Origin of the sequence: Kitasatospora sp. NPDC085895, assembly GCF_040702125.1 — a bacterium.
GTDB classification, from domain to species: Bacteria; Actinomycetota; Actinomycetes; order Streptomycetales; family Streptomycetaceae; genus Kitasatospora; species Kitasatospora arboriphila.
In genome coordinates this window covers 1-113920 of sequence record NZ_JBFBJY010000014.1, presented here as the reverse complement: position 1 = coordinate 113920, position 113920 = coordinate 1, and the positions used below count along the sequence as shown (strand labels likewise).

Sequence of the window (113920 nt, the reverse complement as noted above, 5' to 3'; positions counted from 1 at the left end):
GAGCGCGGCCCGCAGGGCGGCGGCTGCGGCGGCACCGGGGGCGGTGGCGGTGGGTGCGGTCACGGGATTCGGGCTCCTCGGTTCGGGCGGGCAGGCGTGCCGTACCCGGCGGTTCACCGGGCGCGGGTGCCGTCGGCGGTACGGCGCAGGGTGCGGCCGGGCAGCGCTCCGGTGGGACGGCCGTCGTCGAGGACGGCGGTGCCGTTGACCCGGACGTGGGCGATGCCCGCGGCCGCTCGGCGCGGATGGTCGAAGGTGGCGGTGTCGCGGACGGTCGCGGGGTCGAGCAGCACCAGGTCGGCGTGGTGGCCGGGGCGGACGAGGCCGCGGCGGTGGAGCCGGAGGCGGCGGGCCGGGCGGCCGGTCATCCGGGCGATCGCCTCCTCCAGGGTGAGCACGCCCTCGTCCCGGCCGTAGTGGCCGAGGTAGCGGGCGAAGGTGCCCCAGGCCCGGGGGTGCGGCCGGTCGCCGACGAGCAGGCCGTCGCTGCCGACGGTGTGCGCGGGGTGCCGCATCACGGCGCGGACGTTCGCCTCGTCGCCGACGTGCTGGAGGATCGTGGTGGCGAGGCGGTCGCGGCGCAGCAGGTCGAGGAAGGCCTCGGTGCCGGTGGTGCCGTCCGCGGCGGCGACCTCGGCGACGGTGCGGCCGACCAGGGCGGCGAGGGCCGGGTCGCCGACGCCGGAGATCTGCACGGTGTGCCAGTCGGCGGTGACGCCGTGGCAGCCGTCGCTGCCGGACTCCTCCAGGGCGGTGCGGATGCGCTCGCGGGCGGCCGGGTCGCCGAGCCGGGCGAGGGTCGCGTCCGGTCCGCCGGCGGCGGCCCAGCCGGGCAGCAGCGCGGCGAGGGTGGTGGAGCCGGGGAGGTAGGGGTAACTGTCGAGGGTGATGTCGAGGCCCTCGGCGAGGGCCGCGTCGACCAGGGCGAGGAGTTCGCCGGCCCGGCCGCGGTTGACCTCGAAGTTCATGGTCGCGTGGGTGAGGTGCAGCGGGCAGCCGGAAGCGCGGGCGATCGCGATCATCTCGGCGTAGCCCTCCAGCGCGCCGGCGCCGTAGGAGCGCTGGTGCGGGGCGTGGAATCCGCCGGCGGCGGCCACCACCTCGCAGAGCGCGGTGAGTTCGGCCGTTCCGGCGTACATGCCGGGCGGGTAGCTGAGCCCGCTGGACAGGCCGACCGCGCCCTCGGCGAGGCCGTCGGCCAGCAGGGCGCGCATCCGGTCGAGTTCGGCCCCGGTCGGCGGGCGGTCGTCCCAGCCCATGGCGAGCATCCGGACGGTGCCGTGCGGCACCAGGTAGCAGGTGTTGACGGCGGTGCCGGTGTCGAGCCGGTCGAGGTACTCGCCGACGGTGCGCCAGTTCCAGTCGAAGCCGTCGGGGTCGCCGTTCCAGCCGGCGAGTTGGCGGCGCAGGGCGGGCAGGGTGGTGTCGTCGACGGGTGCGTAGGAGAGGCCGTCCTGGCCGAGGACCTCGCAGGTGACGCCCTGGGTGATCCGGGAGGGGTGGCCGGGTTCGACGAGCAGGCGCAGGTCGGAGTGGGTGTGCATGTCGACGAAGCCGGGGGCGAGGACGAGGCCGTCCGCGTCGAGCGCGCGGCGGGCGGTGAGGTGCTCGCCGGGGGCGCCGACGGTGTCGATCAGGCCGTCGGTGACGGTGACGTCCGCGCGGCGGCGCGGGGCGCCGGTGCCGTCCACGACGGTGGCGCCACGGATCACCAGATCGGCCACCAAACCACTCCTCACCTGCAAAGTTGCGTTATTTGCAACATGCGTTGCGGATAGTGCCACGACGGTTCTAACATTCACGGCGAAGCGCGGTCAACGAGACGGGCGCGTCCGAGGGCGCGCGGGCAAAGGGAGTGCGGCGGATGGCGGAGCGGTCGCCCGGCCCGTGGGCCGTGTGCCTGGGCGAGTCGATGGCGGTGCTGCTGGCGGACGCCGCGGGCCCGCTGGAGGCCGCGGGCGGCTTCCGGCCGGCGGTGGGCGGCGCGGAGTCCAACACGGCGTGCGCGCTGGCCGCGCTGGGTGTGCCGGCGGCCTGGATCGGCCGGGTCGGCGACGACGGGTTCGGGCGCATGGTCACCGCCGATCTGGCCGCCTGCGGGGTGGACGTCTCGGCCGTCGCGGTGGACCCGCAGCGCCGCACCGGCCTCTACGTCAAGGAGACCGGCGGTTCGGCGCTGCCGCACGACCTCGGCCCGGGCCGCAGCCGGCTGCACTACTACCGGACGGGCTCCGCCGCCTCGGCGCTCTCCCCCGCGCTGCTGGTCGACCCGGCCGCCGCCCGGCTGCTGGCCGGCGCCCGGCTGCTGCACCTGACCGGCATCACCGCGGCGCTCTCCGACGACTGCCTGGCACTCGTCCGTACGCTGCTCGCCGACCGGCGGCCCGGCCGCCTGGTCTCCCTCGACCTGAACTGGCGCCCCGCGCTCTGGCACGGCCGCGACCCGGCGGTGCTGCCCGAACTGCTGGACGCCGCCGACGTCCTGCTGCTGGGCGCGGACGAGGCCGCCGAAGCCCTCGGCACCGGGGACCCGGCCGCGCTGCGGTCCGCCTTCCCCACCCCCGCGACCGTCGTCGTCAAGGACGCCGGCCACCGGGTCACCGCCCTGGACCGCTCGGGCGCCGCCGTCACCGAGCCGGCGCTCGCCGTCGAGGTGGTCGAGCCGACCGGCGCCGGCGACGCCTTCGCCGCCGGCTACCTGGCCGGCCTGCACCGCGGCCTGGACGGCCGCCGCCGGCTGCGGCTCGGCCACCTCGCCGCGGCCTGCGCCCTGACCGCCCGCGGCGACCGCGGCCGGCTGCCCGCGCCCGGCGTGGTCGCGGCGCTGCTCGACGCCCCGGCCGGGGACTGGGCGGCGACCCGGGTGACCGCGGATGGCATCGTGTCCCCGGTACTCACCCGGCCGGCCGCGCACCTCGGAGCACCCACCCCATGAGCCAGACCGTCACCCGCGCCCTGCGCCTGCTCGCCGAACTCGGCGAGGGCGAACGCTCCCTCGACCAGCTGGCGCAGGCGCTCGGGGTGCACAAGACCACCGTGCTGCGGCTGCTGCAGAGCCTGGAGGAGGGCCGGTTCGTCCACCGCGACGCCAACCACCGCTACCACCTCGGGGCCGGCCTGTTCGCGCTGTCGAGCCTGGCCCTGGAGCAGCGCGGCATCCGCCGCACCGCCGCGCCGCACCTCGCCGAGCTGAACGCGGCGACCGGCCAGACGGTGCACCTGGCCGCGTACGAGGGCGGCGAGGTGGTCTACATCGACAAGTACGACTCCCGGCAGCCGGTGCGGATGTACTCCCGGATCGGGCTGCGGGCCTCGCTGCACTGCACCGCCGTGGCGAAGGTGCTGCTGGCCGACCTGCCGCCGGCCGAGCGCCGCAGGGTGGCCGCCTCGATCGAGTACACCCCGCACACGGCGAACACGATCGCCGGGCCGAAGCAGCTGCTCGCCGAACTGGAGCAGGTCGCCGCCCAGGGCTGGGCTCAGGACCACGCCGAGCACGAGCCGTTCATCAACTGCGTGGCCGCGCCCGTCCGGGACGTCTCCGGGCGGGTCGTCGCCGCCGCGTCGGTCTCGGTACCGGACGTGGTGCTGCCGTACGAGCAGGTGCTGGAGCTGCTGCCGCAGCTGCTGGCCACGGCCCGGGCGATCTCCGCCGACGCGGGCGCCCCCGTCCGATCCCTTCCGATCCCCTCTGATCCCCTCTGATCCTCGATGAGTCCGACCCCGCGAGAGGAAGCACACCGCATGCCCGAGAAGACCGAGGTCCGCACGGACGGTGCCCCCGCGCCCGCCTGGATGTTCTCCCAGGGGGTGCGCAAGGGCCCGATCCTGCAGGTCTCCGGCCAGGGCCCGCAGGACCCGGCGACCGGGGAGTACCTGTACCCCGGGGACGTGCGGGCGCAGACCCGGCGGACGCTGGAGAACGTCAAGGCGATCGTCGAGGCGGGCGGCGGCACCGTCGAGGACGTGGTGATGTTCCGCGTCTACCTGACGAAGCGTTCGGACTTCGCGGAGATGAACGCGGCCTACGCCGCCTTCATCGAGGAGAACATCGCCCCGGGCGGGGTGAAGCCCTGCCGGACGACCGTGATGGTCGAACTGCCGCAGGAGCCGATGCTGGTGGAGATCGACGCGCAGGCCGTCATCGGCTGAGCGGCGCCCGTCACCGGTGGACGGCCGGGCCCAGCGGCTCGGCCCGGCCGACGATCGTGCCGGCCCGGTCGATGCAGATCACGTCCACCGCCACCGGGGCCGGGGCGAGCACGCCGAGCGCGGTCGCCCGGGCCGCCTCGGCCACCAGGTCGCCCAGCGGCACCCCGGCCGCCGCGCACGACTGCACCGCCTCCAGGCCGGTGTTGGCGGCGGCGACCGCCGCGGCCAGCTCCGGCGAGGCGCCGCCGCGGCGGGCCAGCTCCGCCAGGTAGCCCTTGTCGACCTGCGAGCGGGCCGAGTGCAGGTCGAGGTGGCCGGCCGCCAGCTTGGACAGCTTGGCGAAGCCGCCGGCCACGGTCAGCCGGGGCACCGGGTGGCGCTTGAGGTACTTGAGCACCGCACCCGCGAAGTCGCCCATGTCCAGCAGCGCGTCCTCCGGCAGGTCGTGCACCGCGACGGCGACCTTCTCCGAGGTCGAGCCGGTGCACCCGGCGACGTGGGTGCGGCCGGCCGCCCGGGCGACGTCCACCCCGCGGCGGATCGAGTCGATCCACGCCGAGCAGGAGTAGGGCACCACGATGCCGGTGGTGCCGAGGATCGACAGGCCCCCGAGGATGCCGAGCCGCGGGTTCCAGGTGGAGCGGGCGATCTCCTCGCCGTGGTCGACGGAGATCTCCACCACCACGTCCCCGCTGCCGCCGTGCCGGGCGGCGACCTCGGCGACGGTGTCCCGGATCATCTGCCGCGGCACCGGGTTGATCGCCGGCTCGCCGACCGGCAGCGGCAGACCGGCCTTGGTGACGGTGCCGACGCCGGGGCCGGCCCGGAAGACCACGCCGCTGCCCGGGGCGCCCGCGGTGACGGTGGAGCGGATCAGCGCGCCGTGGGTGACGTCCGGGTCGTCACCGGCGTCCTTCACCACCCCCGCCATCGCCCGTCCGGCCGTCAGTTCCTCCGCCGCCAGGGCGAACGCGGGCCGCTGGCCCTTCGGCAGGACGATCTCCACCGGGTCGGGGAACTCCCCGGTGAGCAGGGCGGTGTACGCGGCGGCGGTGGCCGCCGTGGCACACGCGCCCGTCGTCCAGCCGTGCCGCAGCCCGCTACTCTTCAGCTGCGCCGCCCGGCCGCCCGCCTCAGCCACGTCCGCCTCCTGGAGTTCCGATGCACGTCCTGATCCTCGGCGGCACCACCGAGGCCCGTCGTCTCGCCGCCGTCCTCGCCGAGGATCCCGCGCTGCGGGTGACCAGCTCGCTGGCCGGCCGGGTCGCGGAGCCGCGGCTGCCGGCGGGCGAGGTGCGGATCGGCGGTTTCGGCGGCTCGGTCGGGCTGGCCGACTGGCTGCGGGCCGAGCAGGCGGACGCGGTCATCGACGCCACCCATCCCTTCGCCGAGAAGATCAGCCGGAGCGCGGCCACCGCGGCCGCCGAGGTCCATGTTCCCCTGCTCGTCCTGCGGCGTCCCGGCTGGGTCCCGGTCGACGGCGACGACTGGCACCGGGTGGACTCGCTGGCCGAGGCGGCGGACGCCCTGCCGGGGCTCGGCCGCCGGGTGTTCCTCACCACCGGGCGGCAGGGCATGGCCGCCTTCGCGCACCTGAAGGACACCTTCTTCCTGGCCCGGTCGGTGGACCCGCCGGACCGGCCGCTGCCGCCCCGGCTGGAGGTGCTGCTCGACCGCGGCCCGTTCACCCTGGACGGGGAGCGCCGGGTGCTGCGCGAGTACGACATCGACGTGCTGGTCACCAAGGACAGCGGCGGCGCGGCCACCGCGCCCAAGCTCACCGCGGCCCGCGAGCTCGGCCTGCCCGTGGTGGTCGTCCGCCGGCCCGAGACGCCCTCCGGCGTCCCGGTCACCGACGGGGTGCAGGGCGCCGTGGACTGGCTGACCGCCCTGGCGGCGGGTCGGTCCTCCTGAGCCGCCGTCTCAACCCGAGGCCCGCTTCAAGCCGGCCTTCAGGAACCGGCGGAGCTTCTGCGGCGGCCAGGTGTTGACGACCTCCTCGGCGGTGAGCCGGCCCCGCCGGGCGGTGGCGACGCCGAAGCGGAGGTCGTCGAGGTGGACGGTGGCGTGCGCGTCGGTGTTCACGGCGAAGCGGACGCCGTGGCGGCGGCCGGCGATGATCGGTTCGTCGCCGAGGTCGAGCCGCTCGGGTGAGGCGTTGACCTCCAGGACGGTGCCGGTGCGGGCCGCGGCGGCGATCTCCTCGGCGAGGGCGAGGGCGGTGGAGATCAGCACCCGGCCGGCTGCCTGCCGGAGCACCTCGATGCCGTGGACGATGTTCTCCGCAGTGCGGGGCGCCGGGGCCGGGGAGGTCGTCGAGGCGTCCGGCGCGGGCGGCGTCGAGGAGTTCGTCGACGGTGGAGACGCCGAGTTCGTGGTGGACGAGGGCGGCCTTCTTGGGACCGACGGTCGGGATCGCCATGATCTCGCGGACGCCCGGCGGCACCTCGGCGCGCAGCGCGTCGACGGCGGCGACCCGGCCGGCGCCCAGGTACTCGGTGATCTTCTCAGCGGTGGACCTCCCGACGCCGGGGATGGCCCGGAGGACCTCGGCGTCGAGCCGGGCGAGGTCCTCCGGGTGGCGCCGACGGACCGGGTGGCCTTCTCGTAGGACCGTGCCCGGCAGGCGTCGCCGCCGGTGAGCAGCAGCAGGTCGGAGTACTGCTGGAGCAGTGCGCCGGCCTCGTCGTTGAGCCGCGCCGTGCCCCCGGTCCAGGGCGGCCTTGACAGCGGCACACCTGCGGAATGAATATTCATTCCGTGACCCCGCGCAAGCCCGACCTCGCCGAGCGGCTCATCGACGCCGCTGTCGCCCTCTTCGCCGAGCGCACCTACGAGGGCACCCAGATGCCCGCCGTGGCCCAACGCGCCGGAGTGGGCGTGGGCAGCATCTACCGGTACTTCCCCAGCAAGGAGGCGCTCGGCAACGCGGCCTTCCAGCACGCCAAGCGGGCCCTGCTCGACGAGCTGGCCGCGGCGATGGCCGAGGGCGGCCCGGCCGGCACCGTCCGCGAGGAGTTCGGCCGCTTCTGGCGGGGCTTCACCCGGTACGCCGGGGCCCGCCCGGAGGCGTTCGTCTTCCTGGAGCACCAGCAGCACGACACCTTCCTGGCGCCGGACAGCCTGGCGCTGGCCGCCGAGATCGACCGGATCGCCGCCGACTTCATCGAGCGCGGCCAGCGGGCCGGCGAGATCCGCGACGGGGACGCCGCCCAGCTGGTGGCGCTCGCCGTCGGCGCCTTCACCGGCCTGGTCAAGCTGCACCGCACGGACGGCCTCGGCGCGATGGCCCCCGCGGACCTCGCCGCCGCCGAGGAGTGCGTCTGGGCCCTGCTGCACCGCCCCGCCCCCTGACCGCCCCCGTCCCTCTCCCCCGCACGCCACTCCCCCTCCCGGAAAGGCAGGTCCCCCGATGACCGCCCCGCAGACCGTCCTGATCACCGGGTGCTCCACCGGCATGGGCCGCGAGGCCGCCCTCGCCCTGCACCGGCTCGGCCACCGCGTGGTCGCCACCGCCCGCCGTCCCGAGGCCCTCGCCGACCTGGCCGGCCTCGGCATCACCACGCTCGCCCTGGACGTCACCGACGAACGGTCGATGACGGCCGCGGTGGCCCGCGTCGAGGAGCTGCACGGCCGCGTCGACGTCCTGATCAACAACGCCGCGTACGGGCTGCACCAGCCGGTCGAACTGGCCTCCCCGGAGGAGGTCCGCACCCAGTTCGACACCAACGTCTTCGGCCTCGTCCGGATGGCCCAGCTGGTGCTGCCCGGCATGCGGCGGGCCGGCCGCGGACGGATCGTCAACATCTCCTCGATGGGCGGCCGGTTCTCGCCGCCCGGCGGCGCCTTCTACCACGCCACCAAGCACGCGGTGGAGGCGATCAGCGACTCGCTGCGGCTGGAGGTCGCACCCTTCGGCGTCGACGTGGTCGTCGTCCAGCCGGGCCCGACCATCACCGGCTTCGGCGGCACCGCGGTCGCCACCATGCCGGACGGCTCCGGCCCGTACGGCTCGTTCACCACGGCGCTCGCCGACATGTACGCCAACAAGGCGTTCACCCGGCGCAGCGGCGCCGTGACGGCCGAGGCCGCCACCAAGGTGATCGTCCGGGCGGCGACGGTGCGCCGGCCGCGGGCCCGGTACGCGATCGGGGCGATGGCCCGCGGCACGATGATCGCCAAGCGGCTGCTGCCGGACGCCGCCTTCGACGCCGTCATGCGGGCCTCCTTCCCGCTGCCGAAGGCGGGCTGACGGCCCGACGGCCGCCTGCGCGGAAAACCGGGTGCCCCTCGCCCGTCCGCCGCGCTAGCCTCGGCGGCATGAAGCACCAGCGCGCTGCCGCGACCACGACGCCGGAGAGGGTCCCGGCGCGCTGACACCTGCTGTCCGAAGCCCCGGGGCGAGTGCCCCGGGGCTTCGTGCTGTGCCCGGTCACCCGTCCCGGCATCACCGAGGGAGACCGTCGTGCACGAGAGCACCGACCACAAGGACCACCGCCGGCTCGGCCGCGAGCTGGACCTCTTCGACACCGACCGGCTGATCGGGGCCGGTCTGCCCTACTGGCTGCCGGACGGCGCCGCGGTGCGGCACGCACTGGAGGAGTACGTCCGCGAGGTGGAACGGCTGGCCGGCTACCGGCACGTCCACTCGCCCGTCCTCGGCAAACGCGAGCTGTACGAGATCTCCGGCCACTGGGCGCACTACAGCGAGGACATGTTCCCGCCCATGCGGCTCGGCGGCGAGGAGGTGGTGCTGCGGCCCAGCCTCTGCCCGCACCACGCGGTGATCTTCCGCGCCCGGCCGCGCAGCCACCGCGACCTGCCGCTGCGGCTGGCCGAACTCGGCGGCATGTTCCGCTCCGAGATGTCGGGGGTGCTCGGCGGGCTGACCCGGGTCAGGTCGATCCAGCTGAACGACGCCCACATCTTCTGCCGGCCCGACCAGGTCGCCGAGGAGGTTCGGTCGGCGCTGGCGCTGATCCACGGCGCGTACCGGGCGCTCGGCATCGAACCGGCCCGGCACCGGCTCTCGCTGCCCGCCGAGGGCGGCAAGTACGTCGCCGACCCCGGGATGTGGCAGCGCGCCGGCCGGCTGCTCGCCGAGGCCCTGGACGAGGCCGGGGTGCCGTACGAGGAGGAGGTGGGCGAGGCCGCGTTCTACGGGCCCAAGATCGATGTCCAGGTGGTCGACCGGGCCGGACGCGAGTCCACCCTCTCCACCGTGCAGGTCGACTTCCACCAGCCCGCCCGGTTCGACCTCGGCTACACCGGACCGGACGGCGCCCGGCACCGGCCGGTGATGGTGCACCGGGCGGTGATCGGCAGTGTGGAACGGGCGGTGGCCCACCTGATCGAGGTGCACCAGGGCGCCTTCCCCGCCTGGCTGGCGCCCGTCCAGCTGCTGGTGCAGCCGGTCGCCGAGGAGCAGCGGCCGCAGGCGGAGGCGCTCGTGCACCTGGCCCTCCGGCAGGGCCTGCGCGCCGAACTCGCCGACCCGCAGGCGGGCACCCTCGCGGCCCGGGTACGGGCCGGGCGGCTGGTGCCGTACCAGGCCGTCATCGGCGCGGCCGAGGCCGCCGACGGGCTGGTGTCGCTCCGCCTGCGGGACGGACGGCGGATGGGACCGCTACCGGAGGCCCGGGCGCTGCAGCTGATCGGGGCCGAGGCCCGGCCCTCCGAGGCGCACGTGGATCACCGATAGGGGCGCGCGGGGGGGCACCTCCCGGCCGAAGGCCACTAGGGCTTGTCTGACGATTCCCGCCGCGCGCCCCTGGGTTCGCTCTTCGTCAGTCCTCCGGGTAGCGGCGGGGGGTCCAGACGACCTCGGTGTCGTTGCCGCGGCGGACCAGGCGGGTCTGGGAGGACCCGATGAGCAGCAGGGTGCGCATGTCGACCTCGGCCGGGTCGAGGTCGGCCAGCCGGACGGTGCGGACGCGTTCGGTGGGGCCGCCCACGTCACGGGCCATCACCACCGGGGTGTCGGCGCCGCGGTACTCCAGCATCAGGTCGCGGGCCAGCCCGACCTGGGTGGTGCGGGACTTCGAACCGGGGTTGTAGAGCGCCAGCACCAGGTCGGCCTCGGCGGCCGCGCGCAGCCGGCGGGCGATGACCTCCCACGGCTTGAGGCGGTCGGAGAGCGAGACCACCGCGTAGTCGTGGCCGAGCGGGGCGCCGGCGCGGGAGGCGGCGGCGTGGGCGGCCGTCATGCCGGGCAGCACCCGGACGGGCACCTCGCGGTACGGGTCCTCGCCGGCCGCCTCCAGGACGGCGGTGGCCATCGCGAAGACGCCCGGGTCGCCGGAGGAGACGACCGCGACGCGGCGGCCGCGGCGGGCCAGGTCGAGGGCGAACTCGGCGCGGACGGACTCGACCTTGTTGTCGGAGCCGTGCCGGACCTGGCCGGGGCGGACGGGCACCCGGTCCAGGTAGGTGGTGTAGCCGACCAGGTCGGTGGCGGCGGCGAGGGCGCCGCGGGCCTCCGGGGTGAGCCAGAGCGGGCCGGCCGGGCCGGTGCCGACGACCACGACCTCGCCGGGGCCGTCCGGCTCGGGGAGGTCGAGCGGGGCGACCTTGCTGGGCAGCACGGCGACCGAGAAGTAGGGCACGGTGTCGGCCTCGACCTCGGCGAGCGGCAGGGTGCGCTCGCCGTCCATGAACGCCCGCTCGACGTACTGTGCGTCGTCGAGCCGGCCGGCCCGCTCCAGGGCGCGGCGGACGGCCGGGAAGGTCCGGCCGAGCTTCATGATCACCGCGGAGTCGGCGGAGGCGATCCGGGCGGCGAGCTCCTCCTCCGGCAGGGTGCCGGGGATGATCGTCAGGGTCTCCTCGGCCTCCACCAGGGCGCTGCCGAGCCGGGCCGCGGCGGCGCTGACCGAGGTCACGCCGGGCACCACCTCGGTCGGGTAGCGGTGGGCGAGGCGCTTGTGCATGTGCTGGTACGAGCCGTAGAAGAGCGGGTCGCCCTCGGCGAGGACGACGACGTTCCGGCCGGCGTCCAGGTGGGCGGCGAGCCGGGCGGACGCCTCCTCGTAGAAGTCGTCCAGGGCGCCGCGGTAGCCGCCGGGGTGGTCGGTGGTCTCCACGGTGATCGGGTAGACCAGCTTCTCCTCGATCTGGCCGCCGGTCAGGTAGCGGTCGGCGATCGAGCGGGCGATGGAGCGGCCGTGCCGGGCGCTGTGGTAGGCCACCACGTCGGCCTTGCCGATGAGTTCGGCGGCGCGGACGGTGACCAGCGAGGGGTCGCCGGGGCCGAGGCCGACGCCGTACAGCCGGCCGGTCCGCCGGTCGGTCTGCTGCCCGGTCTGCTGCTCGGTCACTCTTCTTCACTCGCAATCGCGTTGATCGCGGCGGCGGCGATCGCACTGCCGCCGCGCCGGCCGCGGACCACCAGGTGCTCCAGGCCGGACGGGTGCTCGGCCAGGGCCTGCTTGGACTCGGCGGCGCCGATGAAGCCGACGGGCACGCCGATCACCGCGGCCGGGCGGGGCGCGCCGGCCTCGATCATCTCCAGCAGCCGGAAGAGCGAGGTCGGCGCGTTGCCGACGGCCACCACGGCACCCTCCAGCCTGGGCAGCCACAGCTCCATGGCGGCGGCGCTGCGGGTGTTGCCGGTCTTCCGCGCGAGCTCGGGCACCGACGGGTCGGTGAGGGTGCAGATCACCTCGTTGTCGGCGGGCAGCCGCTTGCGGGTGACACCGCTGGCGACCATGTTGACGTCGCAGAGGATCGGCGCACCGGCGTGCAGCGCCTTGCGGGCCGAGGCGACCACACCGGGCGAGTAGACCAGGTCCTCGACCAGGTCGGTCATGCCGCAGGCGTGGATCATCCGCACCGCGACCTGCGAGACGTCGGCGGGCAGGGCGGCCAGGTCGGCCTCGGCCCGGATGGTGGCAAAGGACTGCCGGTAGATGGCGGCGCCGTCCTTCTCGTACTCGATCACGTGGTCCTCCGGGCCTCGGCGACCGCCTCGGCCATCTCTTCCGTCGTCACATCCACTGGCGTCACATCCATGGGCCGGTCCGGTGTCCCGACCGGTGCCACCCGGTAGCCCTGCCCGGTGGCGAGCACGTCCACCCATCGCCCGGAGGGGTGGCCGCAGCGCCGTTCGCAGCCCGACCAGTGCACCGGCAGGCCACCGCCGTCCGCACGTTCCAGGGCGCGGGCCGCGTCGCCGCGCACGTCGGCGAGCGACTTGCCGCAGCCGGGCAGGCCGGTGCAGGCGGTGGCGCGGTCCCAGGCGGTGCCGGGCCCGGTCAGGAAGCCGGCCGCGGCGAGCTCGGCGAGGGCGGCGGGGCCGACGCCGGGCAGGACGGCGCCGCGCCAGGGCGTCAGCCGGACCTCGCCGGCGGACAGCCCGGCGAGCAGCCGCCACTGTGCGGCGGTGGCCCGCCCGAAGCGCGTCCCGACCGAGAGGCCTCCGGGCAGCACCCCGAGCGGCGGGTGTCCGCCGGACAGCGGGGGCAGCGGCAGGTCGCCGGGCGGGAGGAGTTCGGGGACCTCGCGCAGGTGCCAGGCCCTGGTGCCGGTGGTGCGCAGCGCGTCGAGGAAGTCCCGGGCGGCGTCCAGGGCGGCGTCCACGGCCTGTGCGGCCGGCACCGCGCGGACGGTCGTCTCGCGGCCGAGCCGCAGCAGGGCGGTGCCGCCAGGCGCTGCGATCAATGTCACATCGGCGTTCAGGGCGGCGACATCGCCGCGGCCGTCGTCCAGGGCGAAGAGGAACTTGCCGGAGAGCGCGGCCGCCCAGGGCGCCGCGCAGAGCTTCGCGTCCAGCTCGCGCACCCGGGCCGCGGTGTCGGCGTGCCCCTCGGCGTCGAGGCCGGCGGTCGGCGAGGCGACGATGTTGCGCACCCGCTCGTGGGTGTCGGAGGGCAGCAGGCCGACGGCCCGCAGCCGGTCGGCGAGTTCCGCGCCGCAGGCCGAAGCCAGGCCGCGCAGTTGGACGTTGCCGCGCGAGGTGGTCTCCAGTGCGCCGTCGCCGAGCGCCTCTGCCGCATCGGCCAGCGCCGCCGCCTGACGGCTCGTCAGCAGTCCGCCGGGGACGCGGATGCGGGCGAGGGCGCCGTCGTCGGCCGTGTGCAGACGAAGGGCCCCCGGACAGGCGTCCGACCGGCCCCGGTCGGGCACGGCGGAGCCCGCCCCGGCGGGGTCGGGAGTCGGTGGCATGGCGGCGAGCATACAGATTGTCCGACGGGGCGCCCCGTCGTCTGGATCACAGTCCGCGCGCAGTCCCGCGGCCGTCCGCCACCCCGTACGATGCTGCCGGACGGTCCGTGCGGGCCGTCCGACGCCAGCGACGGCAAGCGGAGGAAACCGGTGCAAATCCGGTGCGGTCCCGCCACTGTAACCACGGCTCAGCCGCCGTGGAGCCAGGAACTCCCGCCGTCCTCCACCAGCCCGGGGCGCGGACCCCGAGGAAGGCCCGACCTGTGCGCTGCCGCATGCCCGGCTCCGCCGTCCCGCCCGGACGCGCCGAGCCGTCGCCCGCCGTCCCGGGGACCCCGGCGGCGGTCCGCCGCACCCCCGGGGCGCGTCTTCAACGGTCACGGGTGCACCACAAGGGGCGCGGGGAACTGCGCGATCCGGGGCGGGTGTCACGACGGCACGGGCCGAGCCGTGGTCTGCACGGTGGGCCGCATCCGGATTGCGCAGTTCTCCCCCGGCCTTCGGCCGGGAGGTGCCCCCACACGCCCCCTGGAACGACGGCCCGAGCGCCCTTGAAGACAGGCCCTCGCACCGCACCCCGCTCCGCCCCGCGCACCCGGCTGCCGCACCCGGCCCCGGTGCGCCGCCGCACGCCGTGGAACACCGACCAGGCCGGGAGGCCCTCCGCATGATCCTGCTGCTGTCGACCTCCGACACCGACCTGCTGAGCGCCCGCGCCTCGCAGGGCCCCGTCCGCTACCGGCTCGGCAACCCGGCCCGGCTGTCCGCCGAGGAGCTGCCCGCCCTGGTCGAGGGCACCGACCTGGTCGTCGTCCGCCTGCTCGGCGGCCGCCGCGCCTGGGAGGACGGCCTGGACGCGCTGCTCGCCGGGCCCCGCCCGGTCGTCGTGCTGACGGGCGAGCAGGCCCCGGACGCCCAGCTGATGGAGCTCTCCACCGTCCCGGCCGGCATCGCCGCCGAGGCGCACGCCTACCTCGCGCACGGCGGCCCGACCAACCTCGCCGAGCTCGGCGCCTTCCTCTCCGACACCGTGCTGCTCACCGGCCACGGCTTCGCCCCGCCCGCCTCCGCCCCGGCCTGGGGCCCGCTGGAGCGTCAGGCCCGCACCTCGGACGGCCCGCTGGTCGCCGTGCTCTACTACCGCGCCCACCACATGAGCGGGAACACCGCCTTCGTCGAGACGCTGTGCAGCGCGATCGAGGACGAGGGCGCCCGCGCGCTGCCGCTGTACTGCTCCTCGCTGCGCGGCGCCGAGCCGGAGCTGCTCGCCGAACTCGGCCGGGCCGACGCCATCGTCACCACCGTGCTCGCCGCGGGCGGCACCCGGCCCGCCGACGCGCAGGCCGGCGGCGACGAGGAGGCCTGGGACGCGGGCGCGCTCGCCGCCCTCGACCGGCCGATCCTGCAGGCCCTGTGCCTGACCTGGTCGCGCTCGCAGTGGGAGGAGAGCGACGACGGCCTCTCCCCGCTGGACACCGCCACCCAGGTCGCCGTCCCGGAGTTCGACGGCCGTCTGATCACCGTGCCGTTCTCCTTCAAGGAGCTGGACGAGGACGGCCTCACCGTCTACCGCGCCGACGCCGAGCGCTCCGCCCGGGTCGCCGGCATCGCCGTCCGGCACGCCCGGCTGCGCCACACCCCGGCGGCCGAGCGCCGTCTCGCCCTGGTGCTCTCCGCGTACCCGACCAAGCACGCCCGGGTCGGCAACGCGGTCGGCCTGGACACCCCGGCCAGCGCGGTGCGCCTGCTGCACCGCCTCCGCGAGGAGGGCATGGACCTGGGCACCGACCTGCCGGGCCTGGACACGACCTCCACCTCGCACGAGGGCGACGAGCTGATCCACGCGCTGATCGCGGCCGGCGGCTACGACCAGGACTGGCTGACCGAGGACCAGCTCGCCCGCAACCCCGTCCGCATCCCCGCCGCCGACTACCGCCGCTGGTACGCCGCCCTGCCGCAGGGTCTGCGCGAGCAGGTCGAGGAGCACTGGGGCCCGGCCCCCGGCGAGCTGTACGTGGACCGCTCGCAGAACCCGGACGGCGACATCGTGCTCGCCGCGATCCGCTCCGGGAACCTGCTCGTCCTCATCCAGCCGCCGCGCGGCTTCGGCGAGAACCCGGTCGCGATCTACCACGACCCGGACCTGCCGCCCAGCCACCACTACCTGGCCGCGTACCGCTGGATCGCCGCCGCCCAGGAGGACGGCGGCTTCGGCGCGCACGCCGTGATCCACCTCGGCAAGCACGGCAACCTGGAGTGGCTGCCCGGCAAGACGGCCGCGCTGTCCGCCGAGTGCGGCCCGGACGCCGTCCTCGGCGACCTGCCGCTGATCTACCCCTTCCTGGTCAACGATCCGGGCGAGGGCACCCAGGCCAAGCGCCGCGCCCACGCCACCCTGGTCGACCACCTCGTCCCGCCGATGGCCCGCGCCGACTCGTACGGCGACATCGCGCGCCTGGAGCAGCTGCTCGACGAGTACTCGACGATCGCCGCGATGGACCCGGCGAAGCTGCCGGCGATCCGCGCCCAGATCTGGACGCTGATCCAGGCCGCCCGGCTCGACCACGACCTCGGCCTGGACGAGCGGCCCGAGGACGACGGCTTCGACGACTTCCTGCTGCACGTCGACGGCTGGCTGTGCGAGGTCAAGGACGCCCAGATCCGCGACGGCCTGCACGTCCTCGGCCAGGCCCCGGCCGGCACCGACCGGGTCAACATCGTGCTCGCCATCCTGCGCGCCCGGCAGATCTGGGGCGGCGTCAGCGCGCTGCCCGGTCTGCGCGAGGCGCTCGGCCTGGACGAGGCCGCGCTCACCCTCGGCGCCACCGACGCCGCCGAGGCGCAGGCCCGCGCCCTGGTCGAGGCGATGGAGGCCGGGGACTGGGCCCCGGAGGCGGTCGAGAAGGTCACCGCCGGGCACCCGGACGCCGTCCGCGAGGTGCTCGACTTCGCCGCCACCCAGGTGGTGCCGCGGCTGACCGCGACCACCGACGAGCTGGACGCCGTGCTGCACGCGCTGAACGGCGGCTTCGTCCCGGCCGGCCCGTCCGGCTCGCCGCTGCGCGGTCTGGTCAACGTGCTGCCGACCGGCCGCAACTTCTACTCCGTCGACCCCAAGGCGATCCCGAGCCGGCTCGCCTGGGAGACCGGCCAGGCGCTCGCCGCCTCGCTGGTCGAGCGGTACCGCGCCGACAACGACGGCGCCTGCCCGCCCTCGGTCGGCCTCTCGCTGTGGGGCACCAGCGCGATGCGCACCGCCGGCGACGACATCGCCGAGGCGTTCGCGCTGCTCGGCGTCCGCCCGGTCTGGGACGACGCCTCGCGCCGCGTCACCGGCCTGGAGGCGATCGGGCTGGAGGAGCTCGGCCGCCCCCGGATCGACGTCACGCTGCGGATCTCCGGCTTCTTCCGGGACGCCTTCCCGCACGTGGTCGCCCTGCTCGACGACGCGGTGCGGCTCGCGGCCCGGCAGGAGGAGGCGGACGCCGACAACTTCGTCCGCGCCCACGTGCAGGCCGACCTCGCCGAGCACGGCGACGAACGGCGGGCCACCGTCCGGGTGTTCGGCTCCCGCCCGGGCACCTACGGCGCCGGTCTGCTGCAGCTGATCGACAGCCGGGACTGGCGCACCGACGCCGACCTCGCCGAGGTGTACACGGTGTGGGGCGGCTACGCCTACGGCCGCGACCTCGACGGCCGCCCGGCGCGGGAGGAGATGGAGAGCGCCTACCGGCGGATCACCGTCGCCGCCAAGAACACCGACACCCGCGAGCACGACATCGCCGACTCGGACGACTACTTCCAGTACCACGGCGGCATGGTCGCCACCGTCCGGGCGCTGACCGGCAAGAACCCCGCGGCGTACATCGGCGACTCGACCCGGCCGGAGACCGTCCGCACCCGGACGCTCACCGAGGAGGCGGCCCGGGTCTTCCGCGCCCGGGTGGTCAACCCGCGGTGGATGGAGGCGATGCGACGGCACGGCTACAAGGGCGCCTTCGAGATGGCCGCCACCGTCGACTACCTGTTCGGCTACGACGCCACCACCGGGGTGGTCGCCGACTGGATGTACGAGAAGCTGACCGAGGAGTACGTCCTCGACCCGGTCAACCGGGAGTTCCTCTCCGAGGCCAACCCGTGGGCGCTGCACGGCATCAGCGAGAGGCTGCTGGAGGCCGCCGACCGCGGCCTGTGGGCGGAGCCCGACGAGCGCCTGCTCGACGAACTCCGCGCGGCCTACCTGGAGACCGAGGGCGACCTGGAGGCCGAGAGCTGAGCCGGCCGCACCGCGGCGCGCGGGGGCACCTCCCCGTGCGCCGCCATTCGGGTGGCGCCGGTTGCGTTCGATCCGCGCCTCGGGTGCATACGATCTCCGCATGACGTTGCGCACGGCGTTGTCGCAGCCCGCCCGGTGGTACTCCCTCGCGGCCGGCGGGCTGCCGGTGCTGGCGTTCCCCGGCGCCGGCCAGGCCTGGCTGGCGTGGGTGGCGCTGGTGCCCGGGATGCTGCTGATGCGGGCGGCCCCGGGCGGACGCGAGGCCGCGGTGCGGGGCTGGTGGTTCGGGGCCGGGTTCATCCTGGTCGCGATGTACTGGCTGGTGCCGTCGATCGGGCCGGCGCTGCTGCCGCTGGCGGTGGTGTTCGGGGCGCTGCAGGCGGCGTTCGGCTTCGCGGTGCACCGGCTGCTGCACGGCCGGGTCGGGCCGCGGCGGGCGGCGGCCGCGCTGGTGGTGGTGCCGTCGGTCTGGGTGGCCTGCGAGTTCGCCCGGTCGTGGCACGCGCTGGGCGGTCCGTGGGCGCTGCTCGGGGCGAGCCAGTGGGAGCATCCAGCGGTGCTGGCGCTGGCGTCGGTGGGCGGGGTGTGGCTGGTCAGTGCCGTGGTGGTGGCCTGCAACACCGCGGTGGTGGTGCTGGTGGCGGGTCCGCTGCGGGTGCTGCCGGCGGCCGTGGTCGCGGGGTGCCTGGCGGCCGGGCCGGTGCTGTTCGCGCTGCTGCCGCCGCTCCCGCAGGGCGGCAGCGCGACGGTGGCGCTGGTGCAGCCCGGGCAGACGCCCGACGACGCCTCGCGGCTGGCGGCGAGCACCCGGATCACCCGCGGTCTGGCGGGCCGGCCGGTGGACCTGGTGGTGTGGGGCGAGTCCAGCACCACGGCCGACCTGGACCGGGAGGCCGCCGTGCTGGCCGGTCTGCGGTCACTGTCGGCGGCGACCGGTGCACAGCTGCTGGTCGGCGAGGACGCGCGCAAGGCGGACGGGCGGATCTCCAAGGACGCCGTGCTGGTGACCCCGGACGGCGTGGCGGCCCGCTACCGCAAGATCCGGCTGGTGCCGTTCGGCGAGTACATCCCGTTCCGCTCGGCGCTGGGCTGGATCGCGGGGGTGAGCAGGGCCGCGGGCGAGAACCGGGCGCCGGGTGCGGCGTTCCGGCTGCTGCCGGCGACCGACCGGGCCGGCTCCCCGATGCCGGTCGGTGCGCTGATCTGCTTCGAGTCGGCCTTCCCGGACATGTCGCGATCGGCGGCCCGGGACGGCGCGCCGCTGATCGTCTACCAGTCGGCCACCTCGACCTTCCAGCGGACGTGGGCGCCGGAGCAGCACGCCTCGCTGGGCGCGATCCGGGCGGCGGAGACCGGCCGGCCGGTGGTGCAGGCCGCGCTGACGGGCGAGTCGGTGGCGTACGACCGGCAGGGCCGGCGGCTGGCCCGGCTCGGCACGGACGGGTCGGGGGCGCTGGTGGTGCGGGTGCCGCTGGCGGAGCCGTCCGCGCTGACCTGGTACGACCGGCTGGGTGACTGGGTGCCGCTGGGGGCGGTGGCGGTGACCGCGGTGTCCGGTGCCGTGGTGGCGGTGCGCCGCGGCCGCCGGTCGGCGGGCGCCCCGGCCGCGGGCCCGGCGGACGGGGCGCAGCAGGAGGCCGGCCGGCCGGCGGCCCGCGGCCGGGCCTGAGCCGGCGGGCTCTCCCCGCCGCCGTCACTGCCCGGAGCCGCCGCCCGCGACGTGGATGCCGAAGATCGCACCCTGCGGGTCGTGCAGGACGGCGAGCCGCGGCCCGTCCGGCACGTCGGTGGGCGGCAGCGCGACGGTGGCGCCGAGGACGGCGGCGCGTTCGGTGGTGGTGTCCACGTCGGCGACCGCGAAGTACGGCATCCAGTACGGGCCGACGTCGGCGGGGAACTGGTCGGCCATGTCGGCCATGCCGCCGAACTCCCGGCCGGGCAGGCCCCACTGGGTGTACATCTCGCCGACGGTGACGCTCCAGCCGAAGACCCTCGGGTAGAACTCCTTGGCGCCGGCGGTGTCCCGGGTGGCGAGTTCGACCCAGCCGAGCGCGCCGGGCTCGTCGATCAGCGGGGTGCCGGTGAAGCCGCGGGCCTGCCAGAGCGCGAACACCGCGCCGGACGGGTCGGCGGCGACGGAGAAGCGGCCGAGGTCGAGGACGTCGGCGGGTTCCGTCACCAGCCGGCCGCCGGCGCCCCGGACGGCGGTGGCGGCGGCGTCGGCGTCGTCGACGGCGAAGGAGATCGTCCAGCTGGTGGGCTGCCCGGAGCGCTGGACGGGGCCGAGGCCGGCGACCGGGTCGGTGCCGAGCATCATCAGCGTGTAGCCGCCGGCCTCCGGGTTCGGGTCGACCTCGGTGCGCCAGCCGAACGTCTCGCGGTAGAAGGCCTTGGAGCCCTCCGGGTCGGTGGTGGAGATCTCCACCCAGCAGGGGGCTCCGAGCGCGGGTCTGTCGATTCTCATGTCACTCCACCACCAGGACGAGTTTGCCGCGGGCGTGTCCGGACTCGACCTCGGCGAGTGCCTCGGGAGCCCGGTCGAGGGGGTAGGTCGCGGTGATCCGCGGGTCGAGGCCGCCGGCCGCGACGAGTGCGGCCAGTGCGGCGAGCGCCTCCCGGCCGGGGTTGCGGCAGACGGCGCTGCCGCCGAGCGCGGCGGCGGTGTCGGGGTCGGCGGTGGACACCAGCCGGGTGCGGTCGGCGAGCACGGCGGCGGCCTCCCGCAGGTCCTCGCCGCCGATCAGGTCGAGGAGTCCGTCGACCCCGTCCGGGGCTGCGGCCCTGATCCGGTCGGCCACCCCTTCGCCGTACCGGACCTGGGTGGCGCCGAAGGAGGCGACCCAGTCGCGGTTGCGGTCGGCGGCGGTGCCGACCACCTTGACGCCGCGGGCGCGGGCGATCTGGGCGGCGGCGCTGCCGACGCCGCCGGCGACGCCGAGGACGAGCAGGGTGCGCCCCGGCTCCAGGGCGAGCTGCTCGACGGCGTCCCAGGCGGCGGCGCCCGCGACGGGAAGCGCGGCCGCCGTGGCGAAGGGGACCCCGGCGGGCTTGCGGGCGCTGACGGCGGCGTCCAGCAGGGCGTGTTCGGCGTAGCCGCCGGCCACCGTGACGCCGAAGACCTCGTCGCCGACGGCGAAGCCCTCGACGCCCGGCCCGACGGCCTCGACCACACCGGCGGCCTCGACGCCGAGGACGGCGGGCAGCGGGCGGTCGGTGCCGAGCCAGCCGTTGCGGATCTTCCAGTCGATCGGGTTGACCCCGGCCGCGCGGACGGCGATCTGCAGCCGGTCCGGCCCGGGGACGGGCACGGGGCGGTCCAGGAACTCCTGGTGCTCCGGGCCTCCGAACGCCCGGTATCCGAACGCCTTGGACATGCTGCTCCCTCGGGGTCGGCGACTTCCTTCCGCCCAGCTTGCTGGGCACGAGGCCGGGACGGCCGGGAATGGTGGGCCGAACGGGAGGTGTTGTGCGTGACGCAACGACAGTTGTTCAAATTGGAACCACAAGGTACGGTCTGACCCTGACCGACCGGTTCGAATGTGAACCACATCTGAACCACACCACCTCGGAGGCCCGGCCATGCCGCAGACCGACACCGCCCGGACGCCGCTGCCCGGCCCCGCCACCGTGCGTTCCCGGGTGCGCATCCCGCTGGCCTTCCCGGACGGCTTCCGGGTCGAGGCCGAGGTCTTCACCTTCCACGGCCTGGCGGACGGCGCCGAGCACCTCGCGCTCGCCCTCGGCGAGGTCGGCGGGACCCCGCTGGTGCGGCTGCACTCCGAGTGCCTCACCGGCGACGTCTTCGGCTCCGCCCGCTGCGACTGCGGCCCGCAGCTGCGCGAGTCCGCGGAGCGGATCGCCGAGGCCGGTGGCTACCTGCTGTACCTCCGCCAGGAGGGCCGCGGCATCGGCCTCTACAACAAGCTCGACGCCTACGCGCTGCAGGACGCCGGGCTGGACACCTACGAGGCGAACACCGCGCTCGGGCTGCCCGAGGACGGCCGCGACTACACCGCCGCCGCCCAGATGCTCACCACGCTCGGCGCGAGCGGCATCCGGCTGCTGAGCAACAACCCCGACAAGGCCGGCCAGCTGTCCCGGCTCGGCATCACGGTGGCCGAGCGGGTGCCGACCGGCGTCCACCTGTCCGAGAGCAACGTCCGCTACCTGCGCACCAAGGCGGACGGCACCGCGCGCACCCTCGGCCACGGCATCGAGTTCCTGTCGCTGGGCGCCTGACCGGGGTTCACCCGATCGGCGCAGGGCGCGCGCGGCGCCGGGGAGCGCGTGGAAGCGTCGGTCGGTGGGCCGCGCCATCCGTCGCTCCACCCCGCCCCGCGGCCCCGCCGGGCCCGCCCGGCGCGGACCGACCCCGGGAGAGCGCCCGTGGAAACCGACTCCCTCACCTCCGACACCCTGCGCGAACTGCGCAGCCCCCGGCCCTACCCGGCCGTCTCGCTGACCATGCCGACGCACCGCCGCGAGCCGGACAACGCGCAGGACGCGGTGCGGCTGAGGAACCTCCTCGCCGAGGCCGAGCGGCGGATCGACGCCGATCCGGAGGCCTCCCGGCAGGACCGCATCGACCTGCACAAGCAGCTCGAACAGGCGGTCGCCGAAGTGGACCTGCGGCACTCGCTGGACGGGCTGGTGGTGTACGCGACCACCGACGAGCACCAGGTGTGGAGCCTGCCGCGCGAGGTGCCCGAGCGGGTCGTGCTCAGCGACACCTTCCTGACCCGCAACCTGGTCGCCGCGAAGGCCCAGGAGCGCCCGTACTGGGTCATGGCGGTCGCCGCCGACCGGGCCACCCTGTGGGGCGGCGCGGGCCTCGTGCTGCACGAGCACGAGGCGGACGGCTTCCCGATGGAGGCGGAGGGCGTGGACTGGGACGTCCAGCGCGAGGAGCGCACCGGCGGCCAGCCCAGCACCTTCAGCGACGAGGAGACCCGGCGGTTCCTGCGCTCGGTGGACACCGCGCTCGGCGCCGTCCTCGCCGCGGACCGCCGGCCGCTGTTCCTGATCGGCCTGCCACAGGCGGTGTCCGCCCTGCAGGAGGTCGGCACCGCCGCGGGCGCGGCCGTCGCGACCGTGCTCAAGGGCGGCCTCACGGACGGCCCCGACCGCGTCCTGCTGCAGGAACTCGCCCCGGCGATGGCCCAGTTCGCCTCGCACGAGTCGGACCGGGTGAGCACCGCGCTGGACTCCGCACGCAGCCGCAAGGCCTTCGCCGCCGGCCTGGACGAGGTCTGGGAGGCCGTCTGCGAGGGACGCGTCGAGATGGTCGCCGTCGAGGAGCACTTCCAGCGGACGATGCGGCTCGCCGACGGCCACCTCGCCCCGGCCGACGACGACCGGCCCGGCGGCTGGGAGGAGGGCGTCCGCGAGGACATCGTCGACGAGCTCGTGGAGGCCGCGCTGGACAAGGGCGCCGAGGTGGTCTTCGTCCCCGACGACGACCTCACCGCGCACGACCGGATCGCCGCGGTGCTGCGCTACTAGCGCCTGCCTCGGGCAATCGGGTGGTTGATTCAGGTGCGCGGGGAACCGCGCAGTCCGGGGGCGGGCACCGTAGCGACATGGGCCGAGCCCGGATCCGCACGGCGATCCGCATCCGGGTCGCGCAGTTCCCCGCGCCCCTCACGGATACCCGTGCGCCGTTGAAGACGACCCGGGCGGCGCAGCCCTGCGCGCGGCGGGCCGCGGCGCGGCGGAGGCTGAAGGAGTTGTGCACCCCCGGCCGAGCGATCCAGGAGCCGCCATGTCCCCGCACTCCCGCCTGCGCCCCCTCACCGGGCCGACCGCCCGGGCCGGCGCGATCCTCGCCGCGGCGGCCGCGCTGACGGCCCTGGCCGCCGCGTGCAGCAGCTCGGAGAAGACGGTGGGCGGGATCAGCCCGGCGGTCGTGTCGGCCGCCGCGGAGGCCTCCCGGCACGCCGCCTCGGCCGCCGCCGAGGCCTCGGAGCTGACCGGCGAGGACGCCTCGGCGGCCGCGTCGAGCGCGGCGGCGCTGATCTCCGAGGCGGCCCTCGCCCGGGCCGCTTCCGCCTCGGCCGCGGCGGCCTCGGTGGAGTCCCGGGCGGCCGCCTTCGAGTCCTCGGTCTCCGCACAGATCTCGCAGGCCCGGCAGAGCGCCAGCGCCGCCCTGAGCGGGGTCGCCGGCACCGGCAACGCGATCGGCGACGTGGTGCTGACCGGGGTGCCCACCACCGCCACGGACGGCTTCCCCGCGGCCACCGTCACGATCACCAACTCGACCTCCCAGCCGGCGAGCTACGCCGTCCAGGTGGACTTCCTGGACTCCTCGGGCGCCACCGTGGAGACGGTCGTGGTCGGCACCTCGAACGTCGCACCGGGCGAGCGCCGCACGGTGCTGGCGCACGGTGACCAGAAGGTCGCGGCGGCCAGCGCCAAGGTCGCGCGGGCACAGCGGTTCTGACCCGGCCGGGGTGCCGACCGGGTGACACGGTCGCATCCTGGGACGGGGGTTGTTCGACGCCGGAGGTGGCCACTCATGCAGGGACGGGGAACGGTCGAGCCCGAGGCCGTCGTGATCGGAGCAGGCCCGTACGGGCTGGCGGCAGCGGCGCACCTGCGGGGCGCCGGTGTGGCCTTCCGGGCGTTCGGGGAGCCGATGGCGGGCTGGCGCGAGGGCATGCCCGCGGGGATGTTCCTGAAGTCGACACCACGGGCGTCCTGCATCTCCGACCCCTCGGGCCGTTACGGCTTCAACGACTACCGCCACCGCGCCGGCCGCGGCACGGTCGGCGACACCTACCCGATCCCGCTGGACGAGTTCGTCGAGTACGGCGAGTGGTTCCAGCGCGAGCGGGTGCCCGAGCTGGAACGGACGCAGGTCGCGCGGGTCGAGGGCGCACCGGGCGGGTTCCGGGTGACCCTGGAGGGCGGCGAGTCGGTGACGGCCCGCTCGGTGGTGGTGTCCACCGGTCTGCGGCCCTTCGCGTACCTGCCGCCCGAACTCGCCGCGCTCGCCGGGACGGACCTGTGCTCGCACACCAGCGAGCACGCCGACCTGGGGAAGTTCGCCGGGCAGCGGGTGGCCGTGGTGGGCGCCGGACAGTCGGCGCTGGAGAGCGCCGCCCTGCTGCACGAGGCCGGGGCCTTCCCCACCGTGGTGGTCCGCGGCCCGCGGGTGATCTACGGCGATCCGCCGGACGCCGACCTGCCGGCCAGCCGCCCGCTCACCGCGCGGATGACCCGCCCGTCGAGCGGTCTCGGCCCGGGGTGGGGCATGCGCGCCTACGCCGACATCCCCTGGCTGTTCCGGTTCCTGCCGGACGAGGCGCGGGCCGTCCGGGTGCGCAAGGTGCTCGGCCCGGCCGGCGCGTGGTGGCTGGAGGAGCGGGTGGACGGCCTCTTCCCGGTGCTCACGGGCCATCCGCTGGCGGCGGCGGAGGCGGTGGACGGCACCGTCCGGCTGAGCCTCGAAGGGCCGACGGAACTGCTGGAGGCCGACCACGTGCTGGCCGCCACGGGCTACCGGGCCGACGTGGCACGGCTCGCCGTCCTCGACGAGGGGCTGCGCCGGGCGATCCGCCGCACGGACGCGGGCGCGCCGCGGCTGGACCCGGGCCTCGAATCCTCCGTACCGGGCCTGTACTTCACCGGGCTGGCGGCGGCGGACACCTTCGGGCCGGTGATGCGGTTCGTCTTCGGGACGCGCTTCGCCGCCCGGCGGATCGCTCGCCGCATCACCACCCGCAGCACGGCTGCGTAGATTCGACGCAGCGGCCGACTGCGGTGGGCTGTGGCTCAACCGCGGTGCAGCCGGCGGGCGAACGCCCGGGGGGCGGTCCTCGCGGTCCTGGCGAGTTCGACGACGACGGGCAGGACGTCGTCACGGCAGATCCAGGCCCGTTCGGTCGCCCGGCGCGGCAGGAGGTCGCGCGGCGGCCGGCGTTCGGACCGGGCGGCGGCGAGCGCGGACAGCAGGTCCGTCCGGCCCGCCCGGAAGTTCCGGGGCAGTTGCGGACCCTGCGGGACGGGGCGCCCGGTGAGCGAGAGGTGCAGGGCGCGCACCACGTCCACGCCGTCCGCCGTCTCGAAGAGGCGGAACTGGGCCCCCTGCCGGGGGTTGAAGTCCACCAGCTTGTACCTGCCGTCGCGCAGGTCGAGCCGCCAGTCCAGGTCGGCGATGCCGCTGAAGCCCACCTTCTTGCACAGCCCGGCCGCGAGGTCGGCGAGTTCCGGGTTGTCGACCGAACGCGCCAGGGTGGTGAAGCCGCCGCCGGGCGGCCAGCCGCGTTCCTTCAGACCGGTGAAGACGGCCAGCGGCTCGCCGCCGGGTCCGCAGCAGAGATGGGTGAACCAGTCCTCCGCGCACGCCGACGGCAGGTACTCCTGGGCGAGCACCGAGAGCGGCCCGTCCGACGGGACGAGGGCCAGCAGTTCCGCCTCGTCCCGCACCACCGTGCTGTTGCCGACCACGGGCTCGGCCAGCCGGGAGAACGGCGCGAGGTTCTTCAGGACCAGCGGGTATCCCAGGTCCCGCCCGACCGCCACGAGTTCCCCGCGGTCCGCGGGCGTGGTGGTGCGCGGCGCGGGGACGTCGTGCTCCTGGCAGATGCGGTACAACGCGCCCTTGTCGGCGAGCCGCCGGGGCAGGTCCGCGGGGACCGGGGGGAGCAGGAAGTACGGGGAGAGTTCCTCGGCGTGCTCGGCGAGCAGCACCGCCGACTCGTCGTCGGTGGCCACCGCGACGCTTCGGCGGCCCACCTGCCGGCCGACCGAGCGGACCATGTCGACCAGGTGCTCGACCGGTTCGCCGCCGGTGGTCGACCGGACGTACACGCCCCGGAGGTAGCGCGACACGGCGGTCGGAGTGTGCCGGCCCTCGACCACGGCGTACACCGGAACGCCGAGCCGTCCGAAGGAGCGGACGGCCGCGATCGGGCTGTGGGAGAACGGGTAACGGCCGATCCGGACCATCACCACCGGCACCCGGCGGTCGAGATCGGGCAGGATCTCGCGTGAGGCACTCATGCCGGACTCCCTTGTGTTCGTGGCGCGGGCAGCCATCGCGGCAGCCCCACCAGCAGTGGCACGGCCAGTGCGCAGGCGGAGATCAGCCAGGCCAGGCCGACCCCGGTCAGACCGAGCGGGGGCAGCAGCCCGACGACGAGCGCGATGACCAGGACGGAGAAGGTGACCTGGAGGACGACCAGCCGTCTCAGGTCGCGACGGACCCGGGCCACCTCGATGGCGATGCCGAGCAGCACATTGGGCAGGGCGGACAGGGCCATCAGGCGGAGCACGGTGGTGCCCTGCGCCGAGTAGGCCGCGCCGAACGGGAGGAGCAGCCACGGTGCCGCTGCCACCACCACCGCGGTCGCGGCGGCCACCAGCAGGCCGGCGTGGCGCAGCATCCGGCGTCCGTGCTCGGCGAGCCGCTCGGGGTGGCGCGCGCCCTCCACGACCAGCGAGCCGCCCATGCTCGCCACCGCCACGTAGAAGGTGCTGGCGATGATGTACGCCAGCGAGTAGTAGGCGTTCTGCTCGGCCCCCAGCCGGTCGAGCACGATCAGCGGGACGACGGTGCCGGTGGTCACGCCCGCGACCTTGCCCACGTAGTCGGCGGTGGCGTAGCGCAGCACCCGCTGCGGTCGGGGGGCGCCGGCGGTGTCGGCCCGCTGGTGGGCCGGGATGGCCCGGCGGAACAGCACGACGTTGGTCACGGCGATCGAGACGATCAGGGCGATCGACCAGGACAGCAGGATGCCGGTGCCGATCGCCAGCACGGCGCAGCCCGCCAGGAGGCCGGCCTTGACCACGTTGAACAGCGCGTTCTCGCCCATGACCCAGCCGGGCCGGCGCAGGCCGGTGAGCGCGCCGTCCTGGAGCACGAAGATCGAGTAACCGGCCGTGGCCACGACGAAGGAGCCGATCAGCACCGGGCTGCGCAGGAAGCCGAGTTCGGGCGAGATCCACGGGATCAGCACCAGGAAGCCGACCGCCGCCAGGCCCGAGACCCCCGCGCTGACGCCGTAGCAGCGCAGCACCAGCCAGCGGGTGTGGCGCCCGGCCACCGGGACGAACCGGACGAGGACGTCGCCGAGGTTGAGCCGGCCGAGCCCGGACAGCAGCCCGGCCACCGAGAGCACGGCCGAGCTGCGGCCGACGGTGCCGACGCTGTACCACCGGGTGGCGAGGACCCAGAAGACCGCGCCGAGCACCGCCGCGAGCACCGCGCTGCCGGCCAGCAGATGGCCGTTGCGGATCAGCGGTTCGGCGGTGCCTGAGCCCCGGGCGCCCCCGATCCTGGCCCTCAGACGGGCGAGGCGCGAACACCGGCAGGGCAGCGTCGGCGGGCAGGAGCACCGCCGTGCGGGCGCGGTCGAGCGGAAGGCGGACACCGGCATCACGCCCGCCGTCCTCCGCCTGCGGACGCCCCGGTCGGGACCCGGGCGCGATCGGCGGCGGTCAGGAGGTCCTTCATGATTTCCACCCATCGTCCGGGTCTGACGGGACGGCACTCCCAGGGGCCGGTGAGCCGGCTCCTCCGGCCGGCCCGTATCCGCGTCATGAGCGGAGTGCGGAGCGCAGGAGGCGGTACGGGGCGGGGAGGCCGAAGCGCAGGACGGCCATCGCCGCGGGTGCCGGGTCGTCGGCGGCGAACCAGGCGTGCTCGGTGTTGGGTTCGGGCCACAGGCCCCACGGGCGGCGGCGGTCCGTCCAGGCACTGGCGGCGGCCGACAGGGTGTCGAGGCGGCCCATCCTGAAGCGGCGCGGGAGTTGCGGCCCGGCGGGGACGGTCCGGCCGGTCAGCGACAGGTGCAGGGCCCGGACGACGTCCACCCCGTCCACGGTCTCGAAGAGGCGGAACTGGGCGCCGTTGCGGGGGTTGAAGTCCACCAGGTTGTAGCGGCCGGTGCGGCGGTCGTAGCGCCAGTCCAGGTCGGCCGTGCCGCAGTATCCGATGGCTCGGCAGAAGTCGCCTGCGATGGCGGCGAGTTCGGGGTTTCGGCGGGTGTGGCCGCGGGTCGTCACGCCGGTCTCGGGCGGCCAGGAGCGGTCCTTGACGCCGGTGAAGACCACCAGCGGCTTGCCGCCCGGGCCGCAGCACAGGTGGGTGATCCAGTCCTCGGCGGCGGTCTGCGGGACGTATTCCTGGAGCAGGACCGACAGCGGGCCGTCCGGCGGGCAGGCGGCCGTCAGCGCCGCCTCGTCGGGGACGACCGTGGTGTGGCTGACCGCCGGACTGGCGAGCCGGGTGAACGGGGCGAGGTTCTTCAGCACGACCGGGTACCCCCACCTGCGGGCCGTCGCGAGCAGTTCGGCGCGGTCGGCGGGGGTGCAGGCGCGGGGTGTGGCCACGCCGTACCGGCGGCAGAGCTCACCCAGGGCCCCCTTGTCCGCGAGGCGGCGCGGCAGCCCGGCCGGGACGGGCGGCAGCAGGAAGTGCGGCGCCAGTTCCTCCTGGTGCTCGGCGAGCAGCACGGCCGCCTCGTCGTCGGTGGGCACCGGGATCGTCGGCCGGCCGATCGCCCGGCCGGCCGTCAGCAGGGCGGCGACCAGCACCTCGGCGGGCTCGCGGCCGGTGCTCGGTCGGACGAAGGCCCGGCGCACGTAGCGCGAGACGGCCGTCGGGGTGAGCCGGTCCTCGACCAGGGCGTACACCGGGACGCCGGCCCGGCCGAGCGAGCGGGCGGCGCCGGTGGCGCCGTAGGCGTCGGGGTACCGCCCGACCTTGACCAGCAACACGGGGACCTCGCGGTCCAGTTCGGGTCCGTGGGCCTGCATCGGTGTCCACCTCCTCGGACGGTTCAGCGCTGCCAGACGGCGACCCAGCCGACCTTGAGTGCGGCCGAGTCGGTACCGGGCGGCGGTGCGGTCTGGAAGCCGACCGCCAGGTTGAGCACGAGTTCCATCGGCACGTGCGGGATCGCCGCGGGTTCGGTGACCTGGAAGCGCTGGACGCCGTCGACGTACCAGGTGACCGAGTCGGGCTGCCAGTCGACGGCGAAGACGTGGTACCCCCCGGCGAAGTCGGCCGGGCCGTAGCGGTTGCCGATGTGGGTGTCGCTGCCGTCGGCGGCCCGCCAGTGCAGGTTGGAGTCCACGCGCGCGGAGGTGTTGATGAACTCCGCGATGTCGATCTCGGGCGGGGTGCCGCGGGTGTCGGCCGGGATCAGCCAGAACGCCGGGAACATGCCCTCGGCCGCTGCGGGTACCTTGAGGGCGGCCGCGAACCAGCCGTAGGTGAAGGTGTGCCGCGGCGCGCCGTCCCAGTGGTCGCGGCCGGTGCTGACCATGCCGGAGGTCCACGGGTAGGTCTTCCCGTCGGTGCCCTTGGTCGTCCGGCGGTCGGCGGTGAGGGTGAGGTCCCCGTCGGCGACGGAGACCTGGCCGGGCAGGTACCACTGCAGTTCGTGGTTGCCGGCGTTGGTGCACCCGTGGTCGTTCCAGTCGTAGCAGGTGGCCCAGTCCGCGGTGTTCAGGCGGGAGCCGGTGAAGTCGTCGTGGAAGACCGGACGCCAGGGCCCGGGCGGTGTCGGCGGGGCGGTCGCCTCCTGGGTGCTCGGCCCGGCCGCCTGCGCCTGCGACGCCGGGGAGGTGAGCGCGATCGGGTCGCTGCAGGCGGTGGCGCCGGCCAGCACGCAGGCCGCGGCCAGGGCGCCGGCCCGCAGTGCCGAGCGGTCGAGCCGACCGGGTGACGGCGGCCCCTCCCGGGTCGAGCGGGTCGCCGGGTCGGGCGGCGGCCGGCGGCTCGGATACGGCAGCACCAGCAGGGTGGTGAGCACCGCCAGCACCAGCAGGGCCCGGCGAGCGGTGAACGTGTGGGTGAGCAGCAGGGGGGCGGCGGTCACCGCCGCGAGGGAGGCGCTGCACGCGATCGCGGGGACGACGGCCGCCGCCGGCGTGTGCCGGCTGCGGGCGGGCCAGCGGCAGCGCAGGACCAGCGCCGTGCCCGGGACCACCAGCAGGGCGACCGCCGTGGTGCCGACCCGCACTGGGCCGGCGGGCAACGCGGTGGCGGCGACGGCGGCCCAGGCGAGCAGGGCGGGCGCGATCCGCAGGGACCGGTCGGCAGTCACGGTTGCCTCCCGTTCTGCTGGGGCTGGTCCACCGGTCCCCCGGCCGGGGCGACCTCCTTGGGTCCGTCGGCGGAGGGCGCGACGTACTGGTAGACCACGGCGTCGGGGCCCGTGTAGACGGCGCGGAACTCCGGGGAGCCGGCCGCGAGGTCGGCCAGTCTCCGGACGGTGTCCTCGGGCAGCACGCCCGTCAGGCGGAGGGCCGCGGCCTGGGCACGGGTGAGCACCAGATAGGACGGGCCGGCTACCACAGGGGTGGTCAGCTGCTGCCGCAGCACCGGCAGCGGGTCGGCCAGCATGCTGCGCAGGTAGGCCTCCGGGAACTGGCTGAGCGCCGTGCGGGTGCGGTCCTCGTAGTTCATCTCGCCGCCGGGGAGGTCACCGGTGACGGAGACGATGCGGGTGCCGGCCGGGGCGTCCACGGTGACCCGTTGGAGTGCCGCGACCTCCCCCGGGCTGAAGTAGTTCATCGCCTCCTTGCTGTAGTAGTTGCCGAACATGCCGATGGCGAGCGCGGCCGCCGCGACGGCGGCGAGGGCGCGGTGCAGGACGGGCCTGCGTCCGCTGCGCAGGACGACCGTGCCGGCCAGGAAGGCCGTCGCCGGGAGGACGAAGAGGTACGCGCGCAGGATCATCTCGCCGCCGTAGCTGTTGCCGAGCAGGAGCGGCAGCGGGCCGAACAGCACGGCGATCAGGCCGGTGCGGCGGATCCAGCGCTGTGAGACCAGCGCGACGACGGCGAGCAGCCCGAGCACCGCGCACATGCCGAGGGAGAGCCGGGAGACCATCGCCTGGTCGGACGCGATGGTGCCGAGTCTCAGTTGCCCCGGCGGGCGGACGTTGTTGTTGGTGGCGCTGAGGCCGGCGATCAGCTGGTTGGCGTTCTGCGCGAGGTACGTGTGGGCGACCGTGTAGTCCCAGGCGAAGGTCATCGCGACGGCTGCGCCCAGCACCGGCATGACGGTCCGCCGGTTGCGGCGGGGCAGGCTCAGCAGGGCGAGGACGCTGATCGTCATGACCGGGGTCAGCGGGTGCGAGACGACGATGCCGGCGAGGACCACCACGACCACGGCGAACCAGCCCAGCCAGGGGGTCCGGGCGGAGAGCGCGGTGGCTGCGGGCGGCCCTTCGGCCGCGGCCTCGGCGGCGCGGCGGGCGGCCGCCAGCCGGCCGAGCACCAGCGCGAGCAGCAGCACGTACAGCAGGAAGGCGAACGCCTGCGGCGAGAAGTAGTCCTGGCCGACCCAGGAGACGGAGTAGAAGAGCCAGACCCCGCCCCAGACCAGCCGGCGGCTGTCCGTGAGCGCGCGGTAGAGCAGCAGCAGCGGGCCGAGCAGCATCAGGTTGGCGAGCACCGGGTACCAGGAGGCGTAGCCGAGTGCGGAGTGCAGACCGGTGGCCCGCAGGAAGAGCACGTTGAGCTGGAAGAAGCCCGGCCACTCGTTGTAGATCTCCAGCCCGCCGGCGTTCGGCACGGTGCCGTTGTGCCGGAGCATGGCGTCGACCACCGCGATGTGCTTCCACGCCCACGCGTAGCGCAGCGTCGGGTAGAGCACGCTCGGGGTGGCGTGGATCATCATGATCAGTGCGACGACGTAGGCGGCGCACCAGCCCTGCGGGATGCGTGGCCGGTAGAGCACCGCGAGGAAGCCGGCGAGCAGGACGACGAACCCGGCCCAGTAGGTCGGGGGCAGGACCTGGAGCAGGCCGAGGTCGCCCATCCGGTCGAGGCGGGCGCCGCGCAGGGCGAGCACCCAGAGCGCCAGGGCGGTGGGCAGGGCGCCGACGGCGAGCCAGGCGGCCGGGCCGCGTCCGCCGAGCGCGCGGGCCAGCAGCACTGCGGGCGGGCGGCGCTGCACCGGCGGACCGGTCACGTCTGCGATCTGTTGGTCGACCATCGGTGGGCCCTCTCGGGGCAGTGGCGTGTCGCGGGATGGGGCGGGCACGGCGGGCGGTCAGTCCTTGGGGGGGCCGCCGACCGGTGCGCCGATGAAGCGGGTGAACCGGCGGTAGGTCCGCCAGCCGCGGGTGTAGAGGCTCTCCCGGACGGGGCCGATGCGGCTGCCCCGGCCGGCCGTCCAGTCGTCGAAGACGTTCTGCGGGGTGTCGCTGCGGACCATCAGTCGGCAGATCCGCATCGGGTCGTCGGTCGCGGAGCTGAACTTGTTCTCCACGGCCGTGGCGGACGTCCAGCCGGCGGCGCGGACCTGGCGGCGGACGGCGGGGCTGGAGTAGCCGTGCGGGTAGGCGAAGGCGGTGACCGGATGTCCCACCGCGTCCTCCAGCCGCTTCTTGCTGCCGACGATCTCGTCGGTGCGGCGCTGTCCGTAGACGGTGTCGAGCTGGGCATGGGTCTGGGAGTGGCCGCCGATCTCCACGCCGACCGCGTCCAGGGTGCCCACCTGGCGCCAGTTGAGCACCCGCCAGTCGGGCAGCAGGCTGCCGGTGGGCCGTCCGCCGGGCGGGTGGATCGCGCCGACCGTCACATAGAGGGTGGCGGGGAGGCCGCGCTCGGTGAGGATCGGGGCGACCGTCCAGTAGAAGTCGGCGAAGCCGTCGTCGAAGGTGAGCACGGCGGCGTTCGGAGGCGGCGGCGGGCCGCCGTGCAGAGCGCTGACCAGCCGGCGCAGCGGGACGACGGTCAGGCCGGCGTCCGCGATCCGGTCGAGCTGCTCCCGGAACGTCTTCGGGGAGACCGTGTAGGGCGCCAGCCAGTCCGGCGGGTCGTCCGACACGGAGTGGTAGAGGAAGACGGGGACGGCTCTCATCGCGGACTCCTTGCCGGCCGGAGGGCGGGCACGGACGACCGGGACAGCAGCGCGGCGGCGCGGCCCACGGTGTAGCCCAGCAGGGTGATTCCCGCGCCGGCGCAGAGTGCGCCCGCGGAGCGGAGGTCGGCCCGGCGCAGGCTGCGCAGCACGGCCGCGGGCAGGGTGTGCCGCAGGTAGCGACGCTCGGAGGCGAGCGCGGGGCGCGGTCCGGTGTGCCGGGCGACGACGGCCTTGGAGCGGCCCTCGGCGTAGCAGCGGGCCCGGAAGTACGCCCAGGTGGCGCGGGCCGGCGGCACGTGGTGGTGGACGACGGCCGCCGGGTCGTAGCGCAGCTGCGCCTGCGGGTGGCGGGCGGCCAGCCGCAGGCAGAACTCGGTCTCCTCGCAGCCGACCGGCCGGGTGCCGATCCGTCCGAGGTCGAGCCGGAAGCCGCCGGCGGCGACCGCCTCGACCCGCCGGAAGGACATGTTGGCGCCGGTGAAGTTCCGGATCATCGCGGGCCGCTCGGGCAGGCCGCGGTAGGAGCAGCCGACCACCCAGTCGAACTCGCCGGGGAACCATCCGGGCCGGCCGGTCTCCCAGCGGGGGCGGACGAGGCCGCCGACGCCGAGCACCGCGGGGTCGCGGTAGCCGGCGAGCAGCCGGTCGGCCCAGTCGGGTGCGGCGACCGCGTCGTCGTCGAGGAAGGCGACCACGTCGCCCCGGACCGCCCGGACGCCGGTGTTCCGTGCCCCGGACAGGCCGCGTCGCTGCTCGTTGCGGACGACCCGGACGCCGGGCCAGTGCTGCTCGGCACGGCGGGCGAGTTCGGGGCAGTGGTCGACGACCAGGACGAGTTCCTCCGGTGGCCGGTGCTGCCCGCGGACGGAGTCCACGGCGGCGCACAGGTCGTCCCAGCGGTCCAGGGTGTAGGCGCAGATGACGACCGACAGACTGGTGTGCGTGTCCGGCACAGTGTTCATGCCCGACTCCCTTCGGGGCTCCTCATCCAGCGTGGCAGAGTCAGCAGCAACGGCACTGCGACGGCGCAGCAGGCGATCAGCCAGGCCAGGCCGACGCCGGTCAGTCCGTGCCGCGGCAGCAGGAGGGCGGTCAGGCCGACCACCAGAACGCAGTGGGCGAACTGGATGACGATCAGCCGGCGCAGGCGGCGGCGCACCCGGGCGACGTCGATCGCGACGGTGATCAGCACGGTGGGCAGCGAGGCGAGCGCCATCAGCCGCAGGGCGGGGGTGCCGTAGTGGGCGTACTCGGGTCCGAACAGGCCCAGGATCCACGGTGCGGCGGCGACCACGACGGCGGTGGCGGCGAGCACCAGCAGGCCCGCGTGGCGGAGCATCCGCCCGGCGAGCTCGGGGAGCCGCTCGGGCGCGTGGGCCCCCTCGACGACGAGGGAGGCGCCCATGCTGAAGACCGCGATGTCGAAGGTGTCGGCGATGATCCAGGCCAGCGAGTAGTAGGCGTTCTGGGCGGCACCGAGCTGGGCGAGCACCATCAGCGGCAGGACGGTGTAGGTGGCGATGCTGGCGAGTTTGCCCACGTAGTCGGCGCCGGTGTAGCGCATCACCCGGCGGGGCATCGGGACGCCCTCGCGGTCGGCCCGCTGATGGGCCGGGATCGCGTGGCGGAAGAGCACGAAATTGGCGGTGGCGACGGCGAGCAGCAGGGCGACGGCCCAGGAGGTGAGGATGCCCGTACCGATCGCGAGGGCGGAGCAGACGGCGAGGGCGCCGACCTTCGCGGCGGCGAAGATCGTGTTCTCGCCGAGCACCCAGCCGGTGCGGCGCAGGCCGGTGAGCGCGCCGTCCTGCAGGTCGAAGATGGAGTAGCCGGCGGCTGCGACGACGAAGGCGGCGGCGAGCAGCGGCGAGCGCAGGAAGTCCAGGCTGGGGGCGACGATCGGGATCAGCAGCAGGAAGGTGCCGGCCGCCAGTGCGCTGAACACGCCCGCGACGGCGTAGCAGCGCAGCACGAACCGTCCGGTGTGGCGGCCGGCCCGGGGAACGAACCTGACGAGGACCTCGCCGAGGTTGAAACGGCCGATCCCGGACATCAGGGCTGCGACGGAGAGCGCCGCGTAGCTGGTGCCGACGGTCTCGGCGCTGTACCAGCGGGTCGCGAAGATCCAGAACAGCGAGCCCAGCCCGGCCGAGAGCACGGCGCTGGCGGCCAGGATGTGCCCGTTGCGCAGCAGCGGTTCACCGGCCGTCCGGCGGGCCACCGCACGGATGCGGGCGCGCAGCAGAGCGGTGTAGGAGCACTCGCAGGGCAGCGGCAGCGGGCACGAGCACGGGCGGGCGGCTGCCGTGCGGCGGGAGGTGAGTTCGGGGATCACGGCCGGGCTCCGGTCGGCATGGTGCGCTGGCGTCCGCGGCTGACGAGGTAGACGAGCGGCCCGACGAGCAGCCCGCAGCGCTGCAGCCGGACGAGTTCGCGCGGGGAGACCGCGCCGGGGCGCCGGCCGGGGGCGCTCGGGAGCGCCTTCGGCAGGCCGCGGACGAGGTCGGCCAGCAGGGCCGGTCGCCGGAGGACGGCGGCGGCGAGGTAGGCGCCGTAGCCGACGCCGTAGCCGTACACCTGGGCGCGGAGGGCCGAGGGGGTGCGGCGGTGGCGGTGCCAGACCAGTGCGTCGGGCGCGTAGGCGACCAGCCGCCCGGCGGTGAGCACGCCGAGGAAGGCCAGCAGGTCCTCGCCGCCGCGGGTCGGGGTGCCGGCGCCGGTGGCCCGGTCGAAGCCGCCGATGGTGCGCAGGACGTCGGTGCGGAAGGCCATGTTGGCGCCGGTGCCGAAGCGGCTGACGGTGAAGGGGACGGGCGGGTCGTCGCCCTGGTCGGCGATCGACCAGGTGCGCGGGGCGAAGCCGCGGGTGAAGCCGCAGTGGCGCTCGAAGGCCACCTGGGCGGGCGTGTCCAGCTCGGCGGGCAGCACCAGGCCGGTGACGCAGCCGATCCGGGGGTCGGCACGGAAGGCCTCCAGCAGGGCGCGCAGCCATCCGGCGTCGGGCAGGGCGTCGTCGTCGGTGAAGGCGCACACCTCGCCGGTCGCGGCGGCGACGCCGGTGTTGCGGGCCCGCGCGAGGCCGGGCACCGGTTCGCGCAGGTAGCGGATCCGGTCGCCGTAGCGGTCGCGGACCAGGTCGTGGGTGGTGAGGTCGGTGGGGGCGTTGTCGACCAGCAGCAGCTCGGCGTCGGCGGGTGCGGCCCGCAGCAGCGCGTCCAGGCAGCGCGGCAGCAGTTCGGTGCGGTCGCGGGTGCAGACGATGACGCTGAGCGTCGGGAGCGGGGCGGCAGTGGGCGGCGCGGATACGGGGGTGGCGCCGAGTCCGGTGCCGGCGGCGAGCAGAGCGGCGCGCAGGCCGGGGGTGTCGCCGGGGGCGGCCGTCGTCGTGACGAGACCGAGGGGGTGGCCGTGCCGCCGGACAAGGGCGAGCACCGGGCCGCCCGCGGGCGGCGGGGCCGCCGCGCCGCCGGGGACCCTCAGCTCGGAGGGGTGGGCCAGGTCGAGGTCGACGACCGCGGCCGGCGGGTCGGGCAGGACGGGGGCGGTGGGCACGTCGATCACCCTCCGACCCGGGCGCCGCGCTGGTGCCAGACACTGCGCAGGTAGCCGAAGGGTCCGTACACCAGGCCCTGCAGCTCGCGCCGCCCGAGGCCGGGCACCGGCTCGGGGCCGCGGTTCTCGGTCGTCCGCCGGCGGTGGACGGCCTGCCACTGCCACAGGCCCCGGGGGAGCCGGCGGAGCAGGTCGCCGAGCACCTCGGGCCGGTGCGCGACCGCGGCGGCCAGGTAGGCGCCGAAGCCCACCCCGAAGTTGAAGATCTGCCGGGCCAGCGCCTCGTCGGTGCGCGGGTGGCTGTGCCAGACGATCGCCTCCGGCTGGTAGGCGATGTCGTGGCCGCCGTTGTAGACGGAGAAGAAGGCGTAGAGCTCTTCGCCGCCGCGGGCCGGCGTGCCCGCGCCGGTGGCCGGGTCGAAGCCGCCCACGGCACGGAGCACCTCCGTCCGGAAGGCCATGTTGGCGCCGGAACCGAAGCGGCCGACGGAGAAGCGCTGCAGGGGGTCGGCGGTCGCGTCGCGCAGCGACCAGCTGCGGGCCGCGAAGCCGCGGGAGTAGCCGCCGTAGCTCTCCAGCGCGGCTTGGGCGGCGGTGTCGAGCTCGGCGGGCAGCACCAGGCCGGTGACGCAGCCGATCCGCTCGTCGTCCTGGAACGTCTCGGCGAGGGCGGTGACCCAGCGGCGGTCCACGACGAGGTCGTCGTCGGCGAAGGCGCAGACCTCGCCGCGGGCCGCCGCGAGACCGGTGTTCCGTGCACGGGCCGAGCCCTGGACCGGTTCGCTCAGGTAGCGGACCCGGTCGCTGTAGTGCTCCAGCACCATGTCCCGGGTGTCGGTGCCGTCGGGGGCGTTGTCCACCACGACGACGTCGGTGTACGGGTAGTCGGTGCGCAGCAGCGAGTCGAGGCAGCGGCGCAGCAGGTGCGGGCGGTTGCGGGTGCAGACCACCACGGTGACGGTCGGCGGGTCCGCGGGCACCCGCGGCGGCCCGGTCCGGCGGGGACGCGCCGCGGGTGTCGCGGTGGACAGGGAGGGAACGCGCAGTTCCCGGTGAGCGGCTTCGACCAGCGCCCGGCGCAGCGTGGCGGGATCGCCTGCCATGCCGGTGGCCTGGACCAACCCGAGCGGGTGTCCGTGCAGCCGCACCAACGCCAACACGCGGCCTTCCGGGTCGACGGGGCCGAGACCGCCGGGCGAATGCAGCCGCCCGGGCTCGTCCAGGTCCAGCTCGACCACCCGGACGGGGGTGTAGAGCGATTCTCGTGCGGCTGGGCGCGGGCAGGCTGCCGGGGTGCGCCGGTCGTAGCCATTCATCACCGCTCCCCCACGGCAACGGGCGCCGCGGACCTGGCTCCGGGACGCTCGGCGATCAGCGTCCGCAGCACCCGGCGGCCGTCGGAGACGGCGTGGAGGTGCGAGCGACCGCTGCGGCGGGGAAGTTCGAGGCTCGGGACCTCGGCGATGCGGAGACCCGAGCGGAGGGCGTGCGCGATCATCTCGGCCTCGATCTCGAAGCCGGACGAGCGCAGCCGGAGTTCGTCGAGGAAGTTGCGGTTGAACGCGCAGTAGCCGTAGCAGAGGTCGGTCAGCACCGTGTGGTACAGCCGGTTGACCACGGCGATCAGGGCGCGGTTCCCGAGGGCGCGGATGCGGGTGAGGTCGAGCGATCCGCCGCCGGCGATGCAGCGCGAGCCCTTGACGAAGTCGTACCCGTTGTCGAGGAAGTGCAGGTAGTGCGGGATCTCGCCGGGCCACATCGAGCCGTCGGCGTCCATCATGACGATGTACTCGCCGGTGGCGGCGGCGAATCCGGTGCGCAGGGCGTTCCCCTTGCCCGGGCCGGTCTGCTGGACGTTGCGCACGGTCGGCAGGCAGTGCCGCGCCATGGCGAGGGTGGCGTCGCTGGAGGAGCCGTCGACCAGGATGACCTCGTCCACGCAACGGGGGATCTGCTCGAACACCCAGGGGATGTTGCGGGCCTCGTTGTGGGCCGGCACGACCAGGCTGACGGTGTGCCGGGGGGCGAGGTCCCCGGCCCGGCGCATGGGCTGCGGTGCACCCTCCGGCCTGTCGGTGGCTCGGCGCATGGGCCGGCCGTTGGTCATCGGGTACGGCTGGTGCGGGTCGGAAGACGCAGTGGTGCTCATCGCGAGCGGCCTCTCCGGAGGCGGCAGGGCACAGGGGTGCCCGCGGAAACGGGATGGAGACGGATCAACGACGCTCGGGCTGCGTCCCCCGCGGCCTCGGTGAGCCCCCCGGGCCCTGCCCTCGGAATGCGTCGGTCGTCTCGGGCGCACGCGGCGCCGACGGTGACGGCCGGTACCTGGCGTCCCGCCGTAGCGGTACCGGTTGCAGCCATCATCCTCACGGCGGTCACGCCGAGTCAAGGACTTTGGGAGGGTTTATCTGAATTGCCCGATTTTTCGACGGGCAGTCGACGGTCCCTCACTCGGCGAGGTCGACCGTCTCCGACAGGTTGGCCTCGGCGATCCGGCGGGCGATCTCGCCGGGGCGGACGGGGCGGCCGAAGTGCCACCCCTGCGCCCAGTCGCAGCCCATCAGCCGCAGCCGCTCGGCGTCGGCGCGGTTCTCCACGCCCTCGGCGGTGACGGTCAGCCCGAGGGTGTGCGCGAGCGAGACGAGTCCGCTGACGATCCGCCAGCCGAGGTGGGTGTCCTTGGCCGGGTCGTGCAGGTCGCCGACGAAGGAGCCGGCGATCTTCAGCCCGGAGACCGGAAGGTCGCGCAGGTAGGCGAGGTTCGACCAGCCGGTGCCGAAGTCGTCCACGGCCAGCGAGACGCCGAGGTCGACCAGGCCGTGCAGCGACTTGAGCGCCTCGTCCTCGGGGCCGACCACGGTGGACTCGGTGATCTCCAGCTGCAGCTTGCCGGGCTGCAGACCGCTCGCCCGCAGGATGCGGTCGAGGTCGGCGACCAGCCCGGCGTTGCGGGCCTGACGGACCGCCAGGTTGACGTTCAGCTGCGGCGCCCGGTCGCCGAACCGGCGCACCCAGTCGGCCGCCTGACCGCAGGCCTGCTCCAGCACCCACCGCCCGAGCGGCATGATCAGACCGGTCTCCTCGGCGGTGCCGACGAACTCCTCGGGCCCGAGCACGCCGAGCTGCGGGTGACGCCACCGCACCAGCGCCTCGACCGCGGCGAGCGATCCGTCGGCGAGGTTGACCAGCGGCTGGTAGTCGATGAAGAACTCCCCGCGGTCCAGCGCGGAGGGCATCCGCACGGACACCGCGTACCGGCTGACCGCGCGGGCGTTCTCCTTGGGGTCGAAGAGCGTCCAGCGGCCGCGGCCGGCCTCCTTGGCCCGATAGAGCGTCAGGTCCGCGGCCCGTACCGCGGCACCCGGGGTGGTGGTGGCGACCCGGCGTTCGAGGACGCCGACGCTGGCGCCGACGGCGAGCTTGTGGTCGCCGACGATCACCGGCTTGGCCAGCGCGGCGAGCACCGTCTTGGCCGCGGCCACCGCCTCCTGCTCGCCCCGGCAGTTCTCCAGCAGCACCACGAACTCGTCGCCGCCGAGCCGGGCCACCATGTGCCCGAGCGGGGTGAGCGCGGCGTCCAGCCGGCTGGCGACCGCCGTCAGCAGCTGGTCGCCCATGTCGTGGCCGAGGCTGTCGTTGACCACCTTGAAGCCGTCGAGGTCGACGTAGCACAGACCGAACCGGGCACCCGGCTCCGGCTCCTCGAAGAGCCGCTCCAGCCGCTCGAAGAAGGCGGCCCGGTTGGGCAGGCCGGTGAGCGGGTCGTGGGTGGCCTGGTGGCGCAGCCGCTCCTGCAGGCGGTAACGGTCGGTGATGTCCTCCAGCATGGCGACCTGGTACTTGGGCACGCCGTCCGCGTCGCGGATCAGCGAGACGGTCAGGTGCGTCCAGACCACCTCGCCGTCGCGCCGGTAGTACGGCTTGTCGACCTGGAAGTACTCGCGCTTGCCGCTGATGAGGTCGCCGTAGGCCTCCCACACGCCCGGGGTGTCCTCGGGGTGGACGAGGTCGCCGACCCGGCGGCCCGCCATGTCCTCCGTGCCGACCCCGAAGATCTCCCCGATGGCCTTGTTCACGGCCAGGATGTTGCCCTCGACGTCCCCGATGCCGATGCCGATCGCCGCGCTCTCGAACAGCGCACGGAAGCGGGCCTCGGACTCGCGCAGGGCGCGCTCCACGCCGTGCCGGGCGGTGTCCGCGGCCAGCCGGATCGCCTCCTGCTCGCGCAGCGTCCGCTCGCGCAGGGCCGCGGCCCAGCCGGCCGCGAAGGCGCCGGAGAGCATCGGGCCGACGCCGTCGGCGGCGGGCTGCCGGTGCAGGATCTCGACCGCCCGGGCCAGCACCTCCGGGTCGGTGAAGTGCGCGTCGACCAGCAGCGCGCCGGCCTGCCGGGCGGGCACGGGGTCGAAGGGCCGGGCACGGCGGGCCCGGTCGAGCAGCTCGGCGGTGCGGTCGACCAGGCTGTCGACGACCCGCGGGTGCACCGCACCGCCGTGGTTGCCGCCGAGCAGCCGGGCCCACTCCGCGCGCAGGCCCTCCGTGCTGCCGGCCCCCACCGGCAGCCCGCCGCTCACGGGAGTCGTCCGACGCCGGCCACGCCCGTCATCCGCTCCGGATGCGGGCCGACCTCCTGCGGATCGTCCGGACGCCATTCGGGGAGGTAGACCACCCCGGGCTCGACCAGCTCGAAGCCGTCGAAGAAGGCCTCGATGGCCTCCCGGCCGCGCATGGTGAGCGGGGTCGGGGTCTTCCGGTAGAGGTCCTGGTGGGAGCCGGCCTGGTCGGGACGGCCCTCCAGCGAGGCGTGCGAGAGCACCAGGGCGCTGCCGGGCGGCAGCGCGTCGCGCAGCGCGGCGACCAGCTTGTGCGGGTCGTCGGACTCCGGCACGAAGTGCAGCACCGCGACGAGCAGCACCGCGACCGGCTCGCCCGCCGCGAGCAGGCCGCTCACCTCGGGACGGGCGAGGAGGTCGTCGACGTGGCGCAGGTCGGCCTGGACGACGCTGCTGAGCGGGTCGTCCTCCAGCAGCAGGCGGCTGTGCGCCACGGCGACCGGGTCGTTGTCGACGTACACCACGCGGGCGTCGGGGGCCGTCCGGCGGGCGGCCTCGTGGACCGGGCCGAAGGTGGGGATCCCGGAGCCGATGTCCAGGAACCGGGTGATGCCGGACTCGGCGAGGTACTGGACGGCCCGCCGAAGGAACGCCCGGTTGGCCCGCATGATCCGCGGGAGCTCCGGCCAGAGCTCCACCGCCTTGCGGGCCATCTGCCGGTCTGCCTCGAAGTTGTGCGAGCCGCCGAGGTAGTAGTCGTACATGCGGGCCGCGTTGGGCTTCTCGAGGTCTGTTCCGGCGGGCACCCAGTTCGGTTGCCGCATGACGGCACCCCCTCCGGTTCAGGAAAAAGCCAACAACTCGACACGATTTTCCTATGATCTGATCTTCCTTGCAAGCGGAACGGGAGTTCCCGGCTCCACCCCTCCCGGCTCCGGATTCCTTACGCCGTGCGGTTCCTGACGCCTTCGGCGGAGAATGGTCACGATGGCCGGACGCATCGAGGACTACGCCCTCATCGGTGACCTCCAGACCGCCGCCCTGGTGGGCAAGGACGGTTCGGTCGACTGGCTCTGCCTGCCTCGCTTCGACTCCCCCAGCTGCTTCGCCGGACTGCTCGGCGACCGCCGGCACGGCGCGTGGCGGATCGCACCCGCCACCGGCGGCGAGTGCACCCGGCGGCGCTACCTCGGTGACAGCCTCGTCCTGGAGTCCCTCTGGGCCACCCCCGACGGCACCGTCCGGATCATCGACTTCATGCCGCAGCGCGACCGCGTCCCCCAACTGGTGCGGATCGTCGAGGGCGTCTCCGGCACCGTCCCGATGCGCGGCGAGCTGCGGCTGCGGTTCAACTACGGCCGGGTCCACCCCTGGGTCCGCCGCACCGAGCACCACCGGGTCGCCGTCGCCGGCCCGGACTCCGCCTGGCTGCGGGTGCCGACCGGGGTGCACACCTACGGCGAGGACGGCACGACCGCCTCCGACTTCATCGTCTCCGCGGGCGACCAGGTGCCCTTCGTGCTCACCTGGCAGCCCTCCCACCTGCACGCTCCGCCCCGGGCCGACTCCGCGCAGGCCCTGGCCGGCACCCTCGACGGCTGGGAGCGCTGGGCGTCCGACTGCCACTACGACGGCGAGTGGCACCGCGCCGTGCTGCGCTCGCTGATCACCCTCAAGGCGCTCGCCTACGAGCCCACCGGCGGGATCGTCGCCGCCCCCACCGCCTCACTGCCCGAGGTGCTCGGCGGCGAACGCAACTGGGACTACCGCTTCTGCTGGCTGCGCGACTCCAGCCTCACCCTCTCCGCGCTGCTGCGCGGCGGCTTCCGCGAGGAGGCGGCCGCCTGGCGCAAGTGGCTGCTGCGGGCGATCGCCGGCGACCCCGGCGACCTGCAGGCCGTCTACGGCGTCGCGGGCGAACGCGGGCTGCCCGAGATCGAGGCCGACTGGCTGCCCGGCTACGACGGCTCGACGCCGGTGCGGTTCGGCAACGTCGCCGTCCGCCAGCTCCAACTCGACGTCTACGGCGAGGTGGTGGACACCATGCACCTCGCCCTGCAGGCCGGGATCCCGATGGAACGCCAGGTCTGGAGCCTGTTGCGGACGCTCATGGCCTACCTGGAGAAGCACTGGACGGAACCCGACGAGGGTCTGTGGGAGGTGCGCGGCGCCCGGCGGCACTTCGTGCACTCCAAGGTGATGGCCTGGGTCGCCGCCGACCGCGCCCTCAAGATGGCCGAACTCACCGGCCTGCCCGCCCCGGTGGACCGCTGGCGGGAGATGCGGGACGCGGTGCACGCGGACGTCTGCGAGAACGGCGTGGACCGCCGCCGCGGCCTGTTCGTCCAGGACTACGGCGCACGGGACCTGGACGCCGCCACGCTCTTCGTCGTGAAGAGCGGCTTCCTGCCGCCGGACGACCCGCGGGTGGTGCGCACGGTGGACGCCGTCCGCACCGGGCTGGACCACGGCGGGCTGATCCGGCGCTACTCGGCGGGCTCCCCCGCGGACGGCCTGCCCGGCAACGAAGGCGCCTTCCTGGCCTGCTCGTTCTGGCTCGCGGACGCCCTCGGCGCGATCGGGCGGACCGGCGAGGCCCGCGACCTGTTCGTCCGGCTGGTCTCGCTCGGCAACGACGTCGGACTGCTGGCCGAGGAGTGGGACCCGCACTCCGGGCGCCAACTCGGCAACATGCCCCAGGCGTTCAGCCACGTGGCCCTGGTCAACTCCGCCTTCGAACTCGCTGCCGGGCGTTCCGAGCAGGGGTGACCCCCAGGGGGTTTCCGCCGCCCTGGGGGGTTGCCCCCGCATGCGGGAGGGCGGCCGATCCCACCGCCGTGGGATCGGCCGCCCGGCTCCGCGATCAGGTCGCGGTGCGGGTCACAGCGCCGTGCAGGTCAGCGTCGGGACGGCGTTGCTGCCGCCCGAGTTGGTGGCCCCGAAGCCGAAGCCCGCCGAGCCGCCTGCCCCGATCGCGCCGTTGTACGCCGCGTTGGTGACGGTCACCGCCTGGCCGGTCTGGGTGTAGCTGCCGTTCCAGAGGTTGGAGATCTTCTGCTGGCCGCCGTAGGTCCAGGTGACCTTCCAGCCGTTGATCGCCGTGGTGCCGTTGTTGGTGACGGTGACGTCGGCGTTGAAGCCGGCACCCCAGTCGCTGCTCACCTTGTAGGTGGCGGTGCAGCCGGAACCGTTGCCGGTGCCGGAGGTGGTGACGGAGAGCGCCGTGGAGGCCGCCGAGACGTTGCCGGCCGCGTCCTTCGCCTTGACCGTGTAGCTGTACGCCGTGGAGGCGGTCAGACCGGTGTCGGTGAACGAGGTGGTCACGGACGAGCCGACCAGCGTGCCGCCCCGGTACACGTCGTAGCCGGTGACACCGACGTTGTCGGTGGAGGCCGTCCAGGACAGCGAGACGCTGCCGGAGGTCTTCGCCGGCGAGGTCAGACCGGTCGGGGCGCTCGGGGCCTGGGTGTCGGTGGTGCCACCGGCCGAGGTGGTGACGGAGAGCGCCGTGGAGGCCGCCGAGACGTTGCCGGCCGCGTCCTTCGCCTTGACCGTGTAGCTGTACGCCGTGGAGGCGGTCAGACCGGTGTCGGTGAACGAGGTGGTCACGGACGAGCCGACCAGCGTGCCGCCCCGGTACACGTCGTAGCCGGTGACGCCCACGTTGTCGGTGGAGGCCGTCCAGGACAGCGAGACGCTGCCGGAGGTCTTCGCCGGCGAGGTCAGACCGGTCGGGGCGCTCGGGGCCTGGGTGTCGGTGGTGGTGCCGCCGACCGGCGGGTAGGCGTTGGCCAGCAGCTGCTGGAACTGCGCGGAGAACCAGGCGCCGGCGAGCGGCGAGTTCGGCAGGGCGCCGGACATGCTGTTGCCGTTGCGACCGTTGCCCGTGTAGGTCGGGTCGCACATCCGGTCGAAGCCCTTGCCCTCGTCGTTCGCGATCGCCTGGCTCGCGCCGTCGGACTCGCCCGGGGGCTTGGCCCACACGTAGGCGTCGATGCCCGTGGCGGGCGCGGCGGTCGGGCGCTCGCCGAGGCCGGCACCGCTCTGGTTGCACCAGTTGCCGGCGTGGATGCGGCGGTCGGTCCGGCCGCCGTTGACGTAGTCGTCGACGGAGGTCAGCGGGCCGGGGCCGGCCGGACGGGCGGTGCCGCCCCAGCCGTTGCGGGAGGTGTCGATCAGCATGCCGATGCTGCTGTTGAAGCCCTCGCCGACCAGCTTGGTGCGCAGCGCCTGGGCGAAGGACAGCTCGTCGACGTAGTAGTTCCAGTCGACCCACTTGGACTGGCGCACGGTGGTGCCGTTCACCGAGTCGGTGACCTTGAAGTACGGCTCGGTCAGCGCGCTGTAGTTGGCGGTGTTGACGATGAAGCCGGCCACGTCGTTGACGGTGGCGCCGCCGGTGGTGGCGGCCTTCTTGAACTCGGTGGCGGCGGGGCCCATGTTGGAGTCCCAGCCGAGCCAGCCGTGGTGCGCGGCGTCGATGTAGTTGTAGACGTTCGGGATGGCGCCCAGGGTGTGCAGGGCGTAGCCGACGCCGGCCTCGTAGTTGCCGTTCGCCTTCATGGTGGCGCAGGCGTCGGTCGAACCGGCGGTGCCGCCGGCGTTGGTGACCAGGTTCGGCAGCGAGTCGGGCTCGATGACGTTGACGATCCGCAGGCCCGCGTACTTGGAGTCCGACATGATCGCGGCGATCGGGTCGATGTACTCGGTCTTGTAGCGGCCGATCTCGGTGGCGCCGAGCTCACCGTTGGAGGCGAGGGCGGAGCAGTCGCGGCCGGGCAGGTCGTAGATGACGATCTGCACCAGGTTGGCGCCCTGGGCGAGGGCGGTGTCCAGGTGGGCGCGCAGGCCCTTGGCGGCGGAGGAGCCGCTGATCGCGGCGATCCGGTCCATCCAGACGAAGGTCGGCTGGTTGGCGACCGCGGAACCGCCGGGCTCGGCGGCGGCCTTGGCGGACCAGTCCGGGTTCACGTAGACCTTGGCGCCGGCATACGGGTTGTCGAGCTTGGCCTCGGCCGCGGCTGCGGGCTGGACGGCCGTCGCGAGCGGCAGCACGGCTGCGACGCCTAGCGCCGCGGCCGCTGCCGACGTGCGCAGACGCCGCATGATGGGGGAAGGCACTTACGGAGTCCTTTCGGGTGGGGGAGGGACCCTGACGTGCATCGGAGGGAGTCGCGAGTGGGAGCGCTCCCATTTACTGGAGATCGACGATCCGTCGATGGAACAGTCGGAGCTTGGTCGACGAGTCGCCGGAGCAGCGGATCTTCTCAACCCGCGCTTCAGGGTCAGGCCCTGAGCTCATGGGATATCAAGCCACGAAGGCCATGCCCCGTCAAGGCATCGGACGGAGTTGACGATGCGAAACCTGAACTCCCGTGGGAGCGCTCCCCTTTTGGGCATGCTGCACGCTCGCCCGCCGCACCCGTAGCGTGGAGGCGGCGGTCGCCGTCCGGCGACCGGACGGAAGGAGCGGCGGTGACGGAGTCCTTCGACCGCAGCGGGACGGGCAGCAGCAAGTGGGCCCGGGCCGGCCGGGGCCGGATCGCCCTCGGCCTCGCCGACATGGACCTCCCCGGCCCCGCCGCGATCGGCGCCGCCCTGGCGGAGCGGGCCCGCCACCCGGCGTTCGGCTACACCGTCGCCGATCCGGACGGCCCGCGTCTGGTCGCCGACTGGTACCGCCGGCGGCACTGCGCGGCCGTCGACCCGGCGTGGGTGCTCTGCCTGCCCTGCGGTCCGCGCACCGCGATGCGGGTGCTGCTGGACGCCGCCGCACCGCTCGTCCGCGGCCGCACCGCCGTCGCGGCGGCGCCGGAGTGGGGCGGCTTCGCCGGGCTCTGCGCGGCGGCCGGCCTGCCCTTCACCGCCGTCCCGCACGGCCGCGCCGACGACCCGTCCGGGCTGCCCGTCGACCGCTTCGCCGCGCAGCGCCCCGGGGTGCTGCTGGTCAGCAGTCCGCACAACCCGACCGGGCGGCTGCGCACGGCCGCCGAGGTGGGCGCGCTGGCCGCCCTCGCCGCCGCCGAAGGCGGCCTGCTGGTCTCGGACGAGGTGCACGGCGACCTCGTCCACCCCGACCACGGCCTGCCCCACCCCGTCGCGGTGGCCGTCGCCGATCCGGCCGCGGCCCGGCACACGGTGACCGTGGGATCGGTCGGCAAGACCTTCAACACCTCGGGCATCCCCAGCTGTTGGCTGCTGGTGCCGGATCCCGGCCTGCGCGACCGGGTCCGCGACCGGGCCGCCGCCCTCGGGGTGTGGGAGGGCGGACTGCTGGAGCAGATCGTCCAGCGCGCCGCCCTGGCCGAGGGCGGCGACTGGCTGGACGGACTGCTGCGGCACCTCGTCGCCGCCCGGGACCTCGCCCTGGCGGCGCTCGGCCCGGCCGTGCTCGCCCGCCCCCAGGCCTCGTACCTGCTGTGGCTGGACGGGGCCGCCCTCGGTCTGCCACCCGAACGGGCGAGAGAGCAGGCAATGACGGAGCGTGACGTCGAACTGGCGGACGGGTCGGACTTCGGAGCGCCCCGGCCGGGGCTGCTCCGGCTCAACTACGCCCTGCCGCTGCCGGTACTGGAACGCGCGCTGCACCGGCTGGCATGCGCCTGACCTGCGTTGAGCGGCGGCGATGTTTGCCGCGTAGCAGACTGAGCAGGAAATACCGGGCCGCAACCGCGTACCGAGGGATGGTGAGTCCGGTGATACCCGTCCGTCCGCAGCGCAGCACCGAAGAAATCGATCAGACACCCAGCGTGACGCCGCTGACCGAGGCGTCCGCCGAGACCCATCTGGCCGGAATCTGCTTCAAGATCGGGCCACCCGCCCTGGTCGGGGTGGAGGCCGAGTGGTTCGTCCACGACAGCCGATGTCCCGAGCAGCCGGTCGACCCCGCCCGCACCACGGCCGCCCTGGCGGCCCTGCCCGAGGACCACGACGGCCCGCGCTTCCCGGCGGGCTCCCGCTTCACCCGCGAACCCGGCGGCCAGGTCGAGCTCAGCTCCCGGCCCGCCGACTCCCCCGCCGCCTGCGCCACCGACCTGCTGCGCGACCAGGCCGCCCTGCGCACCGCACTCGCCGGGCAGGGCCTGCGGCTCACCGGCAGCGGCACCGACCCGCTCGGCCGGACCCGCCGGATGCAGGCCGAACACCCCCGCTACCGGGCGATGCAGACCTTCTTCGACCGCGCCGGGCCCTGGGGCCGGATCATGATGACCGGCACCGCCTCGGTGCAGGTCTGCGTGGACGCCGGCACCGAGGCCGCCGTGGCCCGCCGCTGGCGGCTCGTCCACCGGCTCGGCCCGGTGCTGGTCGCCGCGTTCGCCAACTCCCCGCTGCTGGACGGCCGGCCGACCGGATTCCGGTCCAGCCGCCAGGTGGTGTGGTCCCGGATGGACCCGACCCGCACCCTCGCGCCGCCGCCCGACGGCGACCCGCGCGATGCCTGGGCCCGGTACGTGCTGGACGCCGAGGTGCTCTGCGTGCGGCGGCCCGAGGGCCGGTCCTGGACGGCGCCGCCGGGTCTCACCTTCCGGCAGTGGCTGCGCGGCGCGGGCGAGCGGCCCGCCACCCTCGCCGACCTCGAGTACCACCGCACCACGCTCTTCCCGCCCGTCCGGCCGCGCGGCCACCTGGAGCTGCGCATGATCGACGCCCAGCCCGGCGACGGCTGGCTCGTGCCGCTCGCCCTGGTCACCGCGCTGCTCGACGACCCGGAGGCGACCGACGCCGCGCTCGCCGCGCTGGAGCCGCTCGGCCACGACCGGGCGCTGCCGCCCCCGCGCTGCAGCCTCTGGCGGCGGGCCGCCGCGCTCGCCACCACCGACCCCGAGCTGCGGCAGGCCGCGCTCGCCTGCTTCGCCGCCGCCGAACGGGCGCTCGCCCGCCGGCCGGACACCGCCGGGCTGCGCCGCGCCCTGGCCGAGTACGCCGACCGCTACCCCGCCCGGGGCCGCTGCCCGGCTGACGACCAGTTGGACGCCGTGCGCGTGGGCCGCCGCCCCGCCGTCGAGGAGGACGCACCGTGCTGAACGCCGACCGCACCGACCCGGCGACGCTCCGCGAGGCGATCGCCACCGAGCTGCTGGCCGCCCGCGACCGCACCGCCGGGCTCACCGGCTGCGTGGACGACCACGACCTCACCGCCCAGCACTCCCCGCTGATGTCGCCGCTGGTCTGGGACCTCGCGCACATCGGCAACCAGGAGGAGCTGTGGCTGCTGCGCAACGTCGGCGGCCACGACCCGATGCACCCCGAGATCGACCCGCTCTACGACGCCTTCGAGCACCCGCGGGCCGAGCGGCCGAGCCTGCCGCTGCTGCCGCCCGACGAGGCCCGGCGCTACGCGCACGAGGTCCGCGGCAGGGTCCTCGACCTGCTGGAGGCCAGCCCGCTGGAGGGCGCGCCGCTGCTGGACGCCGGCTTCGCCTTCGGCATGATCGCCCAGCACGAGCAGCAGCACGACGAGACCATGCTGATCACCCATCAGCTGCGACAGGGCGCCGCCGTGCTGGCCGCCCCTCCCCCGCCGGCCGCCCCGGCCGACCGGCTGCCCGCCGAAGTCCTCGTCCCCGCGGGCCCGTTCACCATGGGCACCGACACCGAGCCGTGGGCACTGGACAACGAGCGGCCCGCGCACCGGGTGGACCTGCCCGCGTACTGGCTGGACACCGTGCCCGTCACCAACGCCGCCTACCTGGCCTTCGTCGAGGACGGCGGCTACCGGGAGCCGCGCTGGTGGACACCGGCCGGCTGGGAGCACCGGATGCAGGCCGGCCTGACCGCCCCGCTCTTCTGGAGCCGGGACGGCGGCCAGTGGCTGCGCCGCCGGTTCGGCACCGTCGAACCCGTCCCGCCGGACGAGCCGGTGCTGCACGTGAGCTGGTACGAGGCCGACGCGTACGCCCGCTGGGCCGGGCGGCGGCTGCCCACCGAGGCCGAGTGGGAGAAGGCCGCCCGCTTCGACCCGGCCTCCGGCCGCTCCCGGCGCTACCCGTGGGGGGACGGGCCGCCCGCCGCCGAGCACGCCAACCTCGGCCAGCGGCACCTGCAGCCCGCCCCGGCCGGCAGCTACCCGGAGGGCACCGCCCCCTGCGGCGCCCGGCAGCTGATCGGCGACGTCTGGGAGTGGACGGCCAGCGACTTCCTGCCCTATCCGGGCTTCGCCCCGTGGCCGTACAAGGAGTACTCCGAGGTGTTCTTCGGCCCGGAGTACAAGGTGCTGCGCGGCGGCTCCTTCGCGGTGGCGCCGGTCGCCTGCCGCGGGACCTTCCGCAACTGGGACTACCCGGTCCGGCGGCAGATCTTCGCCGGGTTCCGCACCGCCCGCTCCGCCGACGCCGCCGGCGGCACGGAGGGCGCCTGATGTGTCGCCACCTCGCCTACCTCGGCGGTGAACTGCCGCTCGGCGCGCTGCTGTTCGACCCGCCGTACGGGCTCGTCCGGCAGTCCTGGGCGCCCCGGCGGCAGCGGTACGGCACGGTGAACGCCGACGGCTTCGGGATCGGCTGGTACGCGCCGGGCGACGAGCGGCCCGCCCGCTACCGCCGGACCGGGCCGATCTGGGCGGACGAGAACCTCGCCGACCTCGCCCGGGTGGTGCGCACCCGGGCCCTGCTGGCCGCCGTCCGCTCGGCCACCGCCGGCTGCGCGCCCGGCGAGGCCGCCGCCGCGCCGTTCGCCGCCGGGCGGCTGCTGTTCAGCCACAACGGCGCCCTGCCCGGCTGGCCGGAGCGGTACGGCCCGCTCGCCGCCACCCTGCCGCCGGCCGACCTGATGGCGCTGGAGGCGCGCAGCGACTCGGCCCTGCTGTGGGCGCTGCTGCTGGCCGGACTGCGCACCGGCGCCGAGCTGGGCGAGGCGCTGGCCGACACCGTCCGGGAGGCCGCCAAGTACGGCGACGCCAGGCTCAACCTGCTCGTCACCGACGGGACCTCGATCGCCGCGACGGCCTGGGGCGACACGCTGTTCCACCGATCCGGCCCGGGCGTGGTGGTCGCCTCGGAGCCGTACGACGACGGACCCGGCTGGACCGAGGTCCCCGACCGCACGCTGCTGCTCGCCGGACCGGCGGGCGTGGCGCTGCACCCCATCGACCGCGCCGAACCGGCGCCCGCCGCACAGGAGTCCGCCCGACCGGGGCGCACCGAGGAGGAGAGCGACCGGCCCGCACCCGCGGCCGACCGCCCGATGCGAGAGGACGACTCGCCGTGAGCACCTTCGACCTGACCCGCCTGCTGCCCGCCGACCACTTCAGCCACGCGCTACGGCACGACGTGCAGCGGGGCCTGACCGCGAGTCCCAAGTGGCTGCCGCCGAAGTGGTTCTACGACGCGCGGGGCAGCGAGCTCTTCGAGGAGATCACCCGGCTGCCCGAGTACTACCCGACCCGGGCCGAGCGGGAGATCCTGACCGACCGGGCCGGCGAGATCGCCGCGCTCACCCGGGCCCGCACCCTGGTGGAGCTCGGGTCGGGCTCCTCGGAGAAGACCCGGCTGCTGCTGGACGCGCTGAACGGGATCGGCAGCCTGCGGGGGTACGTGCCGGTCGACGTCAGCGAGAGCGCGCTGGAGGCCGCGGGCAAGGCGCTGATCGCCGACTACCCGGGCACCGACGTGCACGCGGTGCTGTCCGACTTCACCCAGGGGCTCGGGCTGCCGCCCGGCGGCGGGCCGAGACTGGTGGCCTTCCTCGGCGGCACGCTCGGCAACTTCGTGCCCGCCGAGCGGGCCGGCTTCCTGCGCACCCTGCGGGCGGCCATGGAGCCGGGCGACGCGCTGCTGCTCGGCACCGACCTGGTGAAGGACCCGGCGGTGCTGGTCGCCGCGTACGACGACGCGGCCGGGGTGACGGCCGAGTTCAACAAGAACGTGCTGAACGTGCTCGACCGGGAGCTGGACGCCGACTTCGACCCGGACGCCTTCGAGCACGTGGCGTTCTGGGACGCCGAGCAGGAGTGGATCGAGATGCGGCTGCGCTCCGTCCGCGACCAGACGGTGAAGATCCCGGCGCTGGACCTGCCGGTGCACTTCGACGAGGGCGAGGAGCTGCGCACCGAGGTCTCGGCGAAGTTCCGGCGGGAGCGGGTGGCCCGGGAGCTGGCGGCGGCCGGCCTGCGGCTGACCCACTGGTGGACGGACGCCGAGGGCCGGTTCGGGCTGTCCCTCTCGGAGCCCGCCTGAGCCAGCTGAATCCTCTTACGATTCAGCTCTTGAACGCTCGTCCGGAATGTTTTGCCCCAATGACCGGATAATGCGTACATGTGATGAATAGGCCGGGGGTACGATCCTGACGCCTCTCTCAATGTCGAGTACACAGGAGTCAGTGATCGTGAGCGTCACCCAACAGCCCGTAGCGGCCCGCGCGCAGTCGCCGGACCGGCTCGGCTTCGTGGTCTTCATCACGGCGGCGGCCGCGCTCGGCGGCTTCCTGTTCGGCTACGACAGCTCGGTGATCAACGGCGCCGTCTCCGGCATCCAGGCCCGGTTCGGGATCGGGGACGGCGTCACCGGGCTGATCGTCTCCTCGGCGCTGCTCGGCTCCGCGGTGGGCGCCGCCCTGGCCGGCCGGTTCGCCGACCGCTACGGCCGGATCCGGGTGATGAAGGCCGCCGCCGTGCTGTTCGCGCTCAGCGCCGTCGGCTCGATGCTGCCCTTCTCCGCCTGGGACCTCGCCGCCTGGCGCGTCCTCGGCGGCGCCGCGATCGGCATCGCCTCGGTGATCGCCCCGACCTACATCGCCGAGGTCGCCCCGACCCGCTACCGCGGCCGGCTCGCCTCCTTCCAGCAGGCCGCCATCGTGCTCGGCATCGCCATCTCCCAGCTGGTCAACTGGCTGCTCGCCGAGGCCGCGGACGGCGACACCCGCGGCAGCCTGCTCGGCCTGGAGGCCTGGCAGTGGATGCTCGGCATCTGCGTGCTGCCGGCGGTGCTGTACTTCGTGATGTCGGCGATGATCCCGGAGTCCCCGCGCTTCCTGATCTCCGCCGGGCGGCTGGAGGAGGCCCGCTCCGTGCTCCGCGAGGTCGAGGGCGAGGGGACGGACACCGAGGCCCGGATCGCCGAGATCCGCGGCCTGATCGCCTCCGACCACCGGCCGCGCTTCCGCGACCTGCTCGGCGGCCGGGCCGGGCTGCTGCCGATCGTCTGGGTCGGCATCGGCCTCTCGGTCTTCCAGCAGCTCGTCGGCATCAACGTGATCTTCTACTACTCGTCGATCCTCTGGCAGTCCGTCGGCATCGACCAGAGCAACTCGCTGATGATCAGCTTCATCGGCTCGGTGATCAACATCGCCGGTACCGCGATCGCCGTCCTGCTCGTCGACCGGATCGGCCGCAAGCCGCTCGCGCTGATCGGCTCGGCCGGCATGGCCGTCACCCTCGGCGCCGCCGCCTGGGCGTTCTCCTCCGCCACCGGCACCGGCGACGACGTCTCCCTGCCCGACCTGCAGGGCACGGTGGCGCTGGTCTCGGCCAACCTGTTCGTGCTGTTCTTCGCGCTCTCCTGGGGCGTCGTCGTCTGGGTGATGCTCGGCGAGATGTTCCCCAACCGGATCCGTGCCGCCGCCCTGTCGGTCGCTGCCTCCGCGCAGTGGCTGGCCAACTGGGCGATCACCGTGTCGTTCCCGGCGATGTCCCGCTGGAACCTCTCGGCCACCTATGCCCTGTACGCGGCCTTCGCGCTCGGCTCGATGGTCTTCGTGGCCCGCTTCATGAAGGAGACCAAGGGGATCCGCCTGGAGGACATGGGCTGATCCTCCGGGAGTCGAGGGGCGTCCGCGGGGTGCGGGCGCCCCTCCGCCGTGTCCGGACGGAGGCGGGGCGGGGGGCGGGGCACCTTAGCGGCCGCCGCCGCGGGCCGCGGCACAATCGCGCACTCTCCGCGCCCGGCCCGGCACATCCGGTACCCATGACGCCAGGGAGGGATGTGTCCTTGATCTTCCGCCGGATTCGCGCCACCCGCAGACCCGCCGCGGCCTGCCCCTACGCCCACCAGCACGCGCCCCAGCCGCCGGCCCCGCCGGCCGCGGCCGCACCGTCGCCGACCGGGGCGCTCGCGGGCGAGGCCGTCGCCTTCGTCCGCCAGTTCCACCGGGAGCAGCCGGGCACCGGCGACCCCGCCCCGCGGGTCCGCCAGGTGCTCGCCGAGATCGAACGGACCGGCAGCTACCGGCACACCGCCGAGGAACTCGCCTTCGGCGCCCGGCTGGCCTGGCGCAACGCCGCCCGCTGCATCGGCCGCCTCTACTGGCGCAGCCTCGTCGTCCGCGACCTGCGGCACGTCGACACCCCGGACGCGATGGCCGAGGAGTGCTTCGAGCACCTGCGGACGGCCACCAACGGCGGCCGGATCCGCCCGGTGGTCTCCGTCTTCGCCCCGGACCGGCCGGAGCGGCCCGCCCCGCGCATCCTCAACCAGCAGCTCGTCCGCTACGCCGGCCACCCCGACGGGGAGGGCGGCTGGATCGGCGACCCGGCCGGCGCCGCGCTCGCCGGACTCGCCCGCGGGCTCGGCTGGAAGAGCGGCGAGGACCGGTTCGACGTGCTGCCGTTGATGATCCGGCACCGGCCCGGCGAGGAGCCGCGCTGGTACGAGCTGCCGGACGACGCGGTGCTGGAGGTGCCGCTGCGGCATCCCGACCACGCGTGGTTCGCCGGGCTCGGCCTGCGGTGGTACGCCGTGCCGGCGATCAGTGACATGACCCTGGAGATCGGCGGCGTCCGCTACCCGGCGGCCCCGTTCAACGGCTGGTACATGGGGACGGAGATCGGCGCCCGGAACCTGGCCGACGCCGACCGGTACGACATGCTCGGCGAGGTGGCCCGGCGGCTCGGCCTCGACACCGGGTCGGAGCGGAGCCTGTGGCGCGACCGGGCGCTCGTCGAACTGAACGTGGCGGTGCTGCACTCCTACGAGCGGGCCGGGGTCACCATGGCGGACCACCACACGGAGTCGGCGCGCTTCCTCGCGCACGTCGCGCGGGAACGGCGGCACGGGCGGCCCACACCGGCGGACTGGAGCTGGATCGTGCCGCCGGTCTCGGGCGGGCTGACGCCGGTGTACCACCGGTACTACGACCCGGTGGACCCGGACCTGCGGCCGGCCTTCCTGCCCGGCGACGCGGGGGCACCCTGAGCGGCGGCGGGGAAAATCGCTGGCCGGAGGGCTGACGGGTGGTCACAATGCGCGGGTGGAGCAGAGTGTGCAGCGCAGTGTGACGGCAGTGGTGACCTTCGAGGGCGAGACGCTGGGGGAGGTCGGGCCGTTCCCGGTGGACCATCCGCGGTGGCAGGAGGTCGGGCCGGTCGTGCGGGGGCTGGAACAGCGGCTCGGGGTGCCGGTGCTGGTGCTGCGCCTGGTGTCCGTGGCGGGCGGGGAGGCCGGACGCGGCGGTCACGTGGTGTACCACGCGGAGGCGCTGCGCCGGCCCGGGGCCGCGCTCCGGGAGGGGACCGTCCGGCTGGAGGAGGACCCGCTGCGGGCCGCCTGGGCCACCGCGGAGGGCCTGCGGGCCGCCCTGGACTGGGCCGAGGAGGCGCTCCGTGCGTGCGGCCGCCCGGCGACCGGCCCCGCCGAGCAGGCGAAGAGCTGGAACCTCTCCGGTCTGGTCCGCATCCCCACGACGGAGGGGCCGGTCTGGCTGAAGACCACGCCGCCGTTCGGCACCGACGAGCACCGGCCGATCGCCCTGGTCGCCTCGCTCGACCCGGCCCTGGTGCCCGGCGTGATCGCCGCGGCGCCCGGCCGGCTGCTGCTGGAGCACGTGCCGGGCGAGGACTGCTGGGGTCTGCCCGAGGACGCCATGCTGGACGCGGTCGGGCGCACCGTCGCCGTCCAGGCCGGGCTGGCCGCGGCACTGGCCGCCGACCCGGCGGCGCACGGGCTGCGCGACCGCTCGCCGCGGCGGGTGCTGGAGCAGGCCCGGGAGCTGCTGCCCCGGCTGGACGACCTGTCGGCCGAGGAGCACGGGCGGGCCGGGGCACTGTTGGACGGCCTGCCCGCGGTGATCGACGCGCTGGACGCCTGCGGGCTGCCGCTCACCCTGGTGCACGGCGACTTCCACCCGGGCAACTACCGCTCGGACGGCAGCGCCACGGTGCTGGTCGACTTCTCGGACGCCTTCTTCGGGCATCCGGCCTTCGACGGGCTGCGGCCGCAGGACTTCCTGGGCGAGCGGCGCTGGGCGGACGTCCGGTCCGTCTGGGCCGCCGCCTGGTCGGCGGCGGCCCCCGGCTCGGACCCGCTGCAGGCGCTGGAACTCGCGGCCCCGCTGGTGCACCTCGGCTACGCCGTCCGCTACCAGGAGTTCCTGGACGGGATCGAGCGCAGCGAACGGATCTACCACGAGGGCGACCCGGCCTCCGAGGTGCGGGCCGCACTGGCGGCGGCCGACGCTCTCAGTGTCCCGGGCCGTTGAGCAGCCGGCAGACGAAGTCCTCCTCGACCGCCCGCAGCTGCACGAGCAGCGCGGGCCGGGTCCGCTGGCTGATCTGCTCGGTGACGGAGACCGTCACCGAGCGGCGGCCGTCCGGGGTGGCGGCGGCGAACTGGGTGTAGCCGGCGGTGTTGCCGGTGTGGCCGTACACGCCGCCGCAGCGGGTGGTGTAACGGAGGAGCGCGAGCCCGGCCGCGTTGGTGCCGGGCCCGGCGGGCTCGGAGGCGCCGGGCACCCGGTCCGTCTGCGCCTGCCGGGTCGGGGGCTTCAGGAAGCCGTCGCCGCCGTAGGTGCGGATGAAGGCGGACGGGTCGGCCGGGGTGGAGACGATGCCGCCGGACGCCCAGGAGCCGGAGGCGCCGAACAGCGTGGAGACGTCCTCCGGCGGGTCGGGCGGGACGACGTCGTAGCCGTGCAGGTAGGGCTCGGGCAGTTCGTAGCCGCGCGGCGGGGTGGTCTCGGTCAGGCCGAGCGGGCGGGTCACCAGGCGGGCGAGGAGCCGCTCGTACGGGCGGCCGGTCGCGGCCTCGGCCATCAGGGCGGCGGCGATGTTGTCCGAGTCGGAGTACCGGTACTGCGTGCCGGGGGCGAAGCCGAGCGGTTGGTCGAAGACGTGGTCCAGCAGGTGGTGCGGGTCGAAGACGTGGTGCGGGTCGGCGGTGACGACGGCCCGGAAGGCGACCGAGTCGCTGTAGTCGGGCAGGCCGCTGGTGTGCTGGAGCAGCTGGCGCAGCGTCACCGCGTGCCAGGCGGCGGGCAGGTCGGGCAGCCGTTCGCCGATGGCGTCGTCCAGGCCGAGGGCGCCGCGGTCCACCAGCCGCAGGGTGACGGCGCCGCTGAAGGCCTTGACGGCGCTGGCGATCCGCATGTGGTCGGTGATGCGGGGCCGGCGGCCGGTGCCGACCTCGGCGGTGCCCGCGCGGTGGACCTCGGTGCGGTCGCCGTCCTGGCCGCCGCCTCGGCCGCCGGCCAGGGCGGTGCCGGGCAGCAGGCCGGTCAGGGCGAGGGCGGCGGCCGAGGCGGCGGCGGGGCGCAGGGGCCGGCGACGGGTTCGGGCCGGGTGGGGCGGTGGCTGCACGCCCGTTGGGGCTACGGCGTCCGGCCGGCCGTGGGGTGGCGCAGGGCGAGGCCGTCGAGGAGGGCGGCGAGGCCGGTTTCGAAGGCGCCCTCGTCGATCGCGCGGCGGTGTTCGGCGAGCAGGTGGGCCTCGCCGAGGTGCGGGTAGTCGGCGGCGTAGACGGCGGCGTCCTCGGGGAAGCCGCCGGCGAAGGAGCCGAGGGCGGAGCCGGTGATGAAGTAGCGCATCAGCGCGCCGATCCGGGTGGCCTGGCCGCGTGGCCAGCCGGCGTCGACCAGGCAGCCGAAGACGGCGTCGGCGAGGCGCAGCGCGTTGGGGCGGCGGCCGGGGCCCTGGGCGAGGACGGGGACGACGTTGGGGTGGGCGGCGAGCGCGGCGCGGTAGCTGCGGGCCCAGTCGCGCAGGGCGGTGCGCCAGTCCTCCGGCGCGTCGAACATCGACAGGTCGACCTCGCCCATCACGCTGTCGACGACGGCGTCGAGGAGGTCGTCCTTGGTGGCGAAGTGGTTGTAGAGGGAGGGCCCGCTGACCGAGAGCTCGGTGGCGAGGCGGCGGGTGGAGAGCGCGTCCAGGCCGTCGGCGTCGACCAGGGAGAGCGCGGCGGCGACGATCCGCTCGCGGCTGAGCAGCGGGGTGCGCGGGCGGGCCATGCGGTCGCGGCCTCCGATCGGGTGGGGTGTCACACATTCTTGCAGGCGGCCCTTCCGCGGGCGGCGCGGTGGGGCTACGCTCCCATTAAAACTTGCACTGCTAGTTTATGGAGCGTCCGCCGTCATGAATCTTGAGCTGTCCGAGGAGCAGGCCGCCGTCCGCGACCTCGCCGCGGCCTTCACCGACCGCGAGATCGTGCCGCACGCGGCCGCCTGGGACCGCGCCGAGTCGGTGGACCGCGGCATCGTCGGCAAGCTCGGCGAGCTCGGTTTCCTCGGTCTGACGATCCCCGAGGAGTACGGCGGCAGCGGCGGCGACCACCTGGCGTACTGCCTGGTGCTGGAGGAGCTCGGCCGCGGCGACTCCGCGGTGCGCGGCATCGTCTCCGTCTCGCTCGGCCTGGTCGGCAAGTCGATCGCCGGGTACGGCACCGAGGAGCAGAAGCGGTCCTGGCTGCCCCGGCTCACCTCCGGCGAGGCGCTCGGCTGCTTCGCCCTCACCGAGCCCGGCACCGGCTCCGACGCCGCGAACCTGACCACCCGGGCCGTCCGCGACGGCGGCGACTGGCTGATCACCGGCGGCAAGACCTTCATCACCAACGGCACCTGGGCCGAGGTCGCCCTGGTCTTCGCCCGCACCGGCGAGGAGGGCCACCGCGGCATCACCGCCTTCCTGGTGGAGACCGGCCTGCCCGGCTTCGAGCGGCGCACGATCCACGGCAAGCTCGGGCTGCGCGGGCAGGCCACCGCCGAGCTCGTCCTCGACGGCGTCCGGGTGCCCGACAGCGCCCGGCTCGGCGCCGAGGGCCAGGGCTTCCGGGTCGCGATGTCCGCGCTCGCCAAGGGCCGGATGTCGGTCGCGGCCGGCTGCGTCGGCATCGCCCGGGCCTGCCTGGAGGCCGCCGTGAAGTACGCCGGCGAGCGCGAGCAGTTCGGCAAGCCGATCGCCTCCCACCAGCTGGTGCAGGAGCTGCTCGCCGACATCGCCGTCGACGTCGAGGCGTCCCGGCTGCTCACCTGGAAGGTCGCCGACCTGATCGAGCGCGGCCTGCCCTTCGCCACCGAGTCCTCCACCGCCAAGCTGTACGCCAGCGAGGCGGCGGTGCGCGCCGCCAACAACGCCCTGCAGGTCTTCGGCGGCTACGGCTTCATCGACGAGTACCCCGTCGGCAAGTACCTGCGCGACGCGCGCGTCATGACCCTCTACGAGGGCACCAGCCAGATCCACAAGCTGCTGATCGGGCGATCCCTGACCGGCATCAACGCGTTCTAGAACCCACGAGAACAGGAGCCCGACGAAGTGCGTCCCGTCTACTTCGCCGCCGCCCGCCGCACCCCGATCGGGCGGCTGCGCGGCGCGCTGTCCACCGTCCGGCCCGACGACCTGTCGGCCGCCGTCCTCTCCGGTCTGCTGGCCGAGGTGCCGCAGCTCGACCCGGCCCTCATCGACGACGTCTACTGGGGCGCCGCCAACCAGGCCGGCGAGGACAACCGCAACGCCGCCCGGATGGCCGTGCTGCTCGCCGGACTGCCCGACAGCATCCCCGGCGCCACCGTCAACCGGCTGTGCGCCTCCGGCATGGAGGCCGTCACCAGCGCCGCCCGGGCGATCGGCTCCGGCGAGGCCGAGGTCGTCGTCGCCGGCGGCTGCGAGTCGATGACCCGCGCCCCCTTCGTGCTGCCCCGCCCCGACGAGGCGATGCCGCACCGGATGGAGACCTTCGACACCCGGCTGGGCTGGCGGCTCACCAACCCGCGGATGAAGGAGCTGCACGGCGTCCTCTCCATGGGCGAGACCGCCGAGGAGGTCGCCGTGCGCTTCGGCGTCACCCGCGAGCAGCAGGACGCCTTCGCCCTGCGCAGCCACCAGCGGGCCGCCGCCGCCCGCAAGGACGGCCACTTCGACGCCGAGCTGCTGCCCGTCGTCCGGCCGGACGGGGTCACCGTCACCGCCGACGAGTCGATCCGCGAGGACACCACCCTGGAGAAGCTGGCCGGCCTCAAGCCGGTCTTCCGGGCGGGCGGCACCGTGACCGCCGGCAACGCCTCGCCGATGAACGACGGCGCCGCGGCCCTGCTGCTGGTCTCCGAGGAGGCGCTCGGCCGGCTCGGCCTGGAGCCGCTCGGCCGCTACGTCGCCGGCGCCTCGGCCGGCGTCCACCCGGACGTCATGGGCATCGGCCCCGTCCCCGCCACCCGCAAGGTGCTGGCCCGGGCCGGCTGGCAGGTCGGCGACGTCGAGGAGGCCGAGTTCAACGAGGCCTTCGCGGCCCAGGCGCTCGCCTGCGTCAACGAGCTCGGCTTCGACCACGACCTGGTCAACCCGAGCGGCGGAGCGATCGCGCTCGGCCACCCGCTGGGCGGCTCCGGCGCCCGCATCCTCACCACCCTGCTGCACCGGATGCGCCGGACCGGCGCCCGGCGCGGCCTGGCCACCATGTGCGTCGGTGTCGGACAGGGCACCGCCGTACTCGTCGAGAAGAACTGAGGGCAGATCAGATGACGCGATTCGCAGGCAAGGTCGCCGTGGTGACCGGCGCCGCCCAGGGCATCGGCGCGGCCACCGCCGTCCGGCTCGCCGAGGAGGGCGCGACCGTGGCCGTCGTCGACCTCACCGCCGAGCGGGCGCAGGCCACCGCCGACGCCATCACCGCCAAGGGCGGCACCGCCCGCGCGTACGGCTGCGACGTGGCCGACTACGACGCGGTCGACGCGGTGTTCGCCCAGGTCGTCGAGGACCTCGGCGCGCTGCACATCCTGATCAACAACGCCGGCATCACCCGGGACAACCTGTTCTTCAAGATGGCGAAGGACGACTGGGACGCCGTCCTCACCGTCAACCTCACCAGCGCCTACAACTGCAGCCACGTGGCGCAGAAGTACATGGTGAAGCAGAAGTACGGCAAGATCGTCTCGCTGAGCTCGCGCTCCGCGCTCGGCAACCGCGGCCAGGCCAACTACGCCGCCGCCAAGGCCGGCATCCAGGGCCTCACCGCCACCCTGGCGATCGAGCTCGGCCCGTTCAACATCAACGTGAACGCGGTCGCCCCCGGCTACATCGCCACCGCGATGACCGCCGCCACCGCCGAGCGGGTCGGCTCCTCCGCCGAGGACCACCAGGCGATGGCCGCCGAGCGGACCCCGCTGCGCCGGGTCGGGCAGCCGGAGGAGGTCGCCTCGGTGGTGGCCTTCCTGGCCAGCGAGGACGCCTCGTACGTGAGCGGGCAGACGCTGTACATCAACGGCGGCGCCCGCTGACGGGAGCCGCCCCGCCCCGGAGCCGTGCGGGCTTACCGAATCCGGGGGTGGTCTTTACCCGATCCGGTGGCCCACTGCGGTGGGGACGACGGCCCCGGGGTGACTATGGATCAACGGGCCCGCGCCCGGTGGGATGTGGGGTGCCGACCGACCGGTCGGCACCCCTCCACCGAGGAGTCCCATGGGCACGCATCCCGTCACCGCGGGTCCCCGCTCCACCGTCCGGGCGCTCGCGCTGCTCGCCGTCGGGGCCACCGCCCTGGCCGGCGGCACCGCCGTCGCCCGGCCGGCCGCCGGGTCCGCCCTCCGCGGGCCGGCCGTCCACGTCCGGCCCGCGTCGAGCGGCCACATCAGCGCGGCCGGCCGCACCGCCCCGATATCCACCGCCGAGTGCGTCGCGCAGATCGGCATCCACTGCTACTCGCCGCTGCAGTACCGCACCGCCTACGACCTGGACCCGCTGTACCGGCAGGGCGTCACCGGCAAGGGCCGGACGATCGTCATCGTCGACTCCTTCGGCTCCCCGACGATCCAGCACGACCTGGAGGTGTTCGACAAGCAGTGGGGGCTGCCCGACACCGACGTCGAGGTGGTCAAGTGGGGCGACGTGCCGCCGTTCGACCCGACCAACGGGGACCACACCGGCTGGGCCGGCGAGACCACCCTCGACGTCGAGTACGCCCACGCGATCGCCCCGGACGCGCACATCGTCCTGGTGGAGACCGGCGTCGCCGAGACCGAGGGCGTCACCGGCCTGCCGGAGATGATGGACGCCGAGAAGGCGATGATCCGTTCCGGCCGGGCCGACGTGATCTCGCAGAGCTTCGGCGCCACCGAGAACACCTTCCCCGGCTTCGACAAGCACGACTTCTCGTCCATCGAGAAGCTGCGGTACGCCTTCAAGGAGGCCGCCGCCCGGAACGTCACCGTGCTCGCCGCCTCCGGCGACAACGGCGCGACCGACGCCATGGAGAACGGCAGCGACCTGTACCCGTACAGGGTCAACTCCTGGCCGTCCGCCGACCCGCTGGTCACCTCCGTCGGCGGCACCCAGCTCACCCTGGACGACAAGGGCGTTCGCACCGCGCCCGACAAGGTCTGGCACGACGACTACGGCGCGGCCGGCGGCGGCGTCTCCGGCGTCTTCGAGCGCCCCTGGTACCAGGCCGGCGTCGCCGAGGTGACCGGCAACCACCGCGGCACCCCGGACATCTCGATGAGCGCCGCCGTCGACGGCGCGGCCTGGACGTACGAGTCCTACGACCCGACCCGGGTCGGCTGGCACCTCACCGGCGGCACCAGCGAGGCCACCCCGATCTTCTCGGGCGTCGTCGCGCTCGCCGACCAGCTCGCCGGGCACCGCCTCGGCCAGCTGAACTGGCGGATGTACGGCCTGGCGATGCTGCCCGCCAAGTGGAGCGGCATCGACGACGTCACCGCCGGGGACAACTCCTGGGACAAGGTGACGGGGTACCAGGCGGCTCCCGGCTACGACCTGGCCTCCGGCCTCGGCACCGTGGACGGCACCCGCTTCGTGCACGCGCTCGCCGGACGCTGACCGGCCCCGCACGTCCGGGCCGTCCCGCCGCCGGCGGGGCGGCCCTGCGGGTGTCCGCGGGGCCGCGGCGTCCGTCAGCCCTCGGCGGCCGCGGCCGCCAGCTTGGCGAGGTAGCGCTCGGCCGCGCGCAGCTTGCGGCCCTCCGGGCCCGGCAGGTGGGCCCGCAGCTCGATGATCTCCGGGGCGATCCGGATCGCCTCGACCGGGTCCGCCACCGCCCGCCAGCAGGCCTCGGCGTTGGTCGCGGCCCGCTGGGTCTCCGGGTCCTCGGCACCGGCGGTGCCGAGCAGCGCCAGCGCCACCTCCCGGTACAGGTCGGCGGCGAGCACCGTACGGCCCGCCAGCCGGGAGACGTGCGCCCGGACCTGACGGACCTGCAGCACCTCGGGGGCCGCCGCGCCGTGCGTACCGAGGGCCTCCTCCTCCAGGGCGAGGGCGAGTTCGGCGGCGGTGTCGTGCTCGCCGGCGTCGGCGGCGCGGACGATCCGGCCGACCGCCTCGCGGTAGTCCGCGACCGGGTCGGCCGTCGGCCCCGCTGCCGGCTCCGCTGAGGAGGACGCCTCGGGGACGGCCCGCTTGCCGAGCTCGACCCGGGCCGCGGAGCCGCCGGGCGCCTCCGCGGGCGCCCCGATCGGGTCGGGGACCACCGCGGTCCGCGCGGGTTCGGCCGCCGCGGCCGCAGCCTCCGGCGACATCGGCGGCGGCACCGGCGGGTCGCCGGGCAGCCGCTTGCGCAGCGAGACCGGGCGCGCCGGACGCGGCGGGGTGGGCGGCACCCCCGGCTTGAGCAGCGACACCGGGCCGCGCGGCACCGCCTGCTGCGCCTTCGCCAGGGTGATCCGCGGCGCGGCCGCGACGGGTGCCGCCGGGCGGGGACGGCCGGGGCGGGCCCCCGGCCGCTTCGGCTGGACGGCCGCGGGGCGGGGCGCCTCGTTGAGCCTGGCCGCGGTGGAGGTGTCGCCGATCTGCCGGGAGGTGTTGCGGAAGACCGGACGGTCCGGGGCGTGCGACTGCAGGACGGCGGCCTCCGGCCGGAGCACCGAGTGCACCTGCCGGCGCAGCTCCTCCGGTGCGAGCACCGGCCCGGCGCCCGGGACGCCGACGTGCAGCACCTCGATCAGCGCCCGGGTGAACGTGCCGACCTGGTCCGGGTCCGGGTTGACCACGGCCCACAGCGGCACGCCGTCGGTGAGCGGCGAGATCGTGCTCTGCACCAGCGGCCAGGCGGTCTGGTCGGCGCTCAGGTCGGCGACGACCAGGGTGTCCCACTCCTGCGGGCGGTGCTGCAGCTCCGCGGCGACGGCCTGCCAGGGCAGGGTGTCGTGCGAGCGGGCGTCGCGGAGCGTCAGGAAGAGCTGTTCGCCGCGCCGGTCGGTGACCAGGTGCCCGCCGATGTGGACGAGCAGCGGGCCCGGGTGCCGGGAGGCGGCGCGCAGATGGGCGAGGACGGTCTGCGGGTCGCCGGCACCGGGCAGGTGCACGGCGTCGACCGCGTCGGAGGCGAGCAGGACGTGCGGCGAGACGGCCGCCAGCATCGCGGACAGCACCGGTGCCTGTGCGCTGCCGCGGCCCCAGGGCCGGCGGCCGCTGCTGCCGTAGCCGCCCTCGACGACCAGGATCCGGCCGCGCAGGCCGGCGCCGAACCCGCGCAGCGGCGGGGTGGCCTGCAGCCCGGCCGGCCCCGGGCCGGGCGGGACGGCCGAGGCGAGCGGGGGCGCGGACGGCGGCACGGGGGCCGGGCCGGGCGGCTGCTGTGGCAGCTGGGGCTGCTGCGGCGGAACGGGCGGCAGGGTGATCGCCGGCATGGTGGTCGTCCAGCCGGTGTGCGGCACGGGTGCGGGCGGTTCGGTCTGCTCCTCGCCGGGCCGGTATTCGGCCGGCCGCGGGGGCGTGTCCGTGTCGAACGGTCTCCGCTCGCCGCCGCCGGAGGCCGCTGTCACGTCCGCCACGCCCGGTCACCGCCCCGCCCCGCCGCCCGCCGCGGCCTCGCCCTTGCCAGCGCGATGCCCTCCACCGCGCACGATTTCGCCACCATACGGGGTGATCCCGGGCCGGTTCCAGGCCGGGTCGCGATGACCGCCCGGGCGGGTGGCGCAGCCGTCGGTCCGTCAGTAGGTCACGGTGATCCGGCGGGCCGGCCCGTCCACCCGGACGGTGCCGCCGTACGGGATCACCACCTGCGGGTCGGTGTGCCCGAGGTCGACGTCGAACACCGCCATGGTGTCGGGCGCGTACGCGGCCAGCGCGCGGAGCACCGCCTCGCGCTGCCCGGCCCGGTGCGCGGCGCGCTGCGCGGCGTCGTTCGGCCGGTCGAAGGACCACGCCTTCGCCCGGCCCATCAGCAGCGCGGGGAAGCGGGCGAGCAGCCCCCGCTCCCCCATGTTGCGCAGGATCCGGAACACCTCCTCCCCGGACGGGAGTTCCTCCGAGGTCTCCAGGAAGAGCACGCAGCCCTCGTACGCCTCGGGGCTGCGGATGCCCCGGTCGGCCATCAGCAGCCAGCCGAGGATCTCCAGGTTGCCGCCCCAGCTGACCCCCTCGACCACCCGCTCCGGCCGGTGCCAGGTCCAGCCCCCGGCGGGCTGCATCGGCGCCTCGGACTCGAAGGTCGCCGGCTCCTGCCAGGGCCGGTCGATGTCGTTGAACTCCGCGGGCTCGGTCAGCTCGTACGGGCCGGAGGTGAACAGCGCGGCGCGGGCCGAGGCCCCGGTGACGGGGTGCAGGGCGCCGGGGCGGCCGAACTCGGTCATCACGCACGCCCCGTGGTAGCCGACGATGCCGAGGTTCCACAGGTGGGTCAGCAGGTTGGTGTTGTCGCTGAACCCGAAGAACGGCTTCGGATTGGCGCGGATCAGCTCGTCGTCGAGGTGCGGCAGCACGGCGATCTGGTCGTCGCCGCCGATGCTGGCGATCACGGCCTTGATCTCCGGGTCGGCGAAGGCCGCGTGGATGTCGGCGGCCCGTTCCTGCGGCGAGCAGCCCATCCGCCGGGTGGTCGGGTACTCCACCGGCTTCAGACCGAACTCCTCGGTCAGGCGGCGCAGACCGAGGCCGAAGGGCAGCGGCAGGACGGCCGGCAGGCCGGAGGACGGCGAGAGGATCGCCACCCGGTCGCCGGGCTTCGGCTTGGGCGGGTACACGGGAGCTGTCATGCTCCGATCGTAGGTTCGGCGGGCCCGTGTGCCGAAGCGGTTTAGGCGCCCCGGACGGGGAGGCCCCGCCCGGTGACGGCCGGTCAGTTCCGTTCCTCCCGAACGACCAGGAGGGTCTTGCCGGTGGTCGCCCGCGTCCCGATCGCGGCATGCGCCTCGGCCGCGCGCTCCAGCGGGAACCGCTGCCCGATCAGCGGCCGGAGCCGGCCCGCCGCCCCTTCGGCGAGGGCCTCGGCGGTGGCGGCGCGCAGCAGCACCGGGTCGGGCCGGGCCGGTGCGACGAGCTCCACCCCGCGGTCCTCCGCCGCCTCCGGTGGGATCGCCGCCCAGCTGCCGCCCGCCAGTCCGTAGCTGACCATCCGCCCGCCGGGCGCGAGCAGCTCGAAGGCGGCCCGGGCGAGATCGCCGCCGACCCCGTCGAGGACGACGTCCAGGCCGCCGGTGCCGGACCGCACCAGCTCCGGCCAGCCGGCCTCCCGGTAGTCCACGGCGAGCTTCGCGCCGAGGGCCGCCGCGACGGCCGCCTTGCGCGGGCCTCCCGCCGCACCGACCACGGTCGCCCCCGCGGCCGCGGCCAGCTGCACCAGCAGACCGCCGACGCCGCCGGCCGCCGCGAGGACCAGCACCCGGTCCCCGGCGGCGACCCGCCCGGCCCGTAGCTGGAGCAGCGCGGTGCGGCCGTCCGCGAGCAGCGCGACCGCCGTGTCCAGGGCCAGCCCGTCCGGCACCGCCACCAGGTCGGCCGCGAGCGCGAGCGCCCGCTCCGCATAGCCGCCGGACCCGCCGGTGGAGGTGACCACCCGGCGGCCGAGCAGCGCCCCGTCCACCCCCTCGCCGACCTCCGCCACCGTGCCGCCGACCCCGTTGCCGGGCACCAGCGGCGGCACCGCGGCGAACGGCCCACGGCCGCCCGCCCGGAACTGCGTCTCGACGAAGGTGGTGTTGGCGTACGCGACGTCCACCACCACCTGCCCCGGACCCGGCACCGGATCGGGCGCCTCGCCCGCCACCAGCACCTCGGGCCCGCCGAACTCCGTCAACCAGACCGCTCGCACGACCGCTCCCCGGCTCGCTCCGACCTCTGTGTCCCAGCCTGCACCTTCAAGCGGACTTCAGGTCAAGGGCCGGAGCCGGCACCGACGCGCGCCCGCGGTCACACCGAGGCCACCGGGCCGGTGTACCGGTCGGTGTAGTGGGCCAGGTACTCGGCGAGCTCCGGCGCGGCCGGCACCTCCTCGTGCTGCAGCGCCTGCCAGAGCCGGTTCTCCACCCAGAAGCGGTAGGCGAACTCCTCGAAGCCCGGGGCGCAGTGGGCGACCGCCGCGCTCAGGTCCACCGGCCCCTCCGCCTCCTCCCACTCCGGCAGGCAGGCGAAGTCCAACGGCGACCCCACCACGAACGCCTCCCCCGAAGGCCGCAGGTAGAGGTACCAGAACACGCAGTCCTGCTGGTCCCGCAGGAACCGCACCAGCCGCGCGCCCGGCTCGAACGGGCTCGGCAGCGGCTGCGACACGTCCGTCCAACAGCCCGTCACCGACACCTCGTCCAGCACGTCGTGGCAGCGGGCCGAGGTCTGCAGCGCCACGAAGTCGGCGGGCAGCTCGCAACCCGTGCCGGCCAGCGCCGACGCCACCCCGTCCAGCAGCGCCACCCGCTCCGGATCCGCCGGCCCCGGCCCGCCCAGCCAGCCGAACCCCCCGTCGAACCGGCCCGCCGCCAACGGCGGCAGGCTCTCGTACGGGTACCACTCGTAGGTGCCGCGGCACGGCCGGTGCACCCCCAGATCGGTGGCGCACCACGCCGGGACGAACTCCACCGGCCGGTCCGGTCCCACGCTGCTGACGGTGCCCACGGCTGCTCCTCCGGACGCGCTCGAATGCTCGCTCCGCATCCTGCCGCCCGGCACTGACAGCGGGCCCGGACCGGAGATCAGCCCAGGTGCGCGAGGATGACGGCGGCCTCCGCACGGAGCCGCTCGGCACGGTCGGGACGGCCCGCCCGGTCGTACGCCTCCGCCGCCTCGGCCCGCTCGGCGGCCTCGGCCCGGACGATCCCCACGATCTGCTCCTCCGACAGCTCCCGGCGCGCCACCTCGGCGGCACCCGCACCGATCGGGATCAGCTCGACCGCGAGGTTCCGGTCGGCGCCCTCGGGACGCTCCACCGCCTCGGCGTTGTCCAACGCCGCGAGGGTGGGCCGCAGGGCATCGACGGCCACCTTGTCGCGTGCCTTCATGGCCACCGTGAGGGCCGCCCGCAGGCGGGGTCGCAGGGGCAGGTCCGAACTCGTCATGCCGCGACGCTAACCGGGCCACCACTTCCCCCGCGACCCGATTCACGAGCGACCCCAGGGGCGCGGGGAACTGCGGAAGGCACCCCAGGGGCGCGTGACTTGGCTCACCCCGCCTTGCAGGTGCCTCCGCCCCCGGACTGCGCAGTTCCCCGCACCCCCGGGGCGGGCCTCTCAGGCGGCGAGGAGGTCGCGGAGGAGGGCCACGGTGTCCGGGTCCAGGTCGCGGCCGGTGCGACGGCTGAGGGCGTCGAGGCGGTTGACGGCGCGGACGAGTTGGTCGCGGGCGCCTGCGGAGGCGTACGCGTAGAACAGGTCGCGGTGCAGGAGTTCGACGTCCGGGGCGACGGCCAGGGCCCGGAAGATGGCGGCCTCGGCCGTCCGGTGGTCACCGTACTGGAGGCGCCGGACGGCGAGTTCGTGGGCGGTGTCGACGATCGCGGCGAGCATGTCCTGGCGTTCGGGTTCGGCCCAGCCGTACGCGTCGGCGGGGGCTTCGGCGAACGGCGCCCCGCGGACGAGGGCGAGGGCGTGGGCGAGCGCCGCGTCGGCGGTGGAGCTGGTGGAGCGCATGCCGCGGCGGTAGAGCCCGCGGAATTCGTCCCAGTCGCAGCTGACGGTCGGGGCGAGGGCGTAGCCGTCCGGCTGGTCGGTGCGCAGGTGGGGGCGGCCGTCGGCGGAGGTGCCGAGCCAGGCGGCGAGGCGGGTGAGTTTGCCGGGGAGCGGGCTGGCGGCGAGGGCGGGGGCGAGTTCGGCGAGGTGGGCCGCGCCGGGGTGCAGTTCGCGGTCCAGGGTGGCGTGGTCGATGCCGGGCCGCAGGGTGATGAGGGCGGCGAGTTCGGTGAGGCGGGGGACGGCGGCGGGTTCGGTGGTGCCGGTGGCGCCGGTGATGTCGACCGGTCCGAGGACGCGGAGCCTGGGCGCGGAGCGGCCGGCGTGGGCTTCGGGTGAGCGGAGGATGGCGAGCAGTTCGGCGCTGTCGGTGCGGGCGGCGGCCGCGCGGGGTGTGCCGGCGGCCGGGGAGGCGACGTCGGGGGCCGGGTCGTGGGTCGGTGTCGGTTCGGGGGCGGGTGCCTGGTCCGCGGAGCGGTCGGGCTGCCGGGGGACGGCGGGCTGCGGCGGGCGGGGCGGTCCGGAGGCGGCGTGCCGGCCGATGCCGTTGGCGGTGTGCCGGGGCGGGGGCGGTGTGTCCTCCCCGCCCGCGCCGGGCAGGTCGGCCGTCGGCCGGTCGGCGGGCGGCGCCTCCACGGCGGGCCGGTCCGCGGTCGGCTGCGGCACGGGAGGCCGGTCGGCGGCGGCCGGGACGGGGGTGAGCGGCGGTGCGGTCGGGTTGACGGGGGTGACCGCCCGGACGACGGCCGCCCCGGGCTGCGGCGGGGTGGCGGTCGGGGCGGTGCCCGCGAAGGGGCTGGCGCCGGTGCCGATGACCCGGGCGATCAGCCGCGGCGCGGCGTCGTCTGCGTCGTCGGCACCATTGGCCGGCCGCCTGTCCGCGGTGCTGCCGACGGCGGCCAGCACGGGGACGGGGGCGGGCAGTTCGGCCGGTTCGAGGTCGTCGCCGGGGCCGTCCAGGGTCCACTCGGGTGCCGGGTGCTGGGTGGTGTCGCCGGAGGCGCGGACGAGTTCGGCGAGGTTCGCGTACTGGGTGTCGTCGAGGCGCTGCAGTTCGACCTGGAGGTGCAGGCCGGGCAGGGTGGCGGCGCCGGTGGCGGGCAGGGTCCAGCGGGCGACGGGTCCGCTGCCGCGTTCCGGGGCACGGGTGATGACGGCGAGGCAGCTGCGCGGCTTGGCGTCGAGCAGGCGGCCGAGTTCGGCGGGCACCTGGCCGGCGGGCGGTTGGGCGGAGAGGACGATCTCGGGGATCCAGGCTTCGTCGGACCGGCCTCGGCTGCGGGCGTCGCGCGGGCTGGTGGCCTCGGCGGCGACCAGGGTGGCGCGGGCCCGGGCGGTGCGCGGGCCGAGTGCGCCGAGGGCCTGCTCCAGCGAGTCGTAGCGGTGGACGCGTTCGGCGGCGCGGCCGGCGATCGGCAGGTCCTCGGCGAAGCCGACGAGGTGCAGGTGGAGGCGGTCGGCGAGCGGGCTGTGGGCGAGTTCCAGGGCGAGGGTGCGCAGCACGTCGCGGGCGTCGTCGGGGTGGCCGGAGAGGTGCACCAGCCGGACGGTCTCGAGGTCGGCGAGGACGACGGAGCCGTCCGGCGAGGTGCCCAGGGTGACCAGGGCCGGGTAGGGCGCCGAGGACTTGGCGGCCTGGCCGGGCGACAGCAGTTCGTTGGAGTCCTCGGGGCACCACCAGACGTTGGCGGCGTGCGCGGCCCGGAAGGGGGCGATCGGCACGGCCGGCCCGGACAGGTGGAGTTCGACGGTGCGGCCGGGGGTGATCCGCGCGGCGACCAGGGAGGGCAGCCGCTTGCCGGTGCGGACGGTGTTGCGGGCCAGGGTGCGCAGGGCGCGGTCCAGCAGTTCCAGCGCGGGCACGTTCTGGCGGGCCTTCAGCTCGGCCTCGAAGGCGGCGGCGGACGGCGCCGGCATGGTGATCCGGTGCCGGGGCCTGCGGACGCGCTGCTGGTCGCCGCGGCGCCGGGCGACCGTGCCGATCATGATGGCCGCCAGCAGCACGCCGACGGTGGAGGCGGCGAGCGCGGTGGTGTAGTCGCCGGAGGCGGCGTGCGCCTCGTGGCCGACCCCGGCGGGGACGACCGGCGGCGGGGTGTGCTTCGCCGGTGTGCTCGGCGCGGGGCTGTGGGGGGCGGGCGTGCTCGGTGCGGGGCTCGCGGGTGCGGGGCTCGCGGGTGCGGGCGTGGCCGGCGCGGGAGTTGCGGGCGCGGGGGTGGACTGCGCGGGCGGCTGCGGGGCCTGCTGCTCGGGTTGCGGCTGCTGCGGGGCGGGCTGCGGGGCACCGGGGACGGCCAGCACCGTGCCGGGGACCAGCACGTCCGGGTCGGTGAGCCGTTCACCGTCGGGGGCGCGGACGCCGCGGTTGGCCTCGAAGAGTTCGGGCCACCTGTCGCCGCTGCCGAGTTCGCGCTGCGCGATGGCGGAGAGGCTGTCGCCGGGGGCGACGGTGACCGAGGAGTGGTGCGGGGCGGGCGCGGGGCCCTGCTGCGGGGCTGCGCCTCCGGCGTCCGGCCTGGCGTCGCCGGGCATCAGCAGCTTCCAGCCGGGGTGGATCGGCCGGTCGGCGTCGAACCGCCGCCCGGAGTCGTCCATCACCCGGCCGTCGTTGAGCCGGGCGATCTCCTGCCACCGCTCCCCCGAGCCGAGTTGGTGCTCGGCGATGGACCAGAGGCTGTCGGCGGGCCGGGTGTCGCGGACGGTGTAGACGGGATGGTCCTGGGCGGGTGCGGCCTGGGCTGCGGCCGGTGCGGCCGCGGGCAGCGCGGCGTACTGCGGCGCGGCGGGCAGCGCGGCGGCGACGGCCTGCGGGCCGCGTTCGGGGACGGCGGCGAAGGCCGAACCGGCCACCGGCAGCAGGGCGAGGACGGAGCCGACCAGTCCGGCCGCGATGCGCTGGCTCCAGCCGAAGGCGGGGATCCGGCGGGCGACCCGGCCGCGGAGCTGGGCGGGGATCTCGATCAGCACGGACAGCGCGAAGCAGAGCCAGGCGATCCAGCCGACGCCGACCAGCGCCCACAGGAAGAGGCGTCCGTCGTCGGGGCTGGTGAGGACCTCCACGGCGCTGCCGCCGGTGGCGGGTTCGCCCGTCGAGGCGACCGCCAGGGTGCCGTAGCCGAGCAGCGCGGGCAGGCCTGCCAGCAGGGCGACCAGCGCGAGCAGCGCGCCGAGGGCGGCGGCCACCGAGCCGGCGGTGCGGCGGCGCCGCGGCCGGACGGCGGGTGTCCGGTCGCCGGGGGCGCCGGTGCGGGCGGGGTCGTCGGCTCGTCGCGCGGCCATCAGCCGTTCTCCGCTTCCGTGATGCCGGGCACGAGGGTGGCCTTGCCGTACCCGTGCACCTCGAGGTAGGTGAAGTCGGGGAGCACCGCGCCGATCAGGGCGCTGGTGTAGGTGCCGGTGGTCCGCACCTCGACGGTGCGGTCGTCCACCAGCCGGGTCGTGCCGGTGAGGTTGTAGGCCCGCAGGTAGTCGTCGGCGGCCCGCTCGGCGGCCTCCTGGCTGACGATGCGGTAGCCGCGGCCCTGCAGCACGGCCTCGACGTCGAGCTGCTGGCTCGCGACGCGGGCGGCCTCCTGGGCGCGGGCGTCGGCGCGTTCGATGGCGCGCAGCCGTCCGCCGAGGTCGAGCACGATGCCGACCAGCACGACCAGGGCGGCCGCGCAGATCGCCACGTACACCGACAGTGCGCCGTCGTCCGGGCCGCGGCGGCGCCGCGGCGGTGTTCTCCGGTGTGCCACCGGCCCCCCTCTCCTGCTCGGTCGCCGCGGTGGCGGTCGACCCTGCTCAGTCGCCGCGGTAGCGGTCGACGACCGAGGTGAACTCCCCCGTCATGGTCTTGTCCCCCTGCAGCGCGTCCACACCCAGCAGGTCGCGCAGCGGCACCGAGCAGCGCACCCGCACGGTGACGGTGGCGAGTTCACCGCCGGGGGTCTGCAGGGTGCCGTAGGACACCGGGGTGACCGGGTCCTGCGAGCAGCGGACCTTGCGCCGGCCGAGGACGTCCTGCACGGCGTCCGCGGCGGCCTGCCGGGCGCCGTCCTCGCCGCGGGCGAGCGAGGCGGCGCGGGCGCCGGCCCGGGCGGCCGCGTCGACGACGGCGCCGGTGCTCTGCACCCGGCCGGCGGCGACCACGATCAGCACGAAGGCGAGCACCACGGGCAGCAGCAGCGCCGCCTCGACGGGGACGGCGCCGGTGTCGCGGCCCGCGGGCGGCCGCCGGCGGGCGGCGCGGGCGGTCACCGCTGCCCGCCCTGCGGGACGAACCGCTCGCGGGGTGCGCTGAGCGTCTCGGTGATGGTCAGCCGGTCGAAGAACGGCACGACCGACTGCGGACGGACCGTCACCGTCATCTGCTGGGTCTCGGCGTCGGAGCCGGCGTGGTCGACGCTCTCGAGTTCGGCGAGCCGGCCGAAGCGGGCGAGGAACTCCCGTACCCGCACGTCCCCGTCCTCGGCGGTGGCACCGCGCACCCGGCCGGCGTCGACGCCCTCACGCAGCGCGGTGAGGGCGACCTGGTCGGCGTACCACCAGAGCGAGGCCTGCACCACGAGCATGACGGCGGTCAGCACGACCGGGAAGACGATGGCCAGGCCGAGGACGACCGCCCCGCGGTCGCGCAGTGCGGCGGTGCGCGGCGCGGCGGGGACGCGCGGGCGTCGGATCACTTCACCGCGTCCGGGACGTCGGTGGGGATCTTCTGCTCGGCCTTGCCGGCGAGCAGTTTGACGGCGGCCAGCACCGCACCGGCGATGGCGACCAGGACGATGATGGTGAGGGCGAGTTCGATGCTGATCGCGCCGCGGTCGCCGGAGGCGCGGGCGGCGCGCAGTCTGCCGAGGCGCACGTGCAGGTAGGGCATGCCGAGGTGCAGGGGCAGCAGGACGGGCAGCAGGAGGGCGGTGGCCAGGGGCTTGAGCCTGGCCGCGGTCTCGGTCATGGTGTGGTCTCCAGGACGGGCGGTCGGGTGGTCGTCGGCTGCTCAGCTGACGTCGAGCATCTGGTACAGCGCGGGGAAGACGATCAGCACCGTCATGAGGAGGGTGAGCGCCGATCCCGGCGCGACCATCCGCTCGCTGTCGGTGTTGGCCTGCGCCAGTTCCTCGGCGAGGAGTTCGCCGCGGAGGCTCTTGGCGCGGGCACGCAGGGTGTCGTACACGGCGGCGCCGTCGGTGCCGGAGATCCGCATGATGTCGGCGAGGTCCTGGAGGGGGGTCAGACCGAGTTCGGCGGCGAGGGCGTCGAGGCCGTCCCAGGGCGGCAGGCGGTCGGTGGCGGCGCGTTCCAGGGCGTCCCGGATCCGCCGGAAGACGGTGCCGCGGCCGACCGCGGCGGCCCGCCGCAGGGCCTCCGCCGGTCCGCAGTCGGCGGCCCGCTCCAGGGCGACGAGTTCCAGGTAGGCGGCGACGCCGTGCAGGTACTCGGTGCGGGCCTCCTTCGCCTCGCCGGCCACGATGCCGTCCGGGACGAGCCAGAGCACGGCGGCCAGCAGCGGGCCGGCCAGCAGCGGCACGGCGACCGGCAGGCCGATCCCGGCGACCGCGGCCATCGCCACCAGGTAGCCGGGCAGGACGAGTCCGACCAGCGCGAACAGCAGCTTGTGCGCCATGAACCGGGCCGGGCTGCGGCCGATCAGGGCGAGCTGCTGGTGCGGGATCCGGGCGCCGGGCAGCCGCAGCGAGTCCGCGCCGATCCGGTCGTACCAGGCGGGGCGGGTCTCCTCGGCGGGGCGCGGGTCCGGGGTGCGGTGCAGCCGGCCGAGCGCCTGGCCGAGGTCCGGCGGCGCGGGCCGGAGTTCGGCGAGCAGCAGGGCGAGGCCGCCGGCCGCGGCGCCGCCCGCGAGCACGGCCCAGGGCGAGATCATCGGGCCTCCTTGGCCGCGGCGGCGGCCTCCGGCGACGGCTCGGCCTCGACCGGGTCGCCGGGCAGCCGGCCGGCCTTGCTGCGCCGGTCGGGCTCGATCAGTCGGGGCAGCGGGGTGTGGGCGGCGAGCGAGCGCATCCAGGCGATCACCCCGACGAACGCGGCGGCGACCACGGCGAGCACCACCTGGCCGGTGACGCTCGCGTACGGCGCGGTGTAACGCGGGTTGAGGGCGCCGGCCGCGATCACCGCGAGGATGATGCCGACCAGCCAGCGGACGGTGGTGCGGTGCTTGGCCCGGTCGGCCTCGATGGCGCGGCGCTGGCGGACCTCCTCGCGGACCGACTCGGCGATGTCGGCGAGCGCCCGGGCCAGGCCGGGGCCGCTGTCGCCGGACCGCAGCAGCAGGGCGGCGAGCACCTTGTCGGCGGTGGCGTCGGCGAGTTCGTCGCCGAAGGCGCGCAGCGCGTCCTCCGGTCGCCAGCGGGACTGCAGCCGGGCGGCGAGGTCGCCGATCTCGGCCTCCAGGGCGGGCGGCGCGGTGCGGCGGCTGGTGACGATCGCCTGGTTGAGGCCGACGCCGAGCAGCAGCACGTCGGCGAGGCGCTGCGTCCACTCGGCGAGCGCCTCCAGCCGTTCGATCCGCCGGGTGTCGGAGCGGGTGGCGTCGTACAGCCAGGGCAGGCCGAAGACGGCGAGCGGCAGCAGCAGCACGGTCAGCGGGATCCCGGTGAACAGCCAGGCGCCGGCGCCACCGGCCACCGCGAGCACGGCCTGGACCTGCCGGGTCCTGGCGCGGCCTGGGCTCGCCGTCCCGGGGGCGCCGTACCAGAAGGTGTGCAGCCGGCCGCTGCCCGGCCGGGCCTCGGGCTTCTCCTCCCGGGTGCCGACCAGGCCGGCCACCAGGGCGACCAGCCCGCCGGCGACGGCGAGGCCGCAGAGCACGAAGAGCAGCATCAGCGGGCACCGCCGATCCGCAGCCCCAGCGGGGCGCCCCAACTGCCGTACGGGGACTGCAGCAGGCCGGCGTCGAAGCCGGCCCGGCGCAGGTCGTCCAGGCACTGCGGCGGGGTGTGCGGGACGGCCCGCGGCTCGCCCTGTTCGGTGCGCGGGCCGAAGACCTGGTTCATCGCCGGGCGGCCGCTCTCGCCGAGACCGGTGACCTCCAGGACGTGCGAGACGAAGCGGTGCCGGCGGCCGCCGACGGCGGTCTCGTCGACCATGGTGACGTGCACGACGAAGTCGACGGCGTTGGCGGTGAGCCGGTAGGCCAGGCTGTCGGTCATGTGGGCGCCGTACTCCAGGCAGAGTTCGGCGATGCGGTCGACCACCATGTGCGGGGCGCGGGCGTGCAGGGTGCACATCGAGCCGCCCTCGCCGTTGGTCATCACCCGCAGCATGGGCACCACCTCGGCGGAGCGGACCTCGCCGACGATGATCCGCGAGAGCGTCATCCGCAGCGCGGCCGGGATGAGTTCACCGATCGTCAGCTCGCCGGCGACCCGGCCGTCGACCCGCTCGCCGTTGCCCTCCCGGGCCTCCATCGGCACCACCTGGCGCAGGTGGCCGAGGGTGTGCAGCCACAGCTCGAACTCGGTCTCCAGGGTGCCGACCCGCTCGTCCGGCGGGATCTCGGCGGCCATCGCGCGCAGCAGGCTGGTCTTGCCGACGCCCTGCGTGCCGGTGACCATGACGTTCTTCTTGGCCCGGATCGCCGCCGCCAGGAAGGCCGCCAGCGTCGCGTCCAGGGTGCCGAGTCCGACCAGGTCGCCGAGGGTCGCCGAGGCGACCCGGTGCCGGCGGATCGCCACGTACGGGCGCGGGGTGACCTCGGTCAGCGCCTGCAGGCGCATGCCGCCCTCCAGCCGCAGCGCCAGGGTGGGACTGGCGGTGGAGAGGCTGCGCTCGCCGCCGCCGTGCTGGCGGGCCAGGTCCTGCAGCAGCTCGACGAGTTCGGCGTCGCTGTCGGCGATCGGCGGCACCTGCCGCAGCGGCTCGTTGGCCCGTGACACCCAGACGTCGTCGCAGCCGTTGACCAGGATGTTCTCGATCTCCGGGTCGTCCAGGTACGGCTGCAGCCGGCCGGCCCGGAACAGCAGGTCGTAGACGGCCTCGGCGAGCGCGCGGTCCTGGTCGCGGGTCGGCGGGATGCCGTGGGTCTGCGCGTACGCGTCGGACCAGCGGGCGACGACCTCCTCGATCAGCGCCCGGCCGCGCTGGCGCCGGGTGGCCCGGTCGACCTCGCCGGAGCCCTCCAGCTTGGCGAGCTGCTGGTGGAGTTCGGCCGCGACCTGGCGCTTGAGCTCCCGGGCGACCTGCGGGTCGACGGCAGGCCGGATGCCGACCGGCTGCAGTGCGGGCACCGCCGCGACGGGCGCGGCGGGCCCGGACGGCCGGACGGGACCGGGGACGACGCCCGGGCCGGGCACGGCACCGGGGGTCGGCAGGTGCCAGGGCGGCGAGGACGGCCCCTGCTGGAGCGGACTACCGCGCACGGAGCACCTCCCCGTACCCGTTCTGCGGCTGCTGCCGGTCCGGCGGCGGGAAGGGCGCCGGTGCCGGCGGCTGCGGGACGGCCGGCGGTGCGATGTGCTGCGGGAAGCCGACCGGCTGCGGATCGGGCACCGGCGCCCACGGCTGCCGCGGCGTCACCGGCCCGAGCACCGGGCCGGGCGCGGGGGCCGCAGCGGGCTGCGGGTAGGGCTGGGCCTGGGCCTGCGGGTACGGCTGGGCCTGGGGCTGTGGGTACGGCTGGGGCTGTGGGTACGGCTGGGCCTGCGGGGCGAGGCGCTGCCGGCGGCGGGCCGCGACCTCCTGGATCCGGTCGGCCGCGCTGCGCACCGTCCGCATCAGCTCGGAGCGGACGAACCGCCGGTCGGCGGTGTCTCCGCCGTCGGAGAGCACCCTGGCGGTGCGCGGCGCGTAGGGCAGCAGGCCCAGCGCGGAGACGCCGAGTTCGCGGGCGGCCTCGGCCAGCGGGTACGGGCCCTCGCCGACCGGCAGCAGGCCGAGCGCGTCGGCACCCGGGCCGGCGCTCTCCAGGTCGTCGCGGAGCGCGGCCAGCCGCGGCCGGGCGGCGGACAGGCCGCGCAGGGTGGTCCGGACGGTCGCCACCACCACGTCGGCCCGCCGGGCGAGCACCGCACCCGGGCCGGTCGCTCCGGACCGGCCGAGGTCGACGATCACGTCGTAGCCCTGGCCGTCCAGCGCCTGGAAGGTGTCGGCGAGCGGCTCCCAGGTGTACGCGAGGCCGGGCGCCTGCGCGGGGTCGGTGAGGCCCGGCAGCAGCAGCCGCTCCGCGGTGCCCTCCGGGGAGAGGTCGACGAGCTGCTCCCAGACGGTCTGGGCGAGCAGGCCCCGGCGGTCCGCCACGGCCAGGTTGCGCAGCCCGTACACCGCGTCGACGCGGCCCTCCAGTGCGCCGGCCAGCACGGCGCCGCCGTCCGGGTCGCACTCGGCGAGCAGGACCTTGCGGCCCGGCGGCAGCGGCCAGCTGAGCAGCAGGGCGAGGGCGGTGGTGGTGGCCCCGGGCGCGCCCGGGCCGCCGACCACGGCGACGACCGCCATCAGGTGCCACCTCCCGTACCGCTCTTCGGACTGGCCTTGCCGCTCGGGGCACCCGTCGGCGTACCGGCCGGGGGTGTGACCGCCCCGGCGTTCCCGTCGGCCGCGGTGGTTCCGCTCGTGGACGGCGCGGGCGCGGGGGCGCCGGCCCGCGGCGCGAGGATCACCTGGAACCGGCCGGAGGACACCCAGAGGGCCAGCCGCGGCCCGTCCGCCGAGGGGACGGCCACGTCCACCACCTGGCTGCCGTCGGAGTCGACCCGGCCGACGGTGACCACCACCGCGGCGATCGTCTCCGGCGTCCGGCCGGCCGCCTGGTCACCCTTGGCGTCCGGGGTGGACACCACCAGCACCTGCAGCCCCGGCTGAAGCCGCGTGGCGGGCAACTGGGTGCGCTTGGCGGCGAGGCCGACGGTCTGCTGGTCGGGGCGGAGCACCGGCTCCGCCGTCAGGTCCGCCTTGAGCAGCAGGGCGCCGCGCTTGAGGTCGGTGGTGGCGCGCAGGCCGATGGTGCGGGCCCGGTCCCGGGCGTCCAGCGGGCGCAGCAGCGGGTCGCCGGCGATGTGCGCGACCACCAGGTCGTCGGCGGTGACGGCCTGCCCCATCGGGATGTCGCGGGCCACCGCCAGCACGGCGATCCGCTGCCCCGAACTGGTGTAGAGGGCGGCGCCGCCGAGGCCGCCCGCGGCGATCAGCGCGACGGCCATCGCCAGCACGGCGGGCCGCCGCCGCCGGGCCCGCAGGGTGCGCGGGGGCACGTGCGGGGCCGGACGGTGCGGGTCGGGGGCGAGGGCGGCGGTGCCTGCGCTCGGCGTCGGGACGTTGCGGGTTTCCACCGGGCTTCGGCCTTTCCGGAACTGGTGGTTCGTCGTGGGGTCGGGGCGTGGCCGGCGGTCAGTTGAGCGCCTGCACCTCGGCGACCTTCAGCGGCAGCGGCTGGTCCGTGTCGACGCGGTAGTCGACCGCGAACACCCGCGCCCCGGTGTCGGAGCGCACCGCCTCGACCCGCCAGGTCAGCGTGGCGGTGAGGTAGAAGCTCTGGTCGTGCTGGCCGCCGGACGCCTTCCGGTAGGTGTGGCCGCAGGGCGGTTCGGTGCCGGCGCCCGGGGTGTAGGCGGTGCCGGGGCCGGTGCAGTCGGCGCCGGCCGAGCCGTCGCCGGTGTCCCAGTGCACCTTCGTCAGCCGGGCGGTGGCGGTGACGCTCATCGTCCGGCCCTTGGCGGTGGCGCTCTGCGGGCCGGCCGTGGTCGGCCCGGCGGTGTACCAGAGCCAGACCGGCACCCCGACGACGGCGGTGGCGGCCGGGGCGGCGTGCAGCGCCGGCGAGTCGAAGTGGATCATGCCGAGCGCCTTCATGCCCAGGTCGTACGGGCGGTCCGGCGGTGGCGGGCCGCCGGGCGGCTGGGCGAAGAACATCGGCGGCTTCGGCGACAACTGGCCGCCGACACCGCGGCAGTTGACCTCGTACACCGCGCCCTCGGACGGGGCGTGGCCGTCCCAGGCGGGGTCGCTCGCGGGCGGCTGCGGCTCGGAGCGGTGGTAGTAGCAGCCGTCCGCGGTGGAGAACCAGCCGAGGTCGTCGTCCCAGCAGGGCCACTGCTGTCCGTTCCAACTGCACATCTGCACCCCGCCGTCGGACCCGCCCGACGACCCGCCGCTCCCGCCCCCGGGCTCGGCCGTGCTCCCGGGCTCGGTGACGACCACGCAGATGTACCTGTTCTTGCACGGTCCCACGTCACCGGTGGGCCCTTGATCGGCGACCGCGGGAGTGGTCGCCAGCGTCAGAAACAGTGCGGCAACGAGTAGGCGCCGCAAGGATTTCAGCATGTCCGCCCCACCTCACGAGTGACTTCCACAATGGTCCAACTCGCGCCGTTCTTTCGCAGTCGCGTGGTGGAAACGTAGCGCCCGAGGCGCTGTTGGGGATCACGGATTGCCTTGGTCGCCGGGTCGGCCTGGTGCCACCCCGTGACGTCCAGGCAGTCCTCGATCTCCGCCGTCGGCGGATTGGCCGCGGCATCCAGTTTCCGGACCACCGGAGAAGTGCGGGGTGCTCCGATCATCACGAGCTTGGACTCGCGCAGTTGGTGGAGGCTGGCGAGCTCGTCGCTCAATGCCTGACCGGTCGAGTACGCCTGAAGTTGCGAACCGTCCGAATCCGGCCGTGCGAAGACCTCGACCTTGGCGTCCCACCAGGCTTGATAGGTGCTCAGGACCGTTCGGGCGACGGCTCCGTCGGGGCCTTCGGTGGGGGCGCTGCCGCCCGTACCCGGACCAGTCGAAGGAGTTACTGCAGTCCCACCGGGAACAGCTGTCACAGGAGTACCCAGACGGTCCGCAGAACCCCCGGCGTCGGCGGCGGAACAGGCACTGAGCGCCAACAGCAGTGCCACCCCACCGATCCCGACCGCCCCAGGGCGCAACACATTTCCGCGCTGCCGCATCGCCCCACCTCGTAGCGCCAGACCTCGTCCGCGGCCGTGGTCGCACAATTCCTCTGCCGTCCCTCGGTGCCGCCGCGGGGACATCGATTCTTCGCCACCCGCCCCGGCACAGCAACACCTCGGGCGGTCCGACCTTACGCGTTCGGCGGATCGGTTGGGGTGTTTTCTCGCCAGAGCACGGCCAACAGTTCGTCGGAAAGCGACAATCCGGCCAATGCGCCCCGGACGGCGGCCCGATTGTGCATCAGCAGCCGTCCCCCGTCGGCCGGTACGAGTTCGACGGCCTGTCCGGCTTCGGCCGCGCCGCCGTCCCGCAGGGCGAGTTCGTGCGCGAGGACGGGCGCGAGTTCCTGCGGGCCGAGGGCGGCGGGTGCGCCGGGGACGCCGCGGTCGAGGGCGTCCACCAGGAGCCGGCTGAACGATCCGTCGCCTCCCGGGCGGACGGCGTCCCGGCCGCGCCGCCCGGCCTGGTGCCGGCCGATCCGTCCCCAGAGCGGGACGCGGGAGTGGCTGAGGAGCTCCCCCGCGGCGTCCTCCCGGGCGAGGGCGGCCCAGGTGTCGCGGTCGGCGACCGCGTCGACGAGCAGCAGGGTCTCCTCCTGGTCGCCGTGCACCATGGCGCTGACCACCCAGTCCCAGGCGAGGCCGCGCCGGTAGGCGTTGTCGGGGGTGGAGCCGGCGGTGACGAGCGCGATCCGCCGTCCCCTGGGGTCGGCGGTGAGCTGGCCGAGCAGGCAGACGACCAGCCACCGCGCGGGTCTCGCCGCGGCGGCGCGCAGCGCGGTGAGCATGGTGTTGGCGTCGGCGTCCGGTGGCAGCAGGTCGACCCGGCAGCCCCGGGCCCCGGCGTCGAAGGTCCGGCCGGGCAGGGTGGCGGCGAGGGTGCGGGCGCCGTCCGCGGCCCGTTCCGAGCCGGACCAGCTGCGGTCCGGCCCCCCGTCCGCGCCGATCACCACCAGTTCGATGCCGCCGCCCACCCCGCACCAGCCCCCTTCCGCCTTCGTGCCTGGCGACAAGCTACCGCCGGAGGACCCTTCGGGCAGGGACCATCGGCCCTACCGGCTCCGCGGCCGCGGGCCGAGCATCGTGCCATGGAGTACGAGGACCCCGTGGAGGAGCTGAGCGAGGCCGAGTGCCGCCGCCTGCTCGGCACCGTGCCCGTCGGGCGCGTGGTGTACACCGAGCACGCGCTGCCCGCGGTGCTGCCGGTGGCGTTCGAGGTGGCGCAGGACGGCCGGCTGGTGCTGGCGCTGCGCGCCGACAGCACCACCGCGCGGGCGCTGGACGGCACGGTCGCCGCCTTCCAGGCCGACGTGCTCGACCCGGAGACGCGCTCCGGCTGGAGCGTCCTGGTGCACGGGCACGCCGAGGTGGTCCGGGACCACCGCGCGCAGGACGGCCTGTACGACGCGGGGCTGCGCCCCTGGGTGGGCGGTCCGCGGCCGGTGTACGTGGCACTGACACCGGAGCTGGTGGGCGGGCGGCGGCTGCGCGCGGTCGGTGCCGCCGCCGCGGCGCGCCCGGCCCCCGCTGACAGGTGACCGGTCGGTAGGCATACTCTCCGACTGTCCCCACCGGACGCAGCCGTGGGGACCGGAGCCCCGACCCCACCTGGAGCGCACCTTGACGACCTTCGCCTCGCTGGCCGACCTGAAAGCCGCGGTCGGCACCGAGCTCGGCACGAGCGAGTGGCACACCATCGGCCAGGAGCAGGTGAACCTGTTCGCCGAGGCCACCGGCGACCACCAGTGGATCCACGTCGACCCGGCGCGCGCCAAGGAGAGCCCGTTCGGCGGGACGATCGCGCACGGCTACCTCACGCTCTCGCTGATCCCGGTGCTGGCGAAGGAGTGCTACGGCGTCGAGGGCATCGCGATGGCCCTGAACTACGGCTCGGAGAAGGTCCGCTTCCCGTCGCCGGTGCCGGTCGGCACGGCGGTGCGGGCCACCGCCGAGCTGCTCTCCGCCGACGAGGTCCCCGGCGGGGTGCAGGCGCTGGTGCGGTTCACCATCAGCAGTGAGGGCAGCCCCAAGCCGCACTGCGTCGCCGAGACGATCACCCGCTTCTACGCGGCCTGATCCTCCGCACCCGGACGGTCCCGCCGGGCGGCGGGCCCGTCCCGGCGTGTCCGGGGCCCGGCCGGCGGGTCCGCCGAACGGCTCGCCCGATCATGTTTCGGCCGGGCCCGCACGGGCCAGGAGGGGTAGTGTCCGGTTTCGACGGTCGTCGTACGGCAGCGGAGCCCCAGCGGCCCCACCCGTACGCGTCCGGCCTGCCGGCCTCCGCGACCGCGGACGCCGGACGGCCACCGCCGTACGGATGTCCCGACGTGGAGGTGCCGTGCCCAGCTCCGTCCCCTGGATCTCCCGCGCAGCCGCCCTCGCCGCACAGTTCGGCACCTCGTTCACCGACGGCGGAGGCATCGGACGACTGCCGCGCCGCACCTGGCACCGGATCCGGACGGACGCCTTCGGCGCCGATCCCACGGGCGAGCGGCTGGAGCGCGTGCGGCGCTCGCCGCAGTTCCGCGACGGAGCCTTCCAGAACCCCGTCCCGACCCGGCGGCTCGCCGACGGGCAGTCGCCGCTCTCGGTCAGCCGGGCCCAGCTCGCCGGCGACCGGGCCCGCCGGCTGCCGGCCGCCCCCGTCCCGCTGCACCCGCTGCACCCGATCGACCTGGCCGCGCCGCCCGCCTCCGGCCTGCGGCTGACCTGGCTCTGCCACGCCACCGTGCTCGCCGAGCTGGACGGCCGCCGGGTGCTGTTCGACCCGGTTTGGGGCGAGCGCTGCTCGCCGTTCTCCTGGACGGGCCCCAAGCGGCTCCACCCGATGCCGATCGGCCTCGCCGAACTCGGCCCGGTGGACGTGGTGGTGGTCTCGCACGACCACTACGACCACCTCGACATGCCGACGATCAAGGCGCTGGACGCGAGCGGCGCGGTGTTCGCCGTCCCGCTCGGGGTGGGCGCGCACCTGGAGCACTGGGGCGTGCCGCCGGAGCGGATCGTGGAGCTCGACTGGTGGGAGTCGGCCGAGGTGGCGGGGCTGACCCTGACCGCCACGCCGGCCCGGCACTACTGCAGCCGCGGGCCGCGCACCCACCCGTACGCGCTCTGGGCGTCCTGGGTGGTGGCCGGCTCCGGGCACCGGCTGTTCCACAGCGGGGACACCGGCTACTTCCCCGGCTTCGCCGAGATCGGCGGCCGGCTCGGACCGTTCGACGCGACGATGGTGCAGATCGGCGCGTACAGCGACTTCTGGCCCGAGGTGCACATGACGCCCGAGGAGGGCGTGCGGGCGCACCTGGACCTGGACGGCGGGCTGATGCTGCCGATCCACTGGTGCACCTTCAACCTGGCGCCGCACCCGTGGGAGGAGCCGGCCGAGCGGACGGTGGCGGCGGCGCAGGCGCTGGGCGTGCGGTTCGCGGTGCCCCGCCCGGGTGCGCCGTTCGAGCCGGCCGACCCGCCGGCGCCGACCCTGTGGTGGCGGGCGGTCGCCCGGGTGCCCGGGGACGGCGGCCCGACCGTGCCCACGGCCCCGGCCGCTCCGGCGCCGTCCACGTCCCGCCGCCCCGCGGCGACCGCGGACGACGACGGGATCACCGTCTGAGGACGGGGCCGGACGGGCGGGCGCTCAGCCGCGGGCCCGGACGGCCTTCCAGGCGACGTTCTGGACCACCAGGGTCGCGACACCCGCGATGACGATGCCCAGCATGTTCAGCAGGAGCTGCACCGCCGAGCCCCGGCCCTGCGCGAAGTCGCCGTAGGCCACCGCGGCGGCGGCGTTGGCGGCGGCCGGCACGGTGGTCACCGAGATGGCGACCCCGACCAGTGCACCGGCCTTCGCCGAGGTCAGCGAGAGCAGTCCGGCGACGCCGGCCAGCAGCGCCACCACGAAGGAGGTGGCGTCCGGCTTCCAGATGAACGAGGTGTTCGGCCTGCCGGCCTCGAACATCTCCTTGGTGAACAGTCCCCACTGGTCCATCAGGAAGCAGAAGCCCACGGTCAGCGCCATGGCGACCGCGAACCCCACCACCAGGGCGTTGAGCGACCGCAGGGCCGGCCGGCCGCGGCGCTGCACCAGGGCCACGCACAGCCCGGCCAGCGGGCCGAACTCCGGCCCGACCGCCATCGCGCCGACGACCAGGATCGCGCTGTCCAGGACGGCGCCGCAGGCCGCGAGCATGGTCGCCACCGTCAGGAAGGCCAGATAGACGGCGGTGAGGGTGGACTCCTCATGGGTGATCTCCGAGACCGACTCCCAGACGAGCGCGTCGGCGCCCTCGCCGGGCGCCTCCTCCTCGGCCCGGTCGGCGGCGGCGGAGATCGTCAACGCGACCTCCTCGACGTTGATCGCACCGCGCTCGGCCAGCCCGGTGGCCCGCAGGGCGCCGAGGAGCTCGTCCGCGGCCTCACGAGCCACGTCGCAGAGCACGACGTCGCCCTCCGGGCGGACCGCCGTGTCCGGCAGGACGATCACGTGGGTCGCCCCCACGCAGGCGTCGAGCGCCTGCAGGACGCGGTCGCGCAGGTCGGTGGGGACGATCAGACGCAGGTGAAGCACGGACGCTCCGGAGGTGCGGGCCGGTCGGACGCGCCCACCCTAGGGCCCGTGCGGGGCTCAGGCCCGGTCGGGGCGGGCGGCGGCGTGGGCGCGCATCGCGGCCTCGACCAGGGCGACGGCGGCGCGCGGGTCGGCGACCTCGACCACCAGGCGGCTGTAGCGCTCGTCGGCGAGTTCCACGACGACGGCCCCGGCCGGGTTGTGCACGTCCCAGAACACCCACTCGCCCTGGGAGCGGAAGGTCCCGGCGGTTATCACGCCGGGCAGGTGGGTGCCGCCCATCCTGATGCCCTTGGACTCGTGGACGATGCCGGGGTCGGCGGTGGCGCCGCGGACGTTCGCCAGCGGGATCTCCAGACGGCTCCTCAGCGCCCAGAGCTTGTCGAGTCCTTCGACCTCGACGATCAGGGTGTCGCCGACGACGGACAGCTGTGCCATCTGATGGCTCCTCGGGTGGGGTGAAGCGTGCGGGGACGGGTGCGGGTGGTCAGCGGGTGAGGCGGTCGGCCAGCGCCAGGACGGCGGCCGCGCCCGGGCGGCCCTCGGCTGCGCGGCCGCGCAGCCGCACGCCGAGCACGGTGGCGGCCAGCGCCTCGGCCAGCGGCGGCGCGGCGCCGTCGCCGAGCACCCCGGCGAAGGCGGCCTCCAGCGCGGCGAGCCCTTCCTCGACCAGGGCGGCCGTGTCCGGGTCGAGCGGGGCCCGCTCGGCGGCGGAGAGCAGCAGCAGCCCGGCCGCCGGCCCGCTGTCGTACGCGGCGGCGGCCTGTGCCAGGGCCGCGGGCAGGTCCGCTGCCCCGGCGACCGCCCGGGTGAGCGGCAGCACGTCCCGGTCGAGGTGGCGGCGGAGCGCGGCCAGGTAGAGGCCGCGCTTGCTGCCGAACGCCTTGTAGAGGCTGCCCCGGTGGACGCCGAGCGCGCCCACCAGGTCGTCCACCGACGTGCCCTCGAAGCCGTGCGCGGCGAACAGCCGGGCAGCGGCCTCGACGGCCTCGTCCTCGTCGAAGGCGCGTGGTCGTCCCATGCCCGGAACGTTAGCGAGTTGAAGAACGGTCAGTCAAGAACGATCGTTCAACAATCGGGGGGACGGCCGGGTCAGCCCGCCAGCACCTCCTGCAGGGCGGCCGCCTCGCGGACGGCCCGGGAGCTGCCGCCCCGCGCGGCCAGGGCCGTGACCTCGGGGATCGGGCCGCGGGCGGCGCAGCGGCGGGCGCAGTCGGCGGCCACCGCCAGCAGCTCGCCGACGCCGCGCGGCGGTTCGCCCGCCAGCAGCCGGGGCAGGGCGGCCACGAGGACCGACCAGACGGTGCCGTGGGCGCCGGTGTCGGCGGCGACGCGCAGCGACTCGGTGAGGCGGTTGGGCTTCACCGGGCCGAGGGCGACGAGTTCGGCGCTCTCGCGGCCGAGCAGGGCGCCGTCCAGGTCGCCGCGGGCAGCGAGCACCAGCAGGGCGTCGACGGCGGCGGTGCGGTCCTCCGGGTGCCGGGCGCCGAGGCCGTAGGCCAGGGCCAGGTGGATCGCGGGGCCGGCCGGGCCGCCGGCCTCGGCGAGGGCGGGGAGCAGGTCGGCGCCGCCCCGCACGTCGAGGTCCGCCGCGGAGGCGAAGCGCTCCATGAGGCGGGCGGCGGTCTCCTCCCGGTGGTGCGGCAGGATCGCCGTCCACTGCTCACGGGCGGGCGGGGTCCACCAGACGTCGCGCCGTCGGAGGTGCCGGTCGGCGGTGTCGAGCAGCCGTTCGGCGTCCTCGGGCAGACCGGCGCCGGCGGCCTCCTGGTCGATCAGGCGGCGGGTGGTGGAGAGCCGTCGGCCGTCCCGTCCGCGCCCGCCGGAGGGCGCCCGCACCACGGTGGGACGGCGCGGGAGGCCGCCCTCGCGCAGCCAGCCGGCCAGCCGGTCGCCGGCCGGGGTGCCGACGGCCGCGGCGGCCGCGATCACCGCGGGCTCGGTGGTCGGCGCCACCCGCAGCAGGGCCTGCCCGAGGTCGACCGGGCCCGGGTCGGCACCGAGCGCGGCGTACCCGGCGAGCCGTTCGACCAGGACGACGGGGTCGATCGATCCGGTGGAGTCGGTCGGGGCGGCCAGCAGGTACGGCAACGGGCGGGTGACCAGCCGCAGGACGGCCTCCTCCAGCCGGGCGGCGGTCTGCTGGTCGAAGGGCGTGGACCAGGCGGTGCGGAAGCTGCCGTGCCGGTACGAGCGGTCGGCGACCTGGCGGGCCCGGTCGACGGTCATCCGGCCGGCGGCGGCCTCGGCGATCAGCCCGAGGTCCCGCGCGTGGGGGTGGGCCCTCAGCACCGGGTCCAGGGCCTCGGCGAGGGCGGCGCGGTCGGTGTGCGCGTGCCGGACGAGCCCGTCCAGGACGCGCTCCCAGGGGACGAGGCCGGTGTCCCCGGCGAGCACCGCGCCGAGCTCCTCGGCGAGTTCGGCCGGGGTGGCGATCGGGGCGGGCACCGGCCGGGGCTGCGGCGGGGGCGGCAGCAGCTCCCGGTACTCCTCGGCCTGCACCTCGGCGCCGAACAGCTCGGCGGCGCGCCGGTGGTGGGCCGGGTCGAGCTGTTCGGCGGCGGCCCGCAGCTCGGGGAGGACGGCGGTGCCGGCTGCGGTCAGGTGCCGGGCGACCACCTTGAGCGCCTGCTCCTGGAGGGTGCGGTCGGGGTGGCCGAAGGCGCCGGCCGCGGCGAGGACCACCGGCCCGGCCCGGTGGGGCGCGGTGCGGGCGGCCCGGTCGAGCCAGCCGAGCTGGGCGCGGACGAGCTTCTTCTCCGTCCGGAACAGCACGGTGGGGCTCGCCTCGTCGAGCACCTCGGGGTCGAGCCGGCCGGCGGCGTCCAGCGAGGCGAGCACCTCCTGGGCCAGGGCGGCCGTGGTGGACGGGCCGGAGAGCAGCGCCAGCAGGGTGCGGGCCCGCTCGGCGTACTCGTCGGCGGTGGGGGCCAGCGCCCGCAGGACCGTCAGGTAGGTCCGGTGGTCGTTGGGGCGGCCGCCGCCGCGCAGCAGCCGGGCGAGGCAGCGGTCGAGCAGGTCGGCGCGGTCGAGGACGCCGTCGGCGGCCAGCCGGGCGAGGACGGCGGGCCAGCGCTCGGAGTCGTCCCGGGCGACCCAGGGGCCCTCCAGTTCGCCGGCGAGGTCGGGCACCTCGAAGACCCGCGGGGCGAGCACCGGGGTGAACGGGTCGGTGGCCAGCCGGGCGTGCAGGTCGCGGCCGGGCGGCAGGTCGCCGAAGGCGCGGTGGCGCGGTTCGGGCCGGGACCGCTCGCGCACCCACTGGGTGGTGAAGGAGTCGGTCGCGGGCACCGGGCTGCCGGTGGAGCGGACGAGGTACTCGAGCAGCGGGAAGTGCTCGGACCAGCCCCAGCCGGGTGCCCTGCGCTCGGCGAGCCGGGCGGTGACGACCTGCCGCCACTCGACGGGCTGACGTTCGATCACCTCGACGAGCAGCGGGTTGCGCCAGCCGGCGCGGTCCTCGAAGACCCGGCTGCCGATCCACTCGGCGGCCGCGGTGGGCGAGGTGTGGCAGCCGGCGCCTGCCACCAGCAGGGCCGTCCACCGGTCCGGGGAGCCGGACCAGCTGTCCCGCAGCTCCTTGCGGAGGGCGCGCAGCGCGGGCACCTCGGCGCGGCGCTGCTCGGGGGCGAGCTCGGCGAGGGCGGCGGCGACGGCCGCGGTGTCTCCCTTGCGGGCGAGGTCGGCGACGCTCATCGCGCGGCCTCCGGCTGTCCGGCGCGGACCAGGCCGACCGCGAGCACGTGCTTGCACGGCCCGCGCCCGCCCCGGTACTTCGCCCACCAGAGGCAGGTGCAGCCGAGCTGTCCGTCGGCGCCGGTGCGCACCCGCTGCACGTGGTCGCCGACGGTGACCTCGGCGAGGCCGTCGCCGAGCCGGACGGCGCCGGCGGCAACCAGCGCCCGGGCGGCCCGCAGCCGCGGGTTGTGCGCCTCGGCGCGCCCGGCGTCGTACGGCAGCACGCGGTGGAAGTGGGCGGCGTCGGCGGGGTCGTAGCCGATCTGGCCGGCGGTGCCGAGCCGGGTGAGCGCCGCGCGGACCCGCCCGACGGTGAGCCCGGACTGGGCGGCGAGTTCGGCCGGGTCGATCCTGGGCTCCCAGGCGAGCAGGGTGGCGATCAGCTCGGCGTCCTCGGCGGAGCCCTCGGCGGCGAGGGCGGTGAGCACCCCGCCCTCGCCGGAGAAGCCGCGCGAGGCGTCGGGCGAGAGCGTGAGGGTGAGCCGCATCCCGGGCAGCACCACCTCCCAGGCGGAGGCGGCGGACGCACCGGGGGCCGCCGCGGCGGGCGGGCCGTAGACCCGCAGGCCGAGGGCGTGCCGCAGCACCCGCTGCAGGGCGGCGAGCCGCTCGGGGCCGGGCAGGCAGACGGCGCCGGGCACCGGGCGGCTGGTCGGGCGCAGGGTGCGTCCGGCAGGCACGACCCAGCCGGTGGTGGAGCCGCGGCCGCCGGTGCGGGGCAGGGTGCGCAGGAAGCGGACGGCCTCGGCGGCGGGCAGGTCGGCGCGCAGGTCGAAGCCGGCGGTGAGCACCTGGGTCTCGGCGAAGCCGCGCAGCCAGCGCTCGGGCAGCGGGACCTTCTTCTCGACCATCGGGCCGTCGAGGGTGGTGACCTCCAGTGCGTCGGGGCCGACGGCCAGGTGCAGCGGCTCGCCGGCGCCGATCCGGCTCAGGCCCTCGCGGAGCGGGTTGTTGACGTCGACGTTGGTGGTGCCGTGGCCGGGGTCGTCGCCGTCCAGGCCGTCGGCGAGGACGTCGAGGCGGGCGTGCACGCCGCAGCAGCCCGAGAAGGACTCGAAGCGCAGCCGGTCGCCGCCGGCGGTGACCACCGGGTCGAGGGAGGCGCGCAGCTGCGGCTGGTAGTAGCGGGCGGCGGCGACGTCGGCCACCGCGAGGAGGGCGGCCGCGGCGGCCGCGGGCGAGGTCAGGAAGCCGCTGAAGAACCGCGGGTTGGCGGTGGCCCCGAGCGGGCCGGCGCCGCCGGAGGTCTCCAGGGCGAGGGTGCGCCCGGCGGTGTTCTGGTGCACCGCGGAGGGGCGCAGGTAGGCGTACGTCTGCACGGCTTGCGTCATGGCGAGGACGCTAGGTGCGGGGACTGACAGGCCATCGCTTATGGAACACGTTCTACTCCCCCGACGCACCACGGGTAACCCAGGTCACACCGCGCTGCGGGGGCGATCTGCCAGTATGGGGCGGTGAACGACGCCATGGACCAGGGGATGCCGGCCGACGACCAGGTGGCCCCGTTCGTCGAACTGCTGCGGATCGAGGAACTGGACGAGAACCTGTTCCGTGGTCGGTGCCATGCCGGCGCGCCGATGCGCGCCTTCGGCGGCCAGGTGGCCGCGCAGGCGCTGACCGCGGCCGGGCGGACGATCGGCGCGGAGCGGTCGGTGCACTCGCTGCACGGCTACTTCCTGCGGCCCGGCGACCCGACCCGGCCGATCGTCTACCAGGTGGACCGGGTCAGGGACGGCTCCTCGTACGCGACCCGCCGGGTGACGGCGGTTCAGCGCGGCGAGGCGATCTTCACCATGTCGGCGTCGTTCAAGCGCCCGGAGTCCTCGACGGAGCGGCAGCGCACGATGCCGCCGGTGCCGGGGCCGGAGGAGCTGCCGGACCCGTTCGTGGCCTGGGAGCGGGCGAACCCGGAGGACTTCGCGAAGTCGACCGGCTTCCGTGCGCTGGAGATGCGCTTCCTGCCGGCCGACGCGCCCGGGATGCCGGCCGAGCTCCCGGGCGTGCCGCAGCAGTTCGTCTGGCTGCGGACGGGCACCCCGCTGCCGGACGACGACCCGCTGCTGCAGGTCTGCGCGCTCACCTACCTGTCCGACCTGACGCTGGCCTCGACCACGGCGCTGCACCTGGAGCCGCACCGCTTCGGGCGGAAGGAGCCGCGGCGCACCCTGCTGGCCTCGCTGGACCACGCGATGTGGTTCCACCGCCCGTTCCGGGCCGACGAGTGGCTGCTGTTCGCGCAGCGCAGCCCCTCGGCCTCGGACGGGCGGGGTCTGGCGCTCGGCGAGTTCTACAACCGGGACGGCCTGCTGGTGGCCTCGGCGGTGCAGGAGACGCTGCTGCGGGAGGCGCGCGCGACCCGTCCGTGACCGATCGCGTCATACCCGTGCGGGACCCCGGGCCCTATCATGGTGAAGGTGACCAAGGTTGACCTGTCACCCCGTCCGGTGGAGGCGATGTCGCCCCGTCAGCTGGAACGCCGCGGGAACCTGATCGCGGCCGCGCTCGCGCTGGTGACCGAGATCGGCGTCGAGCGGCTGCAGATGCGCCAGGTGTCCGAGCGCTCGGGGGTCGCCCTCGGGACGACCTACCGCTACTTCTCGTCCAAGGACCACCTGCTCGCGGCAGCGATCGCGGAGTGGCACCACTCGCTGCTGACCGACCTGGTGGGTGAGGCGCGCGGCCGCCGGGCCGGGCTCACGGCCAGCGACCGGATGGTGCGCTTCGTCCGGCACGGCATGCGCGCCTACCAGCGGCAGCCCGAGCTGGCCCGGCTGCGGGTGTCGGTGGCGGCGTCCACCGATCCGTTCGCCAGCGAGGCGCTGCAGGCGATGGCGAAGGCGGACGGTGCGGCGCTGCGCGCGGTGATGTCCGAGGTGCCGCCGAGCACGGGGGACGTCGTGCGGCACATCGTGGGGCACGCCTGGCAGGGCGAGCTGACGGCCTGGGTGACCGGCCGGACCACCCTGGACGACGCCCGCCGGCGGCTGGAGGACGTGGTGCGGCTGGTGCTGACGCCGTACGAGGCGGCCGATCCGGCGGCCTGACGGCGAGTCTTAAATCGGGCGTAAGCGTTCCTGACGTTGCTTGACCGCGGCCCGGCGCGCCCCGACGCTGGACGGACTCCGCCCCGGCCAGCCCCGGGACCCCCGCCGCGCGCCCGACCATCAGGAGCCCTGTCATGAACACGCCTTCACGCCGGCTGCTGCTCGGCGCCGCGCTCGGCGGCGCCGCCTCCGCCGGGCTCCAGATAGCCGCCCGCGGCGAGACCCCGGCCGCCCCGTCGGTCTCCGGCTGGCAGCTGCGCTGGTCGCCCTCCCCCGCCTTCGACGGACTGCGCGCCTTCGAGACCGTCGAGGACGACCGGGCCGGCTCGCACCCGTCCGCCCGGCCGCACATCACCACCGACGGCGACGCGTACCGCTGGACGATGCACACCGTCGACCGGGACTCCGCCACCGACCGGCAGCGCCACGAGGTCACCGGGATGCGCAGTCCGGCGGGCGGCCCGCCGCTGGAGTGGCGGGCCGGCGAGACCTGGCGGACCACCTACGCGGTGTACGTCCCGTCCTCGCTCCGGGCGACCACGACCTTCACCCACATCATGCAGATGAAGCAGCCCGGCAACGGCACCGCGCCGATCGTGGTGCAGTCGCTGCGGCGGGTCGGCGGCAGGGAGACGGTCGAACTCGCCCTGCCGCAGTCCGGGGTGGTGGTCGGCCGGACCGACCTGGCGGCGCTGCACGACCGCTGGGTCGACGTGGACTTCCGGATCAGGATCGGCGACGGTTCGAAGGGCACGGTCCGCTGGATCCTGCGCAGCGGCGGGACGACCCTGGTCGACGCGGCGAAGGAGGGTGTGGACACCTTCCTCGCCGACCGGGTCCGCCCCAAGTGGGGCATCTACCGCTCGCTCGGCGACACCTCCGGCTCGCTGCAGGACTGCCACCTGCTGATCCGGTCGATGCGCGGCTACCAGCTGGTCCCCGGCCCGTCCGGGACCTACCGGGCCGAGGAGGCCGTGCTGCGGCGGGGACGGCTGGAGACCGACCCGTCCGGGACGTCCTGGGCGTCCTTCGACGGCGGTGCCGGGGCCGGGGCCGAGTGGACGGTCGAGGCGGGCGCCCCGGCCGCCGCCACCCTCTCGCTGCGCTACGCCAACGGCGGTGCCGCCGACCGGCCGATGGACGTCGCCGTCAACGGCAGCCGGGTGGTCGCCGCACGCGCCTTCCGGCCCACCGGCGGGTGGGACCGCTGGGAGACGGTGGCGCTGCCGGTGACCCTGCGGCCGGGGCCCAACACCGTCCGGGTCACCGCCGTCGGTGCCGCGGGCGCGCCGCGGCTGGAGCGGATCGCACTCGGCTGACCCGCGTCGCCCTCAGACCACTTCCACCGGGTGCACCACGACCGCGTCGAAGAGGTAGCCCTCGCGGTTGAACGGCGCCTCGGCGCCCTGGGTGCGGCCGAGCAGGTCGGTGGCGCGGGCGCGCAGCCCGTAGCGGCCGGGCGCCGCGGGCCGCCAGTCCAGCGCCCAGCGCCGCCAGCCGTACCGGCTCGGCGGGTCGAGCAGCTCGGCCGTCCGCCAGACGCGGCCGCCGTCGGTGCTCACCTCGACGGCGCGGACGGCGGCCGCCCCCGACCAGGAGCGGCCGCGCAGCCGGTGGGTGCGGCCGGCGGCCAGCACCGCCCCGGGCGCCAGCTCGAAGGCGCTCTTGACGGACTGCCGGGTGAGCGCCGGACCGCCGTCCGCCGGCTGCCCGGGGCCGAACAGCCGGTAGAACTCGGTGCTCCACGGCGACTCCAGCGGCCGGTCCGAGACCTCCAGGGACCCGAGCCACTTGACCGAGGCCACCCCCACCCAGCCCGGTACGACCAGCCGGGCGGGCGCCCCGTGATCGGGCGGCAGCGGTTCCCCGTTCATCCCGTACGCGACGAGCACGTCCTCCAGGGCCTTGGCGAGCGGCAGCGGGCGGCGCACCCGGCCGAGGTTGCGGCCGCCCACCCGGTACTCGGGGTCGAGGCCCACCGCCAGCACGTCCACCGCCGCCGGGCCGAGGCCCGCCCGTTCCAGCAGCACGCCGAGCGGGACGCCGTGCCAGGCCGCCATGCCGACGCCGCCCAGCCCCCAGGCGGTGCCCGGGGCGGGGGTGCCCTGCTGCTCGGCCCAGAACCGGCGGCCGTTTCCCGCGCACTCGAGCACCGCGTCCAGCGTGGTCGCGGGCAGGGCGTGCAGGTCGGCGAGGGAGAAGACCGCGTCCGGGCCGCGCAGCCCGCTGCCGTGCACCCGCAGCCGCCAGGTGTCCGGGTCGATCCGCGGGGTGCGGGTGTGGTTGCGGACGAAGAACCGCTCGTTCGGGGTGTGCGGGCCGGGGCCGGTGGGCGCGTCCCAGCGCATCTCGGCGTTGCCGTCGTGCGGCACGAACCACTCCGGGGGCAGCGGCTTGACGATCCCGCGGCCCCCTCCGTCGGACGTTCCGGGGATCACGGCTCCACGGTAGTACTCCGGACGGGTGCGGGCAGCCGACCGCGGCTCCCGCACGGACCGGCCCTGACCTGCGATGACGGACTAGACGTCGATCTTCCGCCGGGACTTCACCCGGTTGTGGCCGGCCTTTCACACCGGTCTGCCACGCTCCGGGGCATGATCGCACCATCCGCCCCGATTCCCCCGCGGGACACCCGCTTCCCGCTCCCCCGCCGCCACCGGCGGTGGCTGGCCTGCGCGGCCGTCGCCGCGTCGGTCGCGCTCGGCACCCTCGGCGTGGCCGCCACCGCGGAGACCGTCCGGCACCACCAGCGCACCGAGGCGGTGCAGGCGGCCCGCTGAGCCGATCAAGTGGTGCCGGGCGGGCCTGCGGCCGATACTGCCGTCATCGACACCGACCCCTGAGCGAGGGGGTGGTCCCATGGCCACCGGCACTGTCAGGACGTACTACCGCGGCCACGGCTACGGCTACATCAAGCCCGACGACGGCGGGCCGGAGCTGACCGTCTACTACGACTCCATCGTCGACGCCCCCGAGCACGTGCTGGCCGACGGCCAGCGGGTGGAGTACGACGTCACCGTCCAGGAGTTCCGCGAGGTCGCCGAACACGTCCGCGCCGTGGAGTGAGGAGCCCGCTCCGCCGCCCCGGGCCGGGCGTCAGTCGCTGCGGGAGTGGCGGCCGCCGCCGGGGGCGGGGTGGAGTTCGGCCTGCGGGGCGTAGCGGGCGGCGGGGGCGCGGAGCACCCAGTTGCGGCCGGCCGGGGCGATCAGCTGCATCCGGTGCAGCAGGCCGAGCACGTCGCGGCGCAGGGCCGTGCGGTCGGCGAGGTAGTCGCACTCGGGCTGTTCGGGCAGCCCGTGGTCGTCGGTGACGTCTCCGAGGGCGCCGTCTATCAGCGCGTCGGGGACGAGGACGGCCGGCGGGGCGGCCTCCTCGGGCAGCGGGCGGAGCTCCTCCACCAGGCGTTCGGCGACCAGCAGTGCGATGCGGGCGAGCGGCCCGTCGGCGAGGTCGGAGAGTTCGTCGGCGGGGTCGAGCAGGGCCATGCCCTCGGCGCGTATCTCCGCCTCCAGCCCGAGGAAGTCGGCGAACAGCTCGGCCTCGGCGGTCAGCCGGCCGAGCAGCCAGGCGCGTTCCGGGGCGGCGAGTTCGTCGGTGAGGACGACCGGGTTCTCGGCGAGCAGCCGGCGGACGGCCAGCGCCGGGGTGCCGGCCGGCCCGACCGCGGGCGGGGCCGGAGCGGCGAGCAGGGCGCGGGCGAGCTCGCGGTCGAGCGCGAGGCCGCCGTCGGGTCCGGCGGTGGCGACCTGCCAGTCCGTCAGCAGCGCGGGCACTTCGGGCCGTTCGAGGTCGGGCACCCGCCGGTCGGCGATCGCGCCGAGGGCGAGGACGAGGGCCGCGTACCCGTCGGGCCCGAAGCCGGACACGGCGCGGTCGGCCAGCGGGGCCTTGTGCAGCCGGGCGTGGGCGGGGCCGACGGTGAGGGGGTAGCCGAGAAGTTCGCCGAACCGTTCCGTCAGCCAGTCGGCGTGACGGAGGATCAGCGGGAAGCCGGCACCGTGCGGGCCGTCGGGGGTGACCAGCGGGTGGGCGAGCAGCAGCCGGGCCGCGGTGCGGCGCTCGCCCGCGGCGGCGCCCTGCACGGCGGCCCGGGTGCGGTCGGGCCGACGGTGCCGGCCGGGGGCGGCGGGGGCCGGGACGCGTCCGGGCGGGGTGTCGGGGCGGGCGCGGCGCAGTCCGCGGGGCCGGGCGGCCGAGGCGGCCCGGTGGACCGTCGGTCCGTGCCACCAGCTGGTGCCGGCGGCCTGGCCGTGCGGGTCGGCGGGACGGCCGCCGAGGTGCCGGGCCGGGTAGAGCCCGAAGACGGCGGTGAACAGCCGGTGCGCGTCCGCCTCGTCGGCGTCGGCGAAGCGCCGGGCCAGCAGCTCGGCCTGCGGGTACGCACCGGTGAGCGCGTGGGCCGTGAGCTGCCCCGCCCCGCCCATGCGCCCGTCCGCCACGCCGCCGGCCACCCCGCGGGCGCCGGTCGCGTACTCGTGCTGCTCCATGTCGGAGCCCAGCCTAGACGGTGCCCGGGGCCGGACGGCACGCCTCCGCCGGCCGGTCGGGCAACCGCCGCTACGGGCGGGTAACCTCCCCCTTCCGCCGCTGCCCGGCGTCCCCTAGGGTCCTCGCATGCCGAACCTGTCCGACGTCGCGCGGTCGTCCGTACCCGCCTTCGCGCTGCTCACCGTCGTGGCATCCTGATCGTCTTCGACCGGCCGAGAGCCCGGAGGGCACCCCCGCATGACCGTCTCCGCACGACTGCGCGCCGCGCGCGGCCTCGTCACCGCCTTCGCCGCCACCTCGGCGGCCCACCTGGGGGCGATCGCCACCGGCGCCACCGTGCTGCAGAACGCCACCAAGCCGGCCCTGATGCCGCTGCTGGCCGCGCACAGCCTGGCCTCCGCGGAGCGGGCGCCGAAGCTGCTGGCGCCGGCCCTGCTGGCGAGCGGCGCGGGCGACGTGCTGCTGCAGCTGGGCGGGGACACCGCCTTCCTGGCCGGGATGGGCTCCTTCGCGGCGGCGCACGTCGCGTACGTGACGATGTTCGCCGGGCAGGGCGCGTTCACGGACCGGCGGCGGACCCTGCTGGTGGCCGCGGGCTACGCGGCGGCCTGGGCGGCGATGATCTCCCAGCTCTGGCCGGACCTCGGCGGGCTGCAGATCCCGGTGGCGGCGTACAGCCTGCTGCTGGCGTCCACCGCGGTCTCCTCGGCCGGGCTGGGGCTCGCGACGGGGATCGGCGGCGGCCTCTTCCTGCTGTCGGACAGCCTGATCGCCGTCCGGCTGGCCGGCTGGAAGCTGCTGCCCGGCCACGACGTGCTGGTGATGGCGACCTACATCGCAGCGCAGTACCTGCTGGCGCGCGGTGCGCTGCGGGCCGAGGAGGCCCGGACGGAGCCGCGGGCCATCGACGGAGCCGACGCGGCACGACTCGGCGCCCCGGCCTGATCGGACGGGGCGCCGGGCGGGCGGGCACTGGCCGGCATCAGGACTGCGGGGCGCGGCGCCGCAGCAGCCAGAAGCCGCCGAGGCCGGCGGCGACCAGCACCCCGCCGGTGGCCAGCTCCCGGGGACTCGTGCCGGTGACCGAGCCGCCGACGCCGGTGGCCACGCTGCCGTGCGGCTCGGGCGCCGCGGTGCCGTGGCCGGCCGGGGTCAGCGGGGCCAGCACGCCGACGGTGCCGGTGAACGCGTCGCCGTTGGGGCACTTGCCGTCGACGCCCCAGGAGGCGGGCTTCTCGGTGACCTGCTCGGTGAGGGTGAGCTCGGTCGCCGAGAGCAGCGCGATGCTGCCGGTGTAGGTGCCGTTCGGGCCCGCGGTCAGCGTGACGGTGCCGCCGGTGAACGCCTTCGAGCTGGCGGTGATGGTCTTCGTCGTGCTGCCCGGGCAGACCACGTTGACGGTGACCTTCTCGCCGGGGGCGGCCTGCGCCGGAGTGACCTTGGCCGGTTCGGGCCCCTTCGCGGGCGCGGCGTGCGCGGTCGGCACGGCGAGGGCGAGCAGGGCGGTCGTGCCGAGGACGGCGGCGGTACGCGGGATGCGCATGCCGGACCTCCAGGTTCTCGGATGCGGCCGGGGGCGGGGTCGCCCCGTGGTCGGTCGGCTGCACCCGGTCACGCCCGACGCTAGGCAGCACCGCCCCGCGCGGCCACCGCACGCGACCGTTCGGGTTCGCACCGTCACTGCGGGTGCGGACCGCCGCCTCAGACCTCCAGGTCGACCACGACCGGGGCGTGGTCCGAGGTGCCCTTGCCCTTGCGGGCCTCGCGGTCGACGTAGCTGTCGGTGACGGCGTCGGCGAAGGCCTTGTTCGCCAGCGTCAGGTCGATCCGCATGCCGCGGTTCTTCGGGAAGGCGAGCTGGCGGTAGTCCCAGTAGGTGTACGGGCGGTCGTACTTGAGCGGGCGGGGCACGACGTCCTGTAGGCCGGCCTCGTGGAGGGCGGCGAGCGCGGCCCGCTCGGGCTCGGTGACGTGGGTCAGGCCGGCGAAGGCCGCCGGGTCGAAGACGTCCTCGTCGCTCGGGGCGATGTTGAAGTCGCCGAGCACCGCGAACGGGCGCTCGCCGGCCGCGTCCTCCAGGACGGACTGCCGCAGCGTCTCCAGCCAGGCCAGCTTGTAGCGGTAGTGCGCGTGGTCGACCTCGCGGCCGTTCGGCACGTACACCGACCAGACCCGGACGGGGCCGCACGTGGCGCCGATCGCGCGCGGCTCGACCTCGGGCAGCAGCGCGTCGTCCGCCTGGTAGCCGGGCTGCTCGGGCAGGCCGCGGACGACGTCCTCCAGGCCCAGCTTGGACAGCACCGCGACGCCGTTCCAGCGGCCGCTGCCGTGCGCGGCGGTCTCGTAGCCGAGTGCCCGGACCTCCTCGTGGGGGAAGGCGTCCGCGGCGCACTTGAGCTCCTGCAGGCAGAGCACGTCGGGGGCGGCGCTCTCCAGCCACTCCAGGAGCTTGGGCAGCCGTGCGGTGACGGAGTTGATGTTCCAGGTGGCGATGCGGACGGTCACGGCGGGCGGCCTCCCCGGTGGTACGGGCTCGATGTCGACACGGTGCGGACGGCCGTTCGGGCGGTGCGCGCGAACGGGGCGGGCGCCCGGCGGACGCCCACCCCGAACATACCGCCCGGCGCCGACAACCCCGGGCCGTCAGCGGGCGGGCCGCACCACCGCCGCCGAGCCGCCGCCGCGGCGCACCGGCTCCGCGGCCGCCCGCCAGCGGCCGTCCGGCAACCGCTCCACGCCGGTCGCGGCGCCGATCTCCGGGGAGGCCGCCAGCACCTGGCCGAGCGCCTCCAGGCCGGCCCGCTCCGGCAGGGCCAGGAAGGCCGCCTCGGCGGCGGTGGTGGCGGCGTTGCGCTGGCTGGCCCGCGGCGCGGCGATCGCCTGTTCCAGGGTCAACCCGCGGTCGATCCGGCCGAGCAGCACCTGCAGCACGGTCGTGATGATGGTGGCCCCGCCGGGCGACCCGGCGGCGAACAGCGGCCGCCCGTCGCGCAGCACGATCGTCGGCGAGATCGAGGATCGCGGCCGCTTGCCGGGCCCGGGCAGGTTGGGGTCGGGCACGCCCGGGGCGACCGGGGTGAAGGAGAAGTCGGTCAGCTCGTTGTTGAGCAGGAAGCCCCGGCCGGGCACGGTGATCCCGCTGCCGCCGGTCTGCTCGATGGTGAGGGTGTAGGAGACGACGTTGCCCCACCGGTCGGCGACGGTCAGGTGGGTGGTGCTCGGGCCCTCGTACGCCTCGGTGGCGGCGGGTCCCGCGGAGCCGCAGGCGGCCGGGTGGTACGGGTCGCCGGGGGCGAGGGGGCTGGTCAGCGCCCGGCCCGGGTCGAGCAGGCAGGCCCGGGCGGCGGCGAAGGCCGGCGAGAGCAGCCGGTCGGTGGGGACGGGCTGCGCGGCGGGGTCGCCGACCCAGCGGTTGCGGTCGGCGAAGGCGATCCGGGACGCCTCCAGGAAGCGGTGGTAGTACTGCGTGGCGTCCAGGTGGGCCAGGTCCGAATGGGACAGGATGCCGAGCGCCTCGCCGACGGTGGTGCCGCCGCTGGAGGACGGGGCGATGGAGTACACCTCGGTGCCGCGGTAGGCCACCCTGGTCGGCTTCTGCTCCAGCACCCGGTAGGCGGCCAGGTCGGTGCGGTCGACCTTGCCGGGGCGGGCGGTGCGGCCGGAGGCCGGGTCGACCGGCGGGTGCTGCAGCGTGTTCACCACGTCGGCGCCGATCGGGCCGCGGTAGAGCGCCGCGGTGCCGTCCCGGCCGAGCCGGCGGTAGGTGGCGGCGAGGTCGGGGTTGCGGAGCGTCGAGCCGGCCACCGGGAGCGCGCCGCCGGGCAGGAAGAGCGCCCGGGTGGCCGGGAAGTCGCGGAACCGGGCCTCGTTGGCGGCGGTCTGGTCGCGGAAGGTCTGGTCGACGGTGAAGCCGCGGTCGGCGATCCGCTCGGCCGGGCGCAGCACCTCGGCGAGCGGGCGGGTGCCCCACAGCTTCAGGGCCTTCTCCCAGGTGGCGGCGGTGCCGGGGACACCGACCGACAGGCCGCTGGTGACGGCGTCGGCGAACGGCAGCGGTTTGCCGTCGGCGTCCAGGAAGAGCGAGGTGTCGGCGGTGCGGGAGGCGGTCTCCCGGCCGTCCAGGGTGGAGACCCGGCCGGTGCGGGCGTCGTAGGCGACGAAGTAGCCGCCACCGCCGATGCCGGCCGAGTACGGCTCGGTCACGCCGAGGGCGGCGGCGGTGGCGACCGCGGCGTCCACCGCGTTGCCGCCGCGGCGCAGCACCTCGATGCCTGCGGCGGTGGCGTCGGCGTCGACGCTGGCGACGGCGCCGCCCCACCCGACGGCCTCCGGTGTCTTCCGTAACGCGTCCGCGGGGGCCGCCCCGGCGGGGGCGACGGCGCCGAGGACCAGGCAGCCGACGAGGGCGATCGGCGGGACGATTCGGGCCAGAGCTCTCATGCGGGCCTCCTGAGGCAGCGTCAGCTATCCGTTCTGCCACAGGTGCGGTGGACAGGACAACAGCGCCTCAGGCCACTACCCGTCAGTAGTTTCGTTATCGCTCCGATACCGTCCGACCCGTTACTGACATCGCGTCCAACAAGCTACCGTCCGGTGAACCAGCTCGGTCCTGCACCCCCACCCCCACCCCGCAGACCGGTCCCTTGGAGTGCCCCCATGCCTGCACTGCCTGCACGCGCACGCCGGAGAGCCGCCGCCCTCGCGCTGGCCACCGCCCTGCTGACCACCGCCCCGATCGTCCTCGCTCCGCTCGCCTCCCCCGCCCGCGCCGCGGCCGACGCCTCACCGGTGCTCCGCTTCACCGACATCCCCGGCGAGGGCGGCACCGTCCTCAAGGGCAACGTCTACGAGCCGGGCGACGGCGCCGACCACCACCCGCTGCTCGTCCTGCCGTCCAGCTGGAGCCTCAACGACCTCGAGTACCTCGCCCAGGCGCGCGCCTTCGCCGCCCAGGGGTACGTCGTCGTCTCCTACACCCCGCGCGGCTTCTGGGGCTCCGGCGGCGAGATCGAGGTGGCCGGGCCGCCCGACGTCGCCGACGTCTCCCGGGTCGTCGACTGGACGCTCGCCCACACCACCGCCGATCCGCAGCGGATCGGCCTGGCCGGCATCTCCTACGGCGCCGGGATCAGCCTGCTCGGCGCCGCCTTCGACCCCCGGATCCGCACCGTCGCCGCCCTCAGCGGCTGGGCCGACCTCGCCGACTCGCTGTTCAGCGACGAGACCCAGCACCTGCAGTCCGCCGGACTGCTCGCCGTCGCCGGGTACCTGACCGGCCGTCCGGGCGACGAACTGCGGACCACCCTCACCCGCTACTTCGGCAGCGACTGGGAGAACGAGCCGGCCATCCGCGCCTGGGCCGCGCAGCGCTCCGCGGCCACCTACGTCGACCGGCTCAACGGCAACGGCACCGCGGTGCTGCTCGCCAACGCCTGGGGCGACTCGATCTTCCCGCCGAACCAGCTCACCGACTTCTACGAGCGGCTCACCGGCCCCAAACGCCTCGAACTGCGGCCGGGCGACCACGCCACCGCCGAGGCCACCGGCCTGGCCGGCCTGCCCGACGACGTCTGGACGGACACCCGGGCCTGGCTCGACCACCACCTCAAGGGCGTCGACAACGGCATCGACCGGCAGCCGCCCGTCCACATCAGGCCCCAGCTCCGGGACGGCTACGAGGACTACCCCGACTGGCGGTCCGTCACCGGCTCCACCAGGACGCTGAACCTCGGCGGCCGCGACCGGCTCGGCACCGGCCCCCTCTCCGCCGGCCCCGCCCGCACCGGCTGGACCACGCCGATCTCCACCGCCCTCGACTCCGGTGCGGACGGCGGGGTGATCTTCCTGTCCAACCTGGCCGAACAGTTCCTCAAGGTGCCGCCCACGGTCTCGGTGCCGCTGCTCCCCCGGCCGGTCGCGGCCGTCTGGCAGTCCGAGGCGTACGGCTCCGCGCAGCGGGTCCGCGGATCGGTGCGGCTGCACCTCGGGGTGACGCCCTCGGCCGGGCAGGGCAGCCTGGTCGCCTACCTGTACGACGTGGACGCCCTCGGCACCGGCCGCCTGGTCGCCCACGCGCCGTACACCTTCCTCGGCCGCACCCCCGGCGAGCGGTTCACCGCCGACGTCCGGATGCAGGCCACCGCCTACGACGTCCCGGCCGGCCACCGCCTCGCCCTGGTCGTGGACGGCGTCGACCCGCTCTACATCACCCACAACCCGCCCCTCGCCACCCTCGTCTTCGGCTCCCCTGCCGACGACCCGTCCTGGGTCTCGGTGCCCTTGAAGTAGGGGAACCTCGGGGCAGCGCCCCAGGGGCGCGTAGGGGCGCCTTCCTCCGTCAGGAGAACCGCTTCCGCCGTTTGACGGTGCGGAAGCGGCGGGCCACCTGGCGGGCCAGGTCGGCGGCGCCGACGAGGCCGGCCTCGTTGCCGAGGGCGGCGTGCACGATGCCGGCCTCGGGCCGGAACCCGCGGCCGGTCAGGGTGCGCTTGAAGGCGTCCCGGGCCGGGCCGAGCAGCAGGTCGCCGGCCTCGGAGACGCCGCCGCCGATGACGAACCGTCCGGGGTCCAGGGCGGCGGCCAGGTTGGCGATGCCCACGCCCAGCCAGTGGCCGACCTCGTAGAGGAGTTCCACGGCGACGGCGTCGCCCTCCCGGGCGGCCTCGGTGACCAGCGGGCCGGTGATGCCCTCGGCGGTGCCGCCGGCCCGGGCGAGCAGCGGCTGGACGACGGGAGACTCCTCGGCGACGAGCCCCCGCGCCTCGCGGACCAGCGCGTTGCCGGAGGAGTACTGCTCCCAGCAGCCGCGGTTGCCGCACGGGCAGCGGTGCCCGCCGGGCACCACCTGCATGTGGCCGAACTCGCCTGCCAGGCCGTACTTGCCGCGGTCGACGAAGCCGTCCCGGACGACCGCGCCGCCGATGCCGGTGCCCAGCGTGATCATCACCATGTGGTCCTCGCCGCGGCCGGCGCCGAACCGCCACTCGGCCCAGGCGGCCGCGTTGGCGTCGTTCTCCACCACGACGGGGAAGCGCAGCCGCTCGCTGAGGGCTTCCTGCAGCGGCTCGTTGCGCCAGTTGAGGTGGGGGGCGAAGAGCACCTTGGAGCGGTCGGCGTCCACCCAGCCGGCGGCGCCGACGCCGACGGCGTGCACGTCGTGCTTGTCGGCGAGTTGCAGCACCAGGTCGACGATGACGTCCTCGACGACCGTGGGGCTCTTGCTCTTGTGCGGGGTCTCGGTGCGGACGCGGTCCAGCACCCGGCCCTCGCCGTCGACCACGCCCGCCACCACCTTGGTGCCGCCGATGTCCACGCCGACGGTGGGCAGCCGCAGGACGCCGGGCGGCAGGGCGCGTCGGCGGCGGTCGGCGCTGCGCGGCCCGAGGCCGAACAGGGTGGGCAGGACGGCCGGCCGCTGGGTGCTGTGCGGGCTGGTCACGGGGGCGGTGGCTCCTTCGGGTCGGGCGGCGGGGCGCCGGTGCTCTCTCCGCCATCCTCCCGCGTCCGGCCGCGGCTGCGGGGTCCGGTCCGGGCACGGCCGCGACTGCCGGCGAATCCTCATCCGAATGACCGCAGGTGCTGCCCCGTTCGAGGGATTCGGTCAGGGGGCTGGCAAACTTGGCTGGGCCGCGTGGGGGATTCACAAGGAAACGTGATGTTCCTCTCAGGTTCTGCTCAGTTTGGGGCGGAACCGAACCGCGGTTTCCATCTGTCTGATCACATCGGAACGTGCACGGGCGAGCGGGGGCCCGGGCTGCCAGCGACCCGGATACGAGAGCCTTGATGCAACTGACCGGAACACCCTTCCTGATCGTCACGATCGTGCTCGTGCCGCTCTCCATCGCGGCGGCGCTGCTGCTGTGGGGCAGGGTGCGCGGGCCGAAGCCGGTCCAGGTGCTCTCCAGACTGATGATGATCCTGGCCTGTCAGGTGACGGCGGTCACCATGGTGTTCGTCATGGTCAACAACGCCAACCTGATCTACGGCAACTGGGACGACCTGCTGGGCACCGGCAACCACGTCCGCTCCGTGCCGCAGGTGCAGGCCGACGGCCCCGCGCAGGACGCCAAGTCGGAGCCCAAGGTGCTGCAGCAGTTCAAGGGCGTGGACGACCCGATGGTGCCCAAGGACGTCCAGCGCACCGACCTCAAGGGCCGGCTGTCCGGCGTGGACGGCGAGGTGCTGGTCTGGCTGCCGCCGCAGTACCACGACCCGGCGTACAAGGACAAGACCTTCCCGGTGGTGGAGCTGATCCCCGGTTTCCCCGGTTCCTCCAGCACCTGGTACGGCACCCTCAAGGTGTCCGAGCAGCTGAAGCCGCTGATGAAGGAGGGCAAGGTCGCGCCCTTCATCCTGGTGTCGCCGCGCACCCTGCTGCTCGGCCGCAGCACCGACACCGGCTGCGCCGACGTGCCCGGCAAGGTGAACGCCGACACCTGGCTCGCCCGGGACGTGCCGAAGATGGTGCTCGACAACTTCCGCGCCGACACCTCGTCGGACCGCTGGGCGGTGGCCGGCTACTCGGCCGGCGGCCACTGCGCCGCCAAGCTCGCCCTGGAGCACCCGGACCGCTACCGGGCCGGGATCAGCCTCTCCGGCTACAACGACCCGGCCGCCGAGCCGGACTCGCTGACCGCCAAGAACCCGCAGCTGCGCGAGGCCTCCAACCCGCTGAACATCCTCAAGAAGGCCGCCCATCCGCCGAAGACCTCGCTGTACGTCAGCGGCAACAAGGGCGACGGCTACGAGGGCGGTCTGGCCCTCCAGCAGGCGGCGAAGGCGCCGACCGACGTGACCGTGGTGGAGACCACCGGCCCGCACGCGGTGGACGTGTGGAAGCCGCTGCTGCCGAAGGCCTTCACCTGGCTGACCGGCATCATCCCCGTCCAGCACTGACGCTCCGCCCGCTGACGCGGCGACACACGACGGGCCGCCCCTCCCTCCCGGGAGCGGGCGGCCCGTCGGCGTTCCGGGGAAGCGGCCGGCAACGGCCCGTCAGGCGAGTTCCAGCGCCAGGTAGAAGTCCACCCGGTCCTCCAGCCGGGAGAGGTCACGGCCGGTCAGCTCCTCGATCCGGCCGATCCGGTAGCGCAGCGTGTTGACGTGCACGTGCAGCTGGGCCGCGCAGCGCGTCCAGGAGCCGTCGGAGCGCAGGAAGGCCTCCAGGGTGCGCACCAGGTCGGCCTGGTGCTCCAGGTCGTAGGCGATGACCTTGTCGAGCAGACGGCTGCGGAAGGCGCGGCGGACCTCGTCCGGCACGGCGGCGAGCAGCAGCACGTGCGAGGCGAGCTCCTCCGGTCCGGCCACGCAGACCCGGCCGACCCGGGCGGCGGCGATCCGGCGGGCGTGCCGGGCCTCCTCCAGGGCGCCGCGCAGGCCGTCGGCCTCGCTGGCCGGGGCGGAGACGCCGACGGTGATCCGGCCCTCGGAGCCGAGGCCGGCCTCCAGCGGGGCCAGCAGCTCGCGCAGCGCGTCCGCGGGGACGGCGGTGCCGGGGGCGGGCAGCACCACGACGGCGCCGCTGCCGGCGCCGGCGACCAGCGCCCGGTCGGTGGAGTCGGTGAGCGCCTCCTCCAGGACGGCGCGGACGGTGCCCTCGGGCAGGCCGGTGCCCTCGGCCGAGAGGATCAGCCAGGAGTCGGCCGAGTCGGGGCTGCCGCCCTCGTACTTGGCGGCCATCGTGGCGGAGGCCTGCAGCGCGCGGGAGATCTCCAGCGGGTCGGCGTCCTGGCGGAGCAGCGTGAGCACCTCGTCGGCGATCCGGCGGCGCAGCCGGCGGCCCTCGTCGCGGCGGGTGCGCTCGGCGGCGACCAGCCGGGCGAGGTTCTCGGCGAGCTGCTGGCGCTTGGCCGTCCACTCGGTGACGTCGCCGGCGACCACGAGCAGCCAGTCGGCGAGCGGGGCCTCGACGCCGGGGTCGGCGGGGGCGGGCAGCAGCGAGTAGGCGCCGACGGCGAGGCGGGCGCGGTGCGGCGGGCGGCGGCGCTGGCGCTGGGCGGAGAGGTGGGCGCGGACGAGCTGGTCGCGGTCCTCGGCGGAGAGCCGGTCGGCCGGTCCGGCGACCACCCGGCCGGTGGGGGCGATCACCCAGCAGTCCAGGTCGAGGTCGCCGCCGAGCAGGTCGAGCACGGCGTCCAGGCCGCCGCCGCCGGCCGCGGAGACCAGCAGCCGGTGCCGGTCGACCAGGGCGGCGAGGTCGGCCGCCCGGTCGGCGGAGACCTGGCGGCCGATGTATTCGGCGACCGCGCCGAAGGCGACGTCGTCTGGCACCACGAGCAGCGGCATCCGGTGCCGGCGGCAGGCCTCGACCAGGTCCTCGGGGACGGGGCCGACCTCGGCCTCGCCGGCGGCCAGCGCGACCGCCCCGCCGGCCGCGATGGTGCGGACGAACCGCTCGGAGTCGTCCGGGCCGGTGCGCCAGAGCATGCCGGTGAGCACCAGTTCGCCGCCGTGCAGGTAGCGGCCCGGGTCCTGGAGGTCGGTGGTCATCACACCGCTGACCTGCCGGTCGAGCTCTTCCTCGGCGGCGAGCAGCCGAAGCCGCGGGGCGCCGGGGGCGAGCAGGTCGCGGACACGCATCCGCAGACTCCTTCGTGCTGGAGGGTGGGGGTCGGGTGGATGTGGGGCCTCACAGTGTGCACCAGGTCCGCGGCCCTCGGCGGAACGTCCCGCGCGGCCGGCCGGTCACGGGCCCGTCGCCTCTCCGTCACGGCCGGATTACGGTCGTAGGTGGCGGTAGGGAAACCGCTGGACTGGGCAATTGTCAGCCTTAGAGGAACGTACAGGATGCCGGGCGGGACCGGCGCGCGGGCTTCATGCCATCGGTGACTGCCAGTGGGCCCCGTCACAGCGGTTCACTGGCCACACGCCACCGGAACAACCCGGTGACCGGAGCTCAACGCCGAGGCAACGAAGCGGTAGCAAGGTCCGAACACCGAGTTCGGGGCACTGTGCCCACTGTCCGGTTGGCGACGACTTGAGGAGACACCCGCATGGAGTTCCTTCGGCCCGCTACGTGGGACGAGGCGCTCGCGGCGAAGGCTGAGTACCCGACCGCGCTGCCCATCTCCGGGGGCACGGACGTCATGGTCGAGATGAACTTCGACGTGCACCGGCCATCCGCGATTCTCGACCTGAACCGCATCGGCGACCTCGCCACCTGGTCGATCGACGGCGACACCGTGAGGCTGGGCGCCGCGGTTCCGTACAGCCGGATCATCGACGAGCTGTCCGGACCGCTGCCCGGCCTGGCGCTGGCGGCGCACACCGTCGGCTCGCCGCAGATCCGCAACCGGGGCTCCGTGGGCGGCAACCTCGGTGCCGCCTCGCCCGCCGGCGACTCGCACCCCGCGCTGCTGGCGGCCGGCCGGGACGTCCTCGTGGAGGCGGCCTCGGTGCGCGGCACCCGGCTGATCCCGATCGACGACTTCTACACCGGCGTGAAGCGCAACAGCCTGGAGGCGGACGAGCTGATCCGCGCCGTGCACATCCCGGTGGCGGACGGCCCTCAGCAGTTCTCCAAGATCGGCACCCGCAACGCGATGGTGATCGCGGTCTGCGCGTTCGGTTTCGCGCTGCACCCGAAGAACGGCACGGTCGGCACCGGCATCGGCTCGGCCGCCCCCACCCCGCGCCGCGCGGTGGAGGCCGAGGAGTACCTGCAGGGCGTGCTCGCCGAGCGCGGCCTGTGGGAGTCGGGCGACCTGCTGGGCGCCGAGGTGATCCAGCGGTTCGGCGAGCTGGTCCGCGCCGCCGCGTCCCCGATCGACGACGTCCGCGGCACCGCGGACTACCGGAAGCACGCGCTGGCCGTGATGGCCCGCCGCACGCTGACCTGGACCTGGAACGACTACGGCAAGCAGATCAGGAGCGCGGCATGAGGGTCACGTTCACCGCCAACGGCAAGCCCGTCGAGGCCGACGACGTCTGGGAGGGCGAGAGCCTCCTGTACGTGCTGCGCGAGCGGGTCGGCCTGCCGGGTTCGAAGAACGCCTGCGAGCAGGGCGAGTGCGGCTCCTGCACCGTCTACCTGGACGGGGTGCCGGTGTGCTCCTGTCTGGTCGCGGCCGGCCAGGTGCAGGACCGCGAGGTCCGCACGGTCGAGGGCCTGACCGAGGAGGACGGCGAGCTGGGTCTCGTCCAGCAGGCCTTCGTCGACGCGGGCGCCGTGCAGTGCGGCTTCTGCACCCCCGGTCTGCTGGTGCAGACCGACGCGCTGCTGGCCCAGGACCCGCAACCCAGCGACACCGACATCCGCGAGGCGCTGTCGGGCAACCTGTGCCGCTGCACCGGCTACGAGAAGATCATGGACGCGGTGCGGCTCGCCTCCGCCCGCACCTGCGCGAAGGCGGTCTCCGAATGAGCGGCACCCGCACCATCCAGGGCCAGAAGAACCTGCAGAACATCCACCAGGCGAGCAAGGACGGCATCGGCGGCTCCCCGCTGCGCCCGGACGGCACCCTGAAGGTCAAGGGCGAGTTCGCCTACTCCTCGGACATGTGGCACGAGGACATGCTGTGGGGCATGGCGCTGCGCTCGCCGCACCCCCGCGCCAACATCCTCTCGGTGGACGTCTCCGAGGCGCTCAAGGTGCCCGGCGTCTACGCGGTGCTGACCCACGACGACATCCCCGGCTCCAAGTACTACGGCCTGGAGATCCAGGACCAGCCGGCGCTGGCCATCGACAAGGTCCGCTACCACGGCGAGGCGATCGCCCTGGTCGCGGCGGACCACCCGGAGACGGCCCGCCGCGCGGTGAAGAAGATCAAGGTCGAGTACGAGGTGCTCACCCCGATCACCACCGAGGAGCAGTGCCTCGATCCGGAGACGTACGGCTACGTGCACGAGCCGCACGAGTACAAGTCGCACGGCTCCGGCAACATCTGCCACAGCCAGAAGCTGGTCTCCGGCGGCGGCGTGACCGACGAGATCCGCGCGACGGCGGACGTCATCGTCAAGGGCACCTACGAGGTCGGCATGCAGGACCAGGCCTTCCTCGGCCCGGAGTCCGGCCTCGCGGTGCCCGCCGAGGACGGCGGCGTCGACCTGTACATCGCCACCCAGTGGCTGCACGTGGACCGCCAGCAGATGGCGCCGGTGCTGGCCCTGCCGGAGGAGAAGGTCCGGCTCACGCTGGCCGGCGTCGGCGGTGCCTTCGGCGGCCGCGAGGACCTGTCGATGCAGATCCACGCCTGCCTGCTGGCGCTGCACACCGGCAAGCCCGTCAAGATCGTGTACTCCCGCGACGAGTCCTTCTTCGGCCACGTGCACCGCCACCCGGCGAAGATGACCTACGAGCACGGCGCCACCCGGGACGGCAAGCTGGTCTTCGCCGACTGCCGGATCGTGCTGGACGGCGGCGCGTACGCCTCGGCCTCCCCCGCGGTGGTCGGCAACGCCGCCTCGCTCGGCCACGGCCCGTACGTCATCCCGAACGTGCGGATGGAGGCGATCGCCCTCTACTCCAACAACCCGAGCTGCGGCGCGATGCGCGGCTTCGGCGCGGTGCAGGCCTGCTTCGGCTACGAGTCGCAGATGGACAAGCTGGCCGCCGAGCTGGGCATGGACCCGGTGGAGCTGCGCCAGATCAACGCCGTCACCCAGGGCGACTTCATGCCGACCGGCCAGGAGATCGACGCGCCCGCCCCCGTCGCCGAGCTGCTGCAGCGGGTCAAGGACATGCCGCTGCCGCCGCCGCTCGACCTGGAGAACCTGGACGTGCGCACCCTGCCCGGTGCACTGTCCAACACCTCGCACGGCGAGGGCATCGTCCGCGGCATCGGCTACTCGGTCGGCATCAAGAACGTCGGCTTCTCCGAGGGCTTCGACGACTACTCCACCGCCCGGGTCCGCCTGGAGGTCATCGGCGGCGAGCCGGTCGCCATGGTGCACACCGCGATGGCCGAGGTCGGCCAGGGCGGCGTCACCGTGCACGCCCAGATCGCCCGCACCGAGCTCGGCGTCGAGCAGGTCACCATCCACCCGGCCAACACCGAGGTCGGCTCGGCCGGCTCCACCTCCGCCTCCCGCCAGACGTACATGACCGGCGGTGCGGTGAAGCTGGCCGCCGAGGCGGTCAAGCAGGCGCTGATCGAGAAGGGCCGGCGCCGCTACGGCTGGGAGCACAAGGACATCACCCTGGTCGGCGGCAAGGTCGTCTCGGAGACCTGCGGCGTGCTCGTCCCCATGGTCGACCTGCTCGGCGACGAGGCGATCGACCTGACCCGTGAGCACCACCACCGGCCGACCGTGCCGTTCGACAAGGAGACCGGCCAGGGCTTCGGCCACGTCCAGTACACCTTCTGCGCCAACCGCGCGGTGGTCGACGTGGACGTGGAGCTCGGCCTGGTCAAGGTGGTCGAGCTGACCGCCGCCCAGGACGTCGGCAAGGCGCTGAACCCGCTCTCGGTGATCGGCCAGATCCAGGGCGGCTGCACCCAGGCGCTCGGCCTCGCCGTGATGGAGGAGATCGTCGTCAAGGACGGCAAGGTGCGCAACGCCTCCTTCACCGACTACCTGATCCCCACCATCCTGGACACCCCGCCGATCCCGGTGGACATGCTGGAACTCCCCGACCCGAACGCCCCGTACGGACTGCGCGGCGTCGGCGAGGCCCCCACCGTGTCGGCCACCCCGTCGATCGTCGCGGCGATCCGCAACGCCACCGGCCTCGCCCTCAACCGGGTGCCGGTCCGGCCGGAGCACCTCACCGGGACGCTCTAGCCACACCGCGCAGGACCTCCCCGGGGCGGCGACACGTCTTCCCCGCCGCCCCGGGGGCGCACCACAACTCCACACACCGGATGTGCTCCACCCGCTGCCCCACCCACGCCGGGGACCGGCAGCGGCACGCACCACCCCATCCGGTACGCGGACCCCCGCGTACCTCCGTGAGTCGAACAGTCCCCCTGCTCCGCCTACCTCCCACAGCCCGGCGTTTCAGGTCGGCTCGCCCACCCCAATCCCCTTTGAACCTTGGGAGTGGACATGACCCGGATCCCCACAGAGCCCGGTACCACTGAAGACAGACCTGCCACCGACGACGCCCTCACGCCGCCGGTCGTCACCCCGAAGAACCCGCTGGACGCGTACTTCAAGATCTCTGCGCGGGGTTCCACCCTCGCGACCGAGCTCCGGGGCGGCGTCACCACCTTCATGGCGATGGCCTACATCGTCCTGCTCAACCCGATCATCCTGAGCGGGGCGGACGTCAACGGCGTCAAGCTCGACCACTCCGCACTGACGACCGCGACCGCGCTCGCCGCCGCGGTGACCACGATCCTCATGGGCGTGGTCGGCAACGTGCCCCTGGCCCTCGCCGCCGGACTCAGCGTCTCCGGCGCCATCTCCGCACTCGTCGTGCCGCACACCACCTGGCCGCAGGCCTTCGGCCTGTGCGTGATCTACGGCCTGCTGATCGTCCTGCTGGTGGTCTCCGGACTCCGCGAGAAGATCATGAACGGCATTCCGCTGCCGCTCAAGCACGCCATCACCATCGGCATCGGCCTGTTCGTCGCCATCATCGGCCTCTACAAGGCCGGCTTCGTGCACACGGGCGGCCCCACCCCGCTCTCGCTCGGCCCCTTCGGCGAGCTGGCCGGCTGGCCCGTGCTGATCTTCGCGCTCACCCTGCTGACGATCTTCGTGCTGCTGGCCCGCAACGTCCGCGGCGCCATCCTGATCGGCATCGCCGGCGGCACCGTCCTCGCCATGATCGTCAACGCGGTCACCGACCTGCCCGCCAAGACCTGGGCCAACTCCGCCCCGGTGTGGCCCGGCAGCCCGGTCGCCGCCCCGGACTTCAGCCTGTTCGGCCACGTCGACCTCTTCGGCGCCTTCACCGGCAAGGGCATGGGCGCGATCAGCGCCTCGGTCGCCGTCTTCACCCTGGTCCTGGCCGGCTTCTTCGACGCGATGGCCACCATCATCGGCGTCGGCACCGAGGCCGGGCTCGCCGACAAGAAGGGCCGGATGCCCGGCCTGTCCAAGGCGCTGTTCATCGACGGTGCCGGCGGCGCGGTCGGCGGTGTGGTCGGCGCCTCCGGCCAGACCGTCTTCGTGGAGTCCGCCACCGGCGTCGGCGACGGCGCCCGGACGGGCCTCGCCTCCACCGTGACCGGCCTGTTCTTCGCCGCGATGCTCTTCTTCTCGCCGATCGCCGGCATCGTCCCGGTCGAGGTCGCCGCCGCGGCCCTGGTCGTCATCGGCTCGATGATGATGAGCCAGGCCCGGCACATCGACTGGTCCGACCGCGAGGTCGCCATCCCGGCCTTCCTCACCTGCGTCCTGATGCCGTTCACCTACAGCATCACCGCCGGTGTCGCCGCGGGCGTCATCGCCTACACCGTGATCAAGGCCGGCACCGGCAAGTGGCGCGAGCCCGGCCCGCTGATGTGGATCCTCACCGCGGTCTTCGTCGTCTACTTCGCCCTCGACCCCGTCAAGGCGTGGCTCGGCGTGCACTGACCGCCCGGCCGCCGTGCGGGAGCCCCGCTCCCGCACGGCGGCCGACCCCGTTCCCCCGTTACCCTCGTGCTAAGGAGCACCCACCCATGCAGGACATCGCCGCGCAGCTCACCGCCTGGCACGCGTCCGGGCGCTCCTTCGCCGTGGCCACCGTCGTCGGCGTCTCCGGCAGCGCCCCCCGCGACCCCGGCGCCGCGCTCGCCGTCG

The 113920-nt window shown here is 75.1% G+C and carries 97 protein-coding genes, 2 pseudogenes and 1 riboswitch (1 of these 100 cut by a window edge); of the genes and pseudogenes, 43 read left to right on the top strand and 56 right to left on the bottom strand.

Annotated elements, in window-relative coordinates; genetic code table 11:
- Together AB0442_RS12105 and AB0442_RS12100 are read right to left on the bottom strand one after the other, a co-directional pair.
- Nucleotides 1-63: the 5' portion of a bifunctional 4-hydroxy-2-oxoglutarate aldolase/2-dehydro-3-deoxy-phosphogluconate aldolase gene (locus AB0442_RS12105; RefSeq protein WP_366162401.1), read on the bottom strand. 606 nt of this gene lie to the left of the window's left edge; the window shows 63 of its 669 coding nt (coding positions 1-63); it begins with the start codon at nt 61-63; its stop codon lies off the left edge, out of view.
- 50 nt (nt 64-113) lie between these two features.
- Nucleotides 114-1724, bottom strand: a complete 1611-nt coding sequence (locus tag AB0442_RS12100) for a D-aminoacylase (RefSeq protein ID WP_366162400.1) — start codon at nt 1722-1724, stop codon at nt 114-116.
- 140 nt (nt 1725-1864) lie between these two features.
- Here AB0442_RS12100 and AB0442_RS12095 point away from each other — a divergent pair, with 140 nt between their 5' ends.
- Genes AB0442_RS12095 through AB0442_RS12085 form a run of 3 tightly spaced genes read left to right on the top strand, consistent with a single transcriptional unit; the run spans nt 1865 to nt 4152 of the window.
- On the top strand, nt 1865-2935 hold the full coding sequence (locus AB0442_RS12095) for a sugar kinase (protein ID WP_366162398.1): 1071 nt from the start codon (nt 1865-1867) through the stop codon (nt 2933-2935).
- Nucleotides 2932-3705, top strand: coding sequence for an IclR family transcriptional regulator (locus AB0442_RS12090; protein WP_366162397.1), 774 nt, complete (start codon nt 2932-2934; stop codon nt 3703-3705). Before AB0442_RS12095 ends, AB0442_RS12090 begins: the two co-directional genes overlap by 4 nt.
- Nucleotides 3706-3744: 39 nt before the next feature.
- Nucleotides 3745-4152, top strand: a complete 408-nt coding sequence (locus AB0442_RS12085; protein WP_366162396.1) for a RidA family protein — start codon at nt 3745-3747, stop codon at nt 4150-4152.
- Between the two features lie 10 nt (nt 4153-4162).
- Here AB0442_RS12085 and AB0442_RS12080 read toward each other — a convergent pair whose 3' ends face one another.
- Nucleotides 4163-5293 carry a cobalt-precorrin-5B (C(1))-methyltransferase gene (locus tag AB0442_RS12080; protein WP_366162395.1) on the bottom strand — a complete coding sequence of 377 codons (1131 nt, stop codon included), beginning with the start codon at nt 5291-5293 and terminating at the stop codon, nt 4163-4165.
- A gap of 20 nt (nt 5294-5313) precedes the next feature.
- On the opposite strand from AB0442_RS12080, the gene AB0442_RS12075 reads away from it, so the two are divergent.
- A complete protein-coding gene (locus AB0442_RS12075; protein WP_344621528.1) occupies nt 5314-6066 on the top strand; it encodes a cobalt-precorrin-6A reductase in 753 nt (250 codons plus the stop codon).
- A gap of 9 nt (nt 6067-6075) precedes the next feature.
- Here AB0442_RS12075 and AB0442_RS12070 read toward each other — a convergent pair whose 3' ends face one another.
- Together AB0442_RS12070 and AB0442_RS12065 are read right to left on the bottom strand one after the other, a co-directional pair.
- Entirely contained in the window at nt 6076-6411 is a 336-nt protein-coding gene (locus AB0442_RS12070) for a hypothetical protein (protein WP_366162394.1), read from the bottom strand.
- Nucleotides 6412-6511: 100 nt separating this feature from the next.
- Nucleotides 6512-6688 (bottom strand): annotated as a pseudogene (locus tag AB0442_RS12065) (DNA polymerase/3'-5' exonuclease PolX); the annotation flags it as partial.
- A gap of 224 nt (nt 6689-6912) precedes the next feature.
- On the opposite strand from AB0442_RS12065, the gene AB0442_RS12060 reads away from it, so the two are divergent.
- From AB0442_RS12060 to thrS, 3 genes are all read left to right on the top strand, one after another.
- Nucleotides 6913-7506 (top strand): TetR/AcrR family transcriptional regulator, encoded by a 594-nt coding sequence (locus AB0442_RS12060; RefSeq protein WP_030265162.1) that lies wholly within the window; start codon nt 6913-6915, stop codon nt 7504-7506.
- 58 nt (nt 7507-7564) lie between these two features.
- A complete protein-coding gene (locus AB0442_RS12055) occupies nt 7565-8404 on the top strand; it encodes an SDR family NAD(P)-dependent oxidoreductase (protein ID WP_366162393.1) in 840 nt (279 codons plus the stop codon).
- A gap of 213 nt (nt 8405-8617) precedes the next feature.
- Entirely contained in the window at nt 8618-9853 is a 1236-nt protein-coding gene (gene thrS / locus AB0442_RS12050; protein ID WP_366162392.1) for a threonine--tRNA ligase, read from the top strand.
- An 85-nt stretch (nt 9854-9938) separates the two neighbouring features.
- Here thrS and AB0442_RS12045 read toward each other — a convergent pair whose 3' ends face one another.
- The 3 genes from AB0442_RS12045 to AB0442_RS12035 are packed head-to-tail and all read right to left on the bottom strand — an operon-like array spanning nt 9939 to nt 13314.
- The gene (locus AB0442_RS12045) at nt 9939-11468 is read right to left on the bottom strand and encodes a precorrin-2 C(20)-methyltransferase (protein WP_363541136.1); all 1530 of its coding nucleotides are present in this window, start codon (nt 11466-11468) and stop codon (nt 9939-9941) included.
- Entirely contained in the window at nt 11465-12091 is a 627-nt protein-coding gene (locus AB0442_RS12040; RefSeq protein ID WP_344621522.1) for a precorrin-8X methylmutase, read from the bottom strand. Before AB0442_RS12040 ends, AB0442_RS12045 begins: the two co-directional genes overlap by 4 nt.
- Entirely contained in the window at nt 12088-13314 is a 1227-nt protein-coding gene (locus AB0442_RS12035; protein WP_366162391.1) for a hypothetical protein, read from the bottom strand. Before AB0442_RS12035 ends, AB0442_RS12040 begins: the two co-directional genes overlap by 4 nt.
- A gap of 84 nt (nt 13315-13398) precedes the next feature.
- Nucleotides 13399-13550: riboswitch (cobalamin riboswitch) on the top strand.
- A 431-nt stretch (nt 13551-13981) separates the two neighbouring features.
- Here AB0442_RS12035 and cobN point away from each other — a divergent pair.
- Complete coding sequence (cobN, locus tag AB0442_RS12030) at nt 13982-17590, top strand: cobaltochelatase subunit CobN (protein ID WP_366162390.1); 3609 nt, start codon at nt 13982-13984, stop codon at nt 17588-17590.
- A gap of 100 nt (nt 17591-17690) precedes the next feature.
- Nucleotides 17691-19259 carry an apolipoprotein N-acyltransferase gene (gene lnt / locus AB0442_RS12025; RefSeq protein ID WP_366162389.1) on the top strand — a complete coding sequence of 523 codons (1569 nt, stop codon included), beginning with the start codon at nt 17691-17693 and terminating at the stop codon, nt 19257-19259.
- A gap of 24 nt (nt 19260-19283) precedes the next feature.
- Here lnt and AB0442_RS12020 read toward each other — a convergent pair whose 3' ends face one another.
- Together AB0442_RS12020 and AB0442_RS12015 are read right to left on the bottom strand one after the other, a co-directional pair.
- A complete protein-coding gene (locus AB0442_RS12020) occupies nt 19284-20054 on the bottom strand; it encodes a VOC family protein (protein WP_366162388.1) in 771 nt (256 codons plus the stop codon).
- 1 nt (nt 20055) lies between these two features.
- Nucleotides 20056-20964: an NADP-dependent oxidoreductase gene (locus AB0442_RS12015; RefSeq protein ID WP_366162386.1), complete on the bottom strand. Its 909-nt coding sequence runs from the start codon at nt 20962-20964 to the stop codon at nt 20056-20058.
- Between the two features lie 205 nt (nt 20965-21169).
- Between AB0442_RS12015 and ribA the strand changes: the two genes are divergently transcribed.
- From ribA to AB0442_RS11995, 4 genes are all read left to right on the top strand, one after another.
- Nucleotides 21170-21829 (top strand): GTP cyclohydrolase II, encoded by a 660-nt coding sequence (gene ribA, locus AB0442_RS12010; protein WP_363541143.1) that lies wholly within the window; start codon nt 21170-21172, stop codon nt 21827-21829.
- Between the two features lie 147 nt (nt 21830-21976).
- Nucleotides 21977-23092, top strand: a complete 1116-nt coding sequence (locus AB0442_RS12005) for a chemotaxis protein (RefSeq protein ID WP_366162384.1) — start codon at nt 21977-21979, stop codon at nt 23090-23092.
- A gap of 259 nt (nt 23093-23351) precedes the next feature.
- Nucleotides 23352-24029, top strand: a complete 678-nt coding sequence (locus AB0442_RS12000; RefSeq protein WP_366162383.1) for an FxLYD domain-containing protein — start codon at nt 23352-23354, stop codon at nt 24027-24029.
- Nucleotides 24030-24104: 75 nt separating this feature from the next.
- Nucleotides 24105-25328 (top strand): NAD(P)-binding domain-containing protein, encoded by a 1224-nt coding sequence (locus AB0442_RS11995; RefSeq protein WP_366162382.1) that lies wholly within the window; start codon nt 24105-24107, stop codon nt 25326-25328.
- Between the two features lie 35 nt (nt 25329-25363).
- Here AB0442_RS11995 and AB0442_RS11990 read toward each other — a convergent pair whose 3' ends face one another.
- The 13 genes from AB0442_RS11990 to AB0442_RS11930 all read right to left on the bottom strand — a co-directional run bounded on the left by AB0442_RS11990 (nt 25364) and on the right by AB0442_RS11930 (nt 42345).
- Nucleotides 25364-26593, bottom strand: coding sequence for an ATP-grasp domain-containing protein (locus tag AB0442_RS11990; protein WP_366162380.1), 1230 nt, complete (start codon nt 26591-26593; stop codon nt 25364-25366).
- Entirely contained in the window at nt 26590-27972 is a 1383-nt protein-coding gene (locus AB0442_RS11985) for a hypothetical protein (RefSeq protein WP_366162378.1), read from the bottom strand. The genes AB0442_RS11990 and AB0442_RS11985 overlap by 4 nt, the downstream gene beginning before the upstream one ends.
- Before the next feature lie 157 nt (nt 27973-28129).
- On the bottom strand, nt 28130-29350 hold the full coding sequence (locus AB0442_RS11980; protein ID WP_366162376.1) for an ATP-grasp domain-containing protein: 1221 nt from the start codon (nt 29348-29350) through the stop codon (nt 28130-28132).
- A 23-nt stretch (nt 29351-29373) separates the two neighbouring features.
- On the bottom strand, nt 29374-30645 hold the full coding sequence (locus AB0442_RS11975; protein ID WP_366162375.1) for a glycoside hydrolase family 16 protein: 1272 nt from the start codon (nt 30643-30645) through the stop codon (nt 29374-29376).
- Complete coding sequence (locus AB0442_RS11970; RefSeq protein ID WP_366162374.1) at nt 30642-32543, bottom strand: glycosyltransferase; 1902 nt, start codon at nt 32541-32543, stop codon at nt 30642-30644. The genes AB0442_RS11975 and AB0442_RS11970 overlap by 4 nt, the downstream gene beginning before the upstream one ends.
- A 57-nt stretch (nt 32544-32600) precedes the next feature.
- Entirely contained in the window at nt 32601-33413 is an 813-nt protein-coding gene (locus AB0442_RS11965; protein ID WP_366162373.1) for a polysaccharide deacetylase family protein, read from the bottom strand.
- Complete coding sequence (locus tag AB0442_RS11960; RefSeq protein WP_366162372.1) at nt 33410-34378, bottom strand: glycosyltransferase family 2 protein; 969 nt, start codon at nt 34376-34378, stop codon at nt 33410-33412. The genes AB0442_RS11965 and AB0442_RS11960 overlap by 4 nt, the downstream gene beginning before the upstream one ends.
- The gene (locus AB0442_RS11955) at nt 34375-35751 is read right to left on the bottom strand and encodes a hypothetical protein (RefSeq protein WP_366162371.1); all 1377 of its coding nucleotides are present in this window, start codon (nt 35749-35751) and stop codon (nt 34375-34377) included. The genes AB0442_RS11960 and AB0442_RS11955 overlap by 4 nt, the downstream gene beginning before the upstream one ends.
- Nucleotides 35748-36968: a glycosyltransferase gene (locus tag AB0442_RS11950; protein ID WP_366162370.1), complete on the bottom strand. Its 1221-nt coding sequence runs from the start codon at nt 36966-36968 to the stop codon at nt 35748-35750. Before AB0442_RS11950 ends, AB0442_RS11955 begins: the two co-directional genes overlap by 4 nt.
- 5 nt (nt 36969-36973) lie before the next feature.
- Complete coding sequence (locus AB0442_RS11945) at nt 36974-38284, bottom strand: glycosyltransferase (RefSeq protein WP_366162369.1); 1311 nt, start codon at nt 38282-38284, stop codon at nt 36974-36976.
- A complete protein-coding gene (locus AB0442_RS11940) occupies nt 38284-39117 on the bottom strand; it encodes a glycosyltransferase family 2 protein (protein ID WP_366162368.1) in 834 nt (277 codons plus the stop codon). The genes AB0442_RS11945 and AB0442_RS11940 overlap by 1 nt, the downstream gene beginning before the upstream one ends.
- A 298-nt stretch (nt 39118-39415) precedes the next feature.
- Nucleotides 39416-41542, bottom strand: coding sequence for an EAL domain-containing protein (locus AB0442_RS11935; protein ID WP_366162367.1), 2127 nt, complete (start codon nt 41540-41542; stop codon nt 39416-39418).
- On the bottom strand, nt 41539-42345 hold the full coding sequence (locus tag AB0442_RS11930; protein ID WP_344625461.1) for an SAM-dependent methyltransferase: 807 nt from the start codon (nt 42343-42345) through the stop codon (nt 41539-41541). The genes AB0442_RS11935 and AB0442_RS11930 overlap by 4 nt, the downstream gene beginning before the upstream one ends.
- A 163-nt stretch (nt 42346-42508) precedes the next feature.
- Here AB0442_RS11930 and AB0442_RS11925 point away from each other — a divergent pair, with 163 nt between their 5' ends.
- Entirely contained in the window at nt 42509-44290 is a 1782-nt protein-coding gene (locus AB0442_RS11925) for a glycoside hydrolase family 15 protein (protein ID WP_366162366.1), read from the top strand.
- 111 nt (nt 44291-44401) lie between these two features.
- On the opposite strand, the gene AB0442_RS11920 is transcribed toward AB0442_RS11925, so the two are convergent.
- Nucleotides 44402-46627, bottom strand: a complete 2226-nt coding sequence (locus tag AB0442_RS11920; protein ID WP_366162435.1) for a glycoside hydrolase family 6 protein — start codon at nt 46625-46627, stop codon at nt 44402-44404.
- A gap of 369 nt (nt 46628-46996) precedes the next feature.
- On the opposite strand from AB0442_RS11920, the gene AB0442_RS11915 reads away from it, so the two are divergent.
- From AB0442_RS11915 to AB0442_RS11880, 8 genes are all read left to right on the top strand, one after another.
- Complete coding sequence (locus AB0442_RS11915; RefSeq protein WP_366162365.1) at nt 46997-48127, top strand: aminotransferase class I/II-fold pyridoxal phosphate-dependent enzyme; 1131 nt, start codon at nt 46997-46999, stop codon at nt 48125-48127.
- Between the two features lie 143 nt (nt 48128-48270).
- Entirely contained in the window at nt 48271-49545 is a 1275-nt protein-coding gene (gene egtA, locus AB0442_RS11910) for an ergothioneine biosynthesis glutamate--cysteine ligase EgtA (RefSeq protein WP_366162363.1), read from the top strand.
- On the top strand, nt 49539-50879 hold the full coding sequence (gene egtB, locus AB0442_RS11905) for an ergothioneine biosynthesis protein EgtB (protein ID WP_366162362.1): 1341 nt from the start codon (nt 49539-49541) through the stop codon (nt 50877-50879). Before egtA ends, egtB begins: the two co-directional genes overlap by 7 nt.
- Complete coding sequence (gene egtC, locus AB0442_RS11900) at nt 50879-51727, top strand: ergothioneine biosynthesis protein EgtC (protein WP_366162361.1); 849 nt, start codon at nt 50879-50881, stop codon at nt 51725-51727. Before egtB ends, egtC begins: the two co-directional genes overlap by 1 nt.
- Nucleotides 51724-52695, top strand: a complete 972-nt coding sequence (gene egtD, locus AB0442_RS11895; protein WP_366162360.1) for an L-histidine N(alpha)-methyltransferase — start codon at nt 51724-51726, stop codon at nt 52693-52695. The genes egtC and egtD overlap by 4 nt, the downstream gene beginning before the upstream one ends.
- A gap of 121 nt (nt 52696-52816) precedes the next feature.
- Nucleotides 52817-54265 carry a sugar porter family MFS transporter gene (locus AB0442_RS11890; RefSeq protein WP_366162359.1) on the top strand — a complete coding sequence of 483 codons (1449 nt, stop codon included), beginning with the start codon at nt 52817-52819 and terminating at the stop codon, nt 54263-54265.
- A 173-nt stretch (nt 54266-54438) separates the two neighbouring features.
- A complete protein-coding gene (locus AB0442_RS11885) occupies nt 54439-55647 on the top strand; it encodes a nitric oxide synthase oxygenase (RefSeq protein ID WP_366162357.1) in 1209 nt (402 codons plus the stop codon).
- 55 nt (nt 55648-55702) lie between these two features.
- On the top strand, nt 55703-56929 hold the full coding sequence (locus AB0442_RS11880) for a phosphotransferase (protein WP_366162355.1): 1227 nt from the start codon (nt 55703-55705) through the stop codon (nt 56927-56929).
- Here AB0442_RS11880 and AB0442_RS11875 read toward each other — a convergent pair.
- Nucleotides 56910-58025 (bottom strand): serine hydrolase domain-containing protein, encoded by a 1116-nt coding sequence (locus AB0442_RS11875; RefSeq protein ID WP_366162353.1) that lies wholly within the window; start codon nt 58023-58025, stop codon nt 56910-56912. The two genes, AB0442_RS11880 and AB0442_RS11875, sit on opposite strands and share 20 nt — an antisense overlap.
- An 11-nt stretch (nt 58026-58036) precedes the next feature.
- On the bottom strand, nt 58037-58675 hold the full coding sequence (locus AB0442_RS11870; protein WP_366162352.1) for a TetR/AcrR family transcriptional regulator C-terminal domain-containing protein: 639 nt from the start codon (nt 58673-58675) through the stop codon (nt 58037-58039).
- 124 nt (nt 58676-58799) lie between these two features.
- On the opposite strand from AB0442_RS11870, the gene AB0442_RS11865 reads away from it, so the two are divergent.
- The 4 genes from AB0442_RS11865 to AB0442_RS11850 all read left to right on the top strand — a co-directional run bounded on the left by AB0442_RS11865 (nt 58800) and on the right by AB0442_RS11850 (nt 63491).
- Nucleotides 58800-59948 (top strand): acyl-CoA dehydrogenase family protein, encoded by a 1149-nt coding sequence (locus AB0442_RS11865; protein ID WP_366162350.1) that lies wholly within the window; start codon nt 58800-58802, stop codon nt 59946-59948.
- 27 nt (nt 59949-59975) lie between these two features.
- On the top strand, nt 59976-61163 hold the full coding sequence (locus AB0442_RS11860; RefSeq protein ID WP_366162349.1) for an acetyl-CoA C-acyltransferase: 1188 nt from the start codon (nt 59976-59978) through the stop codon (nt 61161-61163).
- An 11-nt stretch (nt 61164-61174) separates the two neighbouring features.
- A complete protein-coding gene (fabG, locus tag AB0442_RS11855) occupies nt 61175-61933 on the top strand; it encodes a 3-oxoacyl-ACP reductase FabG (protein WP_366162348.1) in 759 nt (252 codons plus the stop codon).
- A 181-nt stretch (nt 61934-62114) separates the two neighbouring features.
- Entirely contained in the window at nt 62115-63491 is a 1377-nt protein-coding gene (locus AB0442_RS11850) for a S53 family peptidase (protein ID WP_366162347.1), read from the top strand.
- 74 nt (nt 63492-63565) lie between these two features.
- Here the strand turns inward: AB0442_RS11850 and AB0442_RS11845 are convergent, their stop codons facing one another.
- From AB0442_RS11845 to AB0442_RS11760, 18 genes are all read right to left on the bottom strand, one after another.
- Nucleotides 63566-65440 (bottom strand): hypothetical protein, encoded by a 1875-nt coding sequence (locus AB0442_RS11845; RefSeq protein WP_366162346.1) that lies wholly within the window; start codon nt 65438-65440, stop codon nt 63566-63568.
- 159 nt (nt 65441-65599) lie between these two features.
- Nucleotides 65600-66643 (bottom strand): S66 peptidase family protein, encoded by a 1044-nt coding sequence (locus tag AB0442_RS11840; RefSeq protein WP_366162345.1) that lies wholly within the window; start codon nt 66641-66643, stop codon nt 65600-65602.
- 83 nt (nt 66644-66726) lie between these two features.
- The gene (locus AB0442_RS11835) at nt 66727-67698 is read right to left on the bottom strand and encodes a zinc-binding dehydrogenase (protein ID WP_366162344.1); all 972 of its coding nucleotides are present in this window, start codon (nt 67696-67698) and stop codon (nt 66727-66729) included.
- Nucleotides 67699-67796: 98 nt separating this feature from the next.
- Nucleotides 67797-68495 carry a hypothetical protein gene (locus AB0442_RS11830; RefSeq protein WP_366162343.1) on the bottom strand — a complete coding sequence of 233 codons (699 nt, stop codon included), beginning with the start codon at nt 68493-68495 and terminating at the stop codon, nt 67797-67799.
- A gap of 77 nt (nt 68496-68572) precedes the next feature.
- Nucleotides 68573-68935 carry a GatB/YqeY domain-containing protein gene (locus AB0442_RS11825; protein WP_366162342.1) on the bottom strand — a complete coding sequence of 121 codons (363 nt, stop codon included), beginning with the start codon at nt 68933-68935 and terminating at the stop codon, nt 68573-68575.
- A gap of 171 nt (nt 68936-69106) precedes the next feature.
- Nucleotides 69107-72823 carry a LysM peptidoglycan-binding domain-containing protein gene (locus AB0442_RS11820; RefSeq protein ID WP_366162341.1) on the bottom strand — a complete coding sequence of 1239 codons (3717 nt, stop codon included), beginning with the start codon at nt 72821-72823 and terminating at the stop codon, nt 69107-69109.
- Nucleotides 72823-73281, bottom strand: coding sequence for a hypothetical protein (locus tag AB0442_RS11815; protein ID WP_366162340.1), 459 nt, complete (start codon nt 73279-73281; stop codon nt 72823-72825). Before AB0442_RS11815 ends, AB0442_RS11820 begins: the two co-directional genes overlap by 1 nt.
- Nucleotides 73282-73327: 46 nt before the next feature.
- Nucleotides 73328-73783, bottom strand: a complete 456-nt coding sequence (locus tag AB0442_RS11810; RefSeq protein WP_359985234.1) for a TadE family protein — start codon at nt 73781-73783, stop codon at nt 73328-73330.
- Nucleotides 73780-74208: a TadE family protein gene (locus AB0442_RS11805; RefSeq protein ID WP_363541190.1), complete on the bottom strand. Its 429-nt coding sequence runs from the start codon at nt 74206-74208 to the stop codon at nt 73780-73782. The genes AB0442_RS11810 and AB0442_RS11805 overlap by 4 nt, the downstream gene beginning before the upstream one ends.
- Nucleotides 74205-74480, bottom strand: a complete 276-nt coding sequence (locus tag AB0442_RS11800) for a hypothetical protein (protein WP_030265308.1) — start codon at nt 74478-74480, stop codon at nt 74205-74207. Before AB0442_RS11800 ends, AB0442_RS11805 begins: the two co-directional genes overlap by 4 nt.
- A gap of 42 nt (nt 74481-74522) precedes the next feature.
- On the bottom strand, nt 74523-75404 hold the full coding sequence (locus AB0442_RS11795) for a hypothetical protein (RefSeq protein WP_359985231.1): 882 nt from the start codon (nt 75402-75404) through the stop codon (nt 74523-74525).
- Entirely contained in the window at nt 75401-76360 is a 960-nt protein-coding gene (locus tag AB0442_RS11790; RefSeq protein ID WP_366162339.1) for a type II secretion system F family protein, read from the bottom strand. Before AB0442_RS11790 ends, AB0442_RS11795 begins: the two co-directional genes overlap by 4 nt.
- The gene (locus AB0442_RS11785; protein WP_366162338.1) at nt 76360-77898 is read right to left on the bottom strand and encodes a CpaF/VirB11 family protein; all 1539 of its coding nucleotides are present in this window, start codon (nt 77896-77898) and stop codon (nt 76360-76362) included. The genes AB0442_RS11790 and AB0442_RS11785 overlap by 1 nt, the downstream gene beginning before the upstream one ends.
- Nucleotides 77888-78970, bottom strand: coding sequence for a hypothetical protein (locus tag AB0442_RS11780; RefSeq protein ID WP_366162336.1), 1083 nt, complete (start codon nt 78968-78970; stop codon nt 77888-77890). The genes AB0442_RS11785 and AB0442_RS11780 overlap by 11 nt, the downstream gene beginning before the upstream one ends.
- Entirely contained in the window at nt 78970-79803 is an 834-nt protein-coding gene (locus AB0442_RS11775) for an SAF domain-containing protein (protein ID WP_366162335.1), read from the bottom strand. Before AB0442_RS11775 ends, AB0442_RS11780 begins: the two co-directional genes overlap by 1 nt.
- A 58-nt stretch (nt 79804-79861) precedes the next feature.
- Nucleotides 79862-80587, bottom strand: coding sequence for an ATP/GTP-binding protein (locus AB0442_RS11770; protein WP_366162334.1), 726 nt, complete (start codon nt 80585-80587; stop codon nt 79862-79864).
- 200 nt (nt 80588-80787) lie between these two features.
- Nucleotides 80788-81360: a hypothetical protein gene (locus tag AB0442_RS11765; RefSeq protein WP_366162333.1), complete on the bottom strand. Its 573-nt coding sequence runs from the start codon at nt 81358-81360 to the stop codon at nt 80788-80790.
- 185 nt (nt 81361-81545) lie between these two features.
- Nucleotides 81546-82388, bottom strand: coding sequence for a hypothetical protein (locus tag AB0442_RS11760; protein WP_366162332.1), 843 nt, complete (start codon nt 82386-82388; stop codon nt 81546-81548).
- A 114-nt stretch (nt 82389-82502) separates the two neighbouring features.
- Here AB0442_RS11760 and AB0442_RS11755 point away from each other — a divergent pair, with 114 nt between their 5' ends.
- The 3 genes from AB0442_RS11755 (at nt 82503) to AB0442_RS11745 (ending at nt 85024) form a co-directional block, all read left to right on the top strand.
- Nucleotides 82503-82952, top strand: coding sequence for a pyridoxamine 5'-phosphate oxidase family protein (locus tag AB0442_RS11755; RefSeq protein ID WP_366162331.1), 450 nt, complete (start codon nt 82503-82505; stop codon nt 82950-82952).
- An 82-nt stretch (nt 82953-83034) separates the two neighbouring features.
- Nucleotides 83035-83490, top strand: coding sequence for a MaoC family dehydratase (locus tag AB0442_RS11750; RefSeq protein WP_363541208.1), 456 nt, complete (start codon nt 83035-83037; stop codon nt 83488-83490).
- Between the two features lie 343 nt (nt 83491-83833).
- Nucleotides 83834-85024: an MBL fold metallo-hydrolase gene (locus AB0442_RS11745; protein ID WP_366162434.1), complete on the top strand. Its 1191-nt coding sequence runs from the start codon at nt 83834-83836 to the stop codon at nt 85022-85024.
- 24 nt (nt 85025-85048) lie between these two features.
- Here the strand turns inward: AB0442_RS11745 and AB0442_RS11740 are convergent, their stop codons facing one another.
- From AB0442_RS11740 to AB0442_RS11720, 5 genes are all read right to left on the bottom strand, one after another.
- On the bottom strand, nt 85049-85978 hold the full coding sequence (locus AB0442_RS11740) for a DUF389 domain-containing protein (RefSeq protein ID WP_366162330.1): 930 nt from the start codon (nt 85976-85978) through the stop codon (nt 85049-85051).
- Nucleotides 85979-86035: 57 nt separating this feature from the next.
- Entirely contained in the window at nt 86036-86416 is a 381-nt protein-coding gene (locus AB0442_RS11735; protein ID WP_366162328.1) for a hypothetical protein, read from the bottom strand.
- Nucleotides 86417-86465: 49 nt separating this feature from the next.
- A complete protein-coding gene (locus AB0442_RS11730) occupies nt 86466-86999 on the bottom strand; it encodes a helix-turn-helix domain-containing protein (protein WP_366162327.1) in 534 nt (177 codons plus the stop codon).
- Nucleotides 87000-87070: 71 nt separating this feature from the next.
- A complete protein-coding gene (locus AB0442_RS11725) occupies nt 87071-89674 on the bottom strand; it encodes a DUF6493 family protein (protein WP_366162326.1) in 2604 nt (867 codons plus the stop codon).
- On the bottom strand, nt 89671-91047 hold the full coding sequence (locus AB0442_RS11720; protein WP_366162325.1) for an SWIM zinc finger family protein: 1377 nt from the start codon (nt 91045-91047) through the stop codon (nt 89671-89673). The genes AB0442_RS11725 and AB0442_RS11720 overlap by 4 nt, the downstream gene beginning before the upstream one ends.
- Nucleotides 91048-91170: 123 nt before the next feature.
- Here AB0442_RS11720 and AB0442_RS11715 point away from each other — a divergent pair, with 123 nt between their 5' ends.
- The 4 genes and pseudogenes from AB0442_RS11715 (at nt 91171) to AB0442_RS11700 (ending at nt 94079) form a co-directional block, all read left to right on the top strand.
- Entirely contained in the window at nt 91171-92082 is a 912-nt protein-coding gene (locus AB0442_RS11715) for an acyl-CoA thioesterase II (protein WP_363541220.1), read from the top strand.
- A gap of 48 nt (nt 92083-92130) precedes the next feature.
- Nucleotides 92131-92760, top strand: a complete 630-nt coding sequence (locus tag AB0442_RS11710; RefSeq protein WP_344628313.1) for a TetR family transcriptional regulator — start codon at nt 92131-92133, stop codon at nt 92758-92760.
- A gap of 134 nt (nt 92761-92894) precedes the next feature.
- Nucleotides 92895-93698: pseudogene (locus tag AB0442_RS11705) on the top strand (Tat pathway signal sequence domain protein); the annotation flags it as partial.
- The gene (locus AB0442_RS11700) at nt 93678-94079 is read left to right on the top strand and encodes a carbohydrate-binding protein (RefSeq protein ID WP_366162433.1); all 402 of its coding nucleotides are present in this window, start codon (nt 93678-93680) and stop codon (nt 94077-94079) included. The pseudogene AB0442_RS11705 and the gene AB0442_RS11700, both read left to right, overlap by 21 nt.
- A gap of 12 nt (nt 94080-94091) precedes the next feature.
- Here AB0442_RS11700 and AB0442_RS11695 read toward each other — a convergent pair whose 3' ends face one another.
- The gene (locus AB0442_RS11695) at nt 94092-95198 is read right to left on the bottom strand and encodes a sulfite oxidase (RefSeq protein WP_366162323.1); all 1107 of its coding nucleotides are present in this window, start codon (nt 95196-95198) and stop codon (nt 94092-94094) included.
- A 156-nt stretch (nt 95199-95354) separates the two neighbouring features.
- On the opposite strand from AB0442_RS11695, the gene AB0442_RS11690 reads away from it, so the two are divergent.
- Together AB0442_RS11690 and AB0442_RS11685 are read left to right on the top strand one after the other, a co-directional pair.
- Nucleotides 95355-95540 (top strand): hypothetical protein, encoded by a 186-nt coding sequence (locus tag AB0442_RS11690; RefSeq protein ID WP_363541224.1) that lies wholly within the window; start codon nt 95355-95357, stop codon nt 95538-95540.
- Nucleotides 95541-95619: 79 nt separating this feature from the next.
- Nucleotides 95620-95826, top strand: a complete 207-nt coding sequence (locus AB0442_RS11685; RefSeq protein WP_363541226.1) for a cold shock domain-containing protein — start codon at nt 95620-95622, stop codon at nt 95824-95826.
- Between the two features lie 30 nt (nt 95827-95856).
- Here AB0442_RS11685 and AB0442_RS11680 read toward each other — a convergent pair whose 3' ends face one another.
- Entirely contained in the window at nt 95857-97248 is a 1392-nt protein-coding gene (locus tag AB0442_RS11680; RefSeq protein WP_366162321.1) for a DUF2398 family protein, read from the bottom strand.
- 238 nt (nt 97249-97486) lie between these two features.
- On the opposite strand from AB0442_RS11680, the gene AB0442_RS11675 reads away from it, so the two are divergent.
- Nucleotides 97487-98194: a lysoplasmalogenase gene (locus AB0442_RS11675; RefSeq protein WP_366162319.1), complete on the top strand. Its 708-nt coding sequence runs from the start codon at nt 97487-97489 to the stop codon at nt 98192-98194.
- 37 nt (nt 98195-98231) lie between these two features.
- Here AB0442_RS11675 and AB0442_RS11670 read toward each other — a convergent pair whose 3' ends face one another.
- From AB0442_RS11670 to ggt, 3 genes are all read right to left on the bottom strand, one after another.
- The gene (locus AB0442_RS11670; RefSeq protein ID WP_366162318.1) at nt 98232-98792 is read right to left on the bottom strand and encodes a hypothetical protein; all 561 of its coding nucleotides are present in this window, start codon (nt 98790-98792) and stop codon (nt 98232-98234) included.
- A 158-nt stretch (nt 98793-98950) separates the two neighbouring features.
- Entirely contained in the window at nt 98951-99754 is an 804-nt protein-coding gene (locus AB0442_RS11665; RefSeq protein WP_344627974.1) for an exodeoxyribonuclease III, read from the bottom strand.
- Between the two features lie 138 nt (nt 99755-99892).
- On the bottom strand, nt 99893-101689 hold the full coding sequence (ggt, locus tag AB0442_RS11660; protein ID WP_366162317.1) for a gamma-glutamyltransferase: 1797 nt from the start codon (nt 101687-101689) through the stop codon (nt 99893-99895).
- Between the two features lie 216 nt (nt 101690-101905).
- Between ggt and AB0442_RS11655 the strand changes: the two genes are divergently transcribed.
- Entirely contained in the window at nt 101906-103537 is a 1632-nt protein-coding gene (locus AB0442_RS11655; protein ID WP_366162316.1) for a CocE/NonD family hydrolase, read from the top strand.
- Between the two features lie 49 nt (nt 103538-103586).
- Here AB0442_RS11655 and AB0442_RS11650 read toward each other — a convergent pair whose 3' ends face one another.
- Nucleotides 103587-104687 carry an ROK family glucokinase gene (locus AB0442_RS11650; protein ID WP_366162315.1) on the bottom strand — a complete coding sequence of 367 codons (1101 nt, stop codon included), beginning with the start codon at nt 104685-104687 and terminating at the stop codon, nt 103587-103589.
- A gap of 344 nt (nt 104688-105031) precedes the next feature.
- Here AB0442_RS11650 and AB0442_RS11645 point away from each other — a divergent pair, with 344 nt between their 5' ends.
- Nucleotides 105032-106144: an alpha/beta fold hydrolase gene (locus AB0442_RS11645; protein WP_366162314.1), complete on the top strand. Its 1113-nt coding sequence runs from the start codon at nt 105032-105034 to the stop codon at nt 106142-106144.
- A gap of 99 nt (nt 106145-106243) precedes the next feature.
- Here the strand turns inward: AB0442_RS11645 and AB0442_RS11640 are convergent, their stop codons facing one another.
- A complete protein-coding gene (locus AB0442_RS11640; protein WP_366162312.1) occupies nt 106244-107827 on the bottom strand; it encodes a PucR family transcriptional regulator in 1584 nt (527 codons plus the stop codon).
- Between the two features lie 413 nt (nt 107828-108240).
- On the opposite strand from AB0442_RS11640, the gene AB0442_RS11635 reads away from it, so the two are divergent.
- The 5 genes from AB0442_RS11635 to AB0442_RS11615 all read left to right on the top strand — a co-directional run.
- Nucleotides 108241-109128: an FAD binding domain-containing protein gene (locus tag AB0442_RS11635; protein WP_366162311.1), complete on the top strand. Its 888-nt coding sequence runs from the start codon at nt 108241-108243 to the stop codon at nt 109126-109128.
- On the top strand, nt 109125-109610 hold the full coding sequence (locus AB0442_RS11630; protein ID WP_363488950.1) for a (2Fe-2S)-binding protein: 486 nt from the start codon (nt 109125-109127) through the stop codon (nt 109608-109610). Before AB0442_RS11635 ends, AB0442_RS11630 begins: the two co-directional genes overlap by 4 nt.
- Nucleotides 109607-111970: a xanthine dehydrogenase subunit D gene (pucD, locus tag AB0442_RS11625; RefSeq protein WP_366162310.1), complete on the top strand. Its 2364-nt coding sequence runs from the start codon at nt 109607-109609 to the stop codon at nt 111968-111970. Before AB0442_RS11630 ends, pucD begins: the two co-directional genes overlap by 4 nt.
- A gap of 264 nt (nt 111971-112234) precedes the next feature.
- Entirely contained in the window at nt 112235-113713 is a 1479-nt protein-coding gene (locus tag AB0442_RS11620; protein WP_366162309.1) for an NCS2 family permease, read from the top strand.
- 86 nt (nt 113714-113799) lie between these two features.
- A partial coding sequence (locus AB0442_RS11615) for an XdhC family protein (RefSeq protein ID WP_366162431.1) occupies nt 113800-113920 on the top strand: 121 nt, incomplete at its 3' end.

What these genes read in the sequence shown, in the direction of transcription:
- AB0442_RS11890 (WP_366162359.1), top strand. Translation starts at nt 52,817, where the DNA reads ATGTCGAGTACACAGGAGTCAGTGATCGTGAGCGTCACCCAACAGCCC.
- AB0442_RS12090 (WP_366162397.1), top strand. Translation starts at nt 2,932, where the DNA reads ATGAGCCAGACCGTCACCCGCGCCCTGCGCCTGCTCGCCGAACTCGGC.
- AB0442_RS11755 (WP_366162331.1), top strand. Translation starts at nt 82,503, where the DNA reads ATGGAGTACGAGGACCCCGTGGAGGAGCTGAGCGAGGCCGAGTGCCGC.
- AB0442_RS12020 (WP_366162388.1), bottom strand. Translation starts at nt 20,054, where the DNA reads ATGAGAATCGACAGACCCGCGCTCGGAGCCCCCTGCTGGGTGGAGATC.
- AB0442_RS11780 (WP_366162336.1), bottom strand. Translation starts at nt 78,970, where the DNA reads ATGGCGGTCGTCGCCGTGGTCGGCGGCCCGGGCGCGCCCGGGGCCACC.
- cobN (WP_366162390.1), top strand. Translation starts at nt 13,982, where the DNA reads ATGATCCTGCTGCTGTCGACCTCCGACACCGACCTGCTGAGCGCCCGC.
- AB0442_RS11990 (WP_366162380.1), bottom strand. Translation starts at nt 26,593, where the DNA reads ATGAGTGCCTCACGCGAGATCCTGCCCGATCTCGACCGCCGGGTGCCG.
- AB0442_RS11655 (WP_366162316.1), top strand. Translation starts at nt 101,906, where the DNA reads ATGCCTGCACTGCCTGCACGCGCACGCCGGAGAGCCGCCGCCCTCGCG.
- AB0442_RS11825 (WP_366162342.1), bottom strand. Translation starts at nt 68,935, where the DNA reads ATGACGAGTTCGGACCTGCCCCTGCGACCCCGCCTGCGGGCGGCCCTC.
- AB0442_RS11690 (WP_363541224.1), top strand. Translation starts at nt 95,355, where the DNA reads ATGATCGCACCATCCGCCCCGATTCCCCCGCGGGACACCCGCTTCCCG.
- AB0442_RS11770 (WP_366162334.1), bottom strand. Translation starts at nt 80,587, where the DNA reads ATGTGCAGTTGGAACGGACAGCAGTGGCCCTGCTGGGACGACGACCTC.
- AB0442_RS11945 (WP_366162369.1), bottom strand. Translation starts at nt 38,284, where the DNA reads ATGAATGGCTACGACCGGCGCACCCCGGCAGCCTGCCCGCGCCCAGCC.
- AB0442_RS12085 (WP_366162396.1), top strand. Translation starts at nt 3,745, where the DNA reads ATGCCCGAGAAGACCGAGGTCCGCACGGACGGTGCCCCCGCGCCCGCC.
- ggt (WP_366162317.1), bottom strand. Translation starts at nt 101,689, where the DNA reads ATGAGAGCTCTGGCCCGAATCGTCCCGCCGATCGCCCTCGTCGGCTGC.
- lnt (WP_366162389.1), top strand. Translation starts at nt 17,691, where the DNA reads ATGACGTTGCGCACGGCGTTGTCGCAGCCCGCCCGGTGGTACTCCCTC.
- AB0442_RS11980 (WP_366162376.1), bottom strand. Translation starts at nt 29,350, where the DNA reads ATGCAGGCCCACGGACCCGAACTGGACCGCGAGGTCCCCGTGTTGCTG.
- AB0442_RS12035 (WP_366162391.1), bottom strand. Translation starts at nt 13,314, where the DNA reads ATGCCACCGACTCCCGACCCCGCCGGGGCGGGCTCCGCCGTGCCCGAC.
- AB0442_RS11735 (WP_366162328.1), bottom strand. Translation starts at nt 86,416, where the DNA reads ATGGCACAGCTGTCCGTCGTCGGCGACACCCTGATCGTCGAGGTCGAA.
- AB0442_RS11800 (WP_030265308.1), bottom strand. Translation starts at nt 74,480, where the DNA reads ATGACCGAGACCGCGGCCAGGCTCAAGCCCCTGGCCACCGCCCTCCTG.
- AB0442_RS11940 (WP_366162368.1), bottom strand. Translation starts at nt 39,117, where the DNA reads ATGAGCACCACTGCGTCTTCCGACCCGCACCAGCCGTACCCGATGACC.
- AB0442_RS12055 (WP_366162393.1), top strand. Translation starts at nt 7,565, where the DNA reads ATGACCGCCCCGCAGACCGTCCTGATCACCGGGTGCTCCACCGGCATG.
- AB0442_RS11840 (WP_366162345.1), bottom strand. Translation starts at nt 66,643, where the DNA reads ATGACAGCTCCCGTGTACCCGCCCAAGCCGAAGCCCGGCGACCGGGTG.
- AB0442_RS12015 (WP_366162386.1), bottom strand. Translation starts at nt 20,964, where the DNA reads ATGTCCAAGGCGTTCGGATACCGGGCGTTCGGAGGCCCGGAGCACCAG.
- AB0442_RS12000 (WP_366162383.1), top strand. Translation starts at nt 23,352, where the DNA reads ATGTCCCCGCACTCCCGCCTGCGCCCCCTCACCGGGCCGACCGCCCGG.
- AB0442_RS11700 (WP_366162433.1), top strand. Translation starts at nt 93,678, where the DNA reads ATGCGCGGCTACCAGCTGGTCCCCGGCCCGTCCGGGACCTACCGGGCC.
- AB0442_RS11645 (WP_366162314.1), top strand. Translation starts at nt 105,032, where the DNA reads ATGCAACTGACCGGAACACCCTTCCTGATCGTCACGATCGTGCTCGTG.
- AB0442_RS11965 (WP_366162373.1), bottom strand. Translation starts at nt 33,413, where the DNA reads ATGAGAGCCGTCCCCGTCTTCCTCTACCACTCCGTGTCGGACGACCCG.
- AB0442_RS11930 (WP_344625461.1), bottom strand. Translation starts at nt 42,345, where the DNA reads ATGCGGCAACCGAACTGGGTGCCCGCCGGAACAGACCTCGAGAAGCCC.
- AB0442_RS11685 (WP_363541226.1), top strand. Translation starts at nt 95,620, where the DNA reads ATGGCCACCGGCACTGTCAGGACGTACTACCGCGGCCACGGCTACGGC.
- AB0442_RS11680 (WP_366162321.1), bottom strand. Translation starts at nt 97,248, where the DNA reads ATGGAGCAGCACGAGTACGCGACCGGCGCCCGCGGGGTGGCCGGCGGC.
- AB0442_RS11635 (WP_366162311.1), top strand. Translation starts at nt 108,241, where the DNA reads ATGGAGTTCCTTCGGCCCGCTACGTGGGACGAGGCGCTCGCGGCGAAG.
- AB0442_RS11795 (WP_359985231.1), bottom strand. Translation starts at nt 75,404, where the DNA reads ATGATCTCGCCCTGGGCCGTGCTCGCGGGCGGCGCCGCGGCCGGCGGC.
- AB0442_RS11970 (WP_366162374.1), bottom strand. Translation starts at nt 32,543, where the DNA reads ATGGTCGACCAACAGATCGCAGACGTGACCGGTCCGCCGGTGCAGCGC.
- pucD (WP_366162310.1), top strand. Translation starts at nt 109,607, where the DNA reads ATGAGCGGCACCCGCACCATCCAGGGCCAGAAGAACCTGCAGAACATC.
- AB0442_RS11675 (WP_366162319.1), top strand. Translation starts at nt 97,487, where the DNA reads ATGACCGTCTCCGCACGACTGCGCGCCGCGCGCGGCCTCGTCACCGCC.
- egtC (WP_366162361.1), top strand. Translation starts at nt 50,879, where the DNA reads ATGTGTCGCCACCTCGCCTACCTCGGCGGTGAACTGCCGCTCGGCGCG.
- AB0442_RS11925 (WP_366162366.1), top strand. Translation starts at nt 42,509, where the DNA reads ATGGCCGGACGCATCGAGGACTACGCCCTCATCGGTGACCTCCAGACC.
- AB0442_RS11870 (WP_366162352.1), bottom strand. Translation starts at nt 58,675, where the DNA reads ATGGCCCGCCCGCGCACCCCGCTGCTCAGCCGCGAGCGGATCGTCGCC.
- AB0442_RS11865 (WP_366162350.1), top strand. Translation starts at nt 58,800, where the DNA reads ATGAATCTTGAGCTGTCCGAGGAGCAGGCCGCCGTCCGCGACCTCGCC.
- AB0442_RS11850 (WP_366162347.1), top strand. Translation starts at nt 62,115, where the DNA reads ATGGGCACGCATCCCGTCACCGCGGGTCCCCGCTCCACCGTCCGGGCG.
- AB0442_RS11920 (WP_366162435.1), bottom strand. Translation starts at nt 46,627, where the DNA reads ATGCGGCGTCTGCGCACGTCGGCAGCGGCCGCGGCGCTAGGCGTCGCA.
- ribA (WP_363541143.1), top strand. Translation starts at nt 21,170, where the DNA reads ATGCCGCAGACCGACACCGCCCGGACGCCGCTGCCCGGCCCCGCCACC.
- AB0442_RS11730 (WP_366162327.1), bottom strand. Translation starts at nt 86,999, where the DNA reads ATGGGACGACCACGCGCCTTCGACGAGGACGAGGCCGTCGAGGCCGCT.
- AB0442_RS11725 (WP_366162326.1), bottom strand. Translation starts at nt 89,674, where the DNA reads ATGAGCGTCGCCGACCTCGCCCGCAAGGGAGACACCGCGGCCGTCGCC.
- AB0442_RS11820 (WP_366162341.1), bottom strand. Translation starts at nt 72,823, where the DNA reads ATGGCCGCGCGACGAGCCGACGACCCCGCCCGCACCGGCGCCCCCGGC.
- AB0442_RS11640 (WP_366162312.1), bottom strand. Translation starts at nt 107,827, where the DNA reads ATGCGTGTCCGCGACCTGCTCGCCCCCGGCGCCCCGCGGCTTCGGCTG.
- AB0442_RS11670 (WP_366162318.1), bottom strand. Translation starts at nt 98,792, where the DNA reads ATGCGCATCCCGCGTACCGCCGCCGTCCTCGGCACGACCGCCCTGCTC.
- AB0442_RS12095 (WP_366162398.1), top strand. Translation starts at nt 1,865, where the DNA reads ATGGCGGAGCGGTCGCCCGGCCCGTGGGCCGTGTGCCTGGGCGAGTCG.
- AB0442_RS11790 (WP_366162339.1), bottom strand. Translation starts at nt 76,360, where the DNA reads ATGCTGCTCTTCGTGCTCTGCGGCCTCGCCGTCGCCGGCGGGCTGGTC.
- AB0442_RS11620 (WP_366162309.1), top strand. Translation starts at nt 112,235, where the DNA reads ATGACCCGGATCCCCACAGAGCCCGGTACCACTGAAGACAGACCTGCC.
- fabG (WP_366162348.1), top strand. Translation starts at nt 61,175, where the DNA reads ATGACGCGATTCGCAGGCAAGGTCGCCGTGGTGACCGGCGCCGCCCAG.
- AB0442_RS11960 (WP_366162372.1), bottom strand. Translation starts at nt 34,378, where the DNA reads ATGAACACTGTGCCGGACACGCACACCAGTCTGTCGGTCGTCATCTGC.
- AB0442_RS11630 (WP_363488950.1), top strand. Translation starts at nt 109,125, where the DNA reads ATGAGGGTCACGTTCACCGCCAACGGCAAGCCCGTCGAGGCCGACGAC.
- AB0442_RS11995 (WP_366162382.1), top strand. Translation starts at nt 24,105, where the DNA reads ATGCAGGGACGGGGAACGGTCGAGCCCGAGGCCGTCGTGATCGGAGCA.
- AB0442_RS11720 (WP_366162325.1), bottom strand. Translation starts at nt 91,047, where the DNA reads ATGACGCAAGCCGTGCAGACGTACGCCTACCTGCGCCCCTCCGCGGTG.
- AB0442_RS12075 (WP_344621528.1), top strand. Translation starts at nt 5,314, where the DNA reads ATGCACGTCCTGATCCTCGGCGGCACCACCGAGGCCCGTCGTCTCGCC.